98 protein-coding genes (2 of these 98 only partly in view) are annotated in these 114,916 nt (G+C 63.4%); 61 read left to right on the plus strand and 37 right to left on the minus strand.

The genetic code is table 11. From position 1 onward, the window contains the following. A protein-coding gene (locus AB1286_RS00835; RefSeq protein ID WP_430361477.1) for an FAD-dependent monooxygenase crosses the window boundary here: on the minus strand, positions 1-1,138 show its 5' portion. It extends 197 nt beyond the left edge of the window; only the first 1,138 of its 1,335 coding nucleotides appear in the window; it begins with the start codon at positions 1,136-1,138; its stop codon lies beyond the left edge, outside the window. 431 nt (positions 1,139-1,569) lie between these two features. Here AB1286_RS00835 and AB1286_RS00840 point away from each other — a divergent pair, with 431 nt between their 5' ends. The 5 genes from AB1286_RS00840 to AB1286_RS00860 all read left to right on the plus strand — a co-directional run bounded on the left by AB1286_RS00840 (position 1,570) and on the right by AB1286_RS00860 (position 6,095). Beyond that, positions 1,570-2,325 carry a DUF6875 domain-containing protein gene (locus tag AB1286_RS00840; RefSeq protein ID WP_430361478.1) on the plus strand — a complete coding sequence of 252 codons (756 nt, stop codon included), beginning with the start codon at positions 1,570-1,572 and terminating at the stop codon, positions 2,323-2,325. Between the two features lie 269 nt (positions 2,326-2,594). Then, on the plus strand, positions 2,595-3,587 hold the full coding sequence (locus tag AB1286_RS00845) for a helix-turn-helix domain-containing protein (protein ID WP_430361479.1): 993 nt from the start codon (positions 2,595-2,597) through the stop codon (positions 3,585-3,587). Positions 3,588-3,699: 112 nt separating this feature from the next. Beyond that, positions 3,700-5,064 carry a sigma 54-interacting transcriptional regulator gene (locus AB1286_RS00850; protein WP_430361480.1) on the plus strand — a complete coding sequence of 455 codons (1,365 nt, stop codon included), beginning with the start codon at positions 3,700-3,702 and terminating at the stop codon, positions 5,062-5,064. Between the two features lie 363 nt (positions 5,065-5,427). Then, positions 5,428-5,679 (plus strand): FitA-like ribbon-helix-helix domain-containing protein, encoded by a 252-nt coding sequence (locus AB1286_RS00855; RefSeq protein ID WP_430361481.1) that lies wholly within the window; start codon positions 5,428-5,430, stop codon positions 5,677-5,679. Then, complete coding sequence (locus tag AB1286_RS00860) at positions 5,676-6,095, plus strand: type II toxin-antitoxin system VapC family toxin (protein ID WP_430361482.1); 420 nt, start codon at positions 5,676-5,678, stop codon at positions 6,093-6,095. Before AB1286_RS00855 ends, AB1286_RS00860 begins: the two co-directional genes overlap by 4 nt. Here AB1286_RS00860 and AB1286_RS00865 read toward each other — a convergent pair. Then, the gene (locus tag AB1286_RS00865; protein WP_430361483.1) at positions 6,073-7,035 is read right to left on the minus strand and encodes a LysR substrate-binding domain-containing protein; all 963 of its coding nucleotides are present in this window, start codon (positions 7,033-7,035) and stop codon (positions 6,073-6,075) included. The two genes, AB1286_RS00860 and AB1286_RS00865, sit on opposite strands and share 23 nt — an antisense overlap. Positions 7,036-7,115: 80 nt before the next feature. Between AB1286_RS00865 and AB1286_RS00870 the strand changes: the two genes are divergently transcribed. Further along, on the plus strand, positions 7,116-8,120 hold the full coding sequence (locus AB1286_RS00870; protein ID WP_430361484.1) for a zinc-dependent alcohol dehydrogenase family protein: 1,005 nt from the start codon (positions 7,116-7,118) through the stop codon (positions 8,118-8,120). Here the strand turns inward: AB1286_RS00870 and AB1286_RS00875 are convergent. Continuing rightward, positions 8,117-9,001, minus strand: a complete 885-nt coding sequence (locus AB1286_RS00875; RefSeq protein ID WP_430361485.1) for a LysR family transcriptional regulator — start codon at positions 8,999-9,001, stop codon at positions 8,117-8,119. The genes AB1286_RS00870 and AB1286_RS00875 overlap by 4 nt on opposite strands. A gap of 119 nt (positions 9,002-9,120) precedes the next feature. Between AB1286_RS00875 and AB1286_RS00880 the strand changes: the two genes are divergently transcribed. From AB1286_RS00880 to AB1286_RS00935, 12 genes are all read left to right on the plus strand, one after another. Next, on the plus strand, positions 9,121-10,032 hold the full coding sequence (locus AB1286_RS00880; RefSeq protein WP_430361486.1) for an NAD(P)-dependent oxidoreductase: 912 nt from the start codon (positions 9,121-9,123) through the stop codon (positions 10,030-10,032). A gap of 199 nt (positions 10,033-10,231) precedes the next feature. Further along, on the plus strand, positions 10,232-10,489 hold the full coding sequence (locus AB1286_RS00885) for a hypothetical protein (protein ID WP_430361487.1): 258 nt from the start codon (positions 10,232-10,234) through the stop codon (positions 10,487-10,489). A 179-nt stretch (positions 10,490-10,668) separates the two neighbouring features. Then, positions 10,669-11,085 carry a DUF1992 domain-containing protein gene (locus tag AB1286_RS00890; protein ID WP_430361488.1) on the plus strand — a complete coding sequence of 139 codons (417 nt, stop codon included), beginning with the start codon at positions 10,669-10,671 and terminating at the stop codon, positions 11,083-11,085. A gap of 53 nt (positions 11,086-11,138) precedes the next feature. After that, entirely contained in the window at positions 11,139-11,693 is a 555-nt protein-coding gene (gene tadA / locus AB1286_RS00895) for a tRNA adenosine(34) deaminase TadA (protein ID WP_430364948.1), read from the plus strand. 48 nt (positions 11,694-11,741) lie between these two features. Further along, positions 11,742-12,668: a muramoyltetrapeptide carboxypeptidase gene (ldcA, locus tag AB1286_RS00900; RefSeq protein ID WP_430361489.1), complete on the plus strand. Its 927-nt coding sequence runs from the start codon at positions 11,742-11,744 to the stop codon at positions 12,666-12,668. 235 nt (positions 12,669-12,903) lie between these two features. Next, the gene (locus tag AB1286_RS00905) at positions 12,904-13,599 is read left to right on the plus strand and encodes a GntR family transcriptional regulator (RefSeq protein WP_430361490.1); all 696 of its coding nucleotides are present in this window, start codon (positions 12,904-12,906) and stop codon (positions 13,597-13,599) included. A gap of 185 nt (positions 13,600-13,784) precedes the next feature. Then, on the plus strand, positions 13,785-15,269 hold the full coding sequence (locus tag AB1286_RS00910) for an NCS1 family nucleobase:cation symporter-1 (RefSeq protein ID WP_430361491.1): 1,485 nt from the start codon (positions 13,785-13,787) through the stop codon (positions 15,267-15,269). Positions 15,270-15,301: 32 nt separating this feature from the next. Then, entirely contained in the window at positions 15,302-16,042 is a 741-nt protein-coding gene (locus AB1286_RS00915) for an aspartate/glutamate racemase family protein (protein ID WP_430361492.1), read from the plus strand. Positions 16,043-16,247: 205 nt separating this feature from the next. Beyond that, on the plus strand, positions 16,248-17,198 hold the full coding sequence (gene puuE, locus AB1286_RS00920) for an allantoinase PuuE (protein ID WP_430361493.1): 951 nt from the start codon (positions 16,248-16,250) through the stop codon (positions 17,196-17,198). Beyond that, positions 17,195-17,716, plus strand: a complete 522-nt coding sequence (gene uraD / locus AB1286_RS00925) for a 2-oxo-4-hydroxy-4-carboxy-5-ureidoimidazoline decarboxylase (RefSeq protein WP_430361494.1) — start codon at positions 17,195-17,197, stop codon at positions 17,714-17,716. The genes puuE and uraD overlap by 4 nt, the downstream gene beginning before the upstream one ends. Before the next feature lie 99 nt (positions 17,717-17,815). After that, a complete protein-coding gene (gene alc / locus AB1286_RS00930; RefSeq protein WP_430361495.1) occupies positions 17,816-18,829 on the plus strand; it encodes an allantoicase in 1,014 nt (337 codons plus the stop codon). A gap of 11 nt (positions 18,830-18,840) precedes the next feature. Further along, positions 18,841-19,353 (plus strand): ureidoglycolate lyase, encoded by a 513-nt coding sequence (locus tag AB1286_RS00935; protein ID WP_430364949.1) that lies wholly within the window; start codon positions 18,841-18,843, stop codon positions 19,351-19,353. Positions 19,354-19,478: 125 nt separating this feature from the next. Here AB1286_RS00935 and AB1286_RS00940 read toward each other — a convergent pair whose 3' ends face one another. Next, the gene (locus tag AB1286_RS00940; protein ID WP_430365134.1) at positions 19,479-19,775 is read right to left on the minus strand and encodes a hypothetical protein; all 297 of its coding nucleotides are present in this window, start codon (positions 19,773-19,775) and stop codon (positions 19,479-19,481) included. Positions 19,776-19,878: 103 nt separating this feature from the next. On the opposite strand from AB1286_RS00940, the gene flhD reads away from it, so the two are divergent. Then, entirely contained in the window at positions 19,879-20,172 is a 294-nt protein-coding gene (gene flhD, locus AB1286_RS00945) for a flagellar transcriptional regulator FlhD (RefSeq protein ID WP_430361496.1), read from the plus strand. 150 nt (positions 20,173-20,322) lie between these two features. Here flhD and AB1286_RS00950 read toward each other — a convergent pair whose 3' ends face one another. Beyond that, on the minus strand, positions 20,323-21,516 hold the full coding sequence (locus AB1286_RS00950) for a urate hydroxylase PuuD (RefSeq protein WP_430361497.1): 1,194 nt from the start codon (positions 21,514-21,516) through the stop codon (positions 20,323-20,325). A gap of 43 nt (positions 21,517-21,559) precedes the next feature. Beyond that, entirely contained in the window at positions 21,560-21,913 is a 354-nt protein-coding gene (uraH, locus tag AB1286_RS00955) for a hydroxyisourate hydrolase (RefSeq protein WP_430361498.1), read from the minus strand. A gap of 368 nt (positions 21,914-22,281) precedes the next feature. Here uraH and AB1286_RS00960 point away from each other — a divergent pair, with 368 nt between their 5' ends. Continuing rightward, positions 22,282-23,688 (plus strand): 8-oxoguanine deaminase, encoded by a 1,407-nt coding sequence (locus AB1286_RS00960; protein WP_430361499.1) that lies wholly within the window; start codon positions 22,282-22,284, stop codon positions 23,686-23,688. A gap of 40 nt (positions 23,689-23,728) precedes the next feature. Here the strand turns inward: AB1286_RS00960 and AB1286_RS00965 are convergent, their stop codons facing one another. Continuing rightward, the gene (locus tag AB1286_RS00965; RefSeq protein WP_430361500.1) at positions 23,729-24,661 is read right to left on the minus strand and encodes a LysR substrate-binding domain-containing protein; all 933 of its coding nucleotides are present in this window, start codon (positions 24,659-24,661) and stop codon (positions 23,729-23,731) included. Positions 24,662-24,941: 280 nt separating this feature from the next. On the opposite strand from AB1286_RS00965, the gene AB1286_RS00970 reads away from it, so the two are divergent. From AB1286_RS00970 to AB1286_RS00985, 4 genes are all read left to right on the plus strand, one after another. Further along, entirely contained in the window at positions 24,942-26,534 is a 1,593-nt protein-coding gene (locus tag AB1286_RS00970; RefSeq protein WP_430361501.1) for an ABC transporter ATP-binding protein, read from the plus strand. Positions 26,535-26,633: 99 nt separating this feature from the next. Next, positions 26,634-27,737: an ABC transporter permease gene (locus tag AB1286_RS00975; protein ID WP_430361502.1), complete on the plus strand. Its 1,104-nt coding sequence runs from the start codon at positions 26,634-26,636 to the stop codon at positions 27,735-27,737. Between the two features lie 74 nt (positions 27,738-27,811). Continuing rightward, entirely contained in the window at positions 27,812-28,741 is a 930-nt protein-coding gene (locus AB1286_RS00980; RefSeq protein WP_430361503.1) for an ABC transporter permease, read from the plus strand. 54 nt (positions 28,742-28,795) lie between these two features. After that, on the plus strand, positions 28,796-29,881 hold the full coding sequence (locus AB1286_RS00985) for a BMP family ABC transporter substrate-binding protein (protein WP_430361504.1): 1,086 nt from the start codon (positions 28,796-28,798) through the stop codon (positions 29,879-29,881). Between the two features lie 37 nt (positions 29,882-29,918). On the opposite strand, the gene AB1286_RS00990 is transcribed toward AB1286_RS00985, so the two are convergent. Beyond that, entirely contained in the window at positions 29,919-30,128 is a 210-nt protein-coding gene (locus tag AB1286_RS00990; RefSeq protein ID WP_102643663.1) for a dodecin, read from the minus strand. A gap of 134 nt (positions 30,129-30,262) precedes the next feature. Here AB1286_RS00990 and AB1286_RS00995 point away from each other — a divergent pair, with 134 nt between their 5' ends. Continuing rightward, positions 30,263-31,195, plus strand: coding sequence for an NAD(P)-dependent oxidoreductase (locus tag AB1286_RS00995; protein WP_430361505.1), 933 nt, complete (start codon positions 30,263-30,265; stop codon positions 31,193-31,195). Positions 31,196-31,198: 3 nt separating this feature from the next. On the opposite strand, the gene AB1286_RS01000 is transcribed toward AB1286_RS00995, so the two are convergent. Next, positions 31,199-31,681 (minus strand): hypothetical protein, encoded by a 483-nt coding sequence (locus AB1286_RS01000; protein WP_430361506.1) that lies wholly within the window; start codon positions 31,679-31,681, stop codon positions 31,199-31,201. A gap of 368 nt (positions 31,682-32,049) precedes the next feature. Here AB1286_RS01000 and AB1286_RS01005 point away from each other — a divergent pair, with 368 nt between their 5' ends. Beyond that, the gene (locus AB1286_RS01005) at positions 32,050-33,657 is read left to right on the plus strand and encodes a sensor histidine kinase (RefSeq protein ID WP_430361507.1); all 1,608 of its coding nucleotides are present in this window, start codon (positions 32,050-32,052) and stop codon (positions 33,655-33,657) included. A 38-nt stretch (positions 33,658-33,695) separates the two neighbouring features. Further along, entirely contained in the window at positions 33,696-35,666 is a 1,971-nt protein-coding gene (locus AB1286_RS01010; protein WP_430361508.1) for a response regulator, read from the plus strand. A 95-nt stretch (positions 35,667-35,761) separates the two neighbouring features. Here the strand turns inward: AB1286_RS01010 and mscL are convergent, their stop codons facing one another. Both mscL and AB1286_RS01020 read right to left on the minus strand, forming a co-directional pair. After that, complete coding sequence (mscL, locus tag AB1286_RS01015) at positions 35,762-36,202, minus strand: large conductance mechanosensitive channel protein MscL (protein ID WP_430361509.1); 441 nt, start codon at positions 36,200-36,202, stop codon at positions 35,762-35,764. Between the two features lie 127 nt (positions 36,203-36,329). After that, positions 36,330-37,733 carry a methyl-accepting chemotaxis protein gene (locus AB1286_RS01020; protein ID WP_430361510.1) on the minus strand — a complete coding sequence of 468 codons (1,404 nt, stop codon included), beginning with the start codon at positions 37,731-37,733 and terminating at the stop codon, positions 36,330-36,332. Positions 37,734-38,198: 465 nt separating this feature from the next. Between AB1286_RS01020 and AB1286_RS01025 the strand changes: the two genes are divergently transcribed. Beyond that, a complete protein-coding gene (locus AB1286_RS01025) occupies positions 38,199-39,830 on the plus strand; it encodes a methyl-accepting chemotaxis protein (RefSeq protein WP_430361511.1) in 1,632 nt (543 codons plus the stop codon). A gap of 69 nt (positions 39,831-39,899) precedes the next feature. Here the strand turns inward: AB1286_RS01025 and AB1286_RS01030 are convergent, their stop codons facing one another. The 5 genes from AB1286_RS01030 to AB1286_RS01050 all read right to left on the minus strand — a co-directional run bounded on the left by AB1286_RS01030 (position 39,900) and on the right by AB1286_RS01050 (position 45,253). Beyond that, positions 39,900-40,868, minus strand: a complete 969-nt coding sequence (locus tag AB1286_RS01030; protein ID WP_430361512.1) for an alpha/beta fold hydrolase — start codon at positions 40,866-40,868, stop codon at positions 39,900-39,902. Positions 40,869-41,026: 158 nt separating this feature from the next. Beyond that, positions 41,027-42,529 (minus strand): flavin-containing monooxygenase, encoded by a 1,503-nt coding sequence (locus tag AB1286_RS01035; RefSeq protein ID WP_430361513.1) that lies wholly within the window; start codon positions 42,527-42,529, stop codon positions 41,027-41,029. 2 nt (positions 42,530-42,531) lie between these two features. Beyond that, entirely contained in the window at positions 42,532-43,689 is a 1,158-nt protein-coding gene (locus AB1286_RS01040; RefSeq protein ID WP_430361514.1) for a tetratricopeptide repeat protein, read from the minus strand. Between the two features lie 89 nt (positions 43,690-43,778). Next, the gene (locus AB1286_RS01045; RefSeq protein ID WP_430361515.1) at positions 43,779-44,465 is read right to left on the minus strand and encodes a PspA/IM30 family protein; all 687 of its coding nucleotides are present in this window, start codon (positions 44,463-44,465) and stop codon (positions 43,779-43,781) included. A 275-nt stretch (positions 44,466-44,740) separates the two neighbouring features. Beyond that, a complete protein-coding gene (locus AB1286_RS01050) occupies positions 44,741-45,253 on the minus strand; it encodes a hypothetical protein (RefSeq protein WP_430361516.1) in 513 nt (170 codons plus the stop codon). Positions 45,254-45,632: 379 nt separating this feature from the next. Here AB1286_RS01050 and AB1286_RS01055 point away from each other — a divergent pair, with 379 nt between their 5' ends. Continuing rightward, positions 45,633-48,104 (plus strand): penicillin-binding protein 1A, encoded by a 2,472-nt coding sequence (locus AB1286_RS01055; protein ID WP_430361517.1) that lies wholly within the window; start codon positions 45,633-45,635, stop codon positions 48,102-48,104. 74 nt (positions 48,105-48,178) lie between these two features. Further along, positions 48,179-49,330, plus strand: a complete 1,152-nt coding sequence (locus tag AB1286_RS01060; RefSeq protein WP_430361518.1) for a patatin-like phospholipase family protein — start codon at positions 48,179-48,181, stop codon at positions 49,328-49,330. 464 nt (positions 49,331-49,794) lie between these two features. Here the strand turns inward: AB1286_RS01060 and AB1286_RS01065 are convergent, their stop codons facing one another. The 3 genes from AB1286_RS01065 to mfd form a co-directional block, all read right to left on the minus strand. Then, entirely contained in the window at positions 49,795-50,811 is a 1,017-nt protein-coding gene (locus AB1286_RS01065; protein ID WP_430361519.1) for a threonine/serine dehydratase, read from the minus strand. Between the two features lie 20 nt (positions 50,812-50,831). Further along, positions 50,832-52,088 (minus strand): acetylornithine deacetylase, encoded by a 1,257-nt coding sequence (argE, locus tag AB1286_RS01070; RefSeq protein WP_430361520.1) that lies wholly within the window; start codon positions 52,086-52,088, stop codon positions 50,832-50,834. A gap of 105 nt (positions 52,089-52,193) precedes the next feature. Continuing rightward, positions 52,194-55,721, minus strand: a complete 3,528-nt coding sequence (gene mfd / locus AB1286_RS01075; RefSeq protein WP_430361521.1) for a transcription-repair coupling factor — start codon at positions 55,719-55,721, stop codon at positions 52,194-52,196. A gap of 169 nt (positions 55,722-55,890) precedes the next feature. On the opposite strand from mfd, the gene ispD reads away from it, so the two are divergent. The 3 genes from ispD to AB1286_RS01090 all read left to right on the plus strand — a co-directional run bounded on the left by ispD (position 55,891) and on the right by AB1286_RS01090 (position 58,599). Next, on the plus strand, positions 55,891-56,601 hold the full coding sequence (gene ispD / locus AB1286_RS01080) for a 2-C-methyl-D-erythritol 4-phosphate cytidylyltransferase (protein ID WP_430361522.1): 711 nt from the start codon (positions 55,891-55,893) through the stop codon (positions 56,599-56,601). A gap of 96 nt (positions 56,602-56,697) precedes the next feature. Continuing rightward, on the plus strand, positions 56,698-57,189 hold the full coding sequence (gene ispF / locus AB1286_RS01085; protein ID WP_430361523.1) for a 2-C-methyl-D-erythritol 2,4-cyclodiphosphate synthase: 492 nt from the start codon (positions 56,698-56,700) through the stop codon (positions 57,187-57,189). 984 nt (positions 57,190-58,173) lie between these two features. Beyond that, positions 58,174-58,599, plus strand: a complete 426-nt coding sequence (locus AB1286_RS01090; protein WP_430361524.1) for a hypothetical protein — start codon at positions 58,174-58,176, stop codon at positions 58,597-58,599. A 102-nt stretch (positions 58,600-58,701) separates the two neighbouring features. Here AB1286_RS01090 and AB1286_RS01095 read toward each other — a convergent pair whose 3' ends face one another. From AB1286_RS01095 to ompR, 4 genes are all read right to left on the minus strand, one after another. Next, positions 58,702-59,229, minus strand: coding sequence for a carboxymuconolactone decarboxylase family protein (locus tag AB1286_RS01095; protein ID WP_430361525.1), 528 nt, complete (start codon positions 59,227-59,229; stop codon positions 58,702-58,704). Positions 59,230-59,308: 79 nt separating this feature from the next. Beyond that, complete coding sequence (locus tag AB1286_RS01100; RefSeq protein WP_430361526.1) at positions 59,309-59,857, minus strand: peroxiredoxin; 549 nt, start codon at positions 59,855-59,857, stop codon at positions 59,309-59,311. 217 nt (positions 59,858-60,074) lie between these two features. Beyond that, a complete protein-coding gene (locus AB1286_RS01105) occupies positions 60,075-61,424 on the minus strand; it encodes an ATP-binding protein (protein WP_430361527.1) in 1,350 nt (449 codons plus the stop codon). Positions 61,425-61,462: 38 nt separating this feature from the next. After that, positions 61,463-62,197: a two-component system response regulator OmpR gene (gene ompR / locus AB1286_RS01110; RefSeq protein WP_408646954.1), complete on the minus strand. Its 735-nt coding sequence runs from the start codon at positions 62,195-62,197 to the stop codon at positions 61,463-61,465. Between the two features lie 237 nt (positions 62,198-62,434). Here ompR and AB1286_RS01115 point away from each other — a divergent pair, with 237 nt between their 5' ends. Beyond that, positions 62,435-62,779 carry a hypothetical protein gene (locus AB1286_RS01115; RefSeq protein WP_430361528.1) on the plus strand — a complete coding sequence of 115 codons (345 nt, stop codon included), beginning with the start codon at positions 62,435-62,437 and terminating at the stop codon, positions 62,777-62,779. 119 nt (positions 62,780-62,898) lie between these two features. Here AB1286_RS01115 and hpnD read toward each other — a convergent pair whose 3' ends face one another. Then, positions 62,899-63,759, minus strand: coding sequence for a presqualene diphosphate synthase HpnD (hpnD, locus tag AB1286_RS01120; RefSeq protein WP_430361529.1), 861 nt, complete (start codon positions 63,757-63,759; stop codon positions 62,899-62,901). 169 nt (positions 63,760-63,928) lie between these two features. Further along, a complete protein-coding gene (locus AB1286_RS01125) occupies positions 63,929-64,126 on the minus strand; it encodes a hypothetical protein (RefSeq protein WP_430361530.1) in 198 nt (65 codons plus the stop codon). Positions 64,127-64,360: 234 nt separating this feature from the next. Between AB1286_RS01125 and AB1286_RS01130 the strand changes: the two genes are divergently transcribed. Then, the gene (locus tag AB1286_RS01130; protein WP_430364950.1) at positions 64,361-65,557 is read left to right on the plus strand and encodes an NnrS family protein; all 1,197 of its coding nucleotides are present in this window, start codon (positions 64,361-64,363) and stop codon (positions 65,555-65,557) included. A gap of 7 nt (positions 65,558-65,564) precedes the next feature. Here AB1286_RS01130 and AB1286_RS01135 read toward each other — a convergent pair whose 3' ends face one another. Together AB1286_RS01135 and groL are read right to left on the minus strand one after the other, a co-directional pair. Further along, positions 65,565-67,235: an AAA family ATPase gene (locus tag AB1286_RS01135; protein ID WP_430361531.1), complete on the minus strand. Its 1,671-nt coding sequence runs from the start codon at positions 67,233-67,235 to the stop codon at positions 65,565-65,567. 26 nt (positions 67,236-67,261) lie between these two features. Next, on the minus strand, positions 67,262-68,902 hold the full coding sequence (gene groL / locus AB1286_RS01140) for a chaperonin GroEL (protein ID WP_430361532.1): 1,641 nt from the start codon (positions 68,900-68,902) through the stop codon (positions 67,262-67,264). Between the two features lie 250 nt (positions 68,903-69,152). Here groL and AB1286_RS01145 point away from each other — a divergent pair, with 250 nt between their 5' ends. From AB1286_RS01145 to AB1286_RS01165, 5 genes are all read left to right on the plus strand, one after another. Then, entirely contained in the window at positions 69,153-69,623 is a 471-nt protein-coding gene (locus AB1286_RS01145; protein ID WP_430361533.1) for a hypothetical protein, read from the plus strand. Between the two features lie 12 nt (positions 69,624-69,635). Next, on the plus strand, positions 69,636-70,085 hold the full coding sequence (locus AB1286_RS01150) for a CBS domain-containing protein (protein WP_430361534.1): 450 nt from the start codon (positions 69,636-69,638) through the stop codon (positions 70,083-70,085). A 158-nt stretch (positions 70,086-70,243) separates the two neighbouring features. Beyond that, positions 70,244-70,738 (plus strand): BCAM0308 family protein, encoded by a 495-nt coding sequence (locus tag AB1286_RS01155; protein WP_430361535.1) that lies wholly within the window; start codon positions 70,244-70,246, stop codon positions 70,736-70,738. Between the two features lie 93 nt (positions 70,739-70,831). Then, positions 70,832-72,577: a DNA polymerase/3'-5' exonuclease PolX gene (polX, locus tag AB1286_RS01160; RefSeq protein WP_430361536.1), complete on the plus strand. Its 1,746-nt coding sequence runs from the start codon at positions 70,832-70,834 to the stop codon at positions 72,575-72,577. Next, entirely contained in the window at positions 72,574-73,917 is a 1,344-nt protein-coding gene (locus AB1286_RS01165) for a nicotinate phosphoribosyltransferase (RefSeq protein ID WP_430361537.1), read from the plus strand. The genes polX and AB1286_RS01165 overlap by 4 nt, the downstream gene beginning before the upstream one ends. Before the next feature lie 22 nt (positions 73,918-73,939). On the opposite strand, the gene AB1286_RS01170 is transcribed toward AB1286_RS01165, so the two are convergent. The 4 genes from AB1286_RS01170 to AB1286_RS01185 all read right to left on the minus strand — a co-directional run bounded on the left by AB1286_RS01170 (position 73,940) and on the right by AB1286_RS01185 (position 77,963). Then, entirely contained in the window at positions 73,940-75,355 is a 1,416-nt protein-coding gene (locus AB1286_RS01170) for an aspartate aminotransferase family protein (protein ID WP_430361538.1), read from the minus strand. A 32-nt stretch (positions 75,356-75,387) separates the two neighbouring features. Further along, complete coding sequence (locus AB1286_RS01175) at positions 75,388-76,722, minus strand: glutamine synthetase family protein (RefSeq protein WP_430361539.1); 1,335 nt, start codon at positions 76,720-76,722, stop codon at positions 75,388-75,390. Positions 76,723-76,779: 57 nt separating this feature from the next. Continuing rightward, positions 76,780-77,550: a gamma-glutamyl-gamma-aminobutyrate hydrolase family protein gene (locus tag AB1286_RS01180; RefSeq protein WP_430361540.1), complete on the minus strand. Its 771-nt coding sequence runs from the start codon at positions 77,548-77,550 to the stop codon at positions 76,780-76,782. Positions 77,551-77,756: 206 nt separating this feature from the next. Next, positions 77,757-77,963 carry a hypothetical protein gene (locus AB1286_RS01185; protein WP_430361541.1) on the minus strand — a complete coding sequence of 69 codons (207 nt, stop codon included), beginning with the start codon at positions 77,961-77,963 and terminating at the stop codon, positions 77,757-77,759. A 556-nt stretch (positions 77,964-78,519) separates the two neighbouring features. Between AB1286_RS01185 and speB the strand changes: the two genes are divergently transcribed. Next, the gene (gene speB, locus AB1286_RS01190) at positions 78,520-79,488 is read left to right on the plus strand and encodes an agmatinase (RefSeq protein ID WP_430361542.1); all 969 of its coding nucleotides are present in this window, start codon (positions 78,520-78,522) and stop codon (positions 79,486-79,488) included. Here speB and AB1286_RS01195 read toward each other — a convergent pair. Further along, on the minus strand, positions 79,485-80,897 hold the full coding sequence (locus AB1286_RS01195) for an MFS transporter (RefSeq protein WP_430361543.1): 1,413 nt from the start codon (positions 80,895-80,897) through the stop codon (positions 79,485-79,487). The genes speB and AB1286_RS01195 overlap by 4 nt on opposite strands. 155 nt (positions 80,898-81,052) lie before the next feature. On the opposite strand from AB1286_RS01195, the gene AB1286_RS01200 reads away from it, so the two are divergent. Further along, positions 81,053-81,925: a LysR family transcriptional regulator gene (locus tag AB1286_RS01200; RefSeq protein WP_430361544.1), complete on the plus strand. Its 873-nt coding sequence runs from the start codon at positions 81,053-81,055 to the stop codon at positions 81,923-81,925. Positions 81,926-82,040: 115 nt separating this feature from the next. Beyond that, positions 82,041-84,227, plus strand: a complete 2,187-nt coding sequence (locus tag AB1286_RS01205; RefSeq protein WP_430361545.1) for a prolyl oligopeptidase family serine peptidase — start codon at positions 82,041-82,043, stop codon at positions 84,225-84,227. Positions 84,228-84,309: 82 nt separating this feature from the next. Here AB1286_RS01205 and AB1286_RS01210 read toward each other — a convergent pair whose 3' ends face one another. Continuing rightward, positions 84,310-85,557 (minus strand): sigma-70 family RNA polymerase sigma factor, encoded by a 1,248-nt coding sequence (locus AB1286_RS01210; RefSeq protein ID WP_430364951.1) that lies wholly within the window; start codon positions 85,555-85,557, stop codon positions 84,310-84,312. A 214-nt stretch (positions 85,558-85,771) separates the two neighbouring features. Next, entirely contained in the window at positions 85,772-86,185 is a 414-nt protein-coding gene (locus tag AB1286_RS01215) for a hypothetical protein (protein ID WP_430361546.1), read from the minus strand. Positions 86,186-86,415: 230 nt separating this feature from the next. Between AB1286_RS01215 and AB1286_RS01220 the strand changes: the two genes are divergently transcribed. The 9 genes from AB1286_RS01220 (at position 86,416) to AB1286_RS01260 (ending at position 98,969) form a co-directional block, all read left to right on the plus strand. Next, entirely contained in the window at positions 86,416-88,881 is a 2,466-nt protein-coding gene (locus AB1286_RS01220) for an AAA family ATPase (protein ID WP_430361547.1), read from the plus strand. Then, a complete protein-coding gene (locus AB1286_RS01225; RefSeq protein WP_430361548.1) occupies positions 88,874-89,410 on the plus strand; it encodes a hypothetical protein in 537 nt (178 codons plus the stop codon). The genes AB1286_RS01220 and AB1286_RS01225 overlap by 8 nt, the downstream gene beginning before the upstream one ends. 136 nt (positions 89,411-89,546) lie before the next feature. Continuing rightward, a complete protein-coding gene (locus AB1286_RS01230; RefSeq protein WP_430361549.1) occupies positions 89,547-90,149 on the plus strand; it encodes a DJ-1/PfpI family protein in 603 nt (200 codons plus the stop codon). A 266-nt stretch (positions 90,150-90,415) separates the two neighbouring features. Then, a complete protein-coding gene (locus AB1286_RS01235; RefSeq protein WP_430361550.1) occupies positions 90,416-91,825 on the plus strand; it encodes a NarK family nitrate/nitrite MFS transporter in 1,410 nt (469 codons plus the stop codon). A gap of 13 nt (positions 91,826-91,838) precedes the next feature. Next, positions 91,839-95,636: a nitrate reductase subunit alpha gene (locus AB1286_RS01240; RefSeq protein WP_430361551.1), complete on the plus strand. Its 3,798-nt coding sequence runs from the start codon at positions 91,839-91,841 to the stop codon at positions 95,634-95,636. Then, positions 95,633-97,153 (plus strand): nitrate reductase subunit beta, encoded by a 1,521-nt coding sequence (gene narH / locus AB1286_RS01245; RefSeq protein WP_430361552.1) that lies wholly within the window; start codon positions 95,633-95,635, stop codon positions 97,151-97,153. Before AB1286_RS01240 ends, narH begins: the two co-directional genes overlap by 4 nt. A 2-nt stretch (positions 97,154-97,155) precedes the next feature. After that, positions 97,156-97,911 (plus strand): nitrate reductase molybdenum cofactor assembly chaperone, encoded by a 756-nt coding sequence (narJ, locus tag AB1286_RS01250; RefSeq protein ID WP_430361553.1) that lies wholly within the window; start codon positions 97,156-97,158, stop codon positions 97,909-97,911. Next, a complete protein-coding gene (gene narI, locus AB1286_RS01255; RefSeq protein WP_430361554.1) occupies positions 97,908-98,636 on the plus strand; it encodes a respiratory nitrate reductase subunit gamma in 729 nt (242 codons plus the stop codon). Before narJ ends, narI begins: the two co-directional genes overlap by 4 nt. 75 nt (positions 98,637-98,711) lie before the next feature. Then, positions 98,712-98,969: a hypothetical protein gene (locus AB1286_RS01260; RefSeq protein ID WP_430361555.1), complete on the plus strand. Its 258-nt coding sequence runs from the start codon at positions 98,712-98,714 to the stop codon at positions 98,967-98,969. Between the two features lie 104 nt (positions 98,970-99,073). On the opposite strand, the gene AB1286_RS01265 is transcribed toward AB1286_RS01260, so the two are convergent. After that, complete coding sequence (locus AB1286_RS01265; RefSeq protein ID WP_430361556.1) at positions 99,074-99,430, minus strand: HPF/RaiA family ribosome-associated protein; 357 nt, start codon at positions 99,428-99,430, stop codon at positions 99,074-99,076. A gap of 464 nt (positions 99,431-99,894) precedes the next feature. Between AB1286_RS01265 and AB1286_RS01270 the strand changes: the two genes are divergently transcribed. The 6 genes from AB1286_RS01270 to AB1286_RS01295 all read left to right on the plus strand — a co-directional run bounded on the left by AB1286_RS01270 (position 99,895) and on the right by AB1286_RS01295 (position 108,350). Next, positions 99,895-100,551 (plus strand): dienelactone hydrolase family protein, encoded by a 657-nt coding sequence (locus tag AB1286_RS01270; RefSeq protein WP_430361557.1) that lies wholly within the window; start codon positions 99,895-99,897, stop codon positions 100,549-100,551. A gap of 185 nt (positions 100,552-100,736) precedes the next feature. After that, complete coding sequence (locus tag AB1286_RS01275) at positions 100,737-102,284, plus strand: efflux transporter outer membrane subunit (protein ID WP_430361558.1); 1,548 nt, start codon at positions 100,737-100,739, stop codon at positions 102,282-102,284. Next, entirely contained in the window at positions 102,268-103,341 is a 1,074-nt protein-coding gene (locus AB1286_RS01280) for an HlyD family secretion protein (RefSeq protein ID WP_430361559.1), read from the plus strand. The genes AB1286_RS01275 and AB1286_RS01280 overlap by 17 nt, the downstream gene beginning before the upstream one ends. A 41-nt stretch (positions 103,342-103,382) precedes the next feature. Then, complete coding sequence (gene rbbA / locus AB1286_RS01285; RefSeq protein WP_430364952.1) at positions 103,383-106,121, plus strand: ribosome-associated ATPase/putative transporter RbbA; 2,739 nt, start codon at positions 103,383-103,385, stop codon at positions 106,119-106,121. Continuing rightward, positions 106,122-107,246: an ABC transporter permease gene (locus tag AB1286_RS01290; protein WP_430361560.1), complete on the plus strand. Its 1,125-nt coding sequence runs from the start codon at positions 106,122-106,124 to the stop codon at positions 107,244-107,246. It abuts the gene before it with no gap. 156 nt (positions 107,247-107,402) lie between these two features. Then, positions 107,403-108,350, plus strand: coding sequence for a carbamate kinase (locus AB1286_RS01295; protein ID WP_430361561.1), 948 nt, complete (start codon positions 107,403-107,405; stop codon positions 108,348-108,350). Here the strand turns inward: AB1286_RS01295 and atpC are convergent. Then, positions 108,344-108,808 (minus strand): ATP synthase F1 subunit epsilon, encoded by a 465-nt coding sequence (atpC, locus tag AB1286_RS01300; protein WP_430361562.1) that lies wholly within the window; start codon positions 108,806-108,808, stop codon positions 108,344-108,346. The genes AB1286_RS01295 and atpC overlap by 7 nt on opposite strands. Beyond that, the gene (gene atpG / locus AB1286_RS01305) at positions 108,805-109,674 is read right to left on the minus strand and encodes an ATP synthase F1 subunit gamma (RefSeq protein WP_430361563.1); all 870 of its coding nucleotides are present in this window, start codon (positions 109,672-109,674) and stop codon (positions 108,805-108,807) included. Before atpG ends, atpC begins: the two co-directional genes overlap by 4 nt. Positions 109,675-109,855: 181 nt before the next feature. On the opposite strand from atpG, the gene AB1286_RS01310 reads away from it, so the two are divergent. From AB1286_RS01310 to AB1286_RS01320, 3 genes are all read left to right on the plus strand, one after another. Beyond that, the gene (locus AB1286_RS01310; protein ID WP_430361564.1) at positions 109,856-111,346 is read left to right on the plus strand and encodes a basic amino acid/polyamine antiporter; all 1,491 of its coding nucleotides are present in this window, start codon (positions 109,856-109,858) and stop codon (positions 111,344-111,346) included. A 69-nt stretch (positions 111,347-111,415) separates the two neighbouring features. Beyond that, positions 111,416-113,752 carry an ornithine decarboxylase gene (gene speC / locus AB1286_RS01315; protein ID WP_430361565.1) on the plus strand — a complete coding sequence of 779 codons (2,337 nt, stop codon included), beginning with the start codon at positions 111,416-111,418 and terminating at the stop codon, positions 113,750-113,752. Positions 113,753-113,766: 14 nt separating this feature from the next. Continuing rightward, positions 113,767-114,916: the 5' portion of an arginine deiminase gene (locus AB1286_RS01320; RefSeq protein WP_430361566.1), read on the plus strand. The gene runs 74 nt beyond the window's last position; the window shows 1,150 of its 1,224 coding nt (coding positions 1-1,150); the start codon lies at positions 113,767-113,769; the stop codon falls past the right edge of the window.

Here is a 114,916-nt window from a genome sequence, read left to right on the forward strand (position 1 = left end):
GAGCTTGGACGGTCTCGACATACGGCCGCACGATCTTCTCGTAGGCGTTGAACGCATCGCTCGGTGAATCGTGATTCGCGATCTCTCCCGCGAGAACGTAGGCGCCCACGAGGGAGAGTGCCGCGCCTTGTCCGGTGAACGGCGTGGGACAGTAAGCGGCATCGCCGAGTAGCGCGAAGCGGCCTTTCGACCACGATGCCGTCTTGACCTGACTCATCGGGCCGAAATAAAAATCCTGAACGTTGTCGATCTCCGAGAGTATTCGATCGGCCAGTGCGCCTCGCCCGCGCAGCGCTTCGCGCAGGAGCGCTTTCCTATGCGACTGGCCGGCGACGCTGGCGTCGGCATCCGGGACCGGAAAGGTGACAAGCACGGTCGTGGTCTTTTCGTCGCCCGGCCGCATGACGATCAAGGTACCTCCCGAGCCGTTGACCGAGTAGGCCCAGTGATCATCTTCCGGTCGCTTCGGGATCTTGAAAAACGACATGTAGGCGCCGAGGTACCGAAAGCGGGTTTGGCCCGGAAGCACCATGTCTCTGGTCGACGAGGACATGCCTTCCGCACAAACGATCAGTGCGAAATCTTCCTTGTCTCCGTTGTTGAAGGTGGCGGTGCTGTAACCCTCGTTTTCTTCGATGCGAGAAACGAAAGTAGCGAACCGGTATTCGCAGCGATCTTTGGTGACATCGTACAAAATCGTTGCGAGATCGCCTCGTAGAATTTCGAATTCGCTAGTGAGCGAGCCCACCGCACCCTTCGGAAAACTGGCGATCAATTTTCCTCGCGCATCCACATACTTTTGTCCCTGTTCCAAGGTGTTCTTGCTTTCGATCCTCTCCGCTAGCGCCATCCTTTTGACGACATCGCGTCCCGCCCCTTTGATGTCGACGTTTTGGCCGCCGTCCCGGATGGCATCGGCTTTTTCAGCGATGACGACCGAGTAACCATATCGATGCAACCAAAAGCCAAGCGCCGGGCCGGCAATGCCCGCCCCGGAAATCAAGATTCTTTTATTTGTTTTCATGGACACCGTCCTCGATTGAGAGGATGTCACGATAAGCACGCACTCCGTTGGCATCAATGGTGCTTCTCGCCAGAAAATTATGATTTTCTGCCACGCGGATGCGATCGCTCGCATCGACCGACCTGCGGCGGCGGATGGTTCGTCGTCGAGGGATGCAAGGACGCCTCGACCGGCTGAGCCCGATTGGAACGGTCCGGTCGGCAGGTAGTCGCGCTCGAGGGCGATCGCGAAACGCATAGTCGCCGGCCGCTGGATTTAAATGAGGTCCGTAGTTTAAAAAAATCACATTTATTTTCGGCTCGGTTCCGCCCGCTCGAGCGTCTTCGGATTAATTGTCGAGGTTGTCGTGCAAACGGGGGCGGCGATCTAACGTAACCGGATGACGGCGCCAGGCTTAGGCGTTATTGGCCAATTTCCGGTGTCGATGTTGCGCCGCACTCGGCAAACCGGGATATTTGCCGCGTACTTCCACGCGAAGCACGGCGGGACTTCGCCCAGCCGGGTGTGCGCGCGAACGTCAAAACGATCCGAATCTTCCCTACGACATGATGACCCGGACATACCTCGATCCGATTCGACTGGCGATCGCCGAGACGTTGCTAGAGATGGAACGGTCGTTATGTTTATCGGCCGATATCGCTTCGGTTCGGAACGACGACGCGCGGACGGCGTTTCAAGCCGGGTTCGAATGGATGGACCGATTCGTCATGAAATCTCATCCTCAGCTCGGGCGAAAGGGCGCGGTATGTCCATTCGTGCAGCCGGTGCATGAGGACAAGCGTTTGTATTTCTGCTCGATGGATTGCCGGAACATTGGTTTCGAGACTTTTCTGGAAGCGATGATGCAGGTGCCGGCGCTCTACGGCCGGATCGCCGAGCAGGTGGAGACGCGTCGCGACTTGTTATCGCTTTGCATTTTTCCGGTGAATCTGCCGGCTAGTGCGTACTACAAGTTCATCGATTGCGCGCATTCGATCCTGAAGCCGATCTACATGGTGGCCGGATTGATGATCGGCGAATTTCACCCCGCGAGTACCGCGACGGGGGCTCACTCAAACGCGATTCGCCCGCTGCGCGCCGATGTTCCGTTCTTCGCCATCCGCTCGATCGCGGTCCATGACCATTTGTTCATCGATCGCGATCCGGCCGCGGCCGGGCATCGGATCCATGAAATCGAATGCTATCTACGCTGGACGGGCGCCTCATTGTCGCCCGACGACGCAGCTCGCTATAAGGCCCGCGTCGAGGAACTCAAGAGCCAGTTGATCTGCGAGGAGGGGCGTGCACTCGCCACGGTTTGATCGCGGCGGCCGTTCGGCGTCACACGACGACGCCGAGGCACAAGGTCGATCCGGTCACCTACATCAGGTGGCGCCAGGAAACGAAGTTTGGCCGCGAGATACGAACCGAGAGCGCGCCGTCGTGGCCGATTGGGACGAAGTCGCTGCGAGTGCGCCCGACAATCACGACAACGACGCCTACGCTTCGGACAAATTTTCCAGTGAGGAAATGGTGGACGCTAGACTGATGCCGCTCAGCAATGCAAATTCACGATCTGACCGGAGGAGTTATGTATCTGGGCAAGACTGATACGCTGCCGGCGACTCCAAGGGGGCAGCATTTAACTCAGGATAAGCCGCAAGGTTTTCACGAAGTCATCGCCGGTGGTGGGAGCGGCTGCCGTATCGGCGTCGTGATCAGCGACGATTGCTCGTCGAGCGACGTGGCGAAAGTCTTGGCGAAGACATGCGAGCACTTCGGCGGCGAGCCGGGCAAGGCACGCAAACGCGGCGAGATGAGCATTACGATCATTGCCGGCCGTAGCGGTTTCGTCCTGCGCGAGAACGCACGTCTGCCGGTATGGTGCGAGGCGATTTGCGACGTCAACCCGCTCGATTTCAATTACTTCGTCGTACCCAAATCCGGCAGTGGAGCGCCTGAGCCGCGGCCGGAAATCGTTGCATGGTTGGCGCGCGCCGGCGCCGCCGTGAAGCTAATCGAGCTACCCCTCGATGCGGGCCATGTCGCGACGACACGGGAGCCTGTATGGGGCGCAGCGGAGACGACACCCGTACATGCCGGTGCGCAAACGACCGCGGAGGTTGCCGAGGACCGCTCCGAGCGGGACGGCGCACACGCCGAGAGGCTCGCGGAAACGCCGGCCGACGCATCGCCGGCCGGTGTATTGGTCGACCAGCCCTCGGCCAGCGAACGAATCAGGGCCACGGTGGAGTGGCTCGGCGAGCATTACGGCAGCCGCATTTCGATATCGGCGATGGCGGAGCGCGCCCTGATGAGCGAGCGAAACTTTTTGCGCCGGTTCCGTGCGGAGATGGGTCATACGCCGCATGAGTATCTGTCGAAGGTTCGTCTCGAGAATGCGCGCAAGCTCTTGATCACCACCGCGCTTCCCGTCGATAAGATCGCGCGTCACTGCGGGCTTTTCAACGGGGACCATCTGCGCAAGCACTTCGTGAAGCAATTCGGCATGAGTCCCGTCGAATACCGGTCGTCCCGTTTCAACGCCTTGCATGCGTTGGCGAGTACGGATTCGACCCGGTAGCCATTCGCGATTCATCGATTTTTAGCGGACGAATCGAATCCGCGCTTCGGCGCGCCGACCGAGCGTGGCATTCGCTCGCCTTCGGCGCGTCCGCACAACTGGCGAACAAACGATGAAAGGCGTCGAAAAATTCGGTGCGTTGGATATCTATGTCTTGCAAGGCGACACCGATCTGGTGAGCCGTGTGAGCCGTTGCTTCAATCGCGTCGACGTGAACGTCATCCCGATCGACGATTTGACGGTCGCCCCGGCCGCGACAGCGGCGCGGGCCGCTGTCGCCGTCATCGCCATGAGCGCCGTCGGCAGTTCGGCGGCCACGCTCGCGCAATGCCAGCGTGCGAGCGTCATGCCTGTGATCTGGGTCGGTGAGCTGGACGCATCGGGCGAGCGCGCGCCGCGCGCCGATCTGCATGTGCTGCCGTCGGCATTCACCTGCGCGGCGTTGGGCGGCACGATCGCCAAACTGACCGCCCGGGCGCATGCGCACGAATCGGACACCCCGAGGGCAAGCCCGTTCATCGCCCACTCCGAATGCATGCGTGCATTGCTGCATGAGGTCGACATGTTCGCCGATTGCGATACGAACGTATTGATTCGCGGTGAAACGGGTGTCGGTAAGGAGCGCGTCGCCAAGCTGTTGCATACGAAGCATTCGCGTCGCAGCCAAGGCGCTTTCGTTGCGGTCAATTGCGGTGCCATTCCCGACGGCCTGTTCGAATCGCACTTTTTCGGCCACGCGAAAGGCGCGTTCACGGGTGCTGTCAGCGCGCATGAAGGCTACTTCGAGCGTGCGGATCGAGGAACGCTTTTTCTCGACGAGATCGGCGATCTGCCGTTGCATCAGCAAGTCAAGCTTTTGCGCGTGCTGGAGGACGGCGCCGTGACCAGAGTCGGCTCGGCCGTGCCGATGTGCGTGAATCTGCGCGTGCTGGCGGCGACCAACAAGGATTTGCCTCGCCTAGTCGCGGCGGGCATGTTTCGCGCCGATCTCTACTATCGGCTGGCGGTCATCGAAATGTACGTGCCGTCGCTTCAGGAACGCGGGAGCGGCGAAAAGATCGGCATCTTCAGGTCTGTGATCGGCTCGTTGTTCGGCGAGGAGTTGCTCGCAACGCTGCCCGACTTGCCGTCCTGGCTGACCGATGCCGTCGCGAACATGCGCTTTCCCGGCAACGTCCGGGAGCTGCGCAACCTGGCCGAGCGCATCGGCGTGACCGTGAAGCAGATGCGCGCTTGGGATCCGCAGCGTCTGCAAGCGCTGCTCGCGCAGGTGCAAAAGACCCAAGCGGCGCTGTGGCTGGGCTCGCCCGAGCACCCGCGGTGGGATATGGCCGATCGAACCCGCGTGCTCGACGCGCTCGCGACCAATGGATGGCGGCGTCAAGATACGGCGCAATACCTTGGCATCAGCCGGAAAGTGCTCTGGGAAAAAATGCGCAAATACCATATCTCCGACACGGAGCGGGTGAGGGCATAGGCGCGGCTGCATTAGCCATTCGGACGGCTATCGACTCGAACGCCATGCGCGCGAGAATCGTCTGTCGGCTCATCTCTTTCGTGTGCTTCACGATCTATGGCCGGCACGATGAACCCAACGCGGCAAGGATCGATTGAGCGATGAAATACGAGATGAAAACGGTTGTCGGCGCACGCCCCGCGGGGGTGGATCTGCGCGGTTCGATGCGTGCGAGAGTGCGCCGGGGGCTCGCGCCCAGCATGGCTCCGCGGCCCTGGTGGGCCGGCCGCCGGCATGCCGTGCACGGGCGCTGCGGGCGCCTTCGGTTGCCCCTTTTGCAATCATTGATTAAACTGCAATCAATGATTAATGGAGGGCCTGGCCATGGCGAGTATGACAATCCGCAATATCGACGAGCAGCTCAAGTCCCGCTTGCGAGTGCAAGCGGCGCACCATGGGCGATCGATGGAAGACGAGGCGCGGGACATTTTGCGTGCCGCGCTGTCGACGCAGGACGATGCCGCGCGGCAAAGCTTGATCGACTCCATCCGCTCCCGCATTTCACCGCTTGGCGGTGTCGATCTGAGCTTGCCGGCTCGGGAGACGATTCCGGAGCGCGTGGATTTCGGCGCATGATCGTCCTCGATACCAACGTCCTCTCGGAAACGTTGAGGTCGGCGCCGGATCCGCGCGTGATCGAATGGTTTCGTGCTCAGCGGCGTGCTGCACTCTTCACGACGACCATCACGCGTGCGGAGATTCTGTACGGCCTTGGGTTATTGGCCGACGGTCCGCGCAAACAAGCGTTGTCGGCGGCCGTCCAGGCGATTTTCGAAGAGGATTTCGCGGGCCGGCTTCTGACGTTCGATAGCGATGCAGCCGATCTTTATGCCACCATCGCCGTCTCGCGCCGAAGCGCGGGAAAACAGATCAGCCAATTCGATGCGATGATCGCGGCGGTAGCGCGATCCACGGGCGCGACGCTGGCAACACGGAACGTCAAAGATTTTGTCGATTGCGGTATTGCCGTCATCGATCCATGGGCGGCGTGAAGGCCGAGCGCCAAGGTGCAATCGGAGCGAACCGGGCCGCGATCCAATCGATGAAGGCCCGTGTTTTAGCGGGTAGCAGGCGGTTCGAAGGCACGACGGTATAGATGGCCCCGTCGTCGTGCGGCAGCCATTCGCCAAGAACGGGCACCAGTGTCCCGGTTGCCAACTCTCGGCCAACGAGCCAGTCCGTACTCAGCATAATTCCCAACCCCTGCTCGGCCGCGTGCACGAGCGCCTGGGCGTCGTCCGACACGAGCGGCCCGTCCGCTCGGACCGTGACGCGCTCGTCTTGCGCGTTCACGAACGTCCAGTTCGGGTGCGAAGCCAAGCCGCTGAAAGCCAGGCAGGGCAGGCGTTCCAAATCTTCGGGGCGGCTCGGCGCGCCGTGGCGTGCGAGGAAAGCCGGCGCGGCGCACAAAAGCCGCCGGCGCGGTGTGATGCGCCGCGCTACAAGTCGCGAATCCGCCAGCTCCGCCAAGCGCACGGCCGCGTCGAAGCCCTCGGCTACAAGATCGACGAATTGATTGGAGTAGGACGCGTCGATGCGCACCTGCGGATGCGCGGCCATGAACTCGGGGAGATAAGGCGCGATCCACATTCGCCCGAACGTGCCGGGTAGTGCCAATCTGAGCGTGCCGCGCGCTTCTCCGCGGCCATACGTCGATGCTTCCTCTCGTGCATCCGCCAGGGCGCCGGCGATCGCCTGCGCTCTGACGAGAAAGCCGGCACCGGCTTCGGTCAATGCGACGTGGCGCGTGGTGCGGGTGAACAGCCGCACACCCAAACGCTGCTCGAGCGACTGCACTCGGCGCGATAGCACGGTCGCGTCGCGGCCAAGCACGGCGGCTGCCTTGGTGAAGGAGCCTTGCTGGGCGACCGCCGCGAATGCCGCAATCTCGGCGATTTCATTTCCGTCCGGCCATTGATGCATGAGGTGCATGAGTGTCGTGTGATTGGCATAGTTTATACCGCTTGAATGCATGAGTAAGCTTCGGAACATACCAACTGAGGAGTACAGCCATGCAAGCCATCGAACTTTCCGCCCCTTCTCTTGACGCCCTGCGGACCGTGACGTTGCCGCAACCTCATCCGGGTCCGGGCGAGGTGCTGGTGCGCATGCGCGCGGCGAGCCTGAATTTCATCGATCTCGCCGTAGCAACGGGGCGCTACAAGGTGCCGCGTTTCCCGATCGTGCCGGTTGCGGACGGGGCGGGCGAGGTTGCTGAGATCGGCGCGGGGGTGACCGAATTCGCGATCGGCGATCGTGTCATCCCGCATTCGAAGCCCCTTTGGGTGGGAGGACCCGCGCGGGCAGCGGTCAGCGGGGCCACGCGCGGTGTCGTGCTGCCCGGCTCATTGGCCGAGTACGTGGTCTTGCCCGCGAGTGCGCTCGTTTCCACGCCCGCGCATTTGAGCGAGACGGCGGCGGCAACGCTGCCGATTGCGGCGACCACCGCTTGGCGCGGTTTGCGCACGGCGAACGTTCGTCCCGGTTCCGTCGTCGCATTGATCGGTACGGGCGGCGTCAGCGTATTCGCGCTTCAGCTGGCGAAGGCGGCCGGCGCGACCGTCATCATCACTTCTTCGTCCGACGAGAAGCTCGAACGCGCGAAGGCGCTCGGCGCCGATCATGTGATCAATTACCGGCGCACGCCCGCATGGGACGACGCCGTAGTCGAACTGACGAACGGCGAGGGGGCCGATTTGATCGTCGAGACGGGCGGCACGCAAACCTTCGGTCGTTCAGTGAATGCGGCAGCGGTTGGCGGCACGGTGTTCGTGATCGGTTTCGTAACGGGGACGAGCGCACCCGCCGACCTCATGACGATCATGACCAAGGCGTTGAATGTGCAAGGCAACAACACGGGACCCGTGTCCGACTTGCGCGATGTTGCGCGGGCTATCTCCGCGAGCAAGATCGTGCCGATCGTAGACACGACTTTCGGCATCGGCGATGTTCCCCAAGCCTATGACTATCTGGCGCAAGGCGGACAACATTTCGGGAAGATCGCGATCGCGCATTAATGCGGCTGACGTTGCTGCCGGGCGTAGTGGCTGCGAATGGCGTCTTGCAGCAAATCGGCCAGGACATGAGCGTCGTCGCTGCAACGGCTCGCGCGATGCAAAACGATCTCGACCGGGCCAAGCGGCGGCGCGCCGGTGAACATGGATAGGCGCTCGGGTACGCCGAGCATCGTGCGCACCGTCACGCCGAGGCCCGCTTGCATCCCGCACCAAAGGCTCGCGAGGCTCGGCGTCGTCATCGTCAAACGCCAGGCGATGCCGGCGCGGGACAGCGCATCGATCGCCATGTCGCGGAACAAGCACGGGCCGTCGAACACGGTGAGCGGCACGCTGGAGGCCGCGTCGGTTCGCGCCAACCTCGGCGCGCAGCCCAGCCACACGGCCGGCACCGTTGCGATGCGTTCGGCGCCTGGCGGACAAACGGCGGCGAAGGCAACGGCGACGTCGAGTTTGCCGCTGGCGACATCGGCAGCGAGTTCGAAGTTTCGTCCCGCCTTGATCTCCAATTGCACATATGGCCGCGATGCGGCGTAACGGATCAATAGCGCCTGAAGGATGACGTCGGCGAAATCTTGAGGGATACCCAAACGAATCGCCGCGCGCGTATCGGATGCGCCAAGGGCGTTGCCGAGCTCGTCGTTCAACGCAAGGACGCGACGAGCGTATCGGAGCAAAACGGTGCCGGCGTCGGTTAGCGCGAGCCCGCGTCCGCGCCGCTTGAAGAGCGGCTGGCCGGCCTGCGCTTCGAGCTTTCGCAGTTGCATGCTGATCGCAGACGGCGAGCGGTGCAGACGCGTCGCCGCATGCGAGAACCCACCCAGTTCCACCCCGACGACCATGGTGCGCAGCGCATCCATGTCGAAGTTAAGCGGCTGTCCCATTTCCGTTTTCCTGAAGTGGCGGTTTCGAATTTTTCGATTTTCAGAACATTAGCAGATCCCTAGCATAGGCAAACCGCGATTCGAAAATCGCGAATTGAAACCGCAAAAGGGACGATGAAATGAATCAGTCGAACACGCCGATCGGCTTTATCGGGCTAGGCGCAATGGGCGAGCCGATGGCGCTTAATCTTCGAGCGGCGGGGATCGAGCTGATGGTCTGGAATCGCTCTGCCCCCAAGCGCGCCCGTCTCGCGCAGGCGGGCGCGCGCGTGGCCGACGATTGCGCTCAGGTCTTCGAAGTGTGCGCGACCGTGTTGTTGATGCTTGCTCACGCCGAGGCGATCGATCTCGTGCTTGCTCGCGGCGAACCTCAGTTCCTGCACAGAGTGCGGGGGCGCACGATCGTGCATATGGGGACGACGTCGCCGGCCTATTCGAGAGGGCTCGAACAAGCCATTCGTGCGGCGGGCGGCCGCTACGTCGAGGCGCCGGTATCGGGGTCGCGCAAACCGGCCGAGGACGCTCAGCTTGTCGCGATGCTGGCCGGAGAGCGGGAAGCGGCCGAAGCGGTGCGTCCGCTGTTCGCGGCGATGTGCAAGCGCGCGGAGTATTGCGGCGAAGTGCCTGCGGCGCTGACGATGAAACTCGCCGTGAATATCTTTTTGATCACGATGGTAACGGGGCTCGCGGAGGCCATGCATTTCGCCCGCGAGCAAGGCCTGGACCTTGCTCAATTCGTCGCAATCGTCGACGCCGGGCCGATGGCGAGCGACGTATCGCGCGTGAAAGCGGCGAAGCTGCTCAATGCCGATTTCACGGAACAAGCCAGCATCGAGAACGTGCTCGACAACAATCGGCTCATCGCCGCCGCCGCGCGGGCCGCCAACATCGCCTCGCCGCTGCTCGACGTCTGTCATGACCTTTATCGCAATACGCGTGCGTTGGGGCTGGGCGCACAGGATATGGTCGCTGTCGTGAAGGCAATCGAGGCGAGAACCCGCGGCGCGGGCGCGTCGGTTGCGCGGCGCTAGGTGGGTGCGCGGGGCGTCCATGCGGCGAAAGGACGCGTGCCCGGTCGTCGTCGGCCCGAATCCGAGCGATTGACGTGGGGGCGATCCGCGCGGCGTTCGGCCTAAAGAGGGGCCTTGAGCAGTGGACGATGGCGCTGAGCCGGTATATAAGAGTCGAACGAGCCTAGCTCACCAAGAACAGACCGATAGGAATGCCACTATGACGCCCGACCCGAACCGGCCGCAGGAAGATTCGAAAACCCCCGATCTGGCCCATCTCAACGATGCGCTCAATCACGTCGATACGTTGCTCTCGTCGGGCAACATCGCCGTCAGCGCCGCCAAAGGAATTCTTTACAGCCTCATCGAGACGCTAGGCGCGTTGGTGGGCGACCCCGACCTGCCGGAACATAGCCGCGCGGGATATGAAGGGTTGCTCGAGACGGCGCGCGAGTTGCGGTCGAAAGTGGGTAAGTGACCGGTCGCGAGCGAGCGGGGCGGCCGCCGGGCCGGCTTCGCGCATTACGCGCGAACCCACGGCCCAGTAAGGCGCGGCGGCCTTCAAGGAGCCGCGCCGAGCGGTCCCGAGCGCTCGCTCCACCAAACCGGGCTCGACTCCCTGCTAAAATGCGCTCGCCGCAATGTAGTGGATCGCAGATGAAATTGCTTGATGCCTTGGTCGAACAGCGCATTGCCGCCGCCGCCGCGCGTGGCGAGTTCGACGACTTGCCGGGTGCAGGGGCGCCGCAGGAACTAGACGACGACTTGCTCGTGCCCGAGGAAGTTCGCGTTGCCAATCGCATACTGAAAAACGCCGGTTTCGTGCCGCCCGCGGTCGAGCAGTTGCGCTCGCTGCGGCACTTGAGAGACGAACTCGATGCGGCGGGTGACAACGCCACGCGTTGCCGCCTTCAAGCCAAGCTGCTCGCGCTAGATATGGCGCTCGAATCGCTTCGCGGGGAGCCCACCGTGGTTCCGCGCGAATATTGCAGGCGGATTGCCGAACGTCTCTCGGAGCGCGTCTTGGCCGGCGAAGAGGACGCGGCAGGCGCCCATCTGGCGGGACTGTCGTGAGTCGACCGCTCGCACCGGCTCTCTCGCCACCCCACGCCCATAATCTCGATGGGGTGACGAGCGCGGAGCCGGAATCGGCCGTGGTCGTCTCCGAGCGCGACCGGCGTTTCATGGCGATGGCCCTGAACGCCGCCGAGTCGGCTCGCGCGGCGGGCGAGGTGCCCGTGGGCGCAGTACTCGTGCGCGGCGACGACGTCATCGCCACCGGCTTCAATCATCCGATCGGCGGGCACGACCCATCGGCCCATGCCGAGATGGCCGCGCTGCGTGCAGCCGCCCAATCGCTACAGAATTACCGGCTCCCCGGTTGCGAGCTCTACGTGACGCTCGAGCCTTGCCTCATGTGCGCAGGCGCCATCATGCATGCGCGGATCGCGCGCGTCGTATTCGGCGCGCACGACCCGAAGACGGGCGCGTGCGGCAGCGTCGTCGATGCGTTCGCCAATCGTCAGCTCAATCACCATACCGAAGTCGCGGGCGGCGTGCTGGCCACGGAATGCGGCGACGCGTTGAAGTCGTTCTTCGCGCATCGGCGCGAGGCGATTCGCGCCGAACGTGCCGCAGCGGCGGCACGCGCGCAAGCCTGCATGCCGGAACAGCCGGTCTGATGTCGGTCACCGCTCAAGGCGGGGAAATCATCGTTTAAAATGCGGCCCATGACCCGTGCCCGCACCATCGAAATCGTCGCTCCTTCCGGCTATCCGCCCGACGTCTCCGCTTTCGAACGCGCGATCGCGCGATTGCGGGCCGACGGTCACCAAGTGCTCGGCGACGAGCTTGCGCAGCGACGTCATCTGCGCTTCGGGGGCACCGACGCACAGCGTGCCGATGATCTCAATCGGTTAGCCGATCCCGCCCATCCGTTGCCCGACATCGTTCTCGCCGTGCGTGGCGGCTACGGTGCGGTACGTCTCCTCGATCTGCTCGACTACGCGGGGCTAGAGCGCCGGCTGGCCGGCGCGCCGGTTGCGATCTGCGGTCACAGCGACTTCACGGCGATCCAATTGGCGCTGTTCGCGCGCGCCGGCATCGTGACGTTCGGCGCTCCTATGTTAGCCGGCAATTTCGGCGCCGAGGCGCTAAGCGCTTTCACGACCGAACATTTCTGGCGCGCCCTGCAATCCCCGGAATTCACGGTGCGCGAAACGTCCCCTCAGACCGAGCGATTCGAGGCGGAAGGGACGCTCTGGGGCGGCAATCTCGCCATGATCGCCGCGCTCGTCGGCACGCCGTATATGCCGCGCATCGAGGGCGGCATTTTTTTCATCGAAGACATCAACGAGCACCCGTACCGTGTCGAGCGCATGCTTTATCAACTGCACCTGGCTGGCATCCTCGGCCGCCAGCAGGCGCTCGTGCTTGGCGATTTCACGGGCGGCAAGCTATCGCCGTACGACAACGGCTACGACTTTTCGGCGATGCTCGACCAAGTCCGTGCATTCAGCGGGCTGCCGATCGTCGATGGTCTGCGTTTCGGCCACGGCGCCGACCTCGTCACGCTGCCGTTTGGTGCAAAAGCGCGGCTGCAAGCCGGGCACGACGGCTTCTCCCTTACGGTGACGGGACACCCCACGCTGCGCTGAACATCCGTCTTCGATGCTTTAGTTCGACGCGGTAGCGGCGTACCTCTTCAGATTGTTGACAATTTTTCCTCCGCTATCACGCGGAAAGGCAGTGCATGGCCCGACGTCCAATGCGCTCAGATGGGGCGTGCGTGCACCAAATAGCGGATTTGTCGGTCGATTCCGCGAACGGGCGATATGACGTTTGGCCAAATAAATTGTTGACAATCTTTATGTCGAATCTACTATACCCAACATGTCGAAGCCGAAATTGTCCGAGCCAGCCACGCCCACGGCCATCGCCGACCGTATCCGCGACGCGATCCTCGAGCATCGTCTCGAGCCCGGCGCGAAGCTGACCGAGGCGCAGTTGTGCGACGTGTTCGGCGTCAAGCGCGGCAGCGTGCGCCAGGCGCTATCGCTGCTGGCCAGCGAGCATCTAGTCGATTTGGAGCCGAACCGCGGCGCCTTCGTGGCAAGCCCGTCGCTCAAGCAGGTGCATGAGGTATTCGAAATGCGCCGCATCATCGAAAGCGCGGTCATCGAGCGCGTATGCCGCGATCGTGGCGGCGAGGGAGCAGGGCACTTGAAGGCCATCGCGAAAATGATCGAGCGGGAGCGTAGCGCGTTTGAGCAGCGCGACTTCCGCGCGTGGATTCGGCTGTCGGGTGAATTTCATACGTCGCTCGCGGCATTGACCGGCAACCAGGTGCTTTGCGATTGCTTGTCCGGTCTCGTGGCTCGCTCCACATTGATTTCGGCGCTTTACGAATCGCTCGGACGCAGCCCGTGCTCGTTCGACGAACATGCTCAGATCGTCGAGGCGGTCAGCGCCGGCGATTCGGATCGCGCGGCAAGGTTGATGGTGCGGCATTTGGAGACGGTCGAATTGAAGATGCTGGATCGGCCTGCGCGCGGCGCGGCCGACCTGCGCGAGGTGTTCGGCGCCTAACCGGCGCCCGCGCCGTTAAGGCGGCATCTCTCGAACGGTTTCATGTATTTGCTTAGGACAACTAAGCATCTCCCGAAGTGATGGCCGCAGAACGCGCCGACTGCGACCCGTCGTTCGAGGCGCCCAACCGCGTCGGCATGAGAGGTGCCGCGCGAGCCCGCTCTTGTCTTTCACCGGAGACGCTCATGCCTGACCTGACTGTTCCAACCGATGCCGGGCCCGTCGGCCCATCGGCCGTGCCCCTCGAGACGCGACAGCCCGCGGGCTATAGCGAGCGCTTATGCAATGCCGATCTTGCGCCGCTTCGCGATCAGCATTGGGGGAGCTACAACATCTTTGCGTTCTGGATGTCGGATGTGCACAGCGTGGGCGGCTACGTTTTCGCGGGCAGCCTATTCGCGCTCGGCCTGACGAGCTGGCAGGTGCTGATCGCGTTGCTCGTGGGCATCGGCATCGTCAATCTCTTCGCCAATCTGATCGCCAAATCGAGCCAGCGCAACGGGGTGCCGTATCCCGTCATTTGCCGAGCGACGTTCGGCGTGCTCGGCGCCAATATTCCGGCCGTCATTCGCGGCTTGATCGCGGTCGCGTGGTACGGGATTCAGACGTATCTCGCATCGAGCGCATTCGTCATCGTACTGCTCAAGTTCGCGCCTCAATTGATGCCGTACGCCGATCTCCATCAACATGGCTGGCTCGGTTTGTCGACGCTCGGTTGGGCCGGCTTCATGATGCTTTGGGTCTTGCAAGCGCTCGTGTTTTGGAACGGGATGGAGACGATCAAGAAGTTCATCGACTTCGCCGGCCCGGCCGTCTACGTCGTGATGTTCATCCTGGCCGGCTACATGGTGGCGCGCGCCGGTATCTCGAACATTCGGCTCAACCTCGGCACCGTGAAGTATCACGGTTGGGAAGCGCTGCCGGTCACGATCACGGCGATTTCGCTCGTCGTATCGTATTTCTCGGGGCCGATGCTGAACTTCGGCGACTTTTCCCGGTACTGCGAAAGCTATCGCAGCGTGAAGCGCGGGAATTTCTGGGGACTGCCTGTCAACTTTCTCGCGTTTTCGCTCGTCACGGTCGTCACGACGTCGGCCACGCTTCCGGTGTTCGGCGAGTTGATCACGGATCCGGTCGCGACCGTCGCTCGCATCGATCATCCGTTCGCGGTCGTGCTCGGCGCGCTAACGTTCATGATCGCAACGATCGGCATCAACATCGTCGCCAACTTCGTGTCCCCGGCATTCGATTTCTCGAACGTGGCGCCCAAGCACATCAGTTGGCGCGCCGGCGGCATGTTTGCTGCCGTCGCGTCGGTTTTCATCACGCCTTGGAATCTGTTCAACAACCCGGGCGTCATCCATTACACGCTCGATGTGCTCGGCTCGTTCATCGGGCCGCTCTACGGCGTGCTGATCGTGGATTACTTCTTCGTCAAACGTCAGGATGTGGTCTTGGACGACCTCTATTCGATGTCCGAATCGGGCGCCTATTGGTATCGCGGCGGCGTGAACCGGCGCGCCGTCTTCGCCGTCTTGGCGGCGGCCGTCATCGCGGTCCTGTGCGTGATGACGCCGGCTTTGGCCTCGCTCGCCAACTTCTCTTGGTTTATCGGCGTCGCGCTTGGTGCGACGTTCTACGCGTTCGCGGCACGTATGGCTCGCGATTGACGGGCAACGTTCAAGCATCGGAGGGCAGGGCGATGAAGATTAAGCTCATCAATCCCAACACGACCGCTCGAATGACCGAGACGATGGTCAGTTGCGCGCGGGCCGCGGCGGCAACGGGCACCGAGATTTTGGCGGCCACCTCGCGCATGGGGCCGCCGTCGATCGAAAGCTGGTATGACGAGTCGCTCGCGCTGCCGGGGCTGCTTGCCGAGGTAGCGGCCGGCGAGCGCGAGGGCGCCGACGGCTACGTGATCGCTTGTTTCGGCGATCCCGGGCTCTATGCCGCGCGTGAACTCGCGCGCGGTCCTGTGGTCGGCATCGCCGAAGCGGCGATGCACGCAGCGAGCGTCATTGCACCGAGCTTCGCCGTCGTGACGACGCTCGCGCGCACGACAGGGATGGCCTGGCACCTGGCGGAGCGTTACGGCATGAAGCGCTTTTGCCGCAACGTGCGGGCGACGGATCTCGCGGTGCTCGACCTCGATCGTCCGGGCAGCGCCGCGCGTCGTTTGATCGCGGACGAGTGCCGCCGTGCGCTAGACGATGACGGGGCCGAATCGATCGTGCTCGGATGCGCCGGAATGGCCGACCTCGCGCGAGCGATCGAAGACGAGATCGGCGCACCCGTCGTCGAAGGCGTCACCGCGGCGCTCAAGTGGGTGGAGGCGCTCGCGGGCCTCGGTTTGTCGACTGCTAAGCGGGGTGAGTACGCGCGCCCGCTTGCGAAACGCTACGACGGTCCGCTGGCCGATTTCAGCCCGCGCGACGCTTGACGCGCCCAGCCGGCCGGTCGTTCGCACGGCGACCCGGCCCGGCACGACATACGTCTGCGGTGACCCCCGTTATCGGCCTACCTGTATGGGCGCGCACCGGCCTTTTCTATACACTGATTCCACCGAATAAACCCATTGCGGCAGCCGCCTAAGTATCGCGGCGGCCGCGAGGATCGCCCACCAACGCTTGCCTCGAATCATTGCCATGACATCCGACTCCCGCTATCCGCGCGATCTGATCGGCTACGGCCGGCAGCCGGTCCAAGCCGATTGGCCGGGCCGCGCGCGCGTCGCCGTCCAGTTCGTTCTCAACTATGAAGAAGGCGGCGAAAACTGCGTTTTGCACGGCGATCCGGCATCGGAGCAGTTTCTCTCCGAGATCGTAGGCGCGGCGGCTTATCCGGCTCGGCACATGAGCATGGAATCGATCTACGAATATGGATCGCGAGCCGGCGTTTGGCGCATTTTGCGTGAATTCGAAAAGCGCGGTTTGCCGCTGACGGTATTCGGCGTCGGCATGGCCCTCGAGCGTCATCCCGAGGTGGCGCGCGCGTTCGTCGAGTTGGGTCATGAGATCGCTTGCCACGGGTGGCGCTGGATCCATTACCAAGACATGTCTCCCGAGCGGGAAGCCGAACATATGCGGCTCGGCATGGAAGCGATCGAGCGCGTGACGGGCGTACGGCCGCTTGGGTGGTATACGGGCCGGGATAGCCCGAATACGCGCAGACTCGTGGCCGAATACGGCGGTTTTCTGTACGACTCGGACTACTACGGCGACGACCTGCCGTTTTGGACGGACGTGACGGTATCGAGCGGCGAGGCGCAAGCGCAACTGATCGTGCCGTACACGCTCGATACGAACGATATGCGATTCGCGACGCCGCAGGGCTTCAACACGGCCGACCACTTCTTTACCTATCTGCGCGATGCCTTCGACGTGCTCTACGAAGAAGGGGACGAGGCGCCGAAGATGCTGTCGATCGGCATGCACTGCCGGTTGCTCGGGCGGCCCGGGCGTTTTCGCGCGTTGCAGCGGTTTTTAGATCACATCGAACGGCACGACCGCGTCTGGGTGACGCGCCGCGTCGATATCGCGCGCCATTGGCGCGACCGTCATCCTTATCAGCCACAAACGGACAGCTCACGCGCATGAAGCCGATGCAATACTCGCTTGAACAACTCAATTCGATGCCGCGCGATGCGTTCGAGGCGGCGCTATCGGGCATCTTCGAGCACTCGCCGTGGGTAGCCGAACAGGCGGCCGATGCGCGGCCGTTCGCGAGCGTCGATGCGCTCTATACGAAGATGCGCGAAATCGTGGCGCAATCGGGCGATACCCGTCAGCTCGCGCTCATCAACGCTCACCCGGAACTCGCGGGCAAGGCGGCGGTACGGGGCGAGTTGACGGCCGAATCGACGCGCGAGCAAAGCGGCGCCGGCCTCGCCGCCTGCACGCAAGAGCAATTCGACAAGCTGCACCGCTTGAATGCGGCCTATCGCGAGAAGTTCGGGTTTCCGTTCATTCTCGCCGTACGCGGCTACGACCGGGCCGGGATCATCGCCAATTTCGAATCGCGCGTGAACAACTCGCGCGACGAAGAATTGCGCACGAGCTTGGAGCAGATTTACCGCATCGCAAGGTTTCGCATAGACGATCTCGTGACGGCATGAAGCCCGAGAAGAAGCATGCGGCGCCGGCAATGACCGCTTGATGCGGCGATACGACGTTTGATTCGCAGTACGAACCGACAGATACGAAGGACGACAACAATGGCTCTCCCGATTCTCGACCCCAACGCTCCCGACTTCACACGCCGCTACGTCAACCTGGCCGATCCGCGCTTGGGGGCGCAGGCGCTCGAGGCGAGCGACGAATTCTTCGCGCCGAAGGAGCGCATGCTCAGTCCCGAGCCTGCCGTGTTCATTCCCGGTAAATACGACGATAACGGCAAATGGATGGACGGCTGGGAAACGCGTCGCAAGCGCACGACCGGCTACGACTGGTGCATCGTCAAACTGGCGCGCGCAGGCGTCATTAAAGGGCTCGATATCGATACGAGCCACTTCACCGGCAATTTCCCGCCCGCGGCGTCGGTCGAGGCCGCGTACGTGCCGGCCGGCGAGCAGCCGGGCGGCTCGACGCAATGGAAGGAAATCGTTCCGTCGATGACGTTGCAAGGCAATACGCATCACTATGTCGATGTCGCCGACGGCGAAGCCTATACGCACCTTCGTTTGAATCTGTACCCGGACGGCGGCGTGGCGCGGTTGCGCGTGTATGGGCAGCCGCAAGTCGATTGGACGAAGGCAAGCCGCGGCGCGCCCGTCGATTTGGCCGCGATGGAAAATGGGGCCTATATCGTCGCCGCCAACAATCAGCATTTCGGGGCCGCATCCAATTTGCTGATGCCGGGCCGGGGCGTGAACATGGGCGACGGCTGGGAAACGCGCCGTCGACGCGAGCCGGGCAACGACTGGACGATCATCGCACTGGCGCAGCCGGGCACGATTACGAAGATCGAAGTGGACACCGCATTCTTCAAGGGCAACTATCCTGACCGCTGCTCGATCCAAGCGGCCTACGTCAAGGGCGGAACCGATAGCTCGCTCGTCACGCAGGCGATGTTCTGGCCGGTCTTGCTCGGCGAACAGAAGCTGCAAATGGACAAGCAGCATTACTTCGAAGCCGAACTGGCGGCACTCGGCCCCGTGACTCACCTGCGTCTGAACATCATTCCGGACGGCGGCGTTTCACGCTTGCGCGCGTGGGGCGTGCTTGCATGAGCGGCGCACTGATGAAGGCACTGACGATCGAGCCCCTGACGCGCGAGGCGTTCGCGCCGTTCGGCGACGTCATCGAGCTCGACGGCGCGCGCCAAATCCCGATCAACCTCGGCACGACGATTCGTTACCACGATCTCGCCCGCGTCGATGTGGACGAGGCGGGCGGACGGCCGCTCATCAACCTGTTTCGCGGTCAACCGCGCACGCTGCCGTTCGAAGTGACGATGCTCGAGCGTCATCCGTTGGGCTCGCAGGCCTTCGTCCCGCTCACGGACAAACCGTATCTGGTTGTCGTGGCGCCGGCCGGCCAACTCGAGTTCGACGCGGTGCGCGCGTTCGTGACCTCGGGCTGGCAGGGCGTGAATTATACGAAAGGGGTCTGGCACCATCCGCTGATTGCGCTCGATGTCGTCAGCGATTTCATCGTGGTAGATCGGGGCGGGGAGGGGCACAACTGCGACGAGCAGGCGCTGCCCGAGTCGCTGTGGTTGACGCAGGATGCCTTAGCCGACGCGCTCCGATAGCCGCTTCAAGCCTTGCCGATTCGAACGCCCGTGTGAATTCCCACGGGCGTTTTTGCTTGTCGATTCGGGCGTAGCCCTTGCGGACGCACGATGTAGGAAAACGCTGACAAGTGCGCTGTCAGATATTACGCAAGGTTCAGCAGCGGCTGATTTGTTTCCGAGAGGCGCTCGCCGATACTTTCATCACAGGAAAACGCTTCGTACCAAGCAACACCGGACGGACGTTTCGGACCTCGAGCTACGGAGAGATCGCCATGAGCCGCTTCGCCAAAGACCTCATCGAACTTCAACGCCTTTGCCTTGGTGGTTCCGGTGCGTTGACCCAGCACCTGCTGCGCGAAATCGCCTGCAACTTGATCGCGGCGGGCGTCGCCGACGAGCGCGACGGCTGCTGATCGCTCGCCGACGCAAACGTTTCGCACAGAACGCATTCTTGGGCGACGAATACTGAAAGCGATCTACCCGGAATCGCCGCTTACCGCCCGATTTTTAAATTCGAATCACGATACCCAGGCAGAGATAGTCATGAACAACGGCTCAGAAAACCTCGAATCGATCCGCGAAATCAATCTGTCCTACCTTTCGCTGGCGCAGCGCCTGCTGCGCGCGGATCGTGCCGCCGGTATGCAACGGCTCGGACTGTCGACGGAAGTGGCGGACGTCATCGCCGATCTGTCGGGGCCGCAACTGCTGAAGCTGGCCGCCTGTAGTCAACTCGTTTGCTTTTTCCGGTTCAACGACCGCTCGATGCTCTCTACGCTGGCTGCGCCCGCCGTGCGCGCGCCTCACGTCCAAGAGCTGCTGGCGCAAGCTGCGTAACCGCCGGCGCGACGATCGGCGATCGAACGTCTCCCCGAATACGCGAAAGGGTAGCGCAGGCCCGCAAGCCGCCGCTACCCTTTCATTGAAGCCCCGCGAGTGACGATTCACGCCTCGCGGGGTTTTTCTTTTTTGCTTCTACCACCGCTATTACTGCTGCTTGCCCGAGTTGAACCAAGCCGCGATCTTTTCGCGCTCGTCGGGCGTCATCTTCGTGACGTTGCCGAGCGGCATCGCCTTGAGCACCACTGCCTGCTCATACAACCGCTGAGCGTTCGTCGAGATTTCTTGAGGCGTGTCGAATAGCACGCCGGCCGGTGCGCTGCCCATCAGCGTCGGATGCGCCGAGTGACAGGCGGCGCAGCGCTGTTGCAGGATCGGCTGGATATCGGCGAGCTTCACGACCGGTGCGTTGGCTGCTTGCGCTTGGGGCACGACCGGCTTGGGCAGCGTAACGGCAAGCGCGAGCGCCAGCAGGGCGACGCCGCCCGCGGGCAGGTACCACAGCACCTGGCCGCGATGGCGCATGACGAAGAACTGACGGATCAACGCGCCGGCCAGCATGATGACGACCAACACGGCCCAGTTATACGGATGCGTATAGGTCATCGCGTAGTGATTCGACAGCATCGCGAATACGACCGGCAGCGTGAAATAGGTGTTATGCACCGAACGCTGTTTGCCGCGCTTGCCGTAGATCGGGTTCGGCGCGTCGCCCTTGAGCATGGCGGCCACCATCTTGCGCTGCCCCGGAATGATCACGAAGAACACGTTGGCCGACATGATCGTCGCGAGCATGGCGCCCACGATCAGATAGGCCGCACGTCCCGCGAAGATATGGCAGGCAAGCCAGGCCGCGACGAGCACGTACAGACCGACGATGATCCCGAGCAGGCGATCGTTGTGACCGAGCACGCGACACAGCGAGTCGTAGACGATCCAGCCCGCGGCGAGGAAGCCCAATGCCGCGGCGACGGCGACGACAGGCCCCATTTGCAGCACATTGGGATCGATGAGGTACGTACTCGGCGAGAACAGGTAGAGCACGGTGAACAATCCGAAGCCGGACATCCACGTGGTGTACGACGGCCATTTCGACCAGTGCAGGTCCTCCGGCATCTGCGCCGGCGCGACCATGTACTTTTGCATGTTGTAAAATCCGCCGCCGTGGACGTGCCACAGCTCGCCGAACACGCCTCGCTCGAGGAGCACCGAATCCTTCGGTTTCTTCAAGCTGTTGTCGAGCGCGACGAAGTAAAACGATTCGCCGATCCATGCGATCGCGGCAACGACGTGCAGCCAGCGGATCGCGAGATTCAGCCAGTCGGTGATAAAGCCTTCCATGAAACGCCTCCGAACTCCTGATTGATCGTTGGTATAAGTTGGGTCAACTGCCGCGATAGGTGCTGTAAGCCCACGGCGAGACCAGGAGCGGCACGTGATAGTGCGCGGTGGCGTCGGCGATGCCGAAGCGCAGGACGACGCGGTCGACGAAACGCGGCTGCGGCACGTGTACCCCGGCCGCGGCGAAGTAGTCGCCCGCGTGAAACACGAGCTCGTATTCGCCGGCGCTCAACGCATCGCCTTCGAGCAGCGGTTGGTCGCACCGGCCGTCGTCATTCGTGAGCGTGCGCTTGATCAGGCTGCGGGCGTCGCCGTCGAGCTTGTACAGGTCGATCGCGATACCGGCGCCGGGACGGCCGTGCGCCGTGTCCAAAACGTGGGTAGTGAGCTTTCCCATTCGCAGTTTTCCTTGTGATGAACGCGAAAAGTGACGTGGGCAACCCGATCCAATACGCAAGCGGCGGATCGAGGCTCCACGTCACGTGGCTACATACCCGTCGGCGATTTGATGCGAGCGCCGTGCCGTCATTCTAAGAAGTAGACGAGCGCTCGCGCGCGCGCGATAGGAAAGATAAGGGCGGCCGCATGAGGCGATGCGGGCGACATGGCCGCGAAACCGGACGAATTCGACGATGTGGACGAAAGCACGCACCCAATATATCGAAACGGTGAAGGCGAGTATCGCTCCATCGTACATTGCCAGCGGTATTTTGGCTCCTGATCGTTATGGTCATCTCTCACCCAAACGCGAACGCGGTATAGACAATGACAAACGATGAGCCCTTGCACGCAACCGGTGCGGCGCGCCCCAAAACGATGCTCGTCAAGCACGCCGACGTGCTTGTCACCATGGACGGCGCACGCCGCGAATTGCGCGATGCGGGACTCTTCATCGAAGACAACCGCATCGTGGCCGTCGGCCCGACGAGCGAGTTGCCCAACGCGGCCGATCAAGTTCTCGATATGCGCGGGCATCTCGTCATGCCGGGGCTCGTCAATACGCACCATCACATGTATCAGAGCTTGACGCGAGCGGTGCCGGCCGCCCAAAACGCGGAGCTTTTCGGCTGGTTGACCAGTCTGTACCGGATCTGGGCCCACTTGACGCCCGAGATGATCGAGGTATCGACGTTGACCGCGATGGCCGAGTTGCTGCTGTCGGGCTGTACGACCTCCAGCGATCATCTTTATCTGTATCCGAACGGTAGCCGGCTCGACGACAGCATCGGCGCGGCGGCGCGCATCGGCATGCGCTTTCATGCGAGCCGCGGCAGCATGAGCGTCGGACAAAAGGACGGCGGATTACCGCCCGATTCGCTCGTCGAACGTGAAGACGAGATCCTCGCCGACACGCAACGATTGATCGAGACCTATCACGACGAAGGCCGCTACGCGATGTTGCGAATGGTGGTGGCGCCGTGTTCGCCGTTCTCGGTCAGCCGCGATCTGATGCGCGAATCGGCCACGCTGGCACGGCATTACGGCGTATCGATGCATACGCACCTCGCCGAGAACGTCAACGACGTGGCCTACAGCCGCGAGCGTTTCGGCATGACGCCCGCGCAGTACGCCGAGGATCTCGGCTGGGTCGGGGCGGACGTATGGCACGCGCACTGTGTCCAACTCGATGAGCCCGGCATATCGCTGTTCGCGCGCACGCGAACCGGCGTTGCGCACTGTCCTTGTTCGAATATGCGGCTCGCCTCGGGGATCGCCCCGATCCGGCGCATGCGCGATGCAGGCGTACCGGTCGGGCTCGGCGTCGATGGCTCCGCATCGAACGACGGTGCGCATCTCGTGGGCGAGGCTAGGCAGGCGATGCTGTTGCAACGCGTAGGGTTCGGCCCCGACGCGATGAGTGCGCGCGAGGCATTGGAGCTCGCCACGCTCGGCGGCGCCGCGGTGTTGGGCCGCGACGATATCGGCGCGCTCGCCCCCGGCATGGCGGCGGACTTCGTCGCGTTCGATCTGCGCCAGCCGAATTTCGCGGGTGCGCTGCACGACCCTGTGGCGGCACTTGTGTTCTGTGCGCCGTCGCAGGTGTCGCTGAGCGTGATCAACGGCAAGGTGGTCGTGCAAGACGGGCGTTTGGCCACGCTGGAGCTGTCGCCGCTGCTCGAGCGTCACAACGCGCTTGCCTTTTCGCTGGCGGAGGCGGCGCGCGCCGCGTAACGGCGGGTGCGCGACTGGCGGCTTGCGCCAGGGCGCGCGCCTAAACGCGATCGACGAGCGTGCGCGTCGCATCCGCGACGAGGCTGCGCAGCCAGCGCACTTCGTCGGAATAGTGGCAGCGCTCGTGCCAGAGCTGGTAGTACTGCATGGGCGGGAAATCGAGCGGGGCAGGCAGGACCGTCAGCGGCAGGAACTTGGCGTAGTGATCGGCGAACAATCGCGTCGTCGTGAAGATCAGGTCCGACTTGATCAACACGTATGGGGCCAGATTGAAGTACGGCAGGGTGACGACGACATGGCGCTTGAGCCGTTCGCGCGCGAGATGCACGTCGATCGCGCCGCGTTGGCCCACCGAGTACGGCGTGGGCGCGAGGTGCGGGGCGTTCAGGTACTGATCGAGCGTAAGCGTCCCGCGCTTGGCGAACGGGTGCGTGTTGCTCATCAGGCACACGATTTCGTCGACGAACAAGTTCGACAGATGCAACTGCTCGGGAGGCTCGGGCCAATTGCCGATGACGACGTCGAGCTTGCCGTCCTCGAGCGCGAGCTCGTAGTCGAACGAGGGTCCGAGCGAATGAAATTCGAGTTGAGCGTTGGGCGCCGCTTGCCGGAAGCGTTCGACGACGGTCGGCACGAACAGCACGTTCAGGTAGTCGGGACATCCGATGCGATAGCAACGGATGGACGTGGCCGGATCGAAGTTGTGCTGTTGGAAGCGGATCCGCTCGATTTCGCGCAACGCGTTCTGCACGGGCTCGAGCAGGCGCAGGCCGTACTCGGTCGGCACCATGCCGGACTTGCCGCGCACGAGCAACGGATCGCCCGTAATGTCGCGCAAGCGGCGCAGCGCGGCGCTGATCGCCGGCTGGGATTGATTGAGCTTGACGGCGGCGCGCGTGACGCTGCGCTCCATCAAGAGGGTGTGCAAGACGCGCAAAAGATACGTGTCGATCGCCTCGCGTTGCTGACTCATGTATTGCTCCGATATATGTTTCGGCTGATCGATGAGGGGTGGGGGTATCAGACTTTTAATATGTGCATGAACTTGCGTCAAGGGCGCACATACCCGTGTGGCGCATCGGCCAAATCGAGTGTTCGTACGATATTGTCGGCTCGACGCTCGCGCACGATTTGGGTATCGTCGGGCCAGGCCGCGCGGTGGGACGGCGCGAAGCGGCACGTCGACGGGGAGCGCGACGCGCGATCGGCGCGTCGCATCGGGGAACATAAGTCAAGCAGGTTTAGCGGATCTCATGGGCGATCAATCTATTCATAGCGGCCGGACGGATGCCGGCGTGCACGCGGTGCCGCGGCTCGAGCTGACAGGTATCAGCAAGCAATATCCGTCCGTCAAGGCGAACGACGGCGTGGACCTCGTCGTCGCGCCGGGCGAGATCCATGCCGTGCTGGGCGAGAACGGCGCCGGCAAGAGCACGCTGATGAAAATCATCTACGGCTCGGTGCGGCCCGATGCCGGGCAGATTCGCTGGGAAGGCGATCTCGTCGATATCGCGAGCCCTGCGCAAGCGCGCAAGCTCGGGATCGGGATGGTCTTTCAACACTTCTCGCTGTTCGAGACGCTGACTGTCGGCGAGAACATCGCCCTCGCATTGGACGAGCCGTTCGATTTGGCCGCCCTCGGCAAGCGAATTCGCGCCGTATCGGCCGAGTACGGTCTCGACATCGATCCGCAGCGGCATATACACAGCCTCACGGTGGGCGAGCGCCAGCGCGTCGAGATCGTCCGGTGCCTCTTGCAGCATCCCCGGCTGCTGATCATGGACGAGCCTACGTCCGTGCTGACCCCGCAAGCCGTGCTCAAGCTTTTCGAAACGCTCAAGCGGCTGGCATCGCAAGGATGCAGCGTGCTTTACATCAGCCATAAGCTCGATGAGATCCGCGCGCTCTGCGATACGGCAACGGTCATGCGCGGCGGCCGGGTGACCGGGCATGTGAAGCCGCGCGAGCAAACGAATGCGTCGCTCGCGCAGTTGATGGTCGGTCATGCGTTGCCCGAGTACACGCGTCGCGCGCACGCGCCGGGCAACGCGTTGCTGAGCGTCAACCGCCTGTGCGTGCCGAGCGACGATCCGTTCGGCACCTCGCTCGAGAACGTGACGTTCGACGTGCACGCGGGCGAGATCTTCGGCATCGCCGGGGTGTCGGGCAACGGCCAGGCCGAACTGCTCGCGGCGCTATCGGGAGAGCAACGCAGTGCGGTGGAGCCCGATGCCGTGACGATTTGCGGCAAGCGCGCCGCGCGGCTGTCGGCCGGGGCGCGCCGCCGGCTGGGATTTGCTTTCGTGCCGGAGGAGCGGCTTGGACGCGGTGCGGTGCCGGCAATGTCGCTCGAAGAAAATGCGTTGCTCACCGCGCATCGTCAGCCCGGCATGCTCAAACATGGGTGGATCGGCGCGCGTGCGATGCGCGCGTTCGCGACTCGCTGCATCGAAGCGTTCGACGTGCGTTGCGGCGGTCCCGAGGCGCTTGCGCAGTCGCTCTCGGGCGGCAATTTGCAGAAGTACATCGTCGGCCGCGAGGTGCTGCAAGCGCCGAAGGTGCTCGTCGTCGCACAGCCGACTTGGGGTGTCGACGTGGGCGCATCCGCGTTCATTCGTCAGCAGTTGCTCGATCTATCGGCGAAGGGCGTCGCGGTGCTGGTGATCTCGGAGGAGCTCGACGAGCTCTTCGATATTTGCGACCGCATCGCCGTCCTCGCGCGCGGCAGGCTCTCGCCCGCGCGCAAAACGGGAGAGACGAACGCGCAAGAGATCGGCCTATGGATGGCCGGCCTATTCGGCGATCACGGCGCGGCGCCGCCCGCCGAGCAGCCTGTGCATGCTTGACGCGGCTTAGGCACCGCTTCGTTGCCATCCGGAGCGCGCCCATACCGAACGATCGCGGTCCAACGCATCGGACACGAATAACCCACGCTTGAATTGACCATGTATTTTCCATATCGACTCGAAGCCCGACCGACCCCCTCGCGCACGATGCGGCTGGCCGTGCCCGTCATCGCTGCGGTGCTTACGCTCGCCATCGGCTTTTTGATTTTCGGTCTCGTCGGACGCGATCCGGTGCAGGCCATGCGCGCGTTCTTCATCGACCCGCTCGCCGATACGAACGGCTGGTCGGAGTTGCTGCTCAAGGCCTCGCCGCTGTGCCTCATCGGCCTCGGCCTCGCCGTCGGCTATCGTGCGAACGTCTGGAACATCGGCGCCGAGGGACAGATGCTGGCGGGCGGCATCGCGGCGAGCGGTGTCGCGATCCACTTCGATCAAGCGAGCGGGGCGTGGATCTTGTTCTTGATGATGGGGGCGGGCGTCATCGGCGGGATGTTGTGGGCGTCGATCCCGGCGTTCCTGAAAACGCGCTTCAACACGAATGAGATCTTGACGAGCCTCATGCTCACTTATGTGGCCACGCAGCTTTTGATCTATCTCGTCAGCGGCCCCTGGCGCGATCCGCAAGGGATGAACTTCCCGATTTCGGAGATGTTCTCGGGCGATGCGCTCTATCCGACCTTCGGCGGCGACTGGCGCTGGCACTGGCTGCAAGGAACCCGGCTCAATGCGTCGGTCTTCTTGACGTTGGCGGCCATCCCCGCCGTCTGGCTCTTCATGCGCAAGAGCTTCGCGGGTTTTCGCATGAACGTGGGCGGGCTCGCGCCGCTCGCCGCTCGCTACGCGGGCTTTTCCGATTCACGCACCGTATGGACCTCGCTGCTGATCAGCGGGGCGCTAGCCGGCCTTGCGGGCATGGGCGAGATTGCGGGACCGATCGGGCAACTGCAAGCGACATGGTCGCCTGGGTACGGCTTCACGGCCATCATCGTCGTGTTCGTCGGCCGGCTGCATCCGATCGGGATCGTGCTCGCGAGCTTGCTCATGGCCTTGCTTTATCTGGGCGGCGAAGCGGTGCAGACCTCGATGCAATTGCCGCAGGCTTTATCGGGCGTGTTTCAAGGGCTGTTGCTGTTCTGCTTGCTAGGTGCCGACCTGTTCGTCAACTATCGTGTCCGCCGCGTGTCGCGTGTCGCGCACGGCTAAAGCTAAACGCACCTACATCACGAACGAGCGCATGTCTCGCCATCGAATGACTCGCCAATCGAAATAGAACGACCATGGATATTCAACAAGCCGGCTCGCTTGCATCGAGCGCCGTCGTCGCGGCCATCCCGCTCATGTTCGCCGGGGTGGGCGAACTCGTCACCGAAAAGTCGGGCGTCTTGAATCTGGGCGTCGAAGGCATGATGCTGATGGGGGCCGTGACCGGCTACGCGGTGACCGTTATCACGGGCCATCCGTGGCTCGGCGTGGCGGCGGCTATCGGCGCCGGCGTCGCGATGGCGCTGCTGTTCGCGTTTCTGACGCTGACGATGCTCGCCAACCAAGTCGCGACGGGGCTGTCGCTCGCGATCTTCGGCACAGGTCTGTCCGCCTATGTCGGCAAGCCGTATACGTCGGCGTCGGTCAGCGCCACGATCGGCGCTTGGCCGATCCCCGGACTCGCGCATGTGCCGGTGCTCGGGCCCGCGTTCTTTTCCCTGACGCCGCTCGGGTATCTCGCGTTCGTCATGTTCGGCCTCGTGGCATGGTTCCTCTATCGCACGCGCGCGGGGCTCGTGTTGCGTTCGGTCGGCGAATCGCCGAGCGTCGCGCATTCGGTGGGTTTTCCCGTGATCGGCGTGCGCTATGGTGCGACGCTGTTCGGCGGCGGCATGGCGGGGCTTGCCGGCGGCTATTATTCGATCGTCTACCTGCATCTTTGGCAGGAGCAATTGACCTCGGGGCGTGGCTGGATCGCGCTCGCGCTCGTCGTGTTCGCCACCTGGCGGCCGGCCCGATTGCTCGTCGGCGCGCTGCTGTTCGGCGCGGTCACCGGCTTGCAGTTCTACGCCCAAGCCGTGGGCGTACCGGTCCCGACGCAATTTCTCGCGATGCTGCCGTACGTGGCGACCGTCGTCGTGCTGGCCGTGATCTCGCGCAATCCGAATACGATCAAGCTCAATGCGCCCGCATCGCTCGGCAAGCCTTTTTACGCGACGAGCTGACCGCGAAGCATGCGCCCGATCGACCGTTTCACCCCACACCACTGGAGAAGTCCGATGAAAAGAAAAACCTTGACCTCGCTCGCCGCCGGAGCGGCGCTCGCGTTGGGCGCGGCGCTCGCGCCCGCCGCGCAAGCGGCCGACGTACCGGGCGTTGCGTTCGTGTACTTGGGCAACCCCGGCGATGCAGGCTGGACCTACGCACACGATCAAGGTTCGAAAGAGGCCGAGGCTCAGTTCGGCAAGAAGATCAAGATCACGCGTGTGGAGGACGTACCCGAGTCGGCCGATTCCGAGCGTGTGTTCCGCGATCTGGCCAGCAAGGGCAACAAGATCATCTTCGGCTCCAGCTTCGGTTATCAGGACTTCGAACTGAAGGTTGCCAAGGATTTCCCCGATACGGTGTTCCTGCACGCAACGGGCTACAAGAAGGGCAAGAACTTCGGCACCTACGACGTTCGCATGTATCAAGGCGCCTATCTCGCCGGTATCGTGGCCGGTCATATGACGAAGACGAACACGCTCGGCTTCGTCGCATCGGTACCGATCCCCGAAGTCGTGCGCAACATCAACGCATATACGCTCGGTGCGCGTTCGGTCAACCCGAAGGTGCATACGAAGGTCATCTGGATCAACAGCTGGTTCGATCCGGGCAAGGAAAAGCAAGCGGCCGAAACGCTGATCAGCCAAGGCGCCGACGTGCTCTTGCAGAACACCGATTCGAGCGCCACGCTCGCGACCGCGCAAGAGAAGCATGTGCATGCCTTCGGCTGGGACTCGGACATGAAGAAGTTCGGGCCTGACGCGGCGCTCGGTTCGGTCGTCGCCCATTGGGGCGTCTACTATCGGGCCGTCATTCAGCAAGTGCTCGACGGCAAGTGGAAGAACGACCCGGTCTGGTGGGGCCTGCCGCAGCAAGCCGTCGATCTCGAAGATCTGAACAAGGCCGTGCCCGCAAGCGCGTTGACCGACGAGAAGAACGCGCGCAGCGCGATCGCGAGCGGCAAGCGCGACGTCTTCACGGGCCCGATCAAGGATCAAGCCGGTGCGGTCAAGGTCCCGGCCGGCACGACGCTGACCGACGCCGAATTGCAGCGCTTGAATTGGTACGTCGAAGGCGTGGACGGTACGCTGCCGCACTAACGCAAGCCCACGGGCGGCGCTTCGCGTCCGCCCGTTTTCAATCTTCCAGCCGCATGCCCAGTTTGAGCGTCACTTGCCAGTGGACGACGGTGCCGTTTTCGATGTGCCCGCGTGTTTCGGTGACCTCGAACCAGTTCAAATTGCGCAGCGTCTTCGAGGCGCGCTCGATCGCGCAACGAACCGCGTCGTCGCAAGACTTGGTCGACGAACCGGTCAATTCAATGTACTTGTAGACATGGTCGTTCATGAGCGTTCTCCGTTTCTCGGCGAGAATGGATAGACCAGTATAGGCAACGACGCTCGAGCATGCCGGCGTGCATCGCGGGGCTGGAACCGTCGATGCCGCGGCATGCTTCATTTTCATCGAGAGGGAAAGCGACGATGGACATAGGATTTTGCGGACCGGGTCTGATGGGCGCCCCGATGATCCGGCACCTGCTGCGCGCCGGACATATCGTATGGGTATGGAACCGTACGCGCGAGAAAGCGCAGGCACTCGTCGCCGACGGCGCTCGCGTAGTCGATACTCCGCACGATCTGTGCGCGCATGCCCAGGTCGTGTTCTTATGCGTGTCCGATACCCAGGCCGTCGAGGATGTCGTGTTCGGGTCGGGTGGACTACTCGGAGAGGACCGGGGCGAAACGAACGCGGGTACCGTGCGTTGGATCGTCGATCATTCGAGCATCGCACCCGCGGCGACGCGCGAATACGCGGCGCGGGTGGCGCGTCATGGCATAGGCTGGGTCGATGCGCCCGTCTCGGGCGGCGTGCCGGGCGCGCAAGCCGGCACGCTCGCGGTGATGGCCGGGGGCGCGGCGCAAGACATCGCGCAATTGGAGCCTGTCATCCGCGCCTATGCGGCTCGTGTCACGCATATGGGCGAGGCGGGCGCGGGCCAGATGACCAAGCTCTGCAATCAGGCGATCGTTTGCGCAACGGTGGCCGGGATCGCCGAGGCCGTCGGTCTCGCGCAAGCGGCAGGCATCGATGCGGCCAGGTTGCCGCAGGCGCTGGCCGGCGGCTGGGCCGACTCGGTTTTGCTGCAAACATTCGTGCCGCGCATGACCGAGCGAGGGCATGCGCCGCTCGGGTCGCTGAGAACGTTTCAAAAGGATATCGATACGGTAGCCGACGCGGCGCGCGGGGCGGGCGCTGTGATGCCCGTGGTGGGCGCCGTACAGCAGGTACTGCGCTTGGGCGCGGCGATGGGGCTTTCCGATGCCGATCTGGCGGCATTTATCGATATCGTGCGACCGCAACCGAACGCGACGGCGCGCGCGATAACGACGCCGCGGCAAGCGCCGCGGGCATAGGCGTTAGCGAAACGAGCGCGGTGCGGCGTCGCCGGCGTTCTGCTTGCGCGTGCCTCGGGTCACGGCGCCCGCGCCGAATTCGGGCAGGATTTTCGCGCGTGCGCGGCTCGCGAAGACGAGGAAACCAAACCCGTTCGTCTCGTACCAATACCCACCGTTCTCGAGCCCTTCGAGCGGCTGCTCGAGCGCGTTCGCGATCGATTCGATACAGCGGCGGCGCAACTCGTCGACGTCGGGATAGGGCGGCTGCGCCCCACGCACGGTGCATAGCAGAACGTCGAGCCCGGGCAGAACGTGCTCATAGAGCACGGGCTCGTCCTGCGCACGCGCACGGGCGATCTTCGTATCGAGCTGAACAAAGGGTTTGAACTGGCGCAGGACGGCGAGAAACGATTCTTTGCTGTCCGCACTCGCGCGCCTGCGCTTTCTCGGGAAGGACATAAACATTCGCCTGAAAAAGAGTTGCAAGAAACACAGCGTCCTCATGCGACCACTCCCGGCTCTCGCGCGCCGCACGTCCGATCTTTTATAGCATACGAAATCGTCGCATTCACGACCGAGCACCGTTTCGGCCATATTCCCGACGCTCGTACGCAGTCATGCCGAAGCCGTGCATGGCGTGCGTCGCACCGAACTCGACATCTATGGCAATAATAGGCCCGAGTTTCACCGAAGTGATGACCTAACTCATAAAAAATGCCAACTTCTGTGCGCACACGCGCCTCGATATCGTCCGTTGAAATATCTCGGAACAGCACGGATAATGGTCCGGTTTCACTGTTGCACGTCGTGCAACGCAAGCGCCGTGCCGCGCCAGAGAGAGGCGCGCGAGTCGAGGGGGCCGCCAAGGACGCATGAAACTATTCACGAAGGGGCTGCTGCTGATCGCCGTGCCGAGCTTGGTCGAGCTCGCGCTTGTCGGCTTGTTGTCGAAAACGCAGGAGCAGGCAACGCAGGCGGCGCAATGGGCATCGCACAGCAAACAGGTGCTCTATCAAGCATCGGTTATCGTCGATCCGCTTTTGCGCGAGGCCTCGCGCGTGCGCGCCGGCTTGATTCTCGGCGATGCGTCCTTCGTCGACCGGCAGGTTGTTTGGGTCGATCTCGGCGATCGGCTGTCCCGACTCGAAAAACTGGTGGCGGACGATCCCCTGCAAGTGGAGCGGGTGCGGCGCATGCGCGAGGCCGTCGATGCGTTTCGTGCACAGACGGACGAGGCTTATCGTGCGCTGCACGACGGCAGACCGGTCGAACTGGCTTCGTTCGATGCGACGCCGTTGCCGCCGGCGATACAGGCGTTTCGCGACGAACTGGGTGCATTCGTCGCGGATGAGTCGCGGCTCGACGGCGAACGCAGCACGCAACTGACTGCGACGCGCGAACAGCAGCGCGACGCGCTCATTGCCGCGATCGCCGGTTCGATGCTGATTTGGGCCATTGCGGCGCTCGCGTTTGCGGGCAACATTGGGCGTCGCCTGCGCACGCTTACGGCCAATGCGCAACGGCTCGGTCGCGCGCAGGCGCTAGGCGCGCCGCTCGCGGGCAACGACGAGCTCGCCGATCTCGATGCGGCGCTGCACCGGACGAGCGGATTGCTCACGGAGTCGGAGCACGACCAAGCCGCGCTCCAAGCCACGCTCGAATCGCGCGCGCAAGAGCTGACCCAAGTCAACGACAACTTGCGTCAGCAAAAGCAAGACAACGATATGTTCATTTATAGCGTATCGCACGATTTGCGATCGCCGCTCGTCAACCTGCAAGGGTTTTCGCGCGAACTTCAGGTGTCCTGCGAAGAGTTGCGCTCGATGATCGATGCGGCCCGCTTGCCCGAGGCCGAGCGCACGCGCATTACGCGCGTGCTCGATGGGAACTTGAGCGAAGCGCTGCACTTTTTGCGCACCGCGGTCGCACGCTCGGCGTCGATCATCGATGCACTGCTGCGCATTTCGCGGGCGGGCCGGCTCGAGTATCAGTGGCAGCGCGTGAGCGTGGCGCGGGCCGTGGCGCGCGTCGTCGAATCGCTGCATCAGGCGATCGTCGAACGCGGCGCGACCGTATCCGTGGGCGAGTTGCCGCCTGTCTGGGGCGATCCGACCGCGATCGAACAAATCTTCGCCAACTTGATCGGCAACGCCGTGAATTATCTCGATCCGTCGCGTGCCGGCCGGATCGAGATCGGCACACTGGATCAGGCGCCGCACGAAAACGGCGAACGAGCGCCTAGAATGCGTACATATTTCGTACGCGACAACGGCCTTGGCATTCCCGATGCCTGCATGCCGAAAATGTTCAGCGCGTTTCAACGGTTGCACGGCGATCGCGCGAAAGGCGACGGTATCGGTCTTGCGCTCGTACGCCGTGTAACCGAGCGGCACGGGGGACGCGCTTGGGTCGAATCGACGGAAGGCATCGGCTCGACCTTTTACGTGACGTTGCCCGAGCAACCCTTGCGGATGACTTGACGCGCCATGCGTGGCGCCGAACGAACTCATAAACCTGTATGACCGACGTTTCTCGCCAAGAGTCCGCCCGCGTGCTGATCGTCGACGACGACGAGGGCATTTTGCGGCTTGCGCGGAAGTCGCTCGAACGCGCGGGCTGCCGCGTCTTCGCCTATTCGAGCGCGCGCGCGGCGTATGCTCGATTGCCCGGCGATGCGCCGGATCTGCTCGTGCTCGACTACCAGTTGGACAGCGCCGAGACCGGGCTCGATTTCTTCCGCCGTTTGCGCGACGAGGGGACCGTGCTGCCCGCGATTCTCGTGACGGGCTTTACCGACGAATCGCGCGTGATCGAGGCCTTGCGTGCCGGCATTTCGGATGTCGTACCGAAGTCGGGCGGCTACTTGGAGTATTTGCCGGAGGCCGTGGAGCGCGTACTCGCGCAAGTCCGATTGCAGCGCGCATCGGCCGAGGCGCTGTTGCTGCGCGATCGCGAGGCGCACTATCGTAGTTTGTCGGAGGCGTTGCCGCACCTCGTTTTCACGAGCAACGCAAAAGGCGAGTGCGACTTCTTCTCGAAGCAATGGTATGCCTACACCGGGCTCGACGAAGCGGCTTCGCGCGGGCTCGGCTGGCTCGATGCCGTCCATCCCGACGACCGCGACGCGTTGCGGCGATCGTGGTTCGATGCCGTGGGCGGTGCCGTCGACGCAGGCTATCGGCATGAACTTCGGTTGCGCGCCGTCGACGGGACGTATCGCTGGTTCGACATGCGGATGGCCGACGTGCGCGATGCCAACGGCCGCGTCGGCAAGTGGTTCGCGAGCTGCACCGACATCCAATCGCAGCGCGAGGCCATGGAGGAGCGCGAACGCTTGCTCGCGGCCGAGCAATGCGCGCGGCAGACGACCGAGGAGGCCAATCGCGCGAAGGATCGGTTCCTCGCCATGCTGTCGCATGAGTTACGTACGCCGCTCACCCCGGTGCTCGCGGGAACGCGCGTGCTCGAGACGATGCCCGATCTGCCGGCCGCGGCGCAATCGAGCGTGAAGATGATCCGGCGCAACATCGAACTCGAGGCTAGGCTCATCGACGACTTGCTCGACTTGACTCGCGTCGCGAACGGCAAACTGCGCCTTGCACTGGAAACGGTCGACGTGCACGACGTCGTCGATAGCGTGCTCGAGCTGTTTCGCGCCGAGATTCAGGTCAAGGCGCTCGACGTGCATGTGGAAAAGCGCGCCGAGAATCATTTCGTGCTGGCCGATCCGGCCCGGTTGCAGCAGATGCTATGGAACCTCGTACGTAACGCCGCGAAGTTTACGCCCGACGGCGGTCACATCTACGTGCGCACGCGCGATGCGCGCATGCGCATCGAGATCGAAATCGAGGACACGGGTATCGGCATCGCCCCCGAGCAGATCGGCAAGCTGTTCAATGCGTTCGAGCAGGGCAGCCAGCGCATGACGCAGCAGTTCGGCGGCCTGGGCCTAGGGCTGGCCATCACCAAGGCCCTAACGGACGCGCACGGCGGCACGGTGAGCGCGCGCAGCCCCGGACCGCATTGCGGGGCGACCTTCACGATCGCGTTGCCGACGACAGCCTTGCCCGCGCTCGAGCCGGTACCCGCCATGTCGTCGCAAGCCGCCGGAAAGGAGCGGATTGCGATCTTGCTCGTGGAGGATCATGCCGATACGGCCGACGTCATGGCACACCTGATGAGCTCGCTGGGGCATGACGTGGCCGTCGCGGCATCGGTGGCCGAGGCACTGGCCGCGACGGGGGCGCGCACCTTCGATTTGATCGTGAGCGACGTGGGCTTGCCCGACGGCACGGGACTCGATTTCGTGAGCGCCGTGCGTAAGCATTCGCAGGTCCCGGCGATCGCATTGACGGGGTACGGCTCGGACGAAGACATCCGGCGTTGTCTCGCCGCCGGCTTCACGGCGCATTTGACGAAGCCCGTGAATTTCGCGCAACTGGAGGTGCTGATTCAACGCGCGGCCGAGCGAAAAACGCAAGGCGGCTAGCGGGCGCGCCGTCGAGTCGATCCGGCCTTCGGATCGAGACCGGCTCGCATGCTTGGGGCCCGCTTGGCGCCTGCCGGGGCTTGCTCGGGGCCGCCTCAGCGTTGCTTGAGCGAGTCGCGGATTTCGCGCAGCAACAGCACGTCTTCCGGCGTGGGCGGCGGCGCGGCCGGCGCCTCTTCTTGACGTTTGCGCATCGTGTTCATGAGCTTGACGATCCCGAACACGATGATGGCCAGAATGACGAAGTTGATGACCGCCGTAATGAACGAGCCGTAGCCGAATACGGCTACACCGGCCGTTTGCAGATCTTTGAAGGAATCGGGGTTGCCCTTGAACGTAGGCGGTATATCGCCGAGTCGAATGAATTTGTTCGAGAAGTCGAGGCCGCCCGTGGCCACGCCGACGATCGGCATGATCAGATCTTTGACGATGGAATTGACGATGGTCGAGAACGCGCCGCCGATGATCACACCGACGGCCAAATCCATCACGTTGCCCTTGACGGCGAATTCCCTGAATTCCTTGACGATACCCATATTGTTTTTCCTCCTTGCTTGACGGGATACATGCGAACTGCATCGAGATTGCAAGGCGCATGCCATCGCGGCCATGATAGCGAACGGCCGATCGTAACGGGAGGAAATTTCGCTTGCGGCGCGAGCGTCAACTCTTATAGCCGAGCCGTAAGCCGCCCCAATGGCGGCCGTTCACGTAGATCGGCGCGGAAGCGTCTTTCATTATCGCGTAGGCGCCGCCGCCCATGTCGCGTCGGTACGTTTGCAGCAAGAACGGCTTCGTGTGCGTCGCGGCCGCGAGCCCCGTGCGATCGGGAAAGATGCGGCGGTTCCGGCAGTTGGCCGCGTTCCAAACCGGGTCGCCTGGGCGTTGCGCTTGCGAGAACTTCCGATTGTGGGTGGGCAGATAGCCGCGCACGTCCACGGCGGCGCAAAACGCCACGCGTGCGTCCAACGCAAGCAACGGCTCTTGAATCTCGGGTAACACGCGATCGGTGAACGCGGTGAATTGCGTCATGAACTGCTGCGGATCGGTGCCGGGGACCGGAACGTACTGAGCGTCGAATAACGCAGCCTCGGTGATTTCGCCGCGCGCGAGCGCTTGTTCGAAGCGCTTGCCGATCGCGTCGGCCGTGCGTTGCGCGGCCGAGATGAAGCGCGTATCGGGTGTCTCCACGCCCGTGGCAGCCGTGAGCTCGATCAGCGTCTCCGAGACGGACAAGAGGTTGGAGAGCCGGTCTTTCGCTTGGAGGAAGTTCTCGCTCGAATGCTCGACGCCCGTCGCCATGTCTCCCACCTGTTCCTCTAGGTGGTGGCACTGCGTCTCTATCTCGCCGGTCAACGTTGCGATTTGTTCGGCTTCCTCGTGCAACTGGTTGATTGCCGTGCCCGTCGATTCGACGATGCCGCCGATCGTCGCCGAGCCTTCCTTCACGCGATGCGCGCGCGCCGTGTTTTCGGCGCCGTCTGCGATCAGTTGTTCGGTCTGCTGGGTGAGGCGCGCGAGCGTCGCTTCGATTTGGGCGGTCGCCTGCGCGGTCTTGCTCGACAGGTTTTTGACTTCGGCCGCGACGACGGCGAAGCTCTTGCCCGACTCGCCGGCACGGGCAGCCTCGATCGCCGCGTTGATCGCGAGCAGATGCGTTTGCCGGGCAATCAGCGAGATTTCCTCGGAGACGGTGCTGACATGGTCGAGCGCTTCACGCAGCGCTTCGATTTGGGTCGCGATGCCTGTGACGCCTTCGACGAGGCCGTGAATGTCCGCGAGCGAAGCATCGAGCGTTTGACGCGACTGTTCGACCGCACTCGAGGCTTCGCTGCTAACCACGCGAACTTGCTGCGCGGCCTGCGCGATACGGTGATTGCCTTGCATCGTGACCGACGCCGACTCGCGCAGCGAGCGGCAGACGTTCGCATGTTGGGCCACCCGATTGGCGACTTCCTCCACATGCCCGGACACGTCGCAGATTTCGATGCCCAGCTTGCCGGCATATTCGGCGATATCGCCGACGATCGAACGCGCGGCCCCCGGCCGACGCAAAGTCAAGCGCATGATGCTGTCTCCTTGGCGCGAATTCGCTATTCGCTATTGATTCGCGCGTCATTCGTAGTTTTGCCGCCGCCGGAAACCGGCGGCACGTGCGCGCCCATATCTATCCGATTCCACTTACGCGGTACTTACGCCTTGTACGTGCGCGCAAGGGCAGGTGTCGCTCCGTGCAAACGAGGCTTGACTGCTCGTGTCGATAGGCTCTCCTTTGCGTTAACGGACGATGAGCGGCCGGGCTGAAGGGGGGATGACGATAGTATGACGATAGTGCTTCCAGCCATTGCGCAATCGCCGCGAAACGCTTAGATTGCGCGTGAACCTTCGCACGCACGACGCGCCCGATCCAGACACCACTCGCAGCAGGCCGGGTCCATCCGACGCTCCGCAGAGAGCCGCATGTGCGCGCTTTACCACCACCACGGAGGGGACCGTGCGACGCCTCGTCGAGAGCGCGCGCACGTCGATGCCATGTTTAAACGTTTCACGATTCGCGGTGGGCTGACGCTCACGATCGCGGGCTATACGCTCGCCCTGATTGCGGCAATGGGCGCAGGCATGCTGGGCCTGCAAAAAAGCAACGACGCGCTCAAGCAGATGTACGCGACCGATACGGCCGCGCTGACCCATTTGAAAACGAGCTCCGAGCGCATGTTGCAAGTGCGGCTTGCGCTGGGCAGCTATGAGACCCTATTTTCGATGGGTAAAGCCGGCGACGATTTGTTGCCGAAGGCGCACGGCGTGCTGAAGGACAGCGACGCGCAGTGGAACGATTACCTCGCCAAACCGCGCGACGAAAATGAAGCGCATCTGGCCGATGCCGTCGGCGCGGCGCGCACCGCACTTGTGCAGCAGGCGATCAATCCCGAATTCCAGGCGCTCGAGCAAAACGACTTCAACACCTTCCGCACGATTCAGGGGCAGACGGCGAACGAGCTGTACGGGCGCTACGAGAAGGCGATCGCCGATCTCGAGGCGTTGCAGGTCTCGCATCAAGAGGCTCGCTACGCCGATGCTCAAGCGACGTTCCACGATCTGGCCACGGGCGCCGCGGCTATCGCTGCGCTCGCGCTCGTGATCGGTCTATTCGCACGCGGGGCGCTCGTGTCGGCCGTCGTGCGGCCTATCGATGCCGTCATCAAGCACTTCGAGCGTATCGCCGCGGGCGATCTGACGGGCTCGATCTCGGTCGATCGTCAAAACGAAATGGGGCGTTTGCTCGTGGCGCTACAGCAGATGCAGGTCGCGCTCGTGGCCACGGTGTCGCGTGTGCGCACCGGTTCGGAAGCGATCATGCACGGCGCACGTGAAATCGCGACCGGCAACGCCGATTTGTCGCAGCGGACCGAGCAGCAAGCCGCCTCGTTGCAAGAGACGGCGTCCAGCATGGAGCAGTTGACGGCCACGGTGAAGCTCAATGCCTCGCACGCGCTCGAAGCGAGCGACTTGGCCCGCGATGCGTCCGATACCGCGACGCGTGGCGGCGAGGTCGTGGGCGACGTCGTGCGCACGATGGAGGATATCGCCTCGAGTTCGCATCAGATCGGCGACATCATCGGCGTCATCGAAGGCATCGCGTTCCAAACGAACATCTTGGCGCTGAACGCGGCGGTGGAAGCGGCCCGCGCCGGCGAGCAGGGGCGCGGCTTCGCGGTGGTGGCAGGCGAGGTACGCAGTCTCGCGCAGCGCAGCGCGAGCGCGGCGAAGGAAATCAAATCGCTGATCGCGGCCTCGGCCGACAAGGTGCACAACGGCAGCGCGCTCGTGGGCCGTGCGGGCGAAACGATGGATCAAGTCGTGGCCGCCGTGCATCGCGTGACGGACATCATCGGCAAGATTAGCGCGGCATCGGGCGAGCAATCGAGCGGCATCGAGCAGATCAACCTCGCCGTCGTTCAGATGGATTCGGTCACGCAGCAAAATGCCGCGTTGGTGGAGCAAGCCGCCGCGGCAGCCGCTTCGCTCCAGGAGCAAGCGGCTCAACTCGACGCGGCCGTCGCGGTCTTCCACGTGCAGGGCCATTCGGCCGATTACTCGTCGCGTATCGCCGCTTCTCGGCTTGCGCGCGAGCCGCTTGGCGTCGAGCCCGCGCTGGCGGCCTGAGCGATGCGCGCCGAAAGGCGCGTTCGAAAACGAGCAGGCGGGCCGCCTATCGAGCGCCGCCTGTGTGGCTTAACCGGCGACGCGCAACGCGGCGCCGGTCGTCCGTTCGAAAAACGCGTGTAAGTCGGCGAGAACGCGCTCGGGCGCTTCTTCCATCGGGATATGGCCGAGCTCGGGGTAGATCACGAGATGCGCACCGCGAATACGTCGAGCGAACTCGTTCGCATGCGCAAGCGGAATCCAGCGGTCTTTGCCGCCCCATAGCACGAGTGTGGGTACCGCCAGGCGCGACAGCGCTTCGACATCGAGCGCGGCGAAATCGAGCGTCGGCACCATCTTGACCACCGCTTCGCGCGTGCCTTCGCCGTGAAAAAAGTCGGCGTAGCGTCGTAGCGTGGCGGCATCGGGGCGGCGCGGATCGCCGTAGACCGAACGAATCGCGTCGGTGACGAACGCATCCGGCATGCAATGCGAAACGGTCAGCCGCACGAGCGGCTGCGTAAAGAGTGCGATGTGCCGAGGCAGCTTCATCCGAAAGCCCGCGGCATCGACGAGCACGAGCTTCTCGACGCCCGCCGGGTGACGCAGCGCATAGTCCCACGCGATGAGGCCGCCGAGCGAATTGCCGATGAACGTTGCGCGTTCGATGTTAAGCGCCGCGACGAAGGCGTCGATGAAGGCGCGATACATGGGCAGATCCATCGTGGCGATCTCGCCCGATGCCGCGCGCAGCGGACCGGTGATGCCGAACGGCGGCAGATCGACGCGGATGACGCGATGCTCGCGCGCGAGCGCTGCCGCGACGCCGTCCCACGTATCGAGCGATGCGCCGAACCCGTGCAATAGAACGATGGGCGAGCCGCCGTCGCCGCTCGGGCCTTCGTCCAAATAGTGGACGCGGGCACCCAAGAGCGAGAGCCAGCGAGAATGCGGACGGCCATAACGGCGAACGAGCTCGTCGCGCCCGAGGCTAATCACCCCCAAACGCTCGAGCCATGAGCGCCGGGGTAACGCGGCGCGAGACGGCGTGGCTTGCATGGTCCTCTCCCTGTGCTCGAAGCAGTGGCGTCGAGCGGCATGCGTTGATGTCGTGCCGAACCAGTTCGCTATTGTGTTGGCGAACGTAAGCGCGCGTCGTGCTTTAGAGGCGGTATTCGAGGTCTAATTCGCTCCCTGCGCGCAGCCGATCGCGAGCGTCACTTGTCGAAAATGTAATCGTCGGCACGTACTCGCCGAGTGAGCCGCCGGAATGCGAAGGTGAAGCCGGGCCATAGCGCCGTGTTTCTGCCTCGCTTGGAGAGATACCAACTGCGGCAGCCGCTCGACCAAACAGTCTTACGAAATGCCTGCTGTATCCGCTCGTTGAACGCATGCTCCACGGGTTCGCGCACTTGCATCGTGCGAGCGCCGCGCCGGGTGAGCGCTCGCAAGCAACTCGCGATGTAGGCGATGTGCGACTCGATCATGTAGACCATCGAGTTGTGGCCGAGACCGGTGTTGGGGCCGATCATCATGAACAAGTTCGGAAAGCCGGCGATCGTCGCGCCTAAATACGCTTGGGGTCCCTCATTGCGCCAGCGCGCATCGAGGTCGGCGCCCTGCGCCCCGAAAATCGGGAACGGCGCCCCTGCATCGGCCACCTGAAAGCCGGTACCGCAGATGACGACATCGACGCGCCAGTGGCGGCCGTCCTCGGTTACTAGGCCGTCCTCGACGATTTCGCGTATCGGCACTGTAATGACATCGACGTTCGGCTGCGTGAGCGCCGGATAGTAATCGCTCGATAGCAGGACGCGTTTGCAGCCGAGCAGATAGTTGGGCGTGAGCTTCGCGCGCAGCACCGGGTCTTTGACGCGCCGTTCGAGGTAGTTCGACGCGAAGCGCATCGGCGCTTGCATCCACCGGGGATTGACGATGAAGGCGAGGGCGCGTGCCTCGTGACGCCAATAGATCGACCAGCGCGCGAGCCGTTGCGCGAGCGGCAAGACGCGAAATGCGCGTTTCGCGCGTTCGCTGATCGGTCGATCGCCCCGAGGCATGATCCACGGCGGGGTGCGCTGAAATACATTGAGTTGAGCCGCGTGCCGCTGGACGTGCGGGATGAACTGCACGGCGCTCGCACCGGTGCCGATGACGGCCACGGTCTTGCCCTCGAGCGAATACGCGTGGTCCCAGCGCGCAGAATGAAAGCGTTTGCCGCGAAAACGTTCGAGCCCGGCGATCTCGGGCAACGCCGGACGCGAGAGCGGGCCGTTTGCCGCGATGAGGACGTCCGCTTCGATCGTTTCGCTCGTCTCGGACGCATCGTTTCCGGCTTGCTTCGTCGATAGGTCGAGCCGCCAGACGCATGCGTCGTCGTCGAAGCGCGCCGCCGTGACGCGCGTGTTGCAACGGATTAGCGGCGCGATGCCGTATTCGTGCGCGCAACGCTTCAGGTAATCGAGAATTTCCGGCTGCGAGGCGAACGTGCGGGACCACGACGGGTTCGGCGCGAACGAAAACGAGTAAAGATGCGAAGGGATATCGCACGCGGCGCCCGGGTATGCGTTGTCACGCCAAGTCCCGCCGATGTCGGCCGCCGCTTCGTAGACCGTCAACGAGGCGACACCCATGCGCCGCAGCCGAATGGCCATGCCGATGCCGGCGAACCCGCTGCCGACGATCGCCACGCGCAGCGGGATCTTGCTCGAACCGCTCACGCTCAGTTATCGCTCCATCCACCGGAGTCGTTGTTGCCGAAATCGACATTGCCGTCGCTGCCGCCGCCGTCGTTCCAGTCGTTCGAGCCCTGGCCGAAATCGATGTTCCCGGCATCGCCGCGCTCCGCGGCGCGGCGGCGCGCTTCGTCGTCGTCGATGTACACGTCGCGCTCAACCACGCGATCGCGGCCATGCGACAGCGCCTCGCCAAGCAGCACGCCGGTCAGCAAGCCGCCCATGCCGCCGCCGCCTTGTTGAACGACGATCGGGGGTTGTTGCTGCATGGGGTACGGTTGCTGCGCACCGTACGGCGCCTGCTGTTGCTGAAGACGCTCGGCTTCTTGCGCATAGGCGGAGGGGCCGGCCCCCGGCGTTTGCGCGTTCGGATCGGGCCGGCCTTCGGCGCGAGCCCGCAGGCTATCGAGTTGACGAGCGAGATCGTCGAGCTGGTAGGCCGGCACCGGATTACCGTTGTTGGATAGCGATTCGACGAGCGCACGGAGTTGGTTTTCGACGTTTTCGATCTCGCTTGCGAGCGTTTCATGGCCGGGTGCGGTCGACAGCCGTGCATCGAGTTTCAGCGAACGGGTGGCGTTGAGCAACTCGGTGGCGCGCTTCAGTTGCGCGCGGCGCTCCTCGTCGGCGCGGCCGTCTTCATTCGAGCGGGCCCGGCGCAACGTCCAGCGCAGGATCAACACGACGCCGACGATCAGCACCGCGAGCACGATCCACATCCCGATCGACGGTCCGCGATGCGTCGGCGCGGGTGCCGAAGGCAGCGCGCTTGTGAGCGCATTGCCGCCGCTATGCGTGCTCGGCGTGGGCGCGCTTGTCCGGGTTGCCGCCGAGCGAATACGGGCCTCGACTTGCGCGAAGCGCCCCGGGCTCGTGAAACGCATCTGCGGATCGAGCGTCTTGGCTTGCTCGATTTGCGCGAGCGCGTCTGGGTACCGGCCCTCGCTCTCGAGCACCTGCCCGTACAGATAGTGCGCGTGCGCATTGTTCGGGTGAGCCGCAAGCACTTGCGAAAGCTCGGCATCGGCTTGCTGCCAACGACCCTGCGCCATCGCGCGCTCGACTTCGGTGACGCTCGGCACGGCCAACGCCGCGCTCGAAACGAACATCAGGGCGAGCCCCAAAGCTGCGAGAAATCTCTTCATTGCCTGAACCGGGCGAACCGCGCCCGTCTCCATAACCATCGACCTGTTCGAGCGGACAAGCCGAGGCGGCCCGCCCGCATCGCCATGCGCTATTGCGCCGGCGTATTCGAATTCATCTGCTTTTTGAGCGCTTCGAGACGATCCTCGACCGAAGGGCCGCGATCGAGCGCCGCGAGCTTATCTTCGAGCGCCTTGCCCGACGACGTATCGGCCGAATTCAGCCGTGCATCGGAGCGCGCGTTGGAGAGCGCGACCTTGTCTTCGAGCTTGCGGAAGTCCTCGGACAGGTTCTTGCCGCCGATGCCGCCAAGCGCGGTCGCCGCAACGTCCTTCGCTTGCGAAATCTCTTGTTTCGCCTGAAGAATGTTCGAGCGCGCATTCAGATCGTTACGGCGCTGACGCATATCGGCGATTTGGCTCTTGAGCTGATCGACGGAAGGCTCGAGCGTGGCGAGTTCCTTAGCCAGCGCATCGCGCTCGGATTCGGCGTTCGCTTGGGCTGCCAATGCTTCGCGCGCGAGCCCTTCGTCGCCGGATTGCAGCGCGCGCTTCGCGCCGTCCTCGTACTTCTTCGCTTTCTCGGCAGCGGCGTCGCGCTTGCTTTGCTGCATGGCCACTTGCGCCTCGATTTCGATCAACGCGTTTTCGGCCTTGCCGATGCTCTCGTCGAGCTCGCGTACGATCTGACGCGCGTCGCGCGAAGGGTCCTGCACGGAATCGGCCGCATCATTGAGCAAGCCTTTGACGGTACGCGAAATAGAGTCGAACAACGACATGAAAACCTCCGTGAAATTAAGTCGGCGCCGAGCGCGAGCGTGTGGCCGTTCGTCAAGTACCGATGTCTACATGCTACGCCGCCTTGCTGTGGGCGGCGCGGCGTAGCCTGCCCAAATGTCGGGGCGCGCGGTGCGATTGCAAGAGATGCGTCGCGATCGCTTCCTATTTTTTACCGCCCGCGGATAGTACAACAGCCGTTCGTTAAAGCCCGCTTAAATCGAACGCGCCGCCGTCGCTCGGCGACGGCGCTTCGACGGCCGCATTATGCGACGGTTCACGCCAAACGGCCGGTTGCCGCGCTCGCCTCACCGTGGCCGGGCACGGGTTCCGTTTCGGCCGCACCGGCAGGCGCTTCGTGCGCGATCACGCGGGCAACGAGCGCTTGCGTTTCCAAATCGAGCTGCTCGTCGCTCGGCGCGTCCGCCTGTTGCGCTAGGGCCCGTGCAACCGCGGCGGCCACGGGCGGTGCGGGGGGCTCGTTTGCGAGCCTGTCCGGCGCAGAGCTTGGCGCATTCAGGTCGTTCGACGCCGAATGCGAGTGCGCATCGCCTGCCGGCCGGCCTTGCGCGAGGCGTCGTAGCGTATCGTCTGCACGAGCGGCACTGGCCGCGCCGAGCCGATCGACGAGTCCCGCTGCGCGCACCTCCTGGCCCGTATCGTCGAAGGCGAGCACCGCACGGCGTACGAGCTCGCTCAAACTAATGCCCATGCGCGCAGCGCGAGCCGCGAGCACGCGCTTTTGCGCGGGTGTGACGAAGTCGACGAGGCGTTCGCTGGGTGCGTTCATGGTCGGCTCGCAAGGAGGGCACGCGCGGCGCGGCGCGCGCAGGGGCGATATTCGCCATCATAAAGCGGCGCGCTGCCTCGAAACGTAAGCGACAGCGCAATCCGTGCCCGATCAATGACTTGGGCGCGTTTTCTGGACATTCTCCACAGGTCTTTCAACATTTTCTGTTGATAACTTCCGACTATCGGGCGAATCTGCCGCTTTGGGTTAATTCTTACAAAAAAATTCCGATGCGGTCGCGGCGATTTCATTAGAATGCGCTGTTGGCCCGTCCCCGGCGGTTGAGCCGGAGCACGGCCGACCACACGACTACTACGAGTTGCGCAGCGGATACCGCCTGCGCGAGTAAGGCGCTGAGAGCCGCGCCATTCATGCCGTCATGCCTATTATCAAACGACCGCCTTCCGCCGACCGTCCGGTCGACGACCGAGAACCTTCCCGATCCGCTCCCGATAGCCGCCGCTCCCTCGGCACCCGCATCGCGTTGACCTTCGCGGGGCTCGTGGCCGCGCTAGCCGTGGTCGGGGCGCTGATCGTCGGCTACGCGTTGATTGTCATGGCGCCGCAGTTGCCCTCGCTCGACGCGCTGACCGACTATCGCCCGAAAGTCCCGTTACGCGTCTATACAGCCGATCACGTGCTGATCGGCGAGTTCGGCGAGGAGCGGCGTAGCCTCGTGCGGTTCCAAGACATCCCGGACATCATGAAAAAAGCGGTCCTCGCGATCGAGGACTATCGCTTCTACGAGCACGGCGGCGTCGATTTCGTCGGGATCTTGCGTGCCGGCACGACCGATCTGATGCATGGCGGCGCTTCGCAAGGCGCGAGCACGATCACGATGCAGGTGGCGCGCAACTTCTTCCTTTCGAGCGAGAAGACGTACACGCGCAAGATCTACGAAATGATGCTCGCGTATAAGATCGAACGCGCGCTCACGAAAGATCAGATCCTCGAGCTGTACATGAACCAGATTTATCTGGGCGAGCGCGCCTACGGCTTTGCCGCGGCGGCTCGCGTCTACTTCGGCAAGGATCTGAAGGACATTACGGTGGCGCAGGCCGCGATGCTGGCCGGGCTGCCGAAGGCGCCGTCGGCCTATAACCCCATCGTCAATCCGAAACGCGCGAAGATCCGGCAAGCGTACATCCTGAAGCGGATGTTCGAGCTCGGCTACATCACGCAGCCGCAATACGACGAAGCCGTCAAAGAGCCGATCCATACCAAGGTCGCCGGCAACGAATACAGCGTGCACGCCGAATACGTCGCCGAAATGGTGCGGCAGATGATGTACGCGCAGTACAAGGACGAAACGTACACGCGCGGCTTGACGGTCACGACGACGATCGACTCGGCCGATCAGGACGCGGCCTATCGCGCCGTGCGCAAGGGCGTCATGGATTACGAGCGCCGCCACGGCTATCGTGGGCCCGAGGGCTTCGTCGAGTTGCCCGCGGCGGGCGATCAGCGCGACGAGGCGATCGACGACGCACTCGCCGATCACCCCGATGACGGCGAACTCGTCGCCGGTGTCGTGACCGATGCGAGCCCGAAGCAAGTGACGGTGCAATTCGTCGACGGCGGGACGGCGCAAGTGACCGGCGAAGGTCTGCGGTTCGCGGCGTTTGCACTCGGCGCGCGCGCGTCGCAGCAACAGCGCATCCGCCCGGGTTCGATCGTGCGCTTGATGCCCGACGCGAAGGACAACTGGCAAATCACGCAACTGCCGCAGGTCGAAGGCGCGCTCGTCTCGCTCGCGCCGCAAGACGGTGCCGTGCGGGCACTCGTGGGCGGGTTCGACTTCAACAAAAACAAGTTCAACCACGTGACGCAAGCGTGGCGTCAGCCGGGCTCGAGCTTCAAGCCGTTCATCTACTCGGCATCGCTCGAAAAGGGCCTCGCGCCCGCGACGATCATCGACGACGCGCCGCTCTATTTCCCGCCGAGCACGCCGGGCGGTCAACCGTGGGAGCCGAAGGACGACGATCATCCGGAAGGGCCGATGTCGATGCGCGTCGCGCTCGAGAAATCGAAAAACCTCGTTTCGATCCGGATCCTGTCCTTCATCGGCACCAAGTACGCGCAAGACTACGTGACGCAGCGTTTCGGCTTCGACGCCGACAAGACGCCGCCGTATCTGCCGATGGCGCTGGGTGCCGGTCTCGTCACGCCGTTGCAGTCGGCAGTGGCGTATTCGGTGTTCGCCAACGGCGGCTATCGCGTCAATCCCTATCTGATCGCCGAAGTCGACGATGCACGCGGCCAGGCGATTTCGAAGGCCCAACCGATCGTCGCGGGCCGCGATGCGCCGCGCGCGATCAGTGCGGGCAACGCCTACCTGATGAACAGCTTGCTGCATTCGGTGGCGACCGCCGGCACGGGCGCGGGCACCAACGCGCTCCATCGCTCGGATCTTTCCGGCAAGACCGGGACGACGAACGACGCGAAGGACGGCTGGTTCGCGGGCTATCAGCCGACGCTCGTCGCCGTGGCATGGATGGGCTACGATCAGCCCAAGAGCTTGGGTAGCCGAGAGTTCGGCGCTCAGCTCGCGCTGCCGATTTGGGTCGAATACATGGGTCGTGCGTTGCGCGGGGTGCCGGATCAGCCGATGCCGATGCCGCAAGACGTGGTGTCGATCGACGGCGAGGTCTATCTAGCCGACAAGGTGCCGGGCAACGGCTTCTTGGCCAGCATCGGCATGGATTCGGGTACGGCGTTGGCCGGCGGCGCCAGCGACGCGAGCGCTGCCGTCGGCTCGGTCGGGCCGGCCGGGATGGCCGCGCCGCCGCCTGACGTGACGCAGCAAGAGCAAAAGCAGATCCTCAATCTCTTCGAGGACAACCGGCCCTAAGGCTCGGCGCATCCGAGCGCCGCTCGCTTGCGTACATCGGACAGATTGCTTCGCGCGATGCGACGGAGGGGCAGATGGACGAGAGCAAAGTGGGCGGCGCCGACATGCCGCTCGAGAGCGGCGCGAGCCGGGCCGGCATCGCCGGCCAGATCGTGCTCGTATTGCAGGGCGGCGGGGCGCTCGGTGCTTATCAGGCGGGCGTCTATCAAGCGCTGCATGACGCGGGTATCGAGCCCGACTGGGTCATCGGTACGTCGATCGGCGCCATCAACGGCGCGATCATCGCCGGCAATCCGCCGGAACATCGCTTAGCTCGGCTCGATGCCTTCTGGTCCCGCGTCGCGGCGGCGGGCGGCGCAACGTCAGGATGGCTGCCGACGTTCGACGATTGGTGGCGCCGCGCGTCGATCTTTCTGCAAGGCATCCCGGCGTTTTTTACGCCGTCTCCGTACGCATGGTGGGCGTTGAATACGCCGCTCGGACGAGAGCATGCCGCGTTCTATACGACGCAGCCGCTGCGCGAGACGCTGCATACGCTCGTCGATTTCGACTACCTCAATGCGCGCAACGTCCGGCTGACGGTCGGGGCCGTGCACGTCGCGCAAGCGCGGATGCATTACTTCACGAATCGCGATGCGCCGCTCACGGTCGAACACGTGATGGCATCGGCTGCATTTCCGCCTGGTTTTCCATCGGTGCAGGTCGACGGCGAATCGTATTGGGACGGCGGCATCTATTCGAATACGCCGCTCGAGGCCGTGCTCGACGATCGGCCGCGGCGCAGCTCCGTGATCTTTGCGGTGCAGCTTTGGCCGGCGAACGGGCGGGAGCCGGAGTCGATCGTCGAAGCCATGGTTCGTCAGCGCGACATCCAGTATTCGAGCCGCGCGCAAAGCCATCTCGAACGGCAGCGGCAAATCCATCGATTGCGCCATGTCATTCGCGAACTCGAGCAATACATTGCCGAGCCGATGCGCGATCAGCAGGCCGTGCGGGACTTGCTTGCTTGGGGTTGCGGCACGACGATGCAAGTGGTCGAACTCGATGCACCGAGCTTCGGCGATGACGATCTGCACAAGGACATCGATTTTTCTCCGCGCGGAATCGAGCGTCGGCGTGCGGCCGGTTACGACGATACGCGTGGCATGCTCGAACGCGCGCCATGGCGCGAGACGATGGATCCGATGGAAGGCATCGCCGTTCATCGCGCCGCGCCCGGCGCTTGAGCGTATCGAGATTTCTACGATTCGGCGCTTCGATACGCGAAGTGATGCAAATCGTGCGCGGTAGAAAAATCGTTGTGCGGACAACCGCTTAGGATCATCGCCCCAAGCTTATCAACAGGTCTGTCAACACAATCTGGGGATAACTGCCGACTCGTCCGCGGTGCTTCGGTCTCGACATCGGCGCTCCACGCGTGCCGCGCGGCGGTTATCTCGCCGGCAATGACGGTTTTCGACAGTCAACTCTATGTCGCGTTCCGAGGCGATGGCGGTAGCAACGTTTATTACGCGTCGACCACTGAAATCGACGATATGAACAGTTGGTCGGCGACACAAATGGTGCCGACCGGTAGTGCCGAGACTAGCGAAGAATGGATATATCGCGTACCAAAAGACGGTGAGCGGACTGCCATTCGGCCTCAAGGGCCCGAGCGGAGAGCTTTTCTGCGTCTGAAGCCTCGCAGCGCTCACTGTCGCGGTGCCTGCTCCAGTTGTGCGGCAAACGTGGCTGGATCGGTATTCGAGCCGCTCAGCAACACGCCGACCCGCTTGCCTTGCAGCGTTTCGCGCAGCGGGCCGAGCAGGGCGGCCAGCGGCGCTGCGCAGGCAGGCTCGGCCGCGATCTTCAGGCGCGTGAATAGCTTTGCCATCGCGTCGCGCAATGCATCGTCCGAGACGGTGACGATCCGATCGATATGACGGCGGCATAGCTCGTAGCTGTATTGCTCGGTATGCGGCGCCGCGAGCGAATCGGCGATCGTGTGCATGGCACCCATCTTGACCGTATGGTTCGCGGCAAAGCTCTTGCTCATCACGTCCGCGCCTTCCGGCTCGACGCCGAATACGTGCACGCGCGTATTGGCGAGGCGCAGCGCGGTCGACACACCGGCGGCGAGTCCGCCGCCGCCGATCGGCACGATCACGGCGTCCAGATCGGGCGTCTGCGTGGCCCATTCGTAGCCGAGTGTCGCGGTACCGAGCACCGTTCGATATCCATTGAACGGATGGACGAAGAAGCGGCCTTCCTCCGCCTCGATACGGCGGACCAAATCGAACGCTTCGGCGAGCGTATCGGCCAGGACGACTTCGGCGCGATACTGTTGACACAGTGCAAGCCGCGCTAAGGTCGTCGTGCGCGGTACGACGACTTTCGCGCTGACGCCGAGCCGCATCGCGGCATACGCCACGGCCGCCGCGTGATTGCCGCCCGACACGCACGTCACGCCGGCACTGCGTTGCGCAGCATCGAGCGCAAGCAGATTCGTGAACGCACCGCGTACTTTGAAACTGCCGCCGGCCTGCAACAGTTCGAACTTGAAGTTGACGGACGTGTCTTCGAGCGACGGGAAATCGTGCCGCTCGAACACGGGCGTGCGCAATACCCAGGGCGTTAGCGCGAAGTGCTGTGTCGCGATCGCGTCGAGCGTCGGGATCGGCTCTGCGTCGATCGTTCGGTTCGAGGGCTGTGGGGTAGCGGTGGACATGGCTTGGAGCGTTCGGCGCGCTATGCTTGCGTACCGACCGACATGCTGCGAATGAATTTGCGCAGAAACGCTTCGCATGCCGCGAGTTGCGCAATCTCGACGTATTCGTTCGGCTTGTGCGCCTGCTCGATGTCGCCAGGCCCGCAGACGATGCTCGGCACGCCGGCGCGTGCGAATAGTCCCGCTTCGGTGCCATAGGCGACCTTGCGCGTTTCGCGATTGGCGGTCAAGGCTCGTACGAGTTCCGTGATGGCGGCTTGTTCCGATGCGTCGAGGCCCGGCGCCGCGGCGATCTTCGTGAACTCGATGGCGGCGCTGGGATGCTCGCGACGCATTTGCGGTAGCAGCGTCTCCTGTGCATAGCGCTCGATGCGCGCGAAGATCGCCTCGGGGTCGAGCGTCGGCAGGTTGCGGAATTCGAACGCGAAGCGGCATTGCGCGGGCACGGTATTGATGGCATTGCCGCCTTCGATCGTGCTTGTTTGCGCCGTCGTGAACGGCACGTCGTAGTGCTCGTCGAACGGGCCGTCGCGGCGCATCGCATCGGCCAAGTCGCGGATATGGCAAATGAGCCGCGCCGCGTACTCGATCGCGTTCAATCCCTTCGGGGTCAGCGAAGAGTGGGCCGCGTGGCCGCTCACGCAGCAGCGATAGGCATTGATGCCTTTATGGGCCACGATGGGGCGCATGCTCGTCGGCTCGCCCACGATGCATCCTTCCGGCTTCAAGCCACGCGAAACAAGCTCGTCGATCATATACGGCGCACCGGCGCAGCCGATCTCTTCGTCGAACGAGAGCGCGAGGTGAATCGGCTTCGCGAGTTTCGCCGCTCGCATCTCGGGTACGAGCCCGAGTGCAATGCCGATAAAGCCTTTCATATCGCACGTGCCGCGCCCGTAGAGCCGAGCGTCTCGCACCTCGGGCTTGAACGGATCGCTATCCCAAGCTTGACCGTCGACGGGCACGACGTCCGTATGCCCGGAGAGCACCACGCCGCCGTTCGTCGTCCCGTCGTGCGCCGGGATCGTGGCGAATAGGTTCGCCCATTGTCCACGGTGATCGTGCGTGAGCGTCGCGACGATGCCTTGCTCGGCCAGCCCATCGCGCACCATCTCGATGAGACCGAGGTTCGGGACGCGGCTCGTCGTATCGATGGACACGAGCCGCTGGACCCACGAGAGGCCGAGCGGCGAGAGTTCCGTGTAGGCGGGAGAGGCCGAAGCGGGCCGGGACGAAGAAGGAGAGGAAAGCGGTGCCGTTTCAGCAGCCTGCGACATGATGAAGCTCCAGCCTTTAAGTGGCTCCGATCATACCGAAAAAAAACGAGAAGGGCCTCGGCGGCGGCATCCTTCTCGTTTGTGCACTGCGCCATCGGGCGGGGCTCAGCGCGCTGTCGCCCCCGCGCTTTGCCGTGCCGGCGCCCCCAGCGCGCGCAGCGATTCCTTCACGGTCGCGAGCCGCACGGACAAGTCGGGACTGCGTGTTTCGATGCGCAGTTTGTCTTGCCCCGCGAGCTTGATGTTCTTGTTCTTTTGCACCATTTCGATGATGCGCATCGCGTCGATCGGCGGGTTCGGAACGAACTGCAAGCTGATGGCGGCTTCCCCCGCGTCGATCTTCGAGATACCGAGCGGTTTCGCGGCGAGCCGCAACCGATGCGTTTCGACGAGGGCATGCGCCTGCGCAGGCAGCTTGCCGAAACGATCGATCAGTTCCTCTTGGATGTCGTCGATCGAATCGCTCGTTTCGCAACTGGCGAGACGCTTATAGATCGAAAGCCGCTCTTGCACGTCGCCGCAATAATCGGCCGGCAAAATCGCCGGCGCGTGCAGGTTGATCTCCGTCGTGGCCGCGAGCGGGGCCGTCAGGTCGGGCTCTTGTCCGTTCTTGAGCGCCTTCACGGCGTCGGCGAGCATATCCGAATAAAGCTGGAAGCCGATTTCGTGGATCTCGCCCGATTGCTTGTCGCCGAGCACTTCGCCGGTACCGCGAATCTCGAGATCGTGCATCGCGAGATAAAAGCCCGAGCCCAGCTCCTCCATTTGCTGGATGGCCTCGAGCCGGCGCTGCGCTTGCTTCGTCAGTCCTTGCGGATCGTGCACGAGCAGGTACGCATAGGCTTGGTGATGCGAACGCCCGACGCGGCCGCGCAATTGATGGAGCTGCGCGAGACCGAATTTGTCGGCACGGTGAATGATGATCGTATTGGAGCTCGGCACGTCGATGCCGGTCTCGATGATGGTCGTGCACAGCAAGACGTTGGCCCGTTGCGCCACGAACTCGCGCATGACGCGCTCCAACTCGCGTTCGTGCATTTGACCGTGCGCCACGGCGATGCGCGCCTCGGGCACGAGCGCTTCGAGCATGGCACGGCGGTTCTCGATAGTCTCCACTTCGTTGTGCAGGAAGTAGACTTGCCCGCCGCGCTTCAATTCGCGCAGCATAGCCTCGCGAATGACGCCGTCTTCCTCGCGTCGCACGAACGTCTTGATCGCAAGCCGCTTTTGCGGCGCCGTCGCGATGACCGAAAAATCGCGCAGCCCTTCGAGCGCCATGCCGAGCGTACGTGGAATCGGAGTGGCCGTCAGCGTGAGCACGTCCACTTCCGCGCGCAACGCTTTGAGCGCTTCCTTCTGGCGGACGCCGAAGCGGTGCTCTTCGTCGATGATGACGAGCCCGAGACGCTTGAAGCGCACGTCGGAGGAAAGCAGCTTGTGCGTACCGATGACGATGTCGACCGACCCGTCGTTGATTTGCGCGACGGCGGCGTTCACTTCCTTCGTCGATTTGAATCGCGAAAGCTCGGCGATGCGCACGGGCCAATCGGCGAAGCGGTCGCTGAAGGTTTGCGTATGCTGCTCGGCGAGCAGCGTCGTGGGCGAAAGCAGCGCGACTTGCTTGCCGGCCATCACGGCGATGAAGGCGGCGCGCAACGCTACCTCGGTCTTGCCGAAGCCGACGTCGCCGCACACGAGGCGATCCATCGGTCGTCCCGTCGTCATGTCGCCGATGACGGCTGCGATCGCGGCGGCTTGGTCGGGCGTTTCCTCGAAGCCGAAGCTTTCCGCGAATTTGGCGTAATCGCGCGGCTCGAGCTTGAACGCGTGGCCTTCGCGCGCGGCGCGGCGCGCATAGAGATTGAGCAGCTCGGCAGCCGTATCGCGAATTTGCTGCGCCGCCTTGCGCTTGGCCTTTTCCCACTGGCCCGAACCGAGCGCGTGCAGCGGGGCGCTTTCGGGGTCGGCGCCGCTATAGCGCGAGATCACATGCAACTGAGCGACCGGCACGTAGAGCTTGCTGTCGCTCGCGTATTCGAGGTGTAGGAACTCGGTTTCGCCTTCGCCGAGGTCCATCGTCACGAGGCCCATATAACGGCCGATGCCGTGCTGGGCATGCACCACGGGGTCGCCGACCTTCAATTCGGACAGGTCGCGCACCATCGAATCGACGCTGCTCGCCTGCTCTTGTCGACGGCGGCCGGCGCGGCGTGCAAGGGCGCCGTAGAGCTCGGTTTCCGTGACGATCGAGATGCCCTCGCCGGGCAGCGAGAAACCGTTCGTCAGCGGCGAGACGCCGAGCGTGAAGCGCGCGTCGCTCGTCAGCCAATCCTCGAAGCTGTCGATCGACTCGGGGCGCAGGCCGTGTTCGGCCAGAAGTTGCGCGATCGTCTCTCGGCGGCCCGCCGATTCAGCCGCCAACAGCACGCGCCGGCCGCTGCCCTCGATATAGCGGCGCAGTGCGAGGACGGGGTCGTCGGCGTGCCGGTCGATCGCCAGCATCGGAAGCGCCGTCGACCACGCGCCGTCGCCGCCCGCGGGCAAGACCAGACGCGCGAACGGTTTGGCGAGCGTGTAGAAATCGTCGTCGGACAAAAACAGGCGCTGCGGCTCGAGGATCGGTCGTTCGCGATCGTGCGAGAGGAAGCTGTAGCGCTGTTTCGTATCGGTCGTAAACCGGCGGATGGCGCCGTCCAAGTCGCCGACGAATGCGAGATGGGCATCCGCGGGCAGATAGTGAAAGAGCGTGGCCGTTTCGTCGAAGAAAAGCGGCAGGTAATACTCGATACCCGCCGAGGGCACGCCGTTACCGATGTCCTTGTAGATCGACGAACGGCTCGGATCGCCTTCGAACACCTCGCGCCAGCGGCTGCGAAATGCCGTGCGTGCCGCTTCGTCGAACGGAAACTCTCGGCCGGGCAGCAGGCGTACGTCGCGCACCGGGTACAGGCTGCGCTGCGTGTCCGGATCGAACGCGCGAATCGAATCGACTTGATCGTCGAAGAGATCGAGCCGATACGGCAGCGGCGAGCCCATCGGAAACAGATCGATCAGCGAGCCGCGTACGCAGTATTCGCCCGGGCGCACCACCTGGCTCACGTGCTCGTAACCGGCGAGCGTCAATTGCGCTTTGAGCTTTGCCTCGTCGAGCCGCTCGCCTTGCGTGAACGAGAACGTGTAGGCGGCCAGAAATGCCGCGGGCGGCATGCGGTACAACGCCGTCGTGGCCGGCACCAGCAGGATGTCGCAGCGTCCTTCGCCTAGGTCGTGCAGCGTCGCCAGCCGCTCGGACACGAGATCTTGGTGGGGCGAAAACGTGTCGTAGGGTAGCGTTTCCCAGTCCGGCAGCAGCCGAACGCGCGCGTTGGGTGCGAACCAGGGGATCTCTTGGGCGAGGCGCTGGGCGTCGACGGCGCTGGCGCAGACGACGGCGAGAAGCGGTTGCCGCTCTTTAGGCGGCGACCCTTGCGGTTGCTGGCCTTGCGTCGCGTGCAGGCGCGCAGCTTCGCTGTAGCGCGCGATCAGCAGGGCGTCGGACGAGCCGTGCGTGCCGTCGAACGCGAAGCGTTGACCGGCTTTGACGAGTGCGAGCGGCAGATTGGACGAGGCTAACGAGGGATCGGATTGCGGCATGACGAAGGGCGTGCGGCCTTAGCTTGAACGTGGCGAAAGCCCGCGGCGGCGGGGTTTCGAGCGCCGGGCCTCGCATCGATCGCAAACGAGATGCCCGGAACAAAGCGCCTATTATAAAATCCGTCGTCCATTTTTGACTGGCGGCCCAGCAAGGCCCGACTCCGACCTCGTGACTTCCCGCTTTTTCGCACTGATTCCCTGCGCCGGCACCGGCAGCCGTTCCGGCGCGCCGATGCCCAAGCAATACCGCTCCGTGGCAGGGCGCGAGCTGCTGCACTTCACGCTGGCCGCCTTCGACGCCTGCCCGGAACTGGCGCAAACGCTCGTCGTGATTTCGCCCGACGACACCCATTTCGACGCTGGGCGTTTCGCGCCGCTGCGTTTCGACGTGCGCCGTTGCGGCGGTGCGTCGCGGCAAGCGTCGGTGCGAAACGGGCTCGATGCGCTCGGCGAGATGGGCGCCGGCGACGACGACTGGGTGCTCGTGCACGATGCGGCGCGCCCCGGTATTACGCCCGAGCTAATCCGTTCGCTGATCTCGGCTTTGGCGGACGACGCCGTGGGCGGCATCATGGCGCTGCCCGTTGCCGATACGCTCAAGCGCGTCGATGCGGCAAGCGGCGACAGGATCGCGCGCACCGAAGCACGCAACGGCCTATGGCAAGCACAAACGCCCCAGATGTTTCGCATCGGTATGTTACGCGAGGCGATCGCACGGGCCGAGCGCGACGGGCACGACCTCACCGACGAGGCGAGCGCCATCGAGTGGCTGGGCCATGCACCGCGTCTCGTCCAAGGCAGTTTGCGCAATTTCAAGGTTACGTATCCGGAAGACTTCGCGCTCGCCGAGGCGATCTTGACGCACGATTCACGCCGCTGATCCGTTTGATCCGCTCATGGTGGGGCCGCAGCGGCCCTCGTCATCCCTTATTACTCAACCGCGGCCAGCCGGCCGCGACAGCAGCGAGACTTGCAAATGAATTTCAGAATCGGACAAGGCTATGACGTCCACGCACTCGTCGCGGGCCGCCCGCTCATCATCGGCGGCGTAACGGTGCCTTACGAGCGGGGCCTGCTCGGTCACTCCGACGCAGACGTGCTGTTGCACGCCGTGACGGACGCACTTTTCGGCGCGGCGGGGCTGGGCGATATCGGCCGCCATTTTCCCGATACGGACGCGCGCTTCGCCGGGGCCAACAGCCGCGTGCTCCTGCGCGAGTGCGCCGCGCGGTTGAAGCAAGCGGGCTTTACGATCGTGAACGTCGACAGCACTGTGATTGCACAAGCGCCGAAGCTCGCGCCTCATATCGAGGCGATGCGGGCGAATATCGCCGAGGATTTGGCGCTGCCGCTTGCAAGCGTGAACGTCAAAGCGAAGACGAATGAAAAGTTGGGCTATTTGGGTCGAGGGGAAGGGATCGAGGCGCAAGCGATCGTGCTGTTAGATCGGCCGGACCGAGCGGTCTGATATCAATGCTCGAGCGCTCGTGGCCGCGCCGAGCGAGCCTGGCACGAGACCGCGTGGGCGTTAGCGGTTCTATTCGAGAATAACCATTTCGAAGCGGCGGCTTGTCCACGCCGCCGTGCGATGCGTAGGTGGCCATGCGCAACTCGGCCCCGTTGCGTTTGTATTGCGCGCGCCCGAGGCGGCACTATTTGATAGTGATCGCAGCGTTTCGTGCATCCCGATCTTGATTTCAAGAGTCGCGGGCTATGCTGACTTTGCTACTTAGTCGATTCGCCACTCATTTGAAAATGCGAAGAATATTCGATGGATATTGCTATTACGATTTTGCACGCAAGGAGCAAAAAATATATGGTCGGCGATATTGAGTCGAGAATTTGTTTGAGCTCTGAATGATTTTTTTGGAATATTCGTGCTACCCAGGAGGAGGTCGAGAACTATACATTTAACTCGACGATAGATGACATGGGTCGATTTATTGGGGGTTAGAGCGGTTCGTTGAAGCAACCTAACCCGATTATAAGGGATGCAGATCTCCGTGATTTTATATTCAGTCGCGCCCCTAACTTAAGTGTCGGCAATCCAGCGAAAGATTGTCCAATTCAAGTCGCCCAAGGGGGCATGAAGCTTAATGTCAATGGAGATATGCCGATTTTCGGATACGACGATTCGAGCGGTGACAGTCATTGGATATTTGCGCTCGTTGGTTGATCAACAGGGCAACGAGCAGCCAGTGAATAAAAATTCCGCCGATGGGGCTGCCATGCCTCCGTGCCAGTCGTGCCAGTCGTGCCGGGCGGAACGCCTCGCGCCCCTCCCCAACTAGCAGTGATTTCATCGTAAGTGTTTAAAGCCCAATCTATTTGGGTTGGACGGCGATGTCATGCGTTTCTTGTTATTGACGCCGAGGGCTGGGGGGCTATGCTGACTGCGCGGGGCCGAAAGTTTTTCACGAACCCACCCCGGTGAAAACTTAAAGGAACTCTTATGTCTGTCGAGGTTTCAATCCAACATGTCAGCTCTGGCCTCTACTTGTGGGAAATGAACGACACTATCGTTTTGTTCGATAATCCGTATCCCTGGTCGCTTAACGCTACGGCTCAAGATGTCATTGACTATGCGTTCCAATCGCCGATTCTTGGCCAATATGGGTGGATAGGCAGCGCCACCGGTACTCTGGACATCCAATCGCAGGATGACCTCGCTCTCGTGAGCACCGATGATTTTCTATTCAGCCACTTCCTTGGCGCCGACTGGGGTGGTGCGGCAACCGGTTACCCGATCCAAGTTTATCAAGGCGAGCTAGAAATGCTGCTTAATGTCACCCGCGATAAGCCGATAAAGCCGGTTTTCGGGGAGTCCCCTTTTGACCCTTACAATGGTTGGGTATTTACCTATCTTGTTGGTAGCTAACTTCTTCTGATGCCGTATTGTAGTTTAAGTGGCGATTTAAACGGGCGAGCCCCAAGGCTCGCCATTGATCGTTCGCGCCATCCTGCTCGCTTAGTCAAGGGATCACTTGCCTTCCGCCGCTATAACTTGCGCCGCGGCATTCACGACCGCCGCGATTCGACCCACATCGCGCAGTTGCTGCACTGACATCCCTTGCTCATTCTTGAGCAACGCAAAGTGCGACTTTACACAGAAGTGGCACTTGCCGACGATCGATGCCGCGAGGGCATACATCTCGAAGCGACGCTTATCGATGCCGCCGTGCGACGCATAGGCGCCCATGCGCAGTTCAGCACGCTGCGTTTTCAAGTCGGCGTCGTCGGCCATCTCGACGAACGGATACCAGACGTTGTTCATACCCATCAGCGCCGCCGCCGTTTGGGCGCCGTTCAATTCCTCGGGTGTCAGCACGCCGCCGTGGCGAATGGCCTCGACGATGGTCCGGCACTTCGCCGCGAAAGCCGCCGCCAACGCGACGCCGACCGCATCGTTCCCTTCGAGCGAGGAGCGCGCGATCGTGCCGTCCAGGTTCAAGCGAATATCTTTCGCGTAATCGGGGATACATGCCTTAATCGAATTCACGAAATCCATCGTTTTCTCCTATGGACGTACCGATAAAAAAGCCCGCCGGCTCGGTCAAACCATGGCGGGCTTCGAGGCGGGGTTGCGATTACAGCGTCGAGCCGCCGACCGCGCGGTTGCAAGGGCACAACTCGTCCGTCTGCAAACCGTCCAGGATGCGCAGGATCTCTTGGGTGTTGCGGCCTACGTTGAGGTTGTTGACGGAGACGTGTTGGATCGTATTGTCCGGGTCCACGATGAACGTCGCGCGCAGCGCCACACCCGCTTCCTTGTCACGTACGCCGAGTTGATCGATGAGCTCGCCCTTGACGTCGCCGAACGCGTAATGGTTCAGCTTGTCGAGATCCTTGTGCTCGCGGCGCCACGCGAGCTTCACGAACTCGTTATCGACGCTGCCGCCGAGCAGCACGGCGTCGCGCTCTTCGAAATCCTTTTGAAGCTTGGCGAATTCGACGATTTCGGTTGGGCAAACGAACGTGAAATCTTTCGGATAGAAATAGATGATCTTCCACTTGTCCGGGAAGGATTGCTCGGTGATCTCTTCAAACGCCGACTGACCGTTTTCTTCGTGATGGTTGAAGCCCGGCTTGGCGGCCGTGACGGTGAACGCTTCGAGTTTATCGCCCACGGTTTTCATGCGGTGACTCCTAGGTCTGGTTGAAGAAGGGTGAGACGTTGTTCAAAACTACCTGCTCGCTGTAACGAATTCGTTACGCCGCAACTCCTAAAAATATTTGGCTATCGTATTTTCGTCGACATAGAAAATAACTAACCATTCGGGCAATCCGTTCCCGCGGTGCGGACTCGGATTGTTCTGGGGCCGGTCGCCCCCAAACGATTCGGGGGAGGACGGCCTAGCTGCTCTTGGCCAGCGGAAAGTCAATCGTGACTTCGAGCCCGGGGCCCGGGGTACGATTGCGCAGCTTGAGCTGCCCGCGATGGCGGCTCACGAGGCGCTGGACGATAGCCATGCCGAGGCCCGTTCCGTTGGCCTGCGTACGCGCCGAATTGACGCGGTAAAACGGACGGGTGACGAGGCCGATTTGGTCTTCGGGAATACCGGGGCCCTCGTCGAGCACGGAAAGCTCCGCGCGCGAGTGGGAGACCCGGGTTTCGACCATGATATGCGGGATGCCGTCCGTTTCGCTGATGCCGTATTTCCTCGCGTTCTCAAGCAAGTTGCCGACCACACGGCGCAAGTCGGTTTCGTCGGCCTCGATGACGGCCGACTCGGCGAGACGGACCGTGAGCTGCACGCCGTCTTCGCTGGCCAGGCGCGCGGCCATGTCGCCCGCCACGATGGAAAGATCGACCGGCCGCGAGAAGTGCTGCGGCGGACGGGCGTAGTCGAGGAAGCGCCCGATAATCGAATCCATCTGTTCGATGTCGTCGATCATGGCGTCTTTCGTCGCTTGATCGGACGGGCTCATTTCCGTCTCGAGCCGCAGCCGTGCGAGCGGCGTGCGCAAGTCGTGCGAAATGCCGGCAAGCATGAGCGCGCGGTCGGCCTCGAGTTGCTCGAGGTCGCGCACCATTTGATTGAAGCTGCGATTGGTCTCGGCCGCGACGCCGAGGCCTTGCTCGGGCAACGGTTCGGGCGCTTGCCCCAAGCCGACTCGCCGCGCGGCGGCCGCGAGGCGCGCGAACGGACGATTCACGAGGCTCGTGATGAACGCCGCGCCGAATAGCGAGAGCGCAAGCGCGAAAATGCCCCAGCCGGCCCATTGCAGGCCCGTGACGTTATCGAGCTGATCGCGATCGAGGGCCACCCAGTAATCGTCGTCGTCGATCTTGAAGCTGATCCATACGCCCGGGATGTCGTTGACCGATTGCGCGATGACGGTATCGTCGCCGAGCCGGCCGCGGATATCGTGTTCGATAAGGCGGTTCAGCGATTCGTCCGGTTGCAGCGTGAATTTATCCGTGCTCTCGCGCGGATAAACGCGCACGCCCTCGTTGCTTTCCAAGTCTTGGAGCAACGCCCGGCGCAGATCGGGATCGGAGTAGAGCAGTGCGGTGCGCGTGAGCTTCACGACCGCGACGAGCTGCAAGGCCACGCGCTGCGCGCGCGGCTCGCGTTCGATTACGCGAAAGCTTTGAAACCACGCGGCAAGGCTGACCGCGATGAGCAGCGCGATCAACAAAAAGGTGCGCCAAAACAGGCCCCCGAATGCGTGGGCGAGAAATCGCCGGTTAATGCGCATGAGGACCTATCGTGGCGTGCGAAGCGATACGGCGTACGTCACGCGGAGCCGTCGGGAATGAACACGTAGCCGAGGCCCCAGACCGTTTGAATGAAGCGCGGGCTGCTGGGATCGACCTCGATCAACTTGCGCAAACGCGAGATCTGCACGTCGAGGCTGCGATCGAACACTTCGTATTCGCGGCCGCGCGCGAGCTCCATCAGCTTCTCGCGCGACAACGGTTGGCGCGGATGGCGGGCGAAGACTTTGAGCACCGAGAATTCGCCGGTGGTGAGCGGGATCTCCTGGCCGGCCTTCGTCAGCGTGCGCGTGGCGAGGTTCAGCGCGAAGTCGCCGAACTCGAACACTTCGGCCGTCTCCGACGGGGCGCCCGGGAGCTCCGACGGCGACTGGCGCCGCAAGACGGCGTGAATGCGCGCGACGAGCTCGCGCGGATTGAAGGGCTTCGGCAGGTAGTCGTCCGCGCCCATTTCCAGGCCGACGATACGATCGACGTCTTCGCCTTTCGCCGTCAGCATGATGATGGGCGTGCGATCGTTGCTGCCGCGCAGGCGGCGGCAGATCGACAGCCCATCCTCTCCGGGCAACATGAGATCGAGCACCAGCAAGTCGAACCGCTCGCGCACCCAAAGCTTGTTCATCGCCGGCGCGTTTTCCGCGACATAGACGTTGAAGCCTTGCTCGCCGAGGTAGCGGCGCAGCAGATCACGCAAGCGGGGGTCGTCGTCGACGACCAGAATCTTCGAGGGGTTTTTCGTTTCCATGGGCGGCATCTTAGCGCGATTGCAAAGGGGGACGCGAAAGTGCGATTTATCGGGTTACAGACAGTTACAAAATTTACCCGTGTTGATGCGCGTCGTAAACGGTCCGCACATAAACTTCTTCACTGATAGCGGCTGTTCGGTGGATACTTCATCCCATTAACACCTCTTCTCTCGCGCTCGATGATGGATCGAGCATCAGTACACGTAATTCGAGGTAGCCGGTTGCCGCATGACGAAGGGAACAAGATGACGGTGGGATACGCGGTGCCGCGCATGCGAGCGCGGATCATCGCGGTTGCCATCGCGGGCGCTGTCGCGAGTCTGGTCGTTGCCGCCGACGTGCAGGCGCAGCCGCCGCTGCACGTGCGTCGCGCCGAGCCGTCCCGTTCGTTCCATCATCGTTACTTGCCGTCCGAGGCCGCCTCTCATTCCACGCCGGCCAGTGCGCCGCCGCCCGCACCCATCGTCCGTACGGCCTCGTCCCCCGCCGAATTCGGCGAGCATCAGCGCGACGGTCACATGACGGTCGAAGAGCGCCGCCTGTTGCGTCAGCATATCGAAGACGCGGTGCGCGAGCTCTATAAGCGCTAACTGACATTCGAGACTCAAGCGTAGCGTGGGGACGAAAACGTTTGCCGCGCTCGCGGCGCACGATGGTCGGCGCCGGTTCGTTCGTCCGATATGGCGCTCATCGCGAACCGGCTACGCTATCAACGTTTGCGTGCCGCTCGCCAGGCAATCCAAAGCTTACGTATCGGCGTCAACGCAATGCGTTGATGCAGTACTTGGAAGTCGTCGCGCTCGATCTCCTCGAGCAGCGCCAGCGCCATCGCCGCTTGTGCCTTCAACGTCCGCTGCGTCGCCCGCTCGGGGGCCGGAATGCCGCCGAGCGCGGTATGCAGCGCTTCGCGCGCGCGATTGGTTTGAAAACGCATGAGCTCCGAGAACGCCGGGCTGTATCTGCGATTGACGATCTCGGCCGCGGTTACGCCGAAGCGTTGCAACTCGTCGATCGGCAGATAGATGCGGCCATGGCGCGCATCGTTGCCGAGTTCTTGAACGAACTGCGCGAGCATGAGCGCATTGCCGAGCGCCGGGGCCCATTCGTCGACGCGCTGAGTTTCGCGCGCGGTCGCGCGCGCCACTGCCGCGGCAAACGAGCCGCCGACGCGTTCGATGTAGCGAGCGAGATTCGGGAAGTCCAAATACCGCGCTTGGTCCAAATCCATTTCGAAGCCGGCCACGAGCGTGCGCAACATCGGCGCTTCGGCTTCGATGTCCGCGCAATGTTTGACGAGCGCGTGCGAGACCGGATGCGACGGTTGCCCTGCGCTCAGCGCAGCCGCCTCCTTCTGCCACCAAGCGAGCTTGGTGCGTCCGACCGTCGGATCGCTCGTGTCTTTGACCGTCTCTTCGAGTTCGCGGCGCAATGCAAAGAGTGCGGTCAGAAATGGTTGCCGCGCCGCGGGCGCTTGCCGCAGCGCGTAATACGCGCTCGAACCGGCAGGGGCAGCCTTTTGCGCGCAGTATTCGTCGAAATTCTGGGGGGCTGAAATCGGGGGCTGTGACACGGCGAGCAAACGGGAAGATCGGCGAAATCGGTTTATCGGCAAGCAGGCTACGCGCCGCGCGCGTCCAAGGCGCCATCGCGGCGATGCGCTTCGGTGCGGATACTACCTCAGTTTCGCTGCCTCGACCGAACGTGGCTTCGGCCCGGCCGCCCGTCGTTCCCTGTCGACCTTAATGCGGGCGTCGCGTGACGGCCTTGACCACCGAGTTGCCACGTTCGGTCAAACGCAAACGGTGACCCGAGGTCATTTCCTCCAATGCAACGAGTTGGCTCTCGACGAGCGAGGCGAGATCGTCTCGATCGAGGTCGTCCAAGGCCCGCGGCTCGCCCACGAGCAGCAGCGCGGCGAATTCGTGCGGACTGAGCATGTTTTTCCTCCGTGGCGGATCCAATGGCATGTGCTATCAAGATAGAACGTGTCCGGCGGATGGCACCGCGCGAATTGTCGCAGGTGCCGAATGGGGCGCCGCGGCGCGCTATGCTGACGATATTCATATCAAGTCGTGACCTATCCGATGTCGATCGGAATCGCGAAGCCGGCGCGCACGGCGCGCCCAACATCGAAGCCTGAGGCGGCCAAGCCGCCGAGGGGAAACAGCATGATGAAGATCAGCGAGCCGCTCGGGCGCGGCGAATCGAAGCAAGCCTCGGGGCTGCCGTTGTTGCGGCTCGGCTTCCGTCCCTTCTACCTGGGCGGTGCACTGTTCGGCTTGGTGGCCGTCGCGCTATGGCTTGCCGCGCTGCATGGCGCCGCTGCCGCGGGGCGGGGCGCGCTATCGGGCGTCGCCTGGCATGTGCACGAAATGTTGTTCGGATTCGTCGGCGCAATCGTTGTCGGTTTTTTGTTGACGGCGGTGCGGGCTTGGACGTCGCTTCCCACGCCCACGGGCGCGTCGCTCGGCGCGTTATGGCTGCTCTGGGCGGCGGGACGCGTGCTCGTTTGGACAGGGCCCGAACCGGCGGCGGCGATCGTCGACGTCGCGTTTTTGCCGGTCTCGGCCATCGTCTTGCTGCGCGTTCTGATTGCAGCGAAAAATAAGCGCAATATGTTCTTGGCGGCGGCACTCGGGTTATACGGGCTGCTGAACGCGTTATTCCATTGGTACGCTTGGGACGGGCGCCTCGATCTCGCCTTGCGTGTCGCCTACGCGACCACGGGCGTCATCATCATGTTCGTTTCGGTCATCACGGGCCGCGTGGTGCCGATGTTTACGACCAATGCGATCGCAGGGTTCACGCTCAAGCGCTGGAAGTTCGTCGACAACGGCTCGGCGGTCGCGCCGCTCGTTACGATGCTCGTCGATGCGCTCGGTGCGCCCGCCGTACTCGTGGCGGCGTGCGCGCTCGCAACCGCGTTCTTGCATGCGGCCCGAATTTTCGGATGGCGTTCATGGCGCGTGGGGGCTCGGCCGATTTTGTGGATCTTGCATGTCGCATGTCTATGGATCCCGATCGGATTTGCGCTGCTCGCATTGAGCGCGGCGGGATCCGTGTCGCATTCGTTGGCCATGCATGCGCTGACGGTCGGCGCGATCGGCGGCGCAATCGTCGCCATGATCACGCGAACGGCGCTGGGACACACCGGGCGCAAGCTCGTCGCAGGTCCCGTCGAAGTGGCCGCCTACTGGCTGATGATCGCCGCGGCGCTGGCCCGTGTGTTCGGGCCCATGGCATTTGCGGATGCATCCGCCGTATGGATCGACGTCGCCGGCGGCTTATGGTGCGCGTCGCTCGTGATTTATCTGGTTCGCTACGTTCCTTACCTCGGTTCGCCGCGAATCGACGGCAAACCGGGTTGAATCGGATTTAACGATTCGGTTTAGAACGCATGCTCGCCGGTGCGCCGTCCGCGCCGGCGAGCCAGCCTAGTGTTCCCAAGCGAGTCAGCACCGGTTGCCAAAAATCGACTCGTTGCATCCTTTCACGCGGGCTTGCCGCGTCGATCGCGATGCAGATCGACAATTCCGACAGATCCATCGGCTCAGCCTCGATCGTTTGCCGATGCAGTACGGCTTCGTCGGCATCCGACGGTTCGTCGCGCACTTTCGCGCGCTCGCGCAGTCGCTCGATGAGCAGCGCAAGCGGCGCAACGACATCGACGATCGCCACAGGCGCCGCGTGCCGCCCGGCCAGCTCGATAAATTGCAATCGGTGAGCGTGCTTTAAAAAGCTCGCGTCGACGATGACGGGAAGGCCGGCCGCTAGCAGCGTGTCGGCGAGGGCGGCGAGACGTCCATAGTTCGCGTCGACCGCGGCGCTCGAATACGCGGTGGCCGGCATCGGCTCGCGAGAAGGGGCGGCAAACGGCGTCGCGCTGCGTTTGCGTTCGACGTCGCTGCTGACGACGATGGCGCCTACGAAAGGGGCCAGTTCGTGCGCGACAACCGATTTGCCCGAGCCGGAGAACCCATGGCAGAGCACAAGGGAAACGGGGCGCGCCGCGCTCAAGCGTTCGGCGAGCGCCAAGTAGCGCACGGCTGAAGCCGGGACCGTCCGTGCCCCGGGATGGCCAGGCGCTTTCAAGATCGACACCAGCGCCCTCACGAGCGCGCGATAGATGACATAGCACTTGAGCGCGCGCAGGCCGTCGTAGTCGCCCGTGGCAAACAGCCACCGGTTGACGAGCCGCGTGGCCAGATCGCCCCGGCCATGCGCGAGCAAGTCCATCACGAGGAAGGCCAAGTCGGCGGTGACGTCGATCCAACGCAGCGCCGGAGAAAATTCGACGCAATCGAAGAGCGCAACGTCATTGCCGCGACGAACGATATTCTCGAGATGGAGATCTCCGTGGCATTCGCGGACGAATCCCCGAGCGCGGCGGCGCTCGAAGTGCTCGCTAAGCGTTTCGGCGAGTCGCCGTTGCGACTGGGCGACGGTCTGCGGCAAGCAGCCTGGCGCCTCGCGTTGAAGGCCGAGAAGAACATCCTCGATTTGCCCTTGAATTTGCTCGGCCGATCCGAAGCGCCGATCCGGTGAGCGCGCATTCGCGCGGCGATGGAAGGCAGCGATGCGCTCGGCGGTTCGTTCGATTTCGGCTTGCCGTAGGACGCCGCGTGCGGCGCGGCTGCTGAGAAGGTCGCTTTGGCGAAAGCGCCGCATCTTGACCGCATAATCGACGATCGGATGCCCGTCGGCGAAGCGGCAGGTGCCCGGCGTGCCCGTCAGTTTCACCACGCCGGCGTAGAGCGGGCGCGCGAGCCGCCGGTTTAAGCGTACGGAATCGACGCAAGCGCGATAGCGCGTATCGAGCCGCGTGAAGTCGACGAAGCCCAGATCGACGCGCTTGCAGCGCTTATAAGCGAAAGGCCCGGCGAGGTAAATGATCGATATATGCGTTTCCATTCGTCGCAAACGGCCCGTGCGATGGGCATAAGCGCCGGGCGCCCGTAGGGCCCGCTCGAGACGGGCAAGCTCGGTCGCCGTCAATCGCACGTTGCGTGCGCGATCGCGCAGGCGTGGAGCGTGTGCTGAGCGCATCGATAGATCGTGCCCGATTCCGTGCCTTACTCGTATGCGCCGCTACCGTCGCCGTAGCCGCCGCCCAGCGCCGGCCGCAACCTGCCGTTCATCGCAACGGGCGCGGCGACCATACAATCCGTGGTCAACATCAACGATGCGACCGAAATGGCATTTTGCAGCGCCGAGCGCGTGACCTTCAGCGGATCGACGATACCGAACGCGATCATATCGCCGTACCGGGCGGCCTTGGCGTCATAGCCGTAGGTGCCGGCGGCCTCGGCGACGGCGTGGACGACGGCTTGCCCATCCGCGCCCGCATTCTGCGCGATCTGCCGCAGCGGCCAAGTCAGCGCGTGACTGACGATGGATGCCCCGATGCGCTCGATATCCGCGGCGCCGTTACCGTTCATGAGCACGCGCCGCGCCCGCACGAGCGCGACGCCGCCGCCCGCGACGATGCCTTCCGCGACCGCCGCGCGCGTGGCATGGAGCGCATCGTCGAAGCGGTTGCGGCGCTCGCGCAGCGCCGCCTCGGTGGCCGCGCCGACCTTGATCACGGCCACGCCGCCGGCGAGTTTGGCGAGCCGCTTTGTCAACGTATCGCGCTCGTAGTCGTTCTTCGCGTTCGCGATCCGGTCCTTGATGAGTGCGATACGCGCATCGATACGGGCGCGATCGCCGCCGCCGGCGATGATCGTCGTGGTATCGCGCGCGATTTCGATACGGCGCGCGGTGCCCAAATCGTCGAGCGTCGCGCGTTCGATCGTGCGGCCCAACTGCGGCGAGATGACGGTCGCGCCCGTCAGCGCGGCGAGATCGGCAAGCTGCTCCGTGCGCTGTTCGCCGAAGCCGGGCGAACGAATAGCGCACGACTTCAGCGTGCCGCGCAGATGATTGACGACGAGGGTCGCGAGCGCCTCGCCCTCGATCTCGTTGGCGAAGATCACGAGCGGTTTCGTGCTTGCACTGACGGCCTCCAGCACGGGGAGCAAATGCGCGACCGAGGTCACGCTCATATCGGCAAGCAAGACGCGCGGTTCGTCGAGGACGAGCTCGCGGCCCGACGCTTCGACGAAAAGCGGCGAGATGTAGCCGCGTTCGACGAGCGAGCCGTCGACTAGCTCGAGCTCGTCCTCGAGTTTGGATCCGTCCTCGATGCTGATCGCGCCGTCGTTGCCGACGCGTTCGACCGCGCGGGCGACGAGCTCGCCGATGCTCGCATCGCCGCTTGCCGATATAGTCGCGATCTGCCGCATCTCTTCGATGCTCGCACAGGGTTTGGCAAGCTGTTGCAACTCCGCCAACACGCGTTTTCCGGCCGCTTCGATCGCGCGCTTCAATTCCATCGGATCGTGCCCCGCGGCGACGCATTTCATGCCTTCGACGATGATCGCCTGGGCCAGCGTCGTAGCCGTGGTCGTGCCGTCGCCGGCAACCTCGCTCGTCTTGGTCGCGACCTCGCGCAGCAGGCACGCGCCCATTTCCTCGAACGGATCGGTGAGATCGATGTGGTTGGCGACGATCACGCCCGAGTTCGCCACGAGCGGGGCCGCATCCGGGCGTTCGACGATGACGTTGCGCCCGCCCGGGCCGAGCGTGACTTTCACGGCTTCGGCTAGCGCGTTGACGCCGCGCACCAGTAGATGACGAGCGTCCTGATGATAGATCAGCACCTTCGCGGTCATGGCGATCTCCCCAAGCTGCGTATGCAGTTGCCGGGCAAGCGCATTTGCGCCGCCTCGGCGGTGTTCGATAGCGGCAGCTTAGTAAGCGATGGGCAGTGAGCCGTTGATTTTCGTCAAAAGCCATACCCGGCCGCAATTCGCCGAATTGCGAATACTTTCTCGACGCAGCGCAGGGGCGAACGCACATTCCGCATGCCCTTAGACGAACTAAAATCGAACAGCGAGGCCTCGATATGTCGAGGACCGGTTGATGATCAAAGTCGTCCTGGCTGGAACGCAAAGCCCGGCATTGGCGAATTTGCGCGCCTTGCTCGAATCCACTGCGGGCATCGAGTTGGCGGGGCAAGCACCGCTTGCGGCGCAGGCCGCAACGTATGCGCTCGAGCGAGGCGCCCCCGTGCTCGCGATTTATCTGGCGGCATCGGCGAGCGATACCTTCGATGTGATCAGACGATTGCGCGAGGCGGCGCCCACCGTGCGGATCCTCGTCGTCAGCGCGCATGCGGAAAGAGCTTTCGCCGCGCATGCGTTCGAAGCCGGCGCAAGCGGCTACCTCTGGGACAGCACGGTCGAGAGCGAGCTTTCGAGCGCGGTCGCCGAACTCGCGGGAGGCGGTCTTTATGTCAGTCTCGATGTACAGCGCCGCCCGCGCCGCGGGTTGCGAGCCGCCGACGGCGCGAAGCGCGGACGCAAAGGCGCGCGCGACGCCTCACGTCATTAGCGGTGGCGGGCCATGAATATCGGCGCGATCTGTACGCGGGAAGTCGTGACGTGCCGGACTACCGATACGGCGCTCGACGTCGCGAAATTGCTTCGCACGTGCCATGTCGGCGATGTATTCGTGCGCGACGAACGTGAAGGCAAGCACGTGCTGTGCGGCATCCTAACCGACCGGGACCTCGTGCTTGCTGTCATCGCGAACGAAGTCGACCCGGCGAGCGTGTTCGTTTCCGAATTGATGTCCGCGCCGCTCGTCGTCGCACTCGAATCCGAAGGCATCGAACATGTGCTGCGCCGAATGCGGCTGCACGGCGTGCGGCGCGTGCCGGTCACGAATGCACTCGGAGAACTCGTCGGCGTCGCGAGCGCGGACGATCTGCTCGACGCGATCACGACCTTGCTCGACGATTTGCGGCACGTCAGCATGCGTCAGACGCTGTTCGAGCAAAAGGGCCGAAGCTAGGCACGCCATAGATGCCGCGGATATCGGCTGGGCCTTCGTTGACGCAAGTCAATCCGGCCGGCGGTGCGCGTCATAGGCTGACCATGCCGGGCGACGTTTACGTTCCTCTCCCCCCGATATCGGCGCAACGCGCGCAAGTCACGACCAGGAGCATTCTTATGAGCGATCACACGAGGCCCTTCAAAACGGGCGAGCACGCAGAAGTCTTTCCTGGGCTCGGGCACGATCCCTATCGGCTGCGCGGCAAGTTACACGAACCGTCGGTGTGTCCGAGTTGCGGCGTCGTGTATACGGGCGGGCGTTGGCAATGGCTTGCGCGCCCGGCCGACGCCCAAGAGGCAGCATGCATCGCGTGCCGCCGCACGGCGGACCGCTTGCCGGCGGGCTATCTGACGATCGACGGCGAGTTCGCCGCCCAGCATCAGGTTGAAATCATCGACTTGTTGCGACGCGACGAAGCGAAGACACGTGCGCAACATCCGATGAAACGCATTATGTCGATCGAGGCGAGCAATGGTGCGACCGTTGTCGAGACGACGGACCTGCATTACACGCGCGATCTAGGCGAGGCGTTGAAGTCGGCTTTTCAGGGCACGCTCGAGATCAAATACAGCCGCGATCAGGATCTCGCGCGGGTCCATTGGCGACGCTGATTTTTCGCAACGGTACGCTTCGCGTACGATCGCAAGCGCGGTGCCGGTCAATGTGCGCCACCGCGCTGAAAGCCTGGCGCCAGGTGAGTCATCATGCCCCTGCATAACGCCGAGATGGCATCGGTGTTCGAGCAGATCGCCGATTTGCTCGAAATCCAAGGTGCGAACCCTTTCCGCGTGCGGGCCTATCGGAATGCCGCGCGCTCGGTCGGCGAATTCGGCAAGAGCGTGCCCGCGATGATCGAGCAAAACGAAGATGTGAAACGCATCGCGGGAATCGGCGACGACCTCGCGGCCAAACTACGCGAGATCGCCGCGACCGGCACATGCGAGTTGCTCACGCGCCTACGCGCGGAAATGCCGGCGGCCATCACCGAATTGCTGCAAGTGCAGGGGCTCGGGCCGAAGCGGGTACGCGCGCTGTACGACGCCCTGCATGTGCAAACGATCGAGCAATTGCGCGAGGCCGCCGAACAAGGATTGATTCGCACGGTCCCCGGCTTCGGCGAGAAGACGCAGGCGCATATCCTCGAGCGCTTGGAAGCGCATGCGCATAAGTCGCGGCGATTTGCGCTCGCGTTCGCCGAGCGCGACGCTCTGCCGTTGCTGGCGCATCTGCGCACAGGTAAGGGCGTCGAGCAGGCCGTCGTCGCCGGCAGTTTCAGACGTCGTTGCGAAACCGTCGGCGATCTCGACATCCTCGCGACCGCGCGCGACGGCCGGGCAGTGATCGAGCATTTCGTGCGCTACGGCGAGGTCCGCCAGGTGCTCGCGCGAGGCGATACGCGATCGAGCGTCGTGCTCGCAAGCGGGATGCAAGTGGATTTGCGCGTCGTCGAGCCGGAAAGTTTCGGGGCGGCGCTCGTCTATTTCACCGGTTCGAAGGCACACAACATCGCCATGCGTCGGATCGCCCAGGGACTGCGGCTCAAGATCAACGAATACGGCGTTTTTCGCGGCGAGGATCGTATCGCGGGACGCACCGAGGAATCGGTCTATGCCGCGATCGGTCTCGATTGGGTGCCGCCTGAGTTGCGCGAGCGCCACGGCGAGATCGAAGCGGCCCACGCACACACATTGCCGTGCTTGATCGAGCGTGCGGACCTTGTCGGCGATTTGCACGCGCACACGCGTGCCAGCGACGGACGCGCGTCCTTGCTCGAGATGGCGCTCGCCGCACGCGAGCGCGGGTTGCAGTATTTGGCGGTCACGGATCATTCGAGTGGGGCGGACGGCACGCGCGGCTTGGACGCGGCGCACCTCGGCCGGCAAATCGATGAAATCGACGCGCTGAATCGAACGCTGCACGGCGTCGTGCTACTCAAGGGCATCGAAGTCGACATTCTCGAGGACGGCCGGCTCGGTCTGCCCGACGCCATACTCGAGCGGCTGGATATCGTAGTCGGCGCCGTTCACACCGGTTTCGACTTGCCGCGCGCGCGGCAGACGGAGCGCGTCCTTCGCGCGCTGGAACATCCGTCGATGTCGATCCTTGCGCACCCGACGGGCCGGTTGATCGGCGAGCGGGAGCCATGCGACATCGATCTCGTCCGCGTGATGCGGCGGGCGCGCGCATTGGGCTGCCATCTAGAGCTTGACGCGCAACCCAATCGCCTCGACTTGACCGACACCTATTGCCGCATGGCCAAAGCCGAGGGCGTGCTGGTTGCAATCGATTCCGATGCGCACGACAGCGCAGGTTTCGACGATCTTCGCTATGGCGTCGATCAGGCCCGCCGCGGCTGGCTCGAAACGAAAGACGTGCTGAACACGCGAGGGCTCGACGCACTGCGGCCATTGTTGCGGGCGTCGGCGTCGCGATTGGAGAGGACTTCATGAAGCTGCCGCCAGGCACGGTGCTGCTGACCGACCTTTACGAATTGACGATGCTGCAAGCGTACTTCGATGCCGGCGTGAACGAAACGGCATCGTTCGAATTGTTCGTGCGTGCTTTGCCGATGCACCGCAATTTCCTCATGGCGGCCGGCCTCGAGCAGGTGATCGAGTATTTGGAACAGCTTCGGTTCGCCCCCGAGGAATTGTCGGCGCTCTCCAAGACGGGGCGATTTCCCGTGCCGTTTCTTCGCTCGCTCGAGCACCTGCGCTTTACGGGCGACGTCGATGCGATGCGCGAGGGCACGGTGTTTTTCCCCGATGAGCCGATCCTGCGGATCACGGCGCCGATGCGCGAAGCGCAACTGATCGAGAGCCGCGTGATGAACCTGGCCCACTTCGAAACGGTCGTCGCAAGCAAGGCCGCACGCTGCGTGCTCGCGGCACCCGACAAGTTGCTCGTCGATTTCGGTTTGCGCCGCGCACATGGGGCGGAAGCTGCATTGCTCTCCGCGCGCGCATCGTATCTCGCCGGCTTCGGCGGCACCGCGACGGTTGCTGCGGGGCTCACGTTCGATATTCCGATCTACGGGACGATGGCGCATTCGTATGTCCAGGCGTATGCGGACGAGGCGCTCGCCTTCGAAGCCTTCGCACGTTCGCAACCGGCCAATGCGACGCTCTTGCTCGATACCTACGATACCGAAGCGGCTGCGCGTAAGGTCGTCGCGCTGGCGCCGTTGCTCGCCCGCGACGGTATCGTCATTCAAGGCGTGCGCCTCGATAGCGGCGATCTCGGCGAGCATGCCCGGCGGGTGCGTCGAATTCTCGACGACGGCGGGCTGACCGGCGTGACGATCTTCGCGAGCGGCAATCTCGACGATTACCGCCTGCGTCAACTGATTGCCGAGCAGGCCCCCATCGACGGGTTCGGCGTGGGCACGCGCATGAACACCTCGGCCGATGCACCGTATCTCGATTGTGCATACAAGCTCGTGGAATATGCGGGCGAGCCGCGCCGCAAGCGTTCGGAGGGCAAGGCGACGTGGCCCGCCCGCAAGGCCGTCTATCGGCTCTGGGGACCCAACGGCGTCATGGCGGGCGACTGGATCACGCTGGCGCGCGAGCGCCGCGACGGCGAGCCGCTGCTCGAACCCGTCATGCGAGGCGGGGTGCGCTGCGAGCAGCCGGTCACGCTTTCGTGCGCACGCGAACATGCCCGTCGGCAACTACGGGCGCTGCCCGGCGCGCAGCGCTCGTTGGACGTCGACGAGCCATACCCTGTCGCGATCTCCGACGGCCTGCGCGAACTGGCGCGGCGGCTCGACGAGGGGCGGCCCGGCTAGCCGGTGTCGCTCTCGTCGCGCGTTACACGACGCCCAATTCGCGCAACGCGGTATCGACGGCATGTTTCGCTTTTTCGACGATCTCGTCGATTTCGGCGTGCGAGACGACGAGCGGCGGAGACAGAAGCATGCGGTCGCCCGAGGCGCGCATGACGAGATTGCTTTTGAAGCAGCGATCGCGGCAGGCTAGGGCGATTTCGCCGCCGTCGCCGAAGCGTTTTCGGTCGTTGCGCGACTGCGCGAACTGGATGCCTGCGACGAGGCCGGCGCCGGCCACTTCACCGATATGCGGATGATCGCCGAACGCCTCGCGCAAGCTCGATTGGAAGTAAGGGCCGGTATCGTTTTTGACGCGATCGACGATGCCTTCGTCGCGCAGCAGCGTCAGGTTAGCGACGGCGACCGCCGCCGCGACGGGGTGGCCCGAGTACGTGTACCCGTGGTTGAAGTCGCCGTTTTCGACGATGGGCTTCGCGATACGTTCGTGCAGCGCGACGGCGCCCATCGGCACGTAGCCGCTCGTCAGTCCCTTCGCGAGCGTGAGCAGATCGGGTTCGAACCCGAAATGCTGATGCGCGAACCATTCCCCCGTGCGGCCGAAGCCGCCGATGACTTCGTCGGCGATCAGCAGCACGTCGTAGCGGCGGCAAATGCGTTCGATCTCGGGCCAATAGGTTGACGGCGGAAAGATGACGCCGCCCGCGCCTTGAAACGGCTCGCCGATGAAAGCGGCAACGTTCTCCGGTCCCAACTCGATAATCTTGGATTCAAGCTGCCGGGCGCGCTCGAGCCCGAATTGCTCGGGCGACATCCGCTCGGGGGCTTCGGCGAAAAAGTAGGGTTGATCGATATGAACGACGTGCTCGACCTTCGAGGGCATTTGCTCGTGCATGTAATCCATGCCGCCGAGCGTCGCCCCGGCGATCGTCGAGCCGTGATAGCCGTTTTTGCGCGAGATCACGTATTTTTTCGACGGTTTGCCCTGGGCCGCCCAATATTGATAGACGACGCGCAGCGCCGTATCGTTGGCTTCGGATCCGCTGTTGCAGTAGAAGAAGTGCTTGAACGGCGCAGGTGTGAGCTCGGAGAGCAGCGCCGACAATGCGATGACGGGCGGATGCGTCGTCTTGAAGAACGTATTGTAAAAGGGCAGTTCGCACAGTTGGCGGTAGGCGGCCTGCGCCAGTTCGTGGCGGCCGTATCCGACGTTGACGCACCAGAGCCCGGCCATGCCGTCGATGATGCGATTGCCGTCGGAGTCCCATAGATAGACGCCCTCGGCCTTGACGATCACGCGGCTGCCGGCGCGATTGAGCGCGCCCATGTCGGAAAACGGATGCAGGTGATGCGCGGCATCGAGCGCGCGGTAGTCGGCGGTGCTGGGCGAATGCGTGCGTTCTTGGACCGTGGCGGTGAACGGATCGAAATCGTGATTCATATAGCCTCCAGGGAAACGAGTGGCTGAAGCGTTTAAACGTGCAGCAATAGGTGCCTGCGTTCCCAAGAGCTGATCACTCGGAAAAACGCGTCGTATTCGGTTTCCTTCAGCGCAAGGTACGACTTGACGAATGCGTCGCCGAGGATCGAAGCGAGCGGCTCGGACGCCGCCATCAGCGTGAGGCCTTCCTCGAGATTGCGCGGCAATTGATAGGGCATTCGGTAGCCGTCGTTGGCGAGCGGTTCGGTGGGCGTGAGCCGCTGCGTGAGGCCGAGATAGCCCGCGGCCAGCGTGCCCGCGATGGCGAGATACGGATTGCAGTCCACGCCCGGGATGCGGTTCTCTATCCGTCGCGCATCGGGCGAGGCATGCGGTACGCGGAACCCCACCGTACGGTTGTCGTATCCCCACTGCACGTTGATCGGCGCGGCCATGAAACGCGACAGACGCCGATAGGAATTAATGTACGGCGCGAAGATCGGCATCAGTGCCGGCGTATATTTCTGTAGACCCGCGATGTACTGATAGAACATCTCGGTCGGTGCGCCGTCGCGTCCCGTGAACAGGTTCCGGCCTGTTTCCATGTCCACGACGCTTTGGTGCACGTGCATGGCGGAGCCGGGCTCGCCTTCCATCGGCTTGGCCATGAACGTCGCGTACATATGATGGCGCAGGGCGGCCTCCCGCACGGTGCGCTTGAAGAGGAATACGCGGTCCGCCAGGTTGAGCGGGTCGCCATGTAGGAAATTGATTTCCATTTGCGCCGCGCCCACTTCGTGGATCAGCGTATCGACTTCGAGTTCTTGGATCTCGCAATACTCGTAGATGTCCTCGAACAGCGGATCGAACTCGTTGACCGCTTCGATCGAATAGGCCTGACGTCCCGTCTCCGCACGCCCCGTGCGGCCCACCGGCGGGCGCAGCGGCAAGTCGGGATCCTTGTTCATCTCCACGAGGTAGAACTCGAGTTCCGGGGCGATGACGGGCTTCCAGCCCTTCGCTTTGTATAGATCGAGCACACGGCGCAAGACGCGGCGCGGCGAGATCTCGACGGGCGATCCGTCGAAATGGACGCAATCGTGAATCACCTGCGCCGTGGGATCGACGGCCCAGGGGATGAGCCGGATCGTCGAGGCGTCGGGCACGCAGACCATGTCGGGATCCGTGACTCCGGTCAACCCCCCGTCATCGGGATATTCGCCCGTCACCGTTTGAATCATGACCGCTTGCGGCAGGCGCATCGATTCGCCCGATTCGAATTTGCTGCGCGGAATGATCTTGCCGCGTGCGATGCCGGCCATATCGGGGATGATCGCCTCGATCTCGGTGATATGGTGCTTCTTGAGAAATTCGTCGATCTCGTACATGAGAGTCCTCGCTTCGTTGTTATGGATAGGGGCGATGAGCGTTCGAACGCCATCCGCCTAACCGCGCGCGCTCGCACGCGCGGTGTGTCTCGCTAGGCACGCCGCGCCGAACGCGCGGAAGATCGCGCTTGAAAGCGGATCGCTCGCATAGCGCCACTCCGGGTGCCACTGCACGCCGAGGGCGAACGCGCTCGCGCCGGCCACGCGCGCGGCTTCGATCAAACCGTCGGGCGCGACGGCCTCGGCAACCAGTGCCGGCGCGAGCGCGTCGACGCCTTGCGCATGCAGCGAGTTCACCCGTACCTCGGCGCTCGCGCCGGCGAGCGAATGCAATAGCCCGTCTTCGCAAAGGCGCACGCTGTGCGCAGGGCCGTATTGAACGTCGAGCGGGTCCGTCAGATTTTCGCGATGGTCGTCGTGGCCATCGATCGCGTGCACGTTTTGATGAAGCGTGCCGCCGAAAGCGACGTTCATTTCTTGAAAGCCGCGGCAGATCGCGAGTACAGGGACGCCAAGCTCGACGGCGGCAACAAGGAGCGGTAGCGCCGTGGCGTCGCGCGCCGGGTCGTGTAGCGTGCCCGGCGCGCTGGCAGGTCCGCCGTAATGACGCGGTTCGACGTTAGAGTGGCTGCCCGTGAACAGCAGACCGTCGAGCGCATGAAGGAGCGCCGAAGCGGACTGCCGTTCGCCGAGCGCGGGAACGGCGAGTGCGAGCGCATCGGCGCCTTCGACAACCGCCGTGAGGTACTTGTCGCCGACGACATGCGTGAGATGCATGCCGATTTCAGAGGTGTCGGCGGTCACGCCGATGAGCGGTTTGCTTAGCATAACTAACTAATTGATTTTGATTGGGCGCGAATGCGTGCGTGGGCCGCAGTCGACATCGAAGCCGACGACAGGCGAGGCGCAGCGTGAGCATCGTTGCGCCGGCGTTACGCGAGTTCGAGCCTCGCGAAAGACGCGAATAGGCGGCGAGTCGAGCGCGTAAGAGGCGCCGGCGACGATGCGAACGTTGGACTGACGGGAAGGAGGCGCTACGGCAGCAGTGAGGCGACGTCGTCGAGGTGGACGGCGATGTATGCGCGTGCGGACGTGACGTTGTGACGTCGAACGCAGCGGCGGGACAAGATCGTGAAGACGGACAGGAACCGGCGGAACGCAAGCGGGCCGTTGCTGCCGTCGGCGATGGCGCGGCCGGTGCGAATACGATTCGCGACCTGCTTACGGTTCCATCTAACCAAAGGGCCTCGGACTCTCACGGTATGACTCGACTCGGTGACAAGGAGGGTATTGCACGCCTCGCTTCGCGGCACACATCGCGAACCGCGAGACAAGGCGGAAGGTTTCGGCGCCGGCACGCGAATCCGCTCGGCATGTGCAATCGTTGCGCGGGGACGTACTTCCGCACAAAAAAGGCCGAAACCTGACTGTCAGCATATATGAGCTAAGCGTGCCGTCAATCCCTTTCCAAAAAATCGGGCACGGTTTTACGCGCAATGCATGGTGCACCGCAGTGCGTGCCCAGCTTCGGGCGAGCACCTCCCGTTCGACCGATACGCGTCATTAAAGTTCGCCGATCCGCCGGTACCGACATCTGATTAGAATGTTCAGGAAAAATTGCGCGACATCCCATTTTTCGAGACGGTTTGGATAACGATCGATTTTCCGCTTCGATCGACGGCGATCGCAGGCGGTCGAGCTTGCGTGCAGGTATGCGATCGAGGCATGCGCTCGTAAAATACTCCGAGCTCAAATCCACGCTCATTAGGCTGCATTGAACGATATTAGGTTTTTCTCATGACGGATCGGGTTCACGGCGACGGCGCCATTCGACGTTCTTCAAATTACGGCTCTTCGGTCGAAAACACTTACGCGGGCGTGCTTTCGTTCATGCGCCGCCGCTATACGCGCGAGCTTGACGGCGTCGATGTCGCCATCTCCGGTATTCCGCTCGATCTAGCCACGACGTTCCGCTCGGGGGCACGGTTAGGACCCGCGGCGATTCGCGCCGCCAGCGTGCAGCTTGCCGAACTCAATCCCTATCCGTGGGGCTTCGATCCGTTCGACGATCTCGCCGTCGTCGATTGCGGCGATTGCTGGCTCGACGCGCACAATCCGCTCACGATCAAACCCGCGATCGTCGAGCACGCACGGACCATCTTGCGTAGTGGCGCGAAGATGCTGACGCTCGGCGGCGATCATTTCGTCACGTATCCGCTTTTGATTGCGCATGCCGAGCGATATGGCGCGCCGTTGTCTCTGATTCATTTCGATGCGCATTGCGACACCTGGCCCGACGATGAGCCCGATAGCCTCAATCACGGCACGATGTTCTACAAGGCTGTGAAAGACGGACTCATCGATCCGGCCACGTCGGTGCAAATCGGAATCCGCACTTGGAACGACGACTTCATGGGGATGCATGTGCTCGATGCGCCCTGGGTGCACGAACACGGTACCCGGGCCGCCGTCGAGCGGATCCTAGCCGTAGTGGGCGAGCGGCCCGCGTATTTGACGTTTGATATCGACTGCCTCGATCCCGCATTCGCGCCGGGCACCGGCACGCCCGTGGCGGGTGGGCTGTCGTCGGCGCAGGCGCTTGCGATCGTGCGTGCGCTCGGTCGAGCGAACATCGTCGGCGCCGACGTCGTAGAAGTTGCCCCGGCCTACGACCACGCCGAGATCACGGCGATCGCCGCGGCGCATGTCGCCTGCGATCTGTTGTGCCTTTGGCGGCAGCGCAAGGTTGGACCCGAGTCGGCTTAATCGCGAACGCGCGCGTTTGTCGATCGGGCGGCGAGGCACGTCGCGCCGGCGTACGTGACTCCCGCTAGCACGCCCACGACCGTCAAGGCCGTCGACAAATGCGTGGCCAGCACCGCGGCCGCGCCGGCGAACGCAACGCCGAGCAAGCTGCCCGCTTGGCGCAACGCATTGAGCAAGCCCGACGCGACCCCGGCCGATTCGGCCGGCACCTGTTCGAGAATGGTCGAAATCATCGGCGGCACCGAGAGCGCCGTGCCCGCACCGAAGGCGGCCATCGCCGCGACCACCCATGCCCAAGGTGCGTTCGTCTCCAATAGCGCCGTCATCGCGGGCCCGGCGAGCGTGGCCGCCCCAAGACCGATCGTCATCATGCCCGTGGCGCTCACGCGGCCTTGCAGCTTGCCGGCCAGGACGTTACCGAGCGACAAGCTCGCGGCCATCGGCAACATCGCGAGGCCCGTGTGCCGCGCGTCGAGCCCGCGTACGCCGTGCAGATACAGGCTCAGCAGGAACAGCACGGAAAAGTAGCCGATATAGACGAGCGTGCCGCTCGCGTTCATCGCGACGAACTTCGCGTTGCCGAACCAAGCGAGCGGGACCATCGGGTGCGCGGCGCGTCGTTCGACGGCGGCCAATGCCGCGGCGGATATGACGGTCACGGCTATCGCCACCCAAACCTCGGGGGAGGCTAGGCCTCGCGTGGGTAGCTCGATCGCCGTGAAACAGAGTGCCGCCAGTGCGATCGTGCTCGCAACTTGGCCTTGAAGGTCGAAGCCGCTTCGACGGACGGCCTTGCTACCCGCCTTAACGATCGCCCAAGCGCCGGCTAATGCGACGATGCCCGTCGGTACATTCACGAGAAACGCGCTGCGCCAGCCGAACCCGTCGACGAGCAGCCCGCCGGCCACGGGCCCGATTGCCGCCGCGATCGATGCGATGCCGGCCCAGGCGGCGATGGCGCGCGCACGTTCCGCCGGATCGTCGAACGTCGCGCGCACGATCGAGAGCGAGGCGGGCAGGAACAATGCCGCCCCGGTGCCTTGGGCGAAACGCGCCGCGACGAGTGTGCCGACGGACGGCGCGAGCCCGCATGCGGCGGACGCGGCGACGAACAGCGCAAGGCCGCAAAGATAGACGGATTTGGCACCGAACCGGTCGGACGCCACGCCGCCGGCAAGGATCAGCGCGGCGAAACTGAGCGTATAGGCGTCGACGATCCATGCAAGACCGGCCACGGACGCGTTCAGATGCGCGCGCATCGAGGGCAGGGCGACGTTGACGATCGTCGTGTCGAGGACCGCCATGAACATGCCGCTTGCCACGAGGACGAGCGCCATGCGCCGGCGCACGGCATCTGCGCGCTCGCGTGCCGGGTCGGGAAAGATCGGTTCTACTGCGCAGTCCGTCATGAATTCCTCCGTTTTGCGGCATCGTGCGATGCCGACTCTGACCGAAGTCTATAGACTGACGGTGCTGCGTTAAAGCGGTGAATCTGCAAGCCGATGATGCAAAAATGCATCAATAAAAATTCGATCGAAAACGCTACGAATACTCGTAAATCGCCATGACGAACTGGGACAACGCGCGCTTCTTTTTGGCTGTCGCGCGCACGGGCACATTGCGCGGCGCCGCATCGCGCTTGGGCGTGGATCAAGCGACGGTCGGCCGGCGTATCGCCGCGCTCGAAGAGGCGCTGTCGGCGCGGCTGTTTCTGCGCACCCCGGCGATGTACGTGCTGACGAGCGCCGGCGAGGCGCTGATTGCGCCGGCCGAGGCGATGGAGCAGGCCGTCCATCAGATCGAGCGGCGCATCGTCGGCATGGACGACCAGCTGTGCGGCACGATTCGGGTCGCGACGACCGACTCGCTCGGCAAACGCTTCGTCGTGCCCGCGATTGCAATGCTCCGGGCTTCGCATCCCGGCATCGAAGTGGTTTGCGTCACGTCGCCGGGCCTTGCGAACTTGACTCGGCGCGAGGCCGACGTCGCCATCCGCACGCTGCGGCCCGAATCGCCCGATTTGATCGTTCGGCGCCTGGCCCAGCTGGAATCGGGCATTTATGCCTCGCGCGCCTACCTGGCGGCGCGCGGCTCGCCCAGCGAGGGTGCGGCGTTCGAAGGGCACGATCTGCTCATGTACCAGCGCAATCTCGTGCCGTCGATGTGGGAGGCGTTGTGCGGCGAGTCCACGCATCGGGGGCGCGTGGCATTCCAAACCTCGTCCACCATGATGCTGTTCGAGGCCGCGATCGCCGGGCTCGGCGTGACCGAGCTGCCGTGCTTCCGGGCCGATCGGGAGCCCGAACTCGTGCGCGTCATGGGCAACCGGGCCGACCGCTTCGACGTTTGGCTCGTGGCGCATGCCGATTTGTACAAGACTGCCCGGATTCAGGCGTTCATCGAGGCCGTCGCGCAGGCGTTCGATCAAGCGTCGTGAATCCCGTTGCCGTGGGCAATGCGCGGTTCGCGCCGAAACTCGAGCAAAGGCTCTACTATCGCCGTTGCGCGCGACACGTTAATCTTGCGCGTCGTTACTTGGAGCGAACACAACAATGAAACAAAACAATCCGTTGTTAGCCGTAACACTGTTGTCCTGTCTGACCGCCTCGAGCGCTTCCTGGTCCGCCGATCTTCCCCCCGTCGCCCCCGTGCGTCCCGTCACCAACGTCTACTTCGGCACGCCGTTCGTGGACCCTTACCGCTACATGGAGAATCTGAAGGACCCCGAAGTTCAAGATTGGATGAAGGCGCAAAACGATTACACGCGTCGCGCGCTCGCCGCCATTCCGGCGCGCGAGGGGCTGGCTCAGCGCGTGGAGACGTTGATGGGCGGCGACTTGCGCCGCACGAGCTTTACGCGCCGCGGCCATCGGCTGTTCTATCAAACGGCCGCCGCAGGCGATAACCTGCTCAAGCTGGCCTATCGCGACGGCGTGAACGGCGAGGAACACGTCCTCGTCGATCCGGCGAAGCTTTCGACCGACAGCACGCGCCATTTCGCGCTCGATTGGTACATGCCGTCATGGGACGGCCGCTATGTCGCCTACGGGATTTCGGAAGGGGGCTCGGAGCAAAGCGTGTTGCACGTGATCGACGTCCAGACGGGCCGCCAGCTCGCCGAGTCGATCGATCGGACAAGCTCGTGCATCGTTTCCTGGCGTAACGACAACCGCTCGTTCTTTTACCTGCGCTATCCGAAGGTCGGTCCCGACACGCCGCCGGCGCTGCAAGAGTACAACGCCGTTGCACACGTGCACGTGCTGGGGCAAAACGAGAACGGCGACGGCGATGTGGCCGTTTTCGGCCGCGGCGTCTCGCCGAAGATCGATGTGCCCGAAGGTCAAGCCGCCTATGTGATGGTCTCGCCCGATTCGCCGTACGCGGTGGCGGTGGCCAATCACAACATGGACAACAATCCGAATACGTTCTACGTGACGCGCATCGCCGATATCCATGGCGCCGACACGCCGTGGCGGAAGATCGCCAGCCCCGAGGACGGCGTCGTCGACGTGCAGCTGCATGGCGACCGCCTTTACGCGCTGACGGGTAAAGACGCCTCGCGTTTCAAGATCGTTTCGGCGCCGCTCGCGCATCCCGATCTCGCTCGGGCCCAAGTCGTCGTGCCCGAGGGCACCAACGTCATCGATTCGTTCACGCTCGGCGCCGACGGCATCTACCTGGCCGAACGCGCAGGGGCGACCTTCGAGCTGCATCGCGCCGGTTTCGACGGCAAGAACGATACGACGATCGCGCTGCCGTTCGCGGGAGCGATCCATGATCTCGCCACCGATACGAAGTTGCCCGGCGTGATGTTCGCGCTGCATAGCTGGACGAAATCGCCGCGCGAGCTCGCCTATGCGCCGGGCGCGGCCGGCGCGGCCGACACGGGCTTGATTCCGCCGTCGAAGACCGAATCGGACGACTTGCAGGCCCAAGAGAGCTTCGCCATTAGCTATGACGGTACGCGCGTTCCCGTGTCGATCATTTCGAAGAAGGACATCAAGGCCGACGGCACGCATCCGACGATCATCTACGGCTACGGCAGCTACGGCCTTTCGATGGATCCGAACTACCAACCCGCCTGGCGCGCTTGGTTCGAGCAAGGCGGCATCATGACGGTCGTGCATATGCGCGGCGGCGGCGAGTACGGCGACGCTTGGCATCGCGCCGGTCAAAAGCAGTGGAAGATCAACACGATGTTCGACTTCCTCGCGGGCGCGCATTACATGATCGACCACGGCTACACCCAGCGCCAATACCTCGTGGCCAACGGCCGCAGCGCAGGCGGGATCGTAATGGGCGGCGCCTTGACGATCGATCCGGGCTTGTTCCGGGTCGTGCTCGACGATGTTGGCGTGTCCGACACGCTGCGCTTCGAGACGGAACCGAACGGCCCGCCGAACGTGCCCGAAATGGGCTCGACGGCGACGGAAGCCGGTTTCCACGGCGTGTACTCGATGAGCGCCTACGCGCACATTCATGACGGCACGCCGTATCCGGCCGTCATGTTCACGACGGGGGCGAACGATCCGCGCGTGTCGCCGTGGCACATGCTCAAAATGACGGCGCGCGTGCAAGCGGCTACGTCGAGCGGTCGCCCGGTGCTGTTGCGTGTCGACTACGACGCGGGGCACGGCATCGGCTCGAGCGTGAAGCAAACGGCCGACCGTTTTGCGGACGAATGGGCGTTTGCGCTTTGGCAGACCGGCGCTAGCGCCTTCCAGCCGAAGTCGCACTAAGCCGCTTTGTCCGCCTTCGGATGTTTCCGGGGCGGACAAGCGCCGCGCAGCCTCTACGCCTCGTCGGGCGCCGAGGAGAGGATCAAGCCGCCTCGATGAAGGCGTGCGCGGCGCGCGCCTTCTCCGATGCACGCAGCGCGCTCAGCGCCTGTTTTTCGATACGGCGGACACGCTCGCGCGTTAAGCCGGTGCGCTGCGCGATTTCATCGTACGTGCGTGGCTGGTCGTCGCCGATCCCGAAGCGCTGGCGCAGTACGTCGGCCTGCGCCGGCGGCATCGTCTGTAGCAGCGCAGCGACGCAAGCGTTCAGGCGGCTGCCCGCAAGCGCTTCGAACGGATCGACGCCGGTTTCATCCTCGATCGCATCGACCAGCGACACCTCGCCCTCCGCCACCGGGGCGTCAAGCGACATCGGTTCGCCCGGCAACGCCAGCAATGCGCGTAGCTTGTCTTGCGCAAGCCCCGTGAGTTTGGCCAGTTCGTCGAGGCTGGGCTTGGTGCCCGTCCGCTGACGCAGTTGATGCGCGGCGCGCCAGACGCGGCTCGCCTCGTCGCCCACATGAACGGGCACGCGTATCGTGCGCGCCCGATCGGCGACGGCTCGCGAGACGGCTTGACGGATCCACCAGGTCGCATACGTCGAAAACTTCCACCCGCGTCGATACTCGAATTTCTCGACGGCACGCATCAGCCCCAGGCTTCCTTCCTGGACGAGGTCCGCCAAATCGAGCCCGCGGTGTTGATAGCGCTTGGCGATCGACAGCACGAGCCGCAAGTTGGCTTCCACCATACGGGCGGTCGCGCGCGCGACACGGGCCTCGGCGGCGGCCGCTTCGCGCCGCCGCGCCGGGTCGTTAAGCGCGGTACCGGCCGCATTGCTCAGAATTTCACGCCCGGCTTCGATTTCGATTGCCAGCGCAACTTCGTCCTCTCGCGTCAACAGCGGCACCGAATGCATGCGCCGCGTGAAGATGGTCAGCGGGTCCGTCGAGACGCGTGCACCCGCCGCGGCATCTTCGAGGACCGCGCTCGCGTGTTGGATGCTATCGCTGTCCACATATGCGGCGGTGTCCTCGATCTCGAAGCCGTTTTCGAGCGGCCGCTCCTCGAGTACGGCGATGCCGACCTCCGATAATGCGACGAGCAGGCGCTCGACGAGATCGGGGTCGTCGGGAAGCGCATCGGCCAGGTCCGCTTCGGTCAAGTAGCCTTGGCGACGGGCGAGCTCGAGTAGCTGGGCTAGCGTGTCGGAATCGACGGATGGCTCGGCGAGCGTCGCGCTCCGACGCAGAAAGGGCGCGTCGAATGACGCATTCGTATGCAGATTCATATGATCGACGGGCACGACCCGCTCAAGCAAGGAGACGACGAACCGCAGGCTGCATGCCGCAACCGGTTAGGATCCCTAACGAAAGCGAGGCGCGAACGCGGACGCCCGCGATGCCGCTGCTCTCGTACGGAACCGCATGTGGGGGCGAGCGGCGCAACTTCAATCGGGCGAGCGTGGCCCGCCCATGCCGACCGCCCCGGGGCGGATTGTCGCGCTAGGCGGTGCGGCGAATGTCCACATCGTCGCTGTGGCCGTTCGGTACGGCCGTCGGCCTGCCGAACCAAGGGACTTCGCTTTGCAGCGACGCCGCGTAGGCGGACCAGCCCTGCGGGTTGCCGGGAAACAAGTGCTCGCGCACAGGCGCGGACAGCGCCGCATGATCGAGCGGCGTTTCCAGCAGCAGTTGCGGCCATAGACAGAACGCCCGGAGCGCGGCGGCCGCGAATTCGGGCACGGTCATGCGTTCGTAGGCATATTCGAGTAACGGGACGTCGGCCAATAGCGGCTGAATGTCCATCAACTCGCCCAGCGTCTGCTCGGCGCCCTCATGCTCCATCAGCAGGCTCGTCGTCTGTAGAACGCCGCCCAAGTGCAACAGCAAGGCTCGGCGTTCGTGGTTCTCGTCCATACGATGCTCCTTGCCGCATCGATGCGGCCCTCGATTTTGGTACGCGCCTCGGTGCCACGGGCTCACGGGACGATGATAGTCATCGTAGGCACGCGCGGCGAAACGGCTGTTGATCGGCATCAAGCCGGGCGAATCGCCGCAGAGCGTGCGCTTGCTTGACGACGATCAAGGGGCGCGAGCGCCGCCGCGGCACGATGGACGACATCGCTTTGCATGCCTAGCTCGCTGCCATGACCCAATCATTGCGCGTTACACCCGATTGCCTGCGCCGCACGTGCGATCCGAAGCAATTCGACTTCGGCACGACCGCAGAGTTGCCGGAATTGGACGAAATCGTCGGACAAGACCGGGCGCTCGAGGCGATCCGGGTGGGCGTCGGTATCGGACACGACGGCTACAACCTATTCGTTCTCGGTCCCACGGGCGCCGGCAAGCGGACCTTGCTCGAGCGTATCATCGGCGACCGCGCGAAAGCCGAGCCTGCACCCGACGGCTGGTGCTACGTGAACGATTTCGAGCAGCCGCACAAACCGCATGCGTTGCGTTTGCCGCCGGGCCGCGCCACGACGTTGCACCGAGAGATGGACCAGCTCGTCGAGGAATTGAAAGTCGTGATTCCGGCGACGTTCGAAAGCGAATCGTATCGTGCGCGCGCCGAGCGGATCGACGCGGAGTTCAACGAACGGCACGAACACGCGTTCGCCGAGCTCGGCGACGAAGCGCAGCGGCACAACGTGGCATTGATCCGTACGTCGATGGGCTTTTCGCTCGCGCCGATGCATGGCGGCGATACGCTGAACGAGGAGCAATACGAAGCCTTGCCGGAGAGCGAGCGGGCGGCCATCGAGGCGAGTATCGGCGGGCTCAAGGAGCAACTCGAGAAGTTGCTGCGGCTCGTGCCGGTTTGGCATAAGGAGCGCCGCGAGCGGATCCGCGCGTTGAATCGCGATCTGGCGCTGGCCGCGGTGTCGCACCTCGTCGACGACGTCAAACGCGGCTTCGTCGATCTACCGCGCGTGCAGAACTACTTGGACGCGGTGCAGCTCGACGTGCTCGACAACGTCGATGCGTTTCGCAAGACGCCCGAAGGCGACATGACGGCGGGCGAATCGCTCTTCGCGCGCTATCGCGTAAACGTCCTGCTCGATCAAGACGCGGCGATGGGCGCACCGGTGGTCTTTCAAGACTTTCCGTCTTATCAAAACCTGATCGGCCGAGTCGAGCATCGCGCGATGTTCGGGACGCTCGTCACCGATTTCACCTTGATCAAGCCGGGCGATTTGCACCGCGCGAACGGCGGCTATCTGTTGCTCGAAATGGACAAGGTGTTGCGCCAGCCGTTCGCATGGGACGCGCTCAAGCGAGCGCTGTTCAAACGGGAGGTCCGCATCGAATCGCTGGCCGAGATGTTTAGCATGGTCAGCACGGTATCGCTCGAACCCGAGCCGATCGCGCTCGACGTCAAGGTCGTGCTCTTCGGAGATCGTTGGCTCTATTACTTGTTGTACGAACTCGATCCGGACTTTGCCCAGTTGTTCAAGGTTCCCGCCGACTTCGAGGACGATATTCCGCGCGACGGCGACAATCAAGTGCGCTATGCGCGGTTGCTCGCATCGGTCGCGCGCTCGCACGGGCTTCTGCCGCTCGATCGCGAAGCGGTCATGCGTGTCATCGAACAGCAGGCGCGCAGCGCCGGCGACGCCGAAAAGCTCTCGTTGCATATGCGAACGCTTGCCGATTTGCTGCGCGAGGCCGATTTCCATGCTCGCGAGCGCAAGGCTGCGGCCGTCGAGCGTCAGGATGTGGTGCGAGCAATCGCCGCCCAACTCGCGCGCCACGACCGTATTCGCGAGCGTTTGCGCGAGGCGATGCTGCGCGGCACGCTCTTGATCGATACCGAGGGCGCTCGCGCGGGACAAGTCAACGGTTTGTGGGTGACGCAGTTCGGCGGCGCGGCATTCGGCCAGCCGGCACGGATCACGGCGCGCACGCATCTAGGCGAAGGCGAAGTCGTCGATATTCAGCGCGAGGCCAAGCTTGGCGGCAATATCCATTCGAAAGCGGTCATGACGCTCGCGGCTTACCTCACGGCGCGGTATTCGAGCGGTCAACCGCCATGCGTCTCGGCGAGCCTAACGTTCGAGCAAACCTACGGCGAGGTGGAAGGAGATAGCGCGTCGGTCGCCGAGTTGTGCGCGCTGCTGTCGTCGCTCGGCGAGGTGCCGATCAAGCAATCGCTCGCGGTGACCGGATCGATCAACCAGTACGGCGAAGTGCAGGCGATCGGCGGCGTCAACGAGAAGATCGAGGGCTTTTTCGATCTGTGCGTGGCACGGGGCCTGACGGGCGAGCAGGGGGTCGTCATTCCGCGCGCGAACGTCAAGCATTTGATGTTGCGCGAAGACGTCGTCGAAGCCTCGGCGGCGGGGCGGTTTCACGTTTATGCCGTCACGTCGGTGGACGAAGCGATCGAATTGCTAACGGGCGTGCCGGCCGGCCAGGCCGACGCGCAAGGCGCATTCACGCCCGATACCGTCAACGCACGCGTGTGTGCGAAGCTCGCGAACTACGCTGCGGCCCGTCGCGCGTTCGCGCAACCGATCCGCGCGACGATGCTGCGCCACAAGTGGCACGCGGCCGCAAACAGCTACGCGCGCGCAAGCGCGAAGACCAAGAAGGGAGAGCGAAATGAATGAGCCTGCCGCCTATATCGCGTACCAACCGCTTGGACATGGCCTCGTGTGCGCGGTGATGGTGCTGGTCGACGGGAGCGACGTCTACGGCTGGTATGCGGGCCCATTGCGCGGGCAGTACGTCTCGGCGTTCTTCATGCTCGAGCATTACTACTCGATTCATGAGACGGCCTTTTATCACAGCGTCGGCGACGACGTATACGACGATTGGGTACTCGCTTATCCGCCGAAGGATATCGGGCTCGGCCCACGCTCGCCGCTGCCCCAGGGCGTGGGACACGAGCTCGAGCGCGCTCAAGCGGCCTTCGTCGCGGAATGGCTCGTGTTCAGCGAGGATGAGGCGCACGCGGCCGATGTCGAGTGGTATCGCGCGCGCAGCCTTCCGCTCGAGCATGTCGGCATTCGTTGCGACAAACTGCCGAAATTCACCGAGACGCCGCTCGAGTGGACCTATGCATCGCCCGCGCTCGACCTCAACATTATCGAATGCTTACGCAAGCGCTGGCCGCTCGATTTCGCACTGGCGGCTTGATCGCGCGTCCGGCGATTTTTCTTGGATCCCGGTTCATCGGGCGATATATCGAGGATTATTTTTTTGATTGTATTGGCTTTTGCTCATAGGATAGCGGGCGTATTCATCCAAACGATCCACTATCCAGGGCTGCGCCATGCACATCGCCATCGTTTCTTTCGACGGATTCAACGAACTCGATTCCCTTATCGCGTTCGGTATTCTCCATCGCATCAAGAAGCCGCAATGGCGCGTGTCGTTGTGCGGGCCGGGTCCGGAAGTGACGTCGATGAACGGACTCGTCGTTCGCGTCCAGTCGCGGCTCGAGGAGGCGAGTGACGCCGATGCCGTACTGGTGGGCAGCGGCTCGAAAACGCTGGAGATCGTGGCCGATGCGCAGACGATGTCGCGACTTGCGCTCGATCCGTCGCGACAATTGATTGCGGCGCAGTGCTCGGGGGCATTGATTCTGGCGAAGCTCGGCTTGCTCGGCGGCGTTCCCGCCTGTACAGATCTGACCACCAAACCTTGGGTGCAAGAAGCCGGCGTCGAAGTGCTCGATCAGCCGTTCTTCGCGCAGGGCAACGTCGCGACGGCGGGCGGGTGCCTGGCTTCGCCGTATCTGGCGGCGTGGATCATCGCCCGCACGGAAGGCGTGCAAGCCGCTAAAGAGGCGTTGCACTACGTAGCGCCGGTCGGCGAGAAGGCCGCTTACGTGGACAATGCGTTCAAGCACCTTTCGCCCTATCTACCTCAATGAAGCTTGCGCGGTAAGCTGTCCCGCATTATTTAAATTTCCCCTCGCTGGGCCCCGCCCAGTTGACCTGCATCAACGTCGGTCATCGACGCGACGTATCGCTCGCCGACACGTTGTCGCACGAAATATCACTCTTTGATGTAGTTGATCGGCATCAATCCGACGGATGGGCGGACCGGTTAGTTTGTGAATCGTCGGCGCATATGCGTCCGACGCAAACGTCGAGTGCTTTGCACTGACGTTCACAATGAACCGATAGGGGAACCGTCATGAACATCCGTTCGCTGACTCAGCGAAGCGGTCACACGCTGGAAATCTGGACGCCCGAGGACAAGGCCTTTTGGGAGCGCGAGGGCGAGGCCGTCGCCAAGCTCAACCTCTGGATCTCGGTGCCCGCATTGTTCCTGGCTTTCGCGATCTGGCAGGTGTGGAGCGTGGTGGCCGTGAGCCTGCCGGCGCTCGGTTTCAAATACTCCACCGATCAGCTCTTCTGGCTGGCTGCCGCGCCGGCGCTTAGCGGCGCTACGCTGCGCATCTTCTATTCGTTCATGGTGCCGCTGGTGGGCGGCCGCAGATGGACGGCGATCTCGACTGCCTCGCTGCTCGTCCCGGCGCTCGGTATCGGCTTCGCCGTTCAAGACAACACCACGCCTTACGGCACGATGCTCGCGCTTGCTTTGTTGTGCGGCTTCGGCGGCGGCAATTTCAGCTCGAGCATGGCCAACATCAGCTTCTTCTTCCCGAAGGAGCGCAAAGGATCTGCGCTCGGCGTGAATGCCGGGCTCGGCAACCTCGGCGTGTCGGTGGTGCAGTTTCTGAGCCCGCTCGTCGTGACGGCCGGTGTGTTGGGCATCTTCGGCGGGGCGCCGCAAACGATCGTGAAGGCCGGTCATACGACGCAAGTCTGGATGCAGAACGCGGCTTTCATCTGGGTGCCTTGGATCGCGATCGCCTCGCTCGCGGCATGGTTCGGGATGAACGATATCGCCGAGGCGAAGGCCTCGTTCGCGACGCAAGCGGCTATCTTCCGGCGCAAGCACAACTGGCTGATGTGCCTGCTCTACCTCGGAACCTTCGGTTCGTTCATCGGTTACGCCGCGGGCTTTCCGCTGCTCATCAAGAATGAATTTCCGAGCATCAATCCGCTGGCCTATGCCTGGCTCGGCCCGCTGATCGGCGCGATCGTGCGTCCGTTCGGCGGCTGGCTGGCCGATAAGCTCGGCGGCGCGCGCGTGACGATGTGGAATTTCGTCGTCATGGCGCTGGCGGTTGGCGGCGTACTGTTTTTCCTGCCGTCCGGCCCCTCGGGCGGCAACTTCGGCGGCTTTTTCTTGAGCTTCCTCGTGCTGTTCTTCACGACCGGCATCGGCAACGGTTCGACGTTCCGGATGATTCCCGTGATCTTCCTCGCGTTGAATCTGCGCGAAGCTAAGTCGAGCGATCGGGAGGCGGTCGAGGCCGCCACACGCCAAGGCAATACCGAGGCAGCCGCCACGCTCGGCTTTTCCGCCGCGATGGCCGCATACGGCGGTTTCTTCATTCCCAAGAGTTACGGCAGCGCGATTGCCCTGACGGGCGGTCCCGAGGCGGCGCTGTACCTCTTCATCGCTTTTTATGTCGTCTGCATTGCGGTCACCTGGTGGCAATACGCCCGCCGCGGCGCACCGATGCCTTGCTGATTTCGGAGCATCCATGAGTCATTTTCTCAATCGACTGATTCACTTCGCGCTGCCGTCCGAGCGCTTTTCGGAAGGACACGGCGTGACCACGGGCGAGGACCGCAAGTGGGAGGATGCATACCGCAATCGCTGGTCGCACGACAAGATCGTCCGTAGCACGCACGGCGTGAACTGCACGGGCTCGTGCTCGTGGAAGATCTACGTGAAGGGCGGCATCGTCACGTGGGAGACGCAGCAGACGGACTACCCGCGCACGCGCTGGGATATGCCCAATCACGAACCGCGCGGCTGCGCGCGCGGCGCGTCCTATTCGTGGTACCTGTATAGCGCCAATCGCGTCAAATACCCGATGGTGCGCGGCCGCTTGCTCAAGCGCTGGCGCGCGGCGCTCGCGGTGCATGCGGATCCCGTCGATGCGTGGGCGTCGATCGTCGAGGACGACGCCGCGCGGCGCGACTACCAACAGGTACGCGGCATGGGCGGTTTCGTGCGCAGTACCTGGGAGGAAGTGAACCGGCTCGTCGCCGCCGCCAACGTCTATACGATCAAGCGCCACGGGCCCGACCGCATCATCGGCTTCTCGCCGATCCCGGCGATGAGCATGGTCAGCTACGCGGCAGGTAGCCGTTACTTGAGCCTGATCGGCGGCGTCTGCATGAGCTTTTACGACTGGTATTGCGACTTGCCGCCCGCAAGCCCGCAAGTGTGGGGCGAGCAGACGGACGTGCCCGAGTCGGCCGACTGGTACAACTCCACGTTCATCGTGGCGTGGGGCAGCAACGTGCCGCAAACGCGCACGCCCGACGCGCACTTCTTTACCGAAGTGCGCTACAAGGGTGCGAAGACGGTCGCGATCACGCCCGACTACAGCGAGGTCGCCAAACTCGCCGATCTGTGGCTGCATCCGAAGCAAGGCACCGATGCCGCGCTCGCCATGGCGATGGGCCACGTTGTGCTGACCGAGTTCTTCTTCCGCAAACGCAGCGCCTATTTCGACGACTACGTCCGCCGTTACACGGACATGCCGATGCTTGTCATGCTGCAACGGCAAACATTGCCCGACGGGCGCACGACGCTCGTGCCGGGCCGGTATGTACGTGCCAGCGACTTCGAAGGGCATCTTGGGCAGACGAACAATCCCGAGTGGAAAACGGTGGCCTTCGATCGCACGGGCCGCACGGTGCTGCCGAACGGCTCGATCGGTTTTCGCTGGGGTGCCGAGGGCCGTGACGACATCGGCAAGTGGAACCTGGAGGACAAGGAAGCGCAGGGCGGCGAGCAGACGCGCCTGAAGCTGTCGGTGACCGAAGACGGCACGCAGTCGCACGAAATCGTCGACGTCGCGTTCCCGTATTTCGGCGGCGAGCACAACCCGCATTTCCCGTCCAACGAGCAAGACGGCCGCGTCAACGTGGCCCGCGTGCCGGCCGTACGGCTGACGCTGGCCGGCGAGGGCGGCAATCAAGAAGCCTATGTGGCGACGGTGTTCGATTTGCAGGCGGCGCAGTATGGCGTCGACCGCGGTTTCGGCAGCGGTGCGGCGAACTACGATGTGGACGCGGCGTACACGCCTGCGTGGGCAGAATCGATCACCGGCGTCGCGCGTTCGCAAATCGTCGCGCTCGCCCGGCAGTTCGCGGAGAACGCCGACAAGACGCACGGCAAGTCGATGGTCATCATCGGCGCCGCGATGAATCATTGGTACCACGCCGACATGAATTACCGCGGCGTCATCAACCTACTGATGATGTGCGGCTGTATCGGCCGCAGCGGCGGCGGCTGGGCGCACTACGTCGGCCAAGAGAAGCTTCGGCCGCAAACGGGCTGGACGGCGCTCGCGTTCGCGCTCGATTGGTCGCGTCCGTCGCGTCAAATGAACGGGACGAGCTTCTTTTACGCCCACACCGATCAGTGGCGTTACGAAAGGCTGAATCCGGGCGAGATCGTCTCCCCGCTCGCCGATACGTCCAAGTTCGGCTCGAGCATGATCGATTACAACGTGCGCGCCGAGCGCATGGGCTGGTTGCCCAGCGCGCCGCAATTGAAGACGAACCCGCTGCGGCTCGCCCCGATGGCGAAGGCCGCCGGCCAGGGCATCGGCGACTTCGTCGCTCAAGGGCTCACGAACGGCGACTTGCAGATGAGCTGCGAAGACCCCGATGCTCCCGAAAACTGGCCGCGCAACATGTTCGTCTGGCGCTCGAACCTGCTGGGTTCGTCCGGTAAGGGGCACGAATACTTCTGCAAGCACTTGCTGGGCACAAGCAACGGCGTACAGGGCAAAGACTTGGGGCCGAGCGATGCGAAGCCGCACGAAGTAAATTGGCACGACCAGGCACCGGAGGGCAAGCTCGATCTGCTCGTCACGCTCGATTTCCGGATGAGCACCACGTGTCTCTACTCGGACGTCGTGCTGCCCACGGCGAGCTGGTACGAAAAGAACGACCTGAACACGAGCGACATGCACCCGTTCATCCACCCGCTATCGGCGGCCGTGGACCCGGTTTGGCAATCGCGTTCGGATTGGGAGATCTACAAGGGCTTCGCGAGGGCGTTCAGCGACGTGTGCGACGGCCACTTGGGCGTGGAGCAGGACGTCGTCATGACGCCGCTCATGCACGATACGCCCGCGGAATTGGCGCAACCGTTCGACGTGCGCGAATGGCGCAAGGGCGAATGCGCATTCGTGCCGGGCAAGACGGCGCCGCAGATCACGCTCGTCGAGCGCGATTATCCGAACCTCTACAAGCGCTTCACCGCGCTTGGACCGCTCATGTCGAAGGTCGGCAACGGCGGCAAGGGCATCGCCTGGAAAACCGAGGACGAGGTCCGGCAGTTGGGCGAGCTCAACGGCGTGACCGAAGAGGCAGGGGTCACGAAGGGCATGCCGCGCATCGTGACCGATATCGACGCGTGCGAGGTGATCTTGCAGCTCGCACCGGAAACGAACGGCCACGTTGCCGTCAAAGCATGGGAAGCGCTCTCGAAGGCGACCGGCCGCGACCATACGCATCTCGCGTTGCCGCGCGAGGACGAGAAGATCCGCTATCGCGACGTGCAGGCTCAGCCGCGCAAGATCATCAGCTCGCCCACTTGGAGCGGGATCGAAAGCGAAACCGTGAGCTACAACGCCGGTTACACGAACGTCTACGAACTGATCCCATGGCGCACGCTGACGGGCCGGCAACAGTTCTATCAAGACCATCCTTGGATGATCGCGTTCGGCGAAGGGTTCTCGAGCTACCGTCCGCCCGTGGATCTGAAGGCGACGGATTTGATGAACGGCGTCAAGCCGAACGGCAACACGGAGATCGTGCTGAACTTCATCACGCCGCACCAGAAGTGGGGCATTCACAGCACCTACAGCGACAACTTGCTGATGCTGACGCTCAATCGCGGCGGCCCGGTGGTGTGGCTCAGCGAGGACGATGCTCGCCGCGCGGGAATCGAGGACAACGACTGGATCGAGCTCTTCAACGTCAACGGCGCGATCTCGGCCCGAGCCGTGGTCAGTCAGCGCGTGAATCCGGGCATGGTCCTCATGTACCACGCGCAAGAAAAGATCATCAATACGCCGGGCTCGGAAATCACGGGCGTGCGCGGGGGCATTCACAACTCGGTGACGCGGATCGTACTCAAGCCCACGCACATGATCGGCGGATACGCGCAACTGAGCTACGGCTTCAACTATTACGGAACGATCGGCACGAACCGCGACGAATTCGTGGTCGTGCGCAAGATGCGCCGCGTCGATTGGCTCGACGAGCCCGCCGCGGGCAGCCCAGGTCAAATGCAAGGAGCAGGACAATGAAAGTGCGCGCCCAAATCGGTATGGTGCTCAACCTGGACAAGTGCATCGGGTGCCATACGTGCAGCGTAACGTGCAAGAACGTGTGGACGAACCGGCCCGGGGTGGAGTACGCCTGGTTCAACAACGTGGAGACCAAGCCGGGCGTCGGCTACCCGAAGCAATGGGAAAACCAGGAGAAGTGGAACGGCGGCTGGATTCGTAAGAAGGACGGCTCGATCGAGCCGCGCCAGGGCGGCAAGCTGAAGGTTTTGTCGAAGATCTTCTCCAACCCGAATCTGCCGCAGATCGACGATTACTACGAACCGTACACGTTCGACTACGATCATCTGCAAAGCGCGCCCGAAATGAAGGCGGCGCCCACGGCCAAGCCGCGCAGCTTGATCACGGGCCAACCGATGGAAAAGATCACGGGCGGCCCGAACTGGGAGGAAATCCTCGGGGGCGAATTCTCGAAGCGCAGCCAGGACAGCAATTTCGAGCAGATCCAAAAGGACATCTACGGACAGTTCGAAAACACGTTCATGATGTACCTGCCGCGGCTGTGCGAGCACTGCCTGAATCCGGCCTGCGTGGCGTCGTGCCCGTCGGGCTCGATCTACAAGCGCGAGGAAGACGGCATCGTCCTGATCGACCAGGACAAATGCCGCGGCTGGCGCATGTGCGTGAGCGGCTGCCCCTACAAGAAGATCTACTACAACTGGAAGTCGGGCAAGGCGGAGAAGTGCATCTTCTGCTATCCGCGTATCGAGGCGGGACAGCCGACCGTCTGCTCGGAAACCTGCGTCGGACGCATTCGCTATCTCGGCGTGCTGCTCTATGACGCGGATCGCATCGAGGCCGCCGCGAGCGTCGAAGACGAGAAGGCGCTCTATCAAGCGCAGCTCGACGTCTTCCTCGATCCGAACGATCCGGCCGTGATCGAAGCGGCGCGCCGCGACGGCGTGCCGGAAAACTGGCTACAGGCCGCGCGTAACAGTCCCGTGTACCGGATGGCCGTCGAGTGGCAGGTGGCGTTGCCGCTGCACCCCGAGTACCGGACGCTGCCGATGGTCTGGTATGTGCCGCCGCTTTCTCCGATTACGGGCGCGGCGCAAGCCGGCCATATCGGCGCGAACGGCGCGATCCCGGACGTCAATCAGCTTCGCATCCCCGTGAAGTACCTGGCCAACCTTTTGACGGCGGGTGACGAAGGCCCGGTCGTGCGCGCCCTCGAACGGATGCTCGCCATGCGCGCCTATCAACGCGCGAAGCACGTGGACGGCGTGACGGACGACGCGGTGCTGCGTCAAGTGGGCTTAAGCGTGGAAACGATGGAGCATATGTACCGCGTGATGGCGATCGCGAACTACGAGGACCGCTTCGTCATCCCGACCTCGCATCGCGAGTATGCGGAGAATGCGTTTGACATGCGCGGCGGCTGCGGCTTCAGCTTCGGCGACGGCTGCAACCATGGCGACGACTCGAGCCTATTCGGCGGCGAGGGTAAGCGCACGATTCCGATCAAGGTGGAGAACTGATCATGGTTCAATACGATCGAGCCGACGACGGCTTTTCGATGACGTTGCGTGCGCTCGCCTATTTGCTGCGCTATCCCGATACGCAATGGCGTGTCTATTTGGAAGAGGTGGGCGAAGCCTTGCGGGAGGCCGGCGCATTGAGCCGCGCTCGTCTCGCGCAAGTCGAGGCGTTGATCGCCTCGATCGCGCAAGCCGAGCAACTCGACGCCGAAGCGGCTTATGTCGAACTCTTCGATCGCGGGAGAGGGACCGCGCTGCATCTGTTCGAGCATGTTCACGGCGACTCGCGCGAGCGGGGGCCGGCCATGCTCGATTTGATCGCCACCTACGAGCAAGCCGGGCTTGCATTGCGCACGGATGAGCTGCCGGACCATTTGACGGTGTTGCTCGAATACGCCTCCACGCAACCGCGTGAAGCGGCGGTGGCATTGCTCGGCGAGGTTGCGCACATCTTGCAGCGCATCCATGGTGCCGTGGTCAAGCGAGGCAGCGCGTATTCGGCTGTCATCGGCGCGCTGCTCGACCTGGCCGGCGTACGCGCCGACGCCGCGGCGCAGGCCGAACACGAGCCCGAGCCCGAACCCGACCTCGATGCAAGCTGGCAGGAACCCGCCGCCTTCGACGGCTGCGGCAATCAAGGTCAACAAGGCAGGCAAGGCCAACCAGGGGCGGGGCAACCGCAGCCGGTGCACATCGTGCGCCGGGCCGCCGCCGATTCACCCGCAGCGCATAGCGCCGCCCAAGGAGCACGGGCATGAGCACCGCATTCGATACGTTTTTCTTTTCCGTTTATCCGTATATCTGCCTGACGATTTTCTTGCTTGGCAGTCTCGCGAGATTCGAGCGCGCGCAATACACGTGGAAAAGCGATTCGTCGCAACTGCTGCGGCACGCTCAACTGCGCTGGGGCAGCAATCTGTTCCACATCGGCGTGCTGTTCCTGCTGTTCGGACATACCGTGGGTTTGCTTACGCCGCACGCATTGTATTCGGCGTTCATCACGGCCTCGCAAAAGCAGATGCTGGCCATCGTTTCGGGCGGCACCGCGGGCACGCTGTGCTTCATCGGGCTCACGATGTTGTTGCATCGGCGTTTGTTCGATCCGCGCATTCGCAGGACGAGCCGTTCGACCGATATCGCGATTTTGGCCGTGCTTTGGGTGCAGTTGTGCTTGGGGCTGCTGACGCTGCCGTTCTCTTATGCGCAACGCGCCGATGCTCATGAGATGCTGGTGCTGGCCGATTGGGCACAGCGGATCGTCACGCTGCGTCCCGACGCGAGCGCGATGGCATCGGTGCTATGGCCCTTCAAGCTTCACCTTGTGCTCGGCATGACGGTATTTTTGTTGTTTCCGTTCACGCGCCTCGTGCATATTTGGAGCGGCTTCGGTACGCTAGCCTATGCGTTGCGTCCGTACCAGCTCGTGCGCTCGCGCCGGTTAGGTCCGGCGGCCCGGCGTAATGGGATGGGGCGCGGCGTTTGAGGCCGCGGCGGCCTTCGGGCCGCCTCGCTTGCATTGTCTTGTTCTAGTCTCGCGAACGTCGATTGGAGAAGCATGATGAGTGCCAATTCAAGCCCTCAATTGCCGGCTGCCACGGCTAGCGATATCCGTGGGATCGTCGGTCCGCTCGAAGACGAGGTCATCGCGCGTATCGTTGACGTCGGCGCGACGAGCGCCGAAGTGCTCGACGCCTACACGCGCTATCGATCGGATCAATTGCAAGAGAAAAAGCTCGACTACGAGCTACATGGCAAGGCCGCTCGCGTATTCGACATCTTGCAAGCGGAAGAGCCTGAGGACGACGGGCCAGGCTGAACGAACGCCGAACAAGAAGACAAAAAGACGCCGCCGCGGTGCCCGGAAACGTCCGAGTGCCGCGGCGGCGTAGTCGTTCTTTCCTCGGTGTAGCGCGCGACTGACTAGCGAGCGTCCTTGCCGTACGGCGGCTCGGCATGCGTCTTCACTTCGCCGCGCATTTTGCTCACGACTTCTTCCAGTTGCCGCGACGTAGCGTCGAAGGCGTCGCGCAGCGCCACGTAGGCATCTTCGTGCGCCTCGCGATTCGAGACGATTTCGTGACCGGGCAGCGTCAGATCGATTCGAACCGCAAACGGTTTGCCCTGATGCTTGTGCTTCTCGTCGCAGACGATTCGGACTTGGCAGCGCATGAGTTCGCCATAGTACCGATCGAGCTTGGCCGCCTGTTTGGCCACCGCGGCTTCGAGGGCTTCGGAACGGGCGAGCCCTTCGAAAGAGATCTCCAAGGGTAGTTTCATATCTGTTCTCGTTAATGGATGACAAAGGCATGCCCGCGCGCATCGGTGCGGGTGGGCTCATCCTCATGCGATGGACGAAGCCCGTTAGCGTCTCCATTGTTCGCCCCAGACGCGAAATGCGGGTTGACGCCGATCAACCGGGCGAGCTCACCGCATCGATCGAGCCGCTCCTTGACGCTTCCTTGTCCTACGAAAAGGCGTGCCCCGTTGCCGTGGAGCGGCCTTGACGTTCGTCAACGAGGCCTCGAGGGGGCGGCCTAGACTGGCTTAACACCGCCACCATACGAGCGACGAGCGATGGCCAAGCGAATCGTATTCCTCTGCATTCTGACGCTGCCCGGCGCGTTCGCCGTGCTCGCCGTCCTATGCCTGCATCCTCGTTGCCGGGCGCGAATCGTGGCCTTTGCGGGCGGTGCGCGATTGCCGAGCCGCTTTGACGCGCGCGCGCTTTTTCGGAGCTTCGCATGCAAACGCAAGAAGTCGACGTCGCGGACGATTATGTCCAACTGAAAGGCCTATTGACGGTGCCGCCCGATGCGCACGCGATCGTCGTGTTCGCGCATGGTAGCGGCAGTAGTCGATTGAGTCCGCGCAACCAGGACGTGGCCCAGGTGCTCGAGCAGGCAGGCTTCGCCACGCTACTGTTCGATCTGCTGACGGCGCAAGAGCATGCGCTCGATGTCGTATCGGCCGAGTACCGCTTCAACATTGCGCTACTCGCGCGCCGGCTCGAAGGCGCGCTGGATTGGCTGCGCACACGGGCCGATACGCGTTCGCTGAGGATCGGTCTCTTTGGCGCCAGCACCGGCGCGGCGGCGGCCCTCGTCGCCGCTTCGGCGAGGCAAGCCGAGGTGGACGCTATCGTCTCGCGCGGCGGCCGTCCGGACCTCGCGCGCGAGGCGCTGGCCCGCGTCGCGGCCCCCACGCTGCTCATCGTCGGCGAGTTCGACGATGAGGTTATCCGCCTGAACCAACTTGCGGCTGCGCAGATGCACTGCGAACACCGCATCGCGATCGTGCCGGGCGCAACCCATCTGTTCGAGGAGTCCGGCACGCTGGAGCAAGCCGCGTATCTCGCGCGCGATTGGTTCGTGTCGAAGCTAGGCCAGAGGCGGCTGTAGCGCGGCTGCCTTGCGCCGCCGGTTAAGGCGGGGAGGGTTCGCGCTTGACGTGGATCAAGACCCCACTAGGGTTTCCTCGGATATAAAGTGCATGCGGCTCGAACGAACGAACGATCGTACGAACCGCAGGAGCGATCGGCCATTCCCGGGCCGGGCACACTTAACGTAACCGACAAGCCGCCGCCATGCGCCATCCCGCGTCATCCGAGCACGAGCACGCGCCAACGTCTCGCCATCGCATCGGTCGTTCATGCACCCGATGGGCGATCGCGGCCGCAGGCATCGGGATGCTGGCTGGATGCCTTTCGCTCGCCCCAAACTACACACGTCCCGCGCTGCCTGTGCCCGCCAGCTATCCAGCCGATACGGGCGTGAGCCCGGCGACGGCCGGCGCCGGGCTCGCGGCGCCGGCGCTTCCCGATTGGCACGACTACTTTCTCGACCCGCGTTTGCGCGCGTTGATCGAGCAGGCGCTCGCGAACAATCGCGACTTGCGGATTGCATCGGCTCGAATCGATGAGGCCAGCGCGGTCGTCGGCCTGCGCCGTTCCGCGCAGTTTCCCAGTGTTGATGCAACGGCTACCGCGGCCCGCTATCGCTTGCCGGCCGGTTTATTGAGCCCGAAGCCCATCGTCGGAGATCTCTACGACGTAGGCCTTCTTCAAAGTACGTGGGAGATCGATCTATGGGGCCGCGTGCGCAATGCGAAGGCGGTTGCCCTAGATACGCTGTTCGCGGCGCAGTCGACGCGTGACGCCGTGGCGTTGAGTTTGATCGCGCACGTGGCCGACACGTACTTCGGCATCTGCGAGTTGGACGAACGTCTGGCGTTCACGCGCGAGACCATCGCGAGCCGTGAACGCTCTCGGCATATCTTCTCGCGCCGTTACGAAGTCGGTGCGACGTCAAAGCTCGATCTCGAGCAGTCCGAGATATTGCTCGATCAAGCGCGCACGTTGGAGGCACAGCTTGCCCAAGCGCGCGCCGCGCAGGCGCATGCATTGAACGTGCTCGTCGGCGCGCCGGTGCAATGGGAGACGCGCGATCGGCCGCTCGACGATGCGGCGGTCATGGCTCGAATCGAAGCCGGATTGCCGTCCTCGCTGCTCGAGGCTCGGCCCGATATCGTCGCGGCGGAGCAGCGCTTGCGTGCGGCAAACGCGAACATCGGCGTGGCGCGGGCGGCGTTCTTCCCACGCATCGCGCTGACGAGTTCGATCGGCAGCAGCAGTACGCAATTGAGCGATCTGTTTTCCACGAGCGCAGGAACTTGGGCGTTCATCCCGAACCTCACGCTGCCGATTTTCGATGCGGGCCGCAACCGTTCGAATCTTGCGCTGGCGAAAGCGCAGCGCGACGAGGCGACCGCGCAGTATGAGCAGGCAATTCAAAATGCGTTTCGCGACGTAGCCGATGCCTTATCCGCCACGACCTGGCTCGCCGCGCAAGTGCAGAGTGCGCGTGCGACGCTCGATGCGCAGACGGAGCGGGCGCGTCTTGCTCGCTTGCGTTACGACGACGGGGCCACGCCGTTTCTCGAAGTACTCGACGCGCAGCGCGATTGGCTGAATGCTGAACAGCAGCTCGTGCAAACGCGCCGTGCGCTGCTCTCGAGCCGTGTCGCGCTCTATACGGCGCTCGGCGGCGCCACCGCAACCGCAGGTCACGCGAACGATTCGGACGGTATCGCGGCCGTGCGCAACTCCCTCACAAACCATGAAAATCACCAATAAACCGGCGCTGATCGCGCTTGCCGTGGCCGCCGCCGTCGCGCTCGCAGGCGGCTACGCATGGCTGAACTGGCGCAATACGGGACCGGGCGACGGCTTTGCGAGCGGCAACGGCCGGATCGAGGCGACGGAGATCGATGTGGCGACGAAGCTGCCCGGTCGCATCGACGACATCTTTGTCGACGAGGGCGACTTCGTCAAAGCCGGACAGCCGCTCGCGAAGATGGAAGTGCAGTCGCTCGATGCCCAACTCGACGAGGCACGGGCGCGCGAGCAAGAAGCGATCAATACGGTGGCGAGCGTCGCTGCGCTCGTCGTGCAGCGCGAAAGCGACAAGATCGCGGCGCAATCGATCGTCACGCAGCGTTCAAGCGAGCTCGACGCGGCGAGCCGCCGTCTGGCGCGCTCCGAAACGCTGTCGCGCGAAGGGGCGTCGTCGATGCAGGAGCGCGACGACGACCGGGCGAGGGTGCGCGGCATGGAAGCGACGGTGCGCGCCGCGCAGGCGCAAGTGGCCGCCGCGCAAGCGGCGATCGATGCGACGCGCGCGCAACTCGTTGCCGCACGTTCGACCGTGGCGGCGGCCAAAGCGACGGTGCAGCGCGTGCAATCGGATATCGACGACAGCCGGCTCTTGGCGCCGCGCGACGGTCGCGTACAGTACCGCGTGGCGCAGGCCGGGGAAGTGTTGCCGGCCGGCGGGAAGGTGCTGAACCTCGTCGACTTGTCGGACGTGTACATGACGTTCTTCTTGCCGGAGACGGTGGCCGGCAAGGTGCCGATGGGCGCGGAAGTGCACTTGGTGTTGGATGCGGCGCCGCAGTACGTGATTCCCGCGACCGTATCGTTCGTTTCCAGCACCGCGCAATTCACGCCGAAGACGGTGGAGACGCAAAGCGAACGTCAGAAGCTCATGTTTCGCGTGAAGGCGCGCATTAACCGCGATCTATTGTTGCGCCATCTGAAGATCGTCAAGACCGGCGTGCCGGGTGTCGCCTGGGTCAAGGTCGATCCGAAAGCCGTATGGCCCCGGCAACTCGAAGTCAAGGTTCCGCAGTGACCGAGTTCGCCGACACGACGAGCGTCGAGGCGGGCACCGCGATGGCGGACGGCGAGGCGCCCGTCGTCAGCATGCGCGGTGTGTCCTTACGCTATGGAAAAAGCGTCGCGCTCGACGACGTCACGCTCGATATCCCGAAGGGCAAGATCGTCGGGTTGATCGGACCGGACGGGGTGGGCAAATCGAGCCTCCTGGCGCTGGCCTCCGGGGCGCGCGCGATTCAATCGGGCAGCGTCTATGCATTGGGCGGCGACATGCGCTCGGCCCGCCACCGCGAAACGGTTTGCCCAAGCATTGCCTATATGCCGCAAGGGCTCGGCAAGAACCTTTACGCGACGCTCTCGGTCGAGGAGAACCTGCAATTTTTCGCGCGCTTGTTCGGGCATGGGGCTTTAGAGCGCCGCCGCCGCATCGATGCGTTGACGCATAGCACGGGGCTTTATCCTTTTTTGTCGCGGCCCGCCGGCAAGCTGTCAGGTGGGATGAAGCAAAAGCTCGGTCTGTGCTGCGCGTTGATTCACGATCCCGATCTCTTGATCCTGGATGAGCCGACGACGGGCGTCGATCCGCTCGCTCGCGCGCAGTTTTGGAACCTGATTTCGACCTTGCGCGCGACGCGGCCGACGATGACCGTCATCGTTGCCACGGCCTATATGGACGAAGCCGCGCGGCTCGATTGGCTCGTCGCGATGGACGCCGGCCGCATACTGGCCTGCGGCACGCCGCAGGCGCTGCTTGCACGCACACAGGCCCCAACGCTCGAGCAGGCGTTCATCGCGCTGCTTCCCGAGGCCAAGCGGCGCGATCATCAGCCGGTGGTCGTCGAACCGTGGCAGGGGGGCGACGGCGACGAAGCGGCGATCGAAGCCGACGGTTTGACGATGCGCTTCGGCGATTTCGTGGCGGTCGATCATGTGAGCTTTCGCATCCGCCGCGGCGAGATCTTCGGCTTTCTGGGCTCGAATGGCTGCGGTAAATCGACGACGATGAAAATGCTCACCGGTCTGCTCAGTGCGACCGAGGGCAAGGCCACGCTGTTCGGCCGTCAAGTCGACGCGAACGACCTAGATACGCGGCGCCGCGTCGGCTACATGTCTCAGGCGTTCTCGCTCTATAGCGAATTGACTGTCCGGCAAAACCTCGTTTTGCATGCGCGGTTGTTTCAGGTCGACCCGGCGCAGATCGACGATCGCGTGCGCGAGATGTGCGAGCGTTTCGGATTGACGGACGTGCTCGATGCTTTGCCCGATCGATTGCCGCTGGGTATCCGGCAACGGTTGTCGCTGGCGGTCGCGATGGTGCATCGGCCCGAGATGCTGATTCTCGACGAGCCGACGTCCGGTGTGGACCCGGTCGCACGCGACAATTTTTGGCGCTTGATGATCGATTTGGCGCGGCGCGATCGCGTCACGATCTTCATCTCCACCCATTTCATGAACGAAGCCGCGCGCTGCGACCGGATCTCGCTCATGCATGCCGGGCGCGTGTTGGCGAGCGGCGCGCCGGCCGAGCTCGTCCGTGAGCGGGGCGCAACCACGCTCGAGGAGGCCTTCGTCGGCTACCTCGTCGATGCGGGCGGAGCGGCCGAGCCCGACACGGAGCAAGCCAAGGCGCCCGCTCCGGTAGCGACCGAAGCGCGCCCCAAGAGGCGGCGGGCCTTCAGTCTCGCGCGCGCGTTCACCTACCTCCGGCGCGAAGCGTTGGAGTTGCGCCGCGATCCGGTGCGCGCCGCATTGGCGCTGCTCGGCTCGCTCGTCCTCATGTGCGTGATCGGTCTTGGGATTAGCCTCGATGTCGAGAACCTGACGTTTGCTGTATTGGATCGCGATCAGTCGGGGTTGAGCCACGACTATGCACTCGGTATCTCGGGCTCGCGGTATTTCATCGAGCAGCCCCAAATCGTCGATTATCAAGATCTCGATCGCCGCATGCGTGCCGGCAGGTTGTCGCTGGCCGTGGAGATTCCGCCCGGCTTTGCGCGTGACTTGACGCACGCTCGCCCGGTGCAGATCGGCATTTGGATCGACGGTGCGATGCCGTTGCGGGCCGAAACGATACGCGGCTACGTGCTCGGCATGCACGAGCAGTGGCTGCGCGATCAGATGCGTCATCGGTTGGGGATGGAGGCCGTCGATCGCGTCACGATCGAAACGAGGTTCCGCTACAACCCCGATGTGAAGAGCCTGCCTGCGATGGTGCCGGCGGTCATTCCGCTGCTGCTCTTGATGTTGCCCGCGATGCTGACGGCGCTGTCCGTCGTGCGCGAGCGCGAGCTGGGCTCGATCGTCAATCTATACGTGACGCCCGTCACGCGGACGGAGTTTTTAGTCGGCAAGCAGGTGCCGTACGTGGTGCTGGCTATGCTGAATTTCGTCTTGATGGCGCTGCTCGCGCATTTCGGGTTCGACGTGCCGCTCAAGGGCAGCATCCTGACGCTGCTTGCCGCCGTCTTGCTGTTCAACATCGTCTCGACGGGCTTCGGCCTGCTCGCCTCGACATTCACGCGCAGCCAAATCGCGGCGTTGTTTTTTACGTTGATCTCGACGCTGATCCCGGCCGTTGAATTTTGCGGTCTCATCAATCCCGTTTCGTCGATGGAGGGCGCGGGGCGCTGGGTTGGCGAGATTTATCCGGCCACCTACATGTTTGCGGTCAGCCGAGGTGTGTTCAACAAGGCCTTGGGCTTCGCCGACCTACGCGCGCATTTCCTGCCGCTGGCATTGGCGATTCCCGTCGTGCTCGGCGCGACGATTGCGCTGCTGCGCAAGCAGGAGACGTAAATGCGTACGTTCGCCACCATTTATCGCCTTGGCGTCAAAGAGCTCTGGAGCTTGGCGCGCGACGTGACCATGCTGGTCTTGATCGTCTATACGTTCACGGTATCGATCTATGCTGCCGCGACAGCACAGCCCGAGACGCTGCATCTAGCGCCGATCGCGATCGTCGACGAGGATGCATCGCCGCTCTCCGCACGTATCGTGCAGGCGTTCTTTCCGCCGCAATTCAGCCCGCCGATGCTGGTCGATACGGCTCAGGTGGATCATGGACTCGATTTGGGGCGCTTCACGTTCGCGCTCGACATTCCGCCGAATTTTCAACGCGATGTGCTGGCGGGGCGGCAGACGCAGATTCAATTGAACGTCGATGCCACACGCATGAGCCAGGCTTTCACGGGAAGCGGCTACGTGCAGCAGATCGCAAGCGGTGAGATTTCGGACTTCGTTGCGCGCTACCGCGGCACCGCGGCGCCGCCCGTCGATTTGGCGATGCACGTGCGTTTCAATCCGAATCTCGAGCATGCGTGGTTCGGCGCGTTGATGGAAATCATTAACAACGTGACGATGCTGTCGATCATCCTTACCGGTGCGGCATTGATTCGGGAACGCGAGCATGGAACGATCGAGCATCTGCTGGTCATGCCCGTCACGCCGCTCGAAATCATGGTCGCGAAAGTGTGGTCGATGGGGCTCGTGGTCATGGTCGCGGCGTTGGCCTCGCTGACGTTCGTCGTGCGCGGCGCGTTGCATGTGCCGATCCAGGGCTCCGTCGCCTTGTTCATGTGCGGCGCCGCGCTTCATTTATTCGCCGCTACGTCGATGGGGATCTTTCTCGCGACGCTTGCGCGCAGCATGCCGCAGTTCGGAATGCTGATGGTGCTCGTCTTGATTCCGCTCGAGCTGCTGTCGGGCGGCGTGACGCCGCGTGAAAGCATGCCGCTTCTCGTGCGCGACATCATGCTCGCCGCACCTACGACGCATTTCGTCGAATTGGGGCAGGCAATTCTCTATCGCGGGGCGGGTCTCGATGCCGTTTGGCAGCCGTTCCTAGCGTTAGCGCTGATCGGATCGATTTTGTTCGCGCTGTCGCTTGCTCGGTTTCGCAAGACGATTGCATTGATGGCTTGAATCGGGCGGCAGCGTTTCCTCCGACGTGACCGCGGCCGATCGGCGCTGGATGTGCCCCAGGACGCAGTCGGCGGGGCTGACTTCCTCTATATCTATGTCTTGGATGTCGACGCGCAATGCGCGAATCCGATCGAACAATGCCGGCGGAAGGGGAATATGCGAATCGTAATCGCATTGGCGGACAACGCACTGCGCAAACGCGGCGAACACAATGGCGCGAGCAGCGATATGCACGCGGTGCGGGCCGCTGCGACGAACTTGGCTAGCGTAGTGGACGGCAACGATGTCGTCGTCGTGCACGATATCGGGCTGCCCGCCGATATTCCGGCATGGGCCGCGTGCGTCCACCGTACCGATGCGGTGGGCGCGCACGACGGGTTGCCTGAACGCATCGACGGAAATCCGGCTAACCGGTTCGACCTCGAATTGCGCAATTGTCTGGCGAGTGGGCGGGCCTGTGCAACGCTGCTACCGATGGTCGAGGTGGATGGAGCCGATCCTGCGTTCGAGCACCCGAACCAGCCGATCGGCGCTGTCCTCGTCGGAGAAAAGGCGCTGGCCGACGCGCGGGCGAAGCGCTGGAGTATCGCCAAGGACAGCGTCGGCTATCGGCGCGTCGTTCCCAATCTGCGGCCGGTGCGGCTACCGCAATCGGAGGCGCTGCGCCGCCTCGTCGACGATCGGACGGTCGTCATTTGCGCGGGAGGCGTCGTACCGGTCGTCGCGCAGGCCGACGGCGCGTGGCATGGCGTCGAGGCCGTCGTCGATCCATATTCTGCCGCCGAGCTGATCGCCGAGGCGATCGAAGCGGACCTATTCGTCATCGTCACGGAGATGGCCGGTGTGTTTCTCGATTGGGGCACGGCCAATTCGAAGTTGTTGCGCCACGGGCATCCGCATGCGCTGCGCGAATTCGCCGATACGGCAGGGGCGATGGGGCCGAAGCTACGGGCGGCGTCGTATTTCGTCGAACGCACCGGACGGCGCGCAGCCATCGGTGCATTGGCCGACGTCGAGCGGCTCGTGGACGGAACGGCCGGCACGACGATCTCATGCGAGCGGGCCGATCCGCGCCGCTTCGCGGGCGGATCGATCGCTTATTGATGCTTCGATTGCCGAAACGCGAGCAGAAAGAAGCGGCGCAACTCGTCGGCCAACTCGGCTTTCGCGGCTGCGAAGTCGAACGTCTTTTCCGGCCGCGAGGGGTAGCGCGACCTTAAAGCAGCCGCTTGGCGCCGCGCGTCGCCGGCCCTCGCCGCATCGAGTTCTGGCGTACGCAGTGCGTGATCGGCCAGCACGGTCACGCGTTCGTGCAGGACCTCCGCCACGCCCCCCGCGACGAACACCCGATGGATCGGGTCGGCGCCGCCGTCCCAGATCGATACCACCCCCGGCTTGATTCGCGTCAGCAACGGAACATGGCCCGGATAGACGCCGAGCTCGCCCGCTTCCCCGGGAAGTACCACGAACGAGGCGGTGCCGCTATAGATTTCGGCCTCCACGCTGACGATATCGACCTGCAAGCCGTGATGTCGCGCCGGCGTCAATGTCTCGTCGTTCATAGTGCGGCCGCTCCCGCGATGATCTCGCACAGTTCGGTCGTGATCTGCGCTTGACGTGTCTTCTGATAGACGCGCGTCAGGTCGCGAATGAGTCGATCGGCGTTTTCCGTTGCCGTGTGCATCGCCATCATCCTTGCGTAATGCTCGCAGGCGCTGTTTTCCGCGACGGCTTGATAGATGAACGCCTCGACGTAGCGCAGCAGCAGCGTCTCGATGACTGCGCCGGCATCGGGCTCGTAGAGGTAATCGGGCGTGGGCGTCGTGCTCGCGCCCGGCGGATGGAGTAGCGCGTCGAGCGGCAAAATGCGGTCGATGCGCGGCTCGAACGCGGGCACTTGCGTCGTGCGGTTATAGGCAATATGGACTTCGTCCAATTCACCCTGCAAAAATTCGCCGAGCGGGACCGAGATCGTGCCGAAGAACGATTCGAAGTGAAGCTCTTTCGAGAGCGCGCCGCTATGCGCGACGACGTCCGCGCCGCATCGCGCGAGCGGCGCCATGCCGCGGGCGCCGATGATGCTCACCCGAGCTTCTACGCCGTCCCCGTCCCATGCGGCGAGCCGATCGACGCATTGCAGCAGTAAGCGGCTATTGAGCGGGCCGCACAACCCGCGGTCGGTGCTGACGACGATCAAGCCCACGCGCCGCACGGGCACCTGCTGACGCAGGAACGGCGACACGAATTCAGGATTGGCCGCCTGCATGTGTAGCGCGATCGCGCGCATGTGTTCCGCGTAGGGGCGAAACGAGCCCGCCCGCTTGCGCGCGGTCGGCGCTTTCGCTCGCGCCAACATTTCCATCGCGCGCGTGATTTTGCGCGTCGTGCCTATGCTTTTGATCTTCGCCTGAATTTCTCGAATATGCATCGGAGCAATTGAGTTGAAAGGTTTATTCGAAATGCCGAATGAGATTGCAAATCGACAATCGTCGGCACCCTCGAATGACAAGTTATGCGATGCAATCGTGGCGGACTTGATCGGGATCAACCGAGTAAGGGAATGCCCCCATACACTCTCCCATAGAGCATCGCTCAATAGGAGAACAAGAATGGATAGACCCAAGGATTTGCCCGTCGGCGCCGCGGGCGCGGGGACCGCCACCACGGTGCAGCCCAGTACGCGCAGGCTCGGTGTGACGCTGCTAACGGGCGTAGTGATTGCCTCGATGATCGGCGGCGGCGCATTCAATTTGCCGCAGAACATGGCGCAAGGCGCGGGACTCGGCGCCGTCATCGTCGCTTGGGTCATTACGCTCGTCGGCATGTTCTTTCTCTCCAATACGTTTCGCACGCTCGCCGATAAGCGCCCCGATTTGAAGGCCGGCATCTATTCGTACGCACGAGAAGGATTCGGCGCGTTCGCCGGTTTCGAAATGGCGTGGGGATATTGGTTGTCGGCCGCGTTCGGCAATATTGCGTTCGCAATTTTATTCATGCAAACGCTTGGCGTATTTATCCCCGTGTTTCGCAGCGGCAATAATTGGCCGGCGATTCTGGGCGCCTCCGCACTCGTCTGGGTCATGAATTTCATCGTGCTCTCGGGCGTGAAGCGCGCGGCCATCATGAACGTCATCTCGAGCGTCCTGAATATCGGCTCGATCGTCGTTGCGCTTAGTTCGATGGTCGTCGCGTTCAAGGCCAACCTGTTCACCTACGACTTCTGGGGCACCGAGCAGCATCTAGGCAGCTTAGTTGGGCAGGTGAAGAGCACCATGCTCGTTACGCTCTGGGTCTTCATCGGCATCGAAGGCGCCGTCGTCGTGTCCGATCGCGCCGAAAAGCCCGCTCAGGTCGGCAGGGCCACCTTTCTCGGCCTGTTGATGTGCACGACGCTGTATTTCTTGCTCTCCGCGCTGCCGTTCGGCGTCATGCATCAAGCTCAGCTCGCCGGCTTGGCGTCGCCCTCGGCCGCCTACGTGCTCAAAGCGGCGGTGGGGCAGTGGGGCGCCGTGTTCATTTCGATCGCGTTGATGTTGTCGCTGCTCAGTTGCTGGCTCGCGTGGACCATTCTCGTTGCGGAATTGCCGTATGAAGCGGCGAAAGACGGCGTGTTTCCGAAGTTTCTTGCTCGCGAAAACCGCAGGCATGCAGCGGCGCCTTCGCTCTGGCTGTCCAGCACGACCATGCAAGCCGCCGTGTTCGTGGTCTTGTTCGCGAATAACGCGTGGAACTGGCTCATTTCGATCACCGGCGTCATGATTTTGCCGCCGTATCTATCGAGCGCATTGTTCCTCTGGCGCTATGCCACGCAGCCGGATTACCGCTCCTCGCACGGAGAGACCGCACGCGAGTCGATTTGGACCGGCGTGCTCGCTTCGGTCTATTCGGTCTGGTTGCTCTATGCGGCGGGCCCGCAATTCCTTCTTATGTCGACGATCTTGTTTGCGCTCGGCATCCCCGTCTTTTGGTGGGCGCGTCGTGAGCATGCGCCTGGGCAGGCCGCGCTTACGCCGCGCGAGAAAGCCGCGGCCGTGCTGCTCGTGCTCGTTGCGATCGTCGCGCTGTCGCTGTTCTTGGCGGGCATCGTCAAGCTCGGCTGACTGAAAGCCCCTTTAGACGCATGACGATCGACGCTGTTCTTTTGCAGCCTTAACCGACGAGAGAGCGCAATGTCGTACGAAACGTTGTTCGGATTCCTGTTTTGCTGCGCGCGGCCTGCCGCACCGACGATTGCGTCCGCTCGGTTGCAACGCATGGTCGATGAGTTGAATAGGCTCGGCTACGTCACGACGGTGACCGCGACGACGGACGAGGCGGCTACGGCCGTGCGCAGCGATGCATCGGTGGGGTGCATCGTCGTCGAATGGTCGCTGACGGAAAGCGAACACGAGGTGGAAGGGCTTATCCATTTCGTGCGGGCTCGCGGCTTGGAGGTGCCGATCTTCGTGTTGGTCGAGCGGCACCTGCTGGAGGAAATCCCCGTTTCCGTGCTGGGGCAAGTGACGGGCTCCGTTTTCATCGAAGAAGACACGCCCGAGTTCGTCGCACGCAATTTGGCCACTCACTTGCGCGATTACGCGGCTAGTTTGAGGACGCCGTTTTTCGGCGCACTCGTAGATTACGCCGATCGCGCAAATCAGATGTGGACGTGTCCGGGGCACAACGGCGGCGTCTTTTATCAAAAGAGCCCGATCGGCCGTGCGTTCGTCAAGCACTTAGGCGAGGCCGTGTTTCGCAACGACCTCGACAATTCCGTGACGGAAATGGGCGACCTGCTCACGCATGAAGGTCCCGCGCTGGCCGCGCAAAAAGCGGCTGCGCACATCTTCGGCGCCGAGCGAACGTACTTCGTGCTGAACGGTACGTCGACATCGAACAAGATCGCGCTAGGCGCGCTCGTTGCGCCGGGCGATCTCGTCCTCTTCGACCGAAACAACCATAAGGCCGCGCACCACGGCGCGTTGTTGATGGCGGGCGGCGTGCCGATCTATCTGCCCACGACACGCAACGCGCACGGAATGATCGGGCCGATCGAGTATGCCTCGCTCGACGAAGCCTCGATCCGAGAGCGGATTCGCCGTCATCCGCTCGTCAAAGACCCCGAGGCCTGGCGGCGTCCGCGGCCGCTGCGCGTGGCCGTCATCGAGCAATGCACCTACGATGGGACGATCTACGATGCGCAGTTGCTCGTCGAGCGTCTCGGGCCCTTGTGCGACTACATCCTGTTCGATGAAGCGTGGGCGGGCTTCATGAAGTTTCATCCGTTGTTCGCGGGACGGTTTGCCATGGGCGTCAAGGAGCTGGGTGCCGATTCCCCGGGATTGATGGCTACGCAATCCACGCATAAGCAGCTCGCGGGTTTTTCGCAGGCGTCGCAAATCCACGTCAAGGACGCCCATCTTGCCGGGCAGCGCAGGCAGGTGAGCCATCGCCGGCTGAACGAGACGTTCATGCAGCACGCGTCCACCTCGCCGTTCTATCCGCTATTCGCGTCGCTCGACGTCGGCGCGCAGATGATGAAGGGGCGCTCGGGCGAGGTCCTGTGGGACGACACGATTCGGCTCGGTATCGAATTGCGTAAGAAGCTGCGTGCGCTCAAGCATGAGGTCGACCGAAGCGAAGACGATGTCTCGCGCCGCTGGTTCTTCGATCCGTTCGTACCCGACGTCGTGCAATGGCAGGGACGCACCCAGCGATGGGAGGACGTGCCGACCGATGCTTTGGCCAGCGATTCGCGCTATTGGCAGCTTGCACCCGGGGCCGCATGGCACGGTTTCGACGTGCCGGCGGCCGGCTATGCGATGACGGATCCGAACAAGCTCACGCTGCTTACGCCGGGCTTCGACCGGGCGACGGGCGCCTATGCGCGCGAGGGCATACCGGCTGCGATCGTCGCGCAGTTCCTGCGCGAGTGCGGCATCGTGCCCGAGAAGAACGACTTCAACAGCCTGCTGTTTCTGCTGACGCCGGGGCTCGAATCGTCGAAGGCCGGCACGCTGCTGTCGGCGCTCTTGCGCTTCAAGACGCTCTACGACGAGAACGCGCCGCTCGAGCAGGCACTGCCGGTATTCGCCCATACCTATCGCGACCGATACCGCGATATGTGCTTGCGTGATCTGTGCACGCAAATGCACGACTTCTATCGCGAGCATCAGATCAGCCGCCTACAGCGCGAGTCGTTCGCCGACGCGCATTTACCGGAAGTCGTGATGTCGCCGCAAGAGGCGATGCACGAACTCGTGCGCAACAACGTCGAGCTCGTGCCGGTGAGCGAAGCGCGTGGCCGCGTGGCCGCCACGCTTGCGCTCGTCTATCCGCCCGGAATCGGGCTCGTCGTGCCGGGCGAGCGCTTCGACGAGCGCGCGCAGCCGATGCTCGACTACTTCCTGGCCATCGAGGAAGCGGGCAACCGTTTCCCGGGCTTCGAAAACGAAATTCAAGGGATCTACCGCGAGGTCGAGGCCGATTCCCGCGTACGTCTTTACACGTACGTCATTCACGCTTGATTCTGGAGAAACGCATGACGCTTGGAGTCCATTCCGAAGCCGGCAAACTACGCACCGTGATGGTATGCAAGCCCGGCCTCGCGCATCGCCGCTTGACGCCGGCCAATTGCGGCAGCCTCTTGTTCGACGACGTCATTTGGGTCGATCGCGCGATCGAGGATCACGAAGTACTCGTCGGCGCGATGCGCGAGCGCGGTATCGAAGTGCTCGAATTTCATCATCTGCTCTCTCAAGTTCTGCTCGATCGTGGCGCGCGCGATTGGATTCTCGATCGGCGCATTGTCGAAGAAGAGGTCGGCACCGGTATGTTGCGCGAATTGCGACTCTGGCTCGAGGAGATGCCCGCGCAACAGTTGGCCGATTGCTTGATCGGCGGCATTGCGAAGGCGCAGTTGCCGTTCGACGCACGCGGACTCTTCGGCGGCTACTTGGAGCGCTCGGATTTCGTCGTTCAGCCGTTGCCGAATTTGATCTTTCAGCGGGACCCGAGTTCGTGGGTCTACGGCGGCGTGACGCTCAATCCGATGTATTGGTCCGCCCGGCGCAAGGAGACCTTACTGCTTGCGGCCGTCTATCGCTTCCACCCCCGGTTCGCGGATCAGGTGCGGACGTGGTGGGGCGATCCGGACGTCGATCACGGGGCGCAAACGCTCGAAGGCGGCGACGTCATGCCCATCGGCGCGGGCGTCGTGCTGATCGGCATGGGCGAGCGCACGAGCCCGCAAGCGGTGACGCAAGTCGCGCGCCGCTTGTTCGCCGCGCATGCGGCCAAACGCGTGATCGCCTGTCAGTTGCCGAAGGCGCGTGCGTCGATGCACCTCGACACGGTCTTTTCGTTCCTCGACATCGACTTCGTCAGCATCTATCCCGATGTGGCGCAAGGCATTCAGTGCACGAGCCTTTACCCCGGCGACGAGCCGGGCCGCATTCGCTACGAGCGTCATGACGAACCGTTCTTGTCCGTGGTAGCCGGCGCGCTGGGCATCGGTTCGCTGCGCGTGCTCACGACAGGCGGGGACACGTACGAAACCGAGCGCGAGCAATGGGACGACGGCAACAACGTCTTGGCGCTCGATCGGCGGGTCGTCCTCGCTTACGACCGCAATGTCTACACCAATCGCAAGATGCGCCAGGCCGGCGTGGAAGTCATCGAAATCCCAGGCG

Source organism: Trinickia sp. NRRL B-1857 (assembly GCF_050470685.1).
GTDB lineage: Bacteria > Pseudomonadota > Gammaproteobacteria > Burkholderiales > Burkholderiaceae > Trinickia.

Coding starts and splice junctions, on each gene's coding strand:
- AB1286_RS00840 (WP_430361478.1), top strand. CDS start 1,570: ATGATGACCCGGACATACCTCGATCCGATTCGACTGGCGATCGCCGAG.
- AB1286_RS00845 (WP_430361479.1), top strand. CDS start 2,595: ATGTATCTGGGCAAGACTGATACGCTGCCGGCGACTCCAAGGGGGCAG.
- AB1286_RS00850 (WP_430361480.1), top strand. CDS start 3,700: ATGAAAGGCGTCGAAAAATTCGGTGCGTTGGATATCTATGTCTTGCAA.
- AB1286_RS00855 (WP_430361481.1), top strand. CDS start 5,428: ATGGCGAGTATGACAATCCGCAATATCGACGAGCAGCTCAAGTCCCGC.
- AB1286_RS00860 (WP_430361482.1), top strand. CDS start 5,676: ATGATCGTCCTCGATACCAACGTCCTCTCGGAAACGTTGAGGTCGGCG.
- AB1286_RS00865 (WP_430361483.1), bottom strand. CDS start 7,035: ATGCACCTCATGCATCAATGGCCGGACGGAAATGAAATCGCCGAGATT.
- AB1286_RS00870 (WP_430361484.1), top strand. CDS start 7,116: ATGCAAGCCATCGAACTTTCCGCCCCTTCTCTTGACGCCCTGCGGACC.
- AB1286_RS00875 (WP_430361485.1), bottom strand. CDS start 9,001: ATGGGACAGCCGCTTAACTTCGACATGGATGCGCTGCGCACCATGGTC.
- AB1286_RS00880 (WP_430361486.1), top strand. CDS start 9,121: ATGAATCAGTCGAACACGCCGATCGGCTTTATCGGGCTAGGCGCAATG.
- AB1286_RS00885 (WP_430361487.1), top strand. CDS start 10,232: ATGACGCCCGACCCGAACCGGCCGCAGGAAGATTCGAAAACCCCCGAT.
- AB1286_RS00890 (WP_430361488.1), top strand. CDS start 10,669: ATGAAATTGCTTGATGCCTTGGTCGAACAGCGCATTGCCGCCGCCGCC.
- ldcA (WP_430361489.1), top strand. CDS start 11,742: ATGACCCGTGCCCGCACCATCGAAATCGTCGCTCCTTCCGGCTATCCG.
- AB1286_RS00905 (WP_430361490.1), top strand. CDS start 12,904: ATGTCGAAGCCGAAATTGTCCGAGCCAGCCACGCCCACGGCCATCGCC.
- AB1286_RS00910 (WP_430361491.1), top strand. CDS start 13,785: ATGCCTGACCTGACTGTTCCAACCGATGCCGGGCCCGTCGGCCCATCG.
- AB1286_RS00915 (WP_430361492.1), top strand. CDS start 15,302: ATGAAGATTAAGCTCATCAATCCCAACACGACCGCTCGAATGACCGAG.
- puuE (WP_430361493.1), top strand. CDS start 16,248: ATGACATCCGACTCCCGCTATCCGCGCGATCTGATCGGCTACGGCCGG.
- uraD (WP_430361494.1), top strand. CDS start 17,195: ATGAAGCCGATGCAATACTCGCTTGAACAACTCAATTCGATGCCGCGC.
- alc (WP_430361495.1), top strand. CDS start 17,816: ATGGCTCTCCCGATTCTCGACCCCAACGCTCCCGACTTCACACGCCGC.
- AB1286_RS00935 (WP_430364949.1), top strand. CDS start 18,841: ATGAAGGCACTGACGATCGAGCCCCTGACGCGCGAGGCGTTCGCGCCG.
- flhD (WP_430361496.1), top strand. CDS start 19,879: ATGAACAACGGCTCAGAAAACCTCGAATCGATCCGCGAAATCAATCTG.
- AB1286_RS00950 (WP_430361497.1), bottom strand. CDS start 21,516: ATGGAAGGCTTTATCACCGACTGGCTGAATCTCGCGATCCGCTGGCTG.
- uraH (WP_430361498.1), bottom strand. CDS start 21,913: ATGGGAAAGCTCACTACCCACGTTTTGGACACGGCGCACGGCCGTCCC.
- AB1286_RS00960 (WP_430361499.1), top strand. CDS start 22,282: ATGACAAACGATGAGCCCTTGCACGCAACCGGTGCGGCGCGCCCCAAA.
- AB1286_RS00965 (WP_430361500.1), bottom strand. CDS start 24,661: ATGAGTCAGCAACGCGAGGCGATCGACACGTATCTTTTGCGCGTCTTG.
- AB1286_RS00970 (WP_430361501.1), top strand. CDS start 24,942: ATGGGCGATCAATCTATTCATAGCGGCCGGACGGATGCCGGCGTGCAC.
- AB1286_RS00975 (WP_430361502.1), top strand. CDS start 26,634: ATGTATTTTCCATATCGACTCGAAGCCCGACCGACCCCCTCGCGCACG.
- AB1286_RS00980 (WP_430361503.1), top strand. CDS start 27,812: ATGGATATTCAACAAGCCGGCTCGCTTGCATCGAGCGCCGTCGTCGCG.
- AB1286_RS00985 (WP_430361504.1), top strand. CDS start 28,796: ATGAAAAGAAAAACCTTGACCTCGCTCGCCGCCGGAGCGGCGCTCGCG.
- AB1286_RS00990 (WP_102643663.1), bottom strand. CDS start 30,128: ATGAACGACCATGTCTACAAGTACATTGAATTGACCGGTTCGTCGACC.
- AB1286_RS00995 (WP_430361505.1), top strand. CDS start 30,263: ATGGACATAGGATTTTGCGGACCGGGTCTGATGGGCGCCCCGATGATC.
- AB1286_RS01000 (WP_430361506.1), bottom strand. CDS start 31,681: ATGAGGACGCTGTGTTTCTTGCAACTCTTTTTCAGGCGAATGTTTATG.
- AB1286_RS01005 (WP_430361507.1), top strand. CDS start 32,050: ATGAAACTATTCACGAAGGGGCTGCTGCTGATCGCCGTGCCGAGCTTG.
- AB1286_RS01010 (WP_430361508.1), top strand. CDS start 33,696: ATGACCGACGTTTCTCGCCAAGAGTCCGCCCGCGTGCTGATCGTCGAC.
- mscL (WP_430361509.1), bottom strand. CDS start 36,202: ATGGGTATCGTCAAGGAATTCAGGGAATTCGCCGTCAAGGGCAACGTG.
- AB1286_RS01020 (WP_430361510.1), bottom strand. CDS start 37,733: ATGCGCTTGACTTTGCGTCGGCCGGGGGCCGCGCGTTCGATCGTCGGC.
- AB1286_RS01025 (WP_430361511.1), top strand. CDS start 38,199: ATGTTTAAACGTTTCACGATTCGCGGTGGGCTGACGCTCACGATCGCG.
- AB1286_RS01030 (WP_430361512.1), bottom strand. CDS start 40,868: ATGCAAGCCACGCCGTCTCGCGCCGCGTTACCCCGGCGCTCATGGCTC.
- AB1286_RS01040 (WP_430361514.1), bottom strand. CDS start 43,689: ATGAAGAGATTTCTCGCAGCTTTGGGGCTCGCCCTGATGTTCGTTTCG.
- AB1286_RS01045 (WP_430361515.1), bottom strand. CDS start 44,465: ATGTCGTTGTTCGACTCTATTTCGCGTACCGTCAAAGGCTTGCTCAAT.
- AB1286_RS01050 (WP_430361516.1), bottom strand. CDS start 45,253: ATGAACGCACCCAGCGAACGCCTCGTCGACTTCGTCACACCCGCGCAA.
- AB1286_RS01055 (WP_430361517.1), top strand. CDS start 45,633: ATGCCTATTATCAAACGACCGCCTTCCGCCGACCGTCCGGTCGACGAC.
- AB1286_RS01060 (WP_430361518.1), top strand. CDS start 48,179: ATGGACGAGAGCAAAGTGGGCGGCGCCGACATGCCGCTCGAGAGCGGC.
- AB1286_RS01065 (WP_430361519.1), bottom strand. CDS start 50,811: ATGTCCACCGCTACCCCACAGCCCTCGAACCGAACGATCGACGCAGAG.
- argE (WP_430361520.1), bottom strand. CDS start 52,088: ATGTCGCAGGCTGCTGAAACGGCACCGCTTTCCTCTCCTTCTTCGTCC.
- mfd (WP_430361521.1), bottom strand. CDS start 55,721: ATGCCGCAATCCGATCCCTCGTTAGCCTCGTCCAATCTGCCGCTCGCA.
- ispF (WP_430361523.1), top strand. CDS start 56,698: ATGAATTTCAGAATCGGACAAGGCTATGACGTCCACGCACTCGTCGCG.
- AB1286_RS01090 (WP_430361524.1), top strand. CDS start 58,174: ATGTCTGTCGAGGTTTCAATCCAACATGTCAGCTCTGGCCTCTACTTG.
- AB1286_RS01095 (WP_430361525.1), bottom strand. CDS start 59,229: ATGGATTTCGTGAATTCGATTAAGGCATGTATCCCCGATTACGCGAAA.
- AB1286_RS01100 (WP_430361526.1), bottom strand. CDS start 59,857: ATGAAAACCGTGGGCGATAAACTCGAAGCGTTCACCGTCACGGCCGCC.
- AB1286_RS01105 (WP_430361527.1), bottom strand. CDS start 61,424: ATGCGCATTAACCGGCGATTTCTCGCCCACGCATTCGGGGGCCTGTTT.
- ompR (WP_408646954.1), bottom strand. CDS start 62,197: ATGCCGCCCATGGAAACGAAAAACCCCTCGAAGATTCTGGTCGTCGAC.
- AB1286_RS01115 (WP_430361528.1), top strand. CDS start 62,435: ATGACGGTGGGATACGCGGTGCCGCGCATGCGAGCGCGGATCATCGCG.
- AB1286_RS01125 (WP_430361530.1), bottom strand. CDS start 64,126: ATGCTCAGTCCGCACGAATTCGCCGCGCTGCTGCTCGTGGGCGAGCCG.
- AB1286_RS01130 (WP_430364950.1), top strand. CDS start 64,361: ATGAAGATCAGCGAGCCGCTCGGGCGCGGCGAATCGAAGCAAGCCTCG.
- AB1286_RS01135 (WP_430361531.1), bottom strand. CDS start 67,235: ATGCGCTCAGCACACGCTCCACGCCTGCGCGATCGCGCACGCAACGTG.
- groL (WP_430361532.1), bottom strand. CDS start 68,902: ATGACCGCGAAGGTGCTGATCTATCATCAGGACGCTCGTCATCTACTG.
- AB1286_RS01145 (WP_430361533.1), top strand. CDS start 69,153: ATGATCAAAGTCGTCCTGGCTGGAACGCAAAGCCCGGCATTGGCGAAT.
- AB1286_RS01150 (WP_430361534.1), top strand. CDS start 69,636: ATGAATATCGGCGCGATCTGTACGCGGGAAGTCGTGACGTGCCGGACT.
- AB1286_RS01155 (WP_430361535.1), top strand. CDS start 70,244: ATGAGCGATCACACGAGGCCCTTCAAAACGGGCGAGCACGCAGAAGTC.
- polX (WP_430361536.1), top strand. CDS start 70,832: ATGCCCCTGCATAACGCCGAGATGGCATCGGTGTTCGAGCAGATCGCC.
- AB1286_RS01165 (WP_430361537.1), top strand. CDS start 72,574: ATGAAGCTGCCGCCAGGCACGGTGCTGCTGACCGACCTTTACGAATTG.
- AB1286_RS01170 (WP_430361538.1), bottom strand. CDS start 75,355: ATGAATCACGATTTCGATCCGTTCACCGCCACGGTCCAAGAACGCACG.
- AB1286_RS01175 (WP_430361539.1), bottom strand. CDS start 76,722: ATGTACGAGATCGACGAATTTCTCAAGAAGCACCATATCACCGAGATC.
- AB1286_RS01180 (WP_430361540.1), bottom strand. CDS start 77,550: ATGCTAAGCAAACCGCTCATCGGCGTGACCGCCGACACCTCTGAAATC.
- speB (WP_430361542.1), top strand. CDS start 78,520: ATGACGGATCGGGTTCACGGCGACGGCGCCATTCGACGTTCTTCAAAT.
- AB1286_RS01195 (WP_430361543.1), bottom strand. CDS start 80,897: ATGACGGACTGCGCAGTAGAACCGATCTTTCCCGACCCGGCACGCGAG.
- AB1286_RS01200 (WP_430361544.1), top strand. CDS start 81,053: ATGACGAACTGGGACAACGCGCGCTTCTTTTTGGCTGTCGCGCGCACG.
- AB1286_RS01205 (WP_430361545.1), top strand. CDS start 82,041: ATGAAACAAAACAATCCGTTGTTAGCCGTAACACTGTTGTCCTGTCTG.
- AB1286_RS01210 (WP_430364951.1), bottom strand. CDS start 85,557: ATGAATCTGCATACGAATGCGTCATTCGACGCGCCCTTTCTGCGTCGG.
- AB1286_RS01215 (WP_430361546.1), bottom strand. CDS start 86,185: ATGGACGAGAACCACGAACGCCGAGCCTTGCTGTTGCACTTGGGCGGC.
- AB1286_RS01220 (WP_430361547.1), top strand. CDS start 86,416: ATGACCCAATCATTGCGCGTTACACCCGATTGCCTGCGCCGCACGTGC.
- AB1286_RS01225 (WP_430361548.1), top strand. CDS start 88,874: ATGAATGAGCCTGCCGCCTATATCGCGTACCAACCGCTTGGACATGGC.
- AB1286_RS01230 (WP_430361549.1), top strand. CDS start 89,547: ATGCACATCGCCATCGTTTCTTTCGACGGATTCAACGAACTCGATTCC.
- AB1286_RS01235 (WP_430361550.1), top strand. CDS start 90,416: ATGAACATCCGTTCGCTGACTCAGCGAAGCGGTCACACGCTGGAAATC.
- AB1286_RS01240 (WP_430361551.1), top strand. CDS start 91,839: ATGAGTCATTTTCTCAATCGACTGATTCACTTCGCGCTGCCGTCCGAG.
- narH (WP_430361552.1), top strand. CDS start 95,633: ATGAAAGTGCGCGCCCAAATCGGTATGGTGCTCAACCTGGACAAGTGC.
- narJ (WP_430361553.1), top strand. CDS start 97,156: ATGGTTCAATACGATCGAGCCGACGACGGCTTTTCGATGACGTTGCGT.
- narI (WP_430361554.1), top strand. CDS start 97,908: ATGAGCACCGCATTCGATACGTTTTTCTTTTCCGTTTATCCGTATATC.
- AB1286_RS01260 (WP_430361555.1), top strand. CDS start 98,712: ATGAGTGCCAATTCAAGCCCTCAATTGCCGGCTGCCACGGCTAGCGAT.
- AB1286_RS01265 (WP_430361556.1), bottom strand. CDS start 99,430: ATGAAACTACCCTTGGAGATCTCTTTCGAAGGGCTCGCCCGTTCCGAA.
- AB1286_RS01270 (WP_430361557.1), top strand. CDS start 99,895: ATGCAAACGCAAGAAGTCGACGTCGCGGACGATTATGTCCAACTGAAA.
- AB1286_RS01275 (WP_430361558.1), top strand. CDS start 100,737: ATGCGCCATCCCGCGTCATCCGAGCACGAGCACGCGCCAACGTCTCGC.
- AB1286_RS01280 (WP_430361559.1), top strand. CDS start 102,268: ATGAAAATCACCAATAAACCGGCGCTGATCGCGCTTGCCGTGGCCGCC.
- rbbA (WP_430364952.1), top strand. CDS start 103,383: ATGGCGGACGGCGAGGCGCCCGTCGTCAGCATGCGCGGTGTGTCCTTA.
- AB1286_RS01290 (WP_430361560.1), top strand. CDS start 106,122: ATGCGTACGTTCGCCACCATTTATCGCCTTGGCGTCAAAGAGCTCTGG.
- AB1286_RS01295 (WP_430361561.1), top strand. CDS start 107,403: ATGCGAATCGTAATCGCATTGGCGGACAACGCACTGCGCAAACGCGGC.
- atpC (WP_430361562.1), bottom strand. CDS start 108,808: ATGAACGACGAGACATTGACGCCGGCGCGACATCACGGCTTGCAGGTC.
- atpG (WP_430361563.1), bottom strand. CDS start 109,674: ATGCATATTCGAGAAATTCAGGCGAAGATCAAAAGCATAGGCACGACG.
- AB1286_RS01310 (WP_430361564.1), top strand. CDS start 109,856: ATGGATAGACCCAAGGATTTGCCCGTCGGCGCCGCGGGCGCGGGGACC.
- speC (WP_430361565.1), top strand. CDS start 111,416: ATGTCGTACGAAACGTTGTTCGGATTCCTGTTTTGCTGCGCGCGGCCT.